Below are 112,887 nucleotides of genomic sequence, written 5' to 3'. Positions count from 1 at the left end.
GGCCCGAGGATCACGCCGATGATCGCCGGCAGGACCGGGATCCCGTACCGCCGCATCATGAATCCCAGTGCGCCGATGGCGAGCAGGAGGAACAGGTCGAAGGTGTTGGCGTTCGCCGCGTAGGCGCCGAGGCTGGAGAAGAAGAGGATCCCGGCGTACAGGTAGGGGCGGGGGATCCGCAGCAGCTTCGCCCACAGCGGCGCCATCGGGAGGTTCAGCAGCAGCAGGACGGTGTTGCCGACGAAGAGGCTGGCGATCAGGCCCCACACCAGCTCCGGCTCCTTGTCGAACAGCTGGGGGCCCGGCTCGATCCCGTAGCTCTGGATCGCCGCCAGCATGACCGCCGCGGTCGCCGTCGTCGGGATGCCGAGGGTGAGCATGGGGACCAGGCCTCCTGCGGCGGAGGCGTTGTTCGTCGCCTCGGGGCCGGCCACCCCCTCGATGGCGCCCTTGCCGAACTCCTCGGGGTGCTGGGAGAGCCGCTTCTCGGTGACGTAGGAGAGGAAGGTCGGGATCTCCGCGCCGCCGGCCGGGATCGCGCCGAACGGGAAGCCGATGGCGGTGCCGCGCAGCCACGGCTTCCAGGAGCGCCGGAAGTCGCTGCGGCTCATGCGCGGGTTGCCGACCGGGATGACGTCGATCGGCTTGCGGCGCAGGTGCGCGGCGGTCCAGAGGGCCTCGCCCACCGCGAACAGGCCCACGGCCACGACGACGACGTCGATGCCGTCGGCGAGCTCGCCGATGCCGAAGGTCAGCCGCTGCTGGCCGGACGTGATGTCGATACCGACCAGGCCGATGGTGAGGCCGATGCACAGCGCCGCGAGCCCACGGATGCGGGAGCTGCCGAGGACCGAGGTGACGGCGATGAAGGCCAGCACCATGATCGCGAAGAAGTCGGCGGGGGAGACCTCGACGGCGAGGTCGGCCACGGTCGGTGCGAGGACCGCGAGGAGAAGCGTGGCGATCGTGCCCGCGACGAACGACCCGATGGCCGCCGTGGCCAGCGCCTGCGCGGCCCGCCCTGCCTTGGCCATCTTGTTGCCCTCGATGGCGGTGACGACCGAGGCGCTCTCCCCGGGGGTGTTCAGGAGGATCGACGTCGTCGAACCGCCGTACATGCCGCCGTAGTAGATGCCGGCGAACATGATCAGCGCCCCGGTCACGTCCAGGCCGCGGGTGAGCGGGAGCAGCAGCGCCACGGTCATCGCCGGCCCGATGCCCGGGAGCACGCCGATCGCGGTCCCCAGGAGCACGCCGATGAAGGCGTACAGCAGGTTGGTCGGCGTCAGGGCCGTGCCGAACCCGCCGATCAGCTCGGTGAATGCGTCCATCAGAGGATGCCTCTCAGGATGCCCACGGGCAGGACCACGCCGAGGCCGAGGGCGAACAGGTACCAGGTGCCGAACGACAGCCCGAGCGCGATGACCGCGTCCCGCACGGCGTGCCGGCTGCCGAGGGCGAAGGCCGCACCCCAGAACAGGATCGCGCCGGAGAACGGCCAGCCCAGCGGCTCGATGAGGACGGCGTTGGCGACGAACGCCGCGGCCAGCAGGAGGACCGTGCGCCAGTCGCTGCGGCCAGTGAGCTCGACGTCCTCGCCGCCCTCCGGCTCGCCACGGCCGCCGCGGAGGACGTCCAGTGCCAGGAAGCCGGCGACGACCACCATCAGGCCGCCGACCACGATCGGGACGGTCGCCGGCCCCACCGGACCACGGGCGATCCGGCTCTCGGGGATCAGCACCGCCATGACGATGACGAGGACGCCGAGGGCTGCGAGGAACAGGGCCACCCCGAACTCGGAGCGGCCCTGTTCCGTCGTGCCGCCGGGAGCGGCAGAGCTCACGCCAGCCCCAGCTCGCTCAGGACCGACTCGACCCGGTCGCTCTCGTCGGAGAGGTAGGAGGCGAAGTCGTCCCCGGTGACGAAGGCGTCGGTCCAGCCCTGGTCCTCCAGCACCTTCTTCCACGCGTCGCTGTCGTGCATCTCGGTCACCGCGTCGACGAAGGCCTGGGTCTCGTCCTCGGAGATGCCCGGCGCCGCGACGATGCCGCGCCAGTTGGCGAAGACCAGGTCGATGCCCTCGTCGGAGAGGGTGGGAGCGTCGACGCCCTCGACGGCCTCCTCGCTGGTGACCGCGAGGATGCGCACGTCGCCGGCCTCGGCCGCCTCGGCGACCTCGCCCACGCCGGTCGCCGCGAAGGCCACGTCGCCGCCGAGGATGCCGGCGAGCAGCTCGCCGCCGCCGTCGTAGGGGACGTAGTTGACCTCGGTCGGCTCCACACCGACCTCCTGCGCGAGCAGCATCGGCGTCAGGTGGTCGGGTCCGCCCGGGTTGGACGCACCACCGACAGGGGTGTTGCCCGGGTCGGCCTTCCAGGTCGTCACCAGGTCGTCGATCGTCTTGATGGGGGAGTCGCCCGGGACGACGATCGCCTCGGCCTCCTCGATCAGCTTGGCGACCGGGGTGGTCTGGTCGAGGGTGGCCTCGGACTGGTTGCTGAACTGCGCGCCCACCACGCCGAGACCCATCTGCATGAGCATCTTGGCGTTGCCCTCTTCGTTGACCAGCCGCTGGAGGCCCACGGTCCCGCCGGCGCCCTCGAGGTTGAACACCTCGAGGCCGGACGCCAGCTTCTCGTCCTCCATCACCTGGGCCACGGCCCGGGCGGTGGTGTCGTAGCCGCTGCCGGGGGAGTTCGGCACCAGGAAGCGGAGGCCCGTGATCGGCCCGTCGCTGCCGCCCGAGGCGGAGCCGCCCTCGGCGGTCGTGCCGCAGCCGGTGAGCACGAGGCCGGCGGCGAGGGCGCCGACGGTGAGCTTCCGCACGGAAGCAGTGCGCATCTTGTCCTCCTGTGTCTGGGTGGTTGACCACCTCGTGACACGGAAAATGGCAACGCGCGTGACCCGTGTCACCCTTGAGTGCGCATTGAGCTTTGTGGTCCTTGTGTCCACGGTTCCGGGCCTCACCGGACCTCCCGCGCCGTGCTCAACTGGGCCCCCCTCGCTCCTCGTCCTCGTCTGGAGGCTCCGTGTCCCGGCGGCTCTCACTGGCCGGCCAGCTGCTCGCGCTGCAGACGGTCATCGTCTGCGTCGTCCTCGTGGGCGTCGCCGCGGTGTCCGTCGCCCAGTCGACCCAGCGCGCCGAGGACCAGCAGGGGCGCCGGGCGGTGAGCGTCGCCGAGACGCTCGCCAACGCCCCGCGGACGCGGTCGGCGATGGAAGAGGGGTCGGTCTACTACATCCGGGTGGTGGCGGAGAACCTGCGCAGCGCGTCGGACTCCGAGTCGGTCGTCGTGGCGCGTGCCGACGGCACCGTCGTGGCCACCGCCGACCCCGCGGAGATGGGCGACCGCTACGACCTCGGGCCCAGCGACGTGCTCAGCGGCCGGTCCTGGACCGGCGACATCGAGCTGGGCAACGGCCGCGCCGCGGTCGCGATGGCGCCCATCCTCGCCGCGCGCGGCTCGCGCGTGCTCGGCTTCGTCGCGGTCGTCCGCCCCTACCCGGGGGTCTGGGACTCCCTCGTTGCCGAGGCCCCGAACCTGCTCACCTACCTGGGGCTGGCCAGCGTCATCGGAGTCGGCGGGTCACTCCTGGTGGCCCGGCGGGTGAAGCGTCAGACGCTGGGCCTGGAACCCGCCGAGATCACCGGCCTGGTCGAGCACCGCGACGCCATGCTGCACGGCATCCGGGAAGGCGTCGTCGGGCTGGACCTGCGCGGCCGGGTCACCCTGATCAACGACGAGGCGGTCCGGTTGCTGCGCATCCCCGGCGACGCGCTGGGGCGCACGCTCGCGGACCTGGGCGTTGGCGAGGAGCTGCTCGACGCCTTCCTCTCCGGTGACGTGGAGCGCGACCGGGCGGTCGCCAGCGCAGGCCGGGTGCTCGTGGTCAACCGGCTGCCGATCGCCAGCCGCGGCCGGCCGATCGGGTCGGTGACGACGCTGCGGGACCGCACCGAGCTCTTGGAGCTGCGCCGGGAACTCGACCTCACCCGGCACGTGACCGACACCCTGCGGGCCCAGGCCCACGAGTTCAGCAACCGGCTGCACACCATCGCCGGCCTGATCGAGATCGGGGAGAGCGAGGAGGCGGTCCGCTTCGTCCACCGGGTCAGCTCCAGCCGCTCGGAGTTCACCGCCGCGGTCACCTCCACGGTGCGCGACCCGTCCATCGCCGCCCTGCTCATCGCCAAGGGCAGCCAGGCCGACGAGCTGGGCGTCGACTTCCGGGTCGACCCGGACTCGTCGCTGCCGGTCCTCCCCGCCGAGCTGAGCACCGACGTCGCGACGGTCGTGGGCAACCTCGTCGACAACGCCCTGGACGCTGCCGCCACCGCGGTCCAGCGCTGGGTCGAGGTGTCCGTGGGCCTGGTCGACGGAGAGGTCGAGGTGGTCGTGCGCGACTCGGGCCCGGGTGTGCCGGCCGGGATGGAGCGCGAGGTGCTGCGGCGCGGCGTCTCGACCAAGGACGCCGCCACCGGCCAGGGCACCTCGGACGAGCGCGGCATCGGCCTGTCGCTGGTGCACCTGCTGTGCACACGGCGAGGAGGCGATGTCACGGTGACCTCGGCGGGCGGGTCCACCTTCGTCGCCCGCATGCCCGCCGACCCCGCGCTGGTGACCTCGTGATCAGCGTCCTCATCGTCGACGACGACTTCATGGTCGCCCGGGTGCACGCCGCCTTCGTCGGCGCGCTGGAGGGGTTCGAGGTGGTCGGGACCGCGGCGACCGGCGCGGAGGCCCTGGCCCAGACGGCGCGGCTGCAGCCGGACCTCGTCCTCCTCGACGTCTACCTCCCCGACATGACCGGGCTGGACGTCCTGCGCCGGCTGCGCGCCGACGGGTCGGCGGCCGACGTGGTGGTGATCAGCGCCGCCCGTGACGTGGAGAGCATCCGCAGCGCCCTCCACGGTGGCGTCCTGCACTACCTGGTCAAACCGTTCGACCGCCGGACGTTCGAGGACCGGCTCCGTCAGTACGCCGCGCTGCGCGGAGAGCTGGCGGAGCTCGACGTCGCCGGGCAGCAGGACGTCGACCGCATGTTCGTCGGTGCCCGGGGGAGCGCACCCGCCCCCGCTGCCACGCCCAAGGGCATCACCCCCCAGACCCTCGAGCTGGTCCGCGAGGCGCTCGCGGCCGCCGCCGAGCAGGGGCTCTCCGCCTCGGAGTGCAGCGAGCGCACCGGGCTCGCGCGGGTCAGCGCCCGGCGCTACCTGGAACAGCTGGTCGCGCAGGACCAGGCCGACGTCCGGCAGCGCTACGGCACCGCCGGGCGGCCCGAGCGTCGGTTCACGCTGCGCTCCGCGACCCGGTGACGGTGGACGCAAGGAACGAAACGACCGTTAGGCGCGCAATGCTGACGTCGTCGTGGGCGTCGGTGAAGCTGCCCGCATGACGATCGTCGTGGGCTACGTGCCGACCCCCGAGGGCGAGGCGGCCCTCACCGCAGCCGTCGCCGAGGCCAGGCGCCGGGAGGAGCCGCTGCACGTCGTGAACTCCTCCCGGGGCGACGCGTTCGTCGACAACCGGTTCGTGTCGGAGGAGCGTCTGGCGCAGCTGCGCGAGCGGCTCGACGGCACCGGCGTGGTGTACGAGTTCGACCAGCAGGTCCGCGGGCACGAGGCGGCCGAGGAGGTCGTCGAGGCGGCCGACCGGGTCAGGGCCAGCCTGATCGTCATCGGGCTCCGCCGGCGCACGCCCACGGGGAAGCTGATCACGGGCAGCCAGGCGCAGCGGATCCTGCTGGACGCGAACTGCCCGGTGCTGGCGGTCAAGGCCGACTAGCGCTCAGCCGAGCAGGTCCAGCCCGTCGGCGGGGGCTCGGGCGAGGTTGCGGAAGATCGTGGCCAGGCTCTGCGTGAGGTGCTCGGCCATCGCGGTCGCCGCCTCGTCGGCCTCGCCGGCCAGCAGCGCGTCGCACATGCGCAGGTGCTCGGCGACGGAGACCTCCACGCGCCGCGGATCGACGTGGGAGAGGTTGCGCAACCGCGCGGTGTGGGGGCGCAGCTCGGCGATCGTGCGCCGCAGGTGCTCGTTGCGGGTCGCGCCGATGACGGCCCAGTCGAAGCGGTCGGCCAGCTCGTAGAAGGCGCGCGACCGGGCCTGCGACGGCGCCCGGCGGACGGTGCGCGCGAACTCGCTGCGCATCGCGGTGAAGACGCGACGCAGCTCCGCGTCGGTGGCCGCAGCCTCCGTCGCCTGCCGGATCGCGGCCGGCTCCAGCAACGAGCGGAAGTCGAACAGGTCCCGGACGCTCTGCAGCGACACCCGCGAGACCCGGGCGCCCTGTCGCGGCACGAGGTCGACCAGGCCCTCGGCGGCCAGCCGGCGCAGCGCCTCGCGGACCGGTGTGCGGGAGGCGCCGGTGCGCTCGACGAGCCAGAGCTCCGACAGCGGGGTGCCCGGGGCCAGCTCACCGAGCTCGATCTCCTCCTTGAGCTGCCGGTGGACCAGGTCGGCCTTGCTCTCCGCGCCCGCCCCGGGGAAGGCGGCGCTCACCGCCGCATCCCGAAGGGGACGCCGGTGGCGTCGGCGAGGGCACGGAGCTCGCTCAGCGAGCCGTCGGCCAGCGCGATGCCCCCGGCCGCCAGCGCGGCCGCCTCGGCCCGGTCCTCGACCTCGCCGGGGAGGAAGACCTCGTCGAAGCCCTGGGCGAGCGGGACGTCCCGGACCTCGCCGACGAGCCGCCCGACGCGCTCCTCATAGCCGGCCCGGTCGCCGAACGCCGCGGGGTCGAGGGCGAGGAAGAGGTGCCCGCAGCCGCTGCGCGCCTCCGCCTCGTAGGGGCCGTGCACGCCGGTACCGACGGCGCTGCCGGTGAGCGCGCCGGAGAGGACGTCCATGAGGAAGGAGATGGCGTAGCCCTTGTGGCCGGCCATCGGCAGGATCACGCCGAGCACTCCCTCCGCCGGATCGGTCGTCGGCGCACCGTCGGCCGTGAGCGCCCAGTTCTCCGGGATCTCCTCGCCGCGGTTCTCCGCCAGGTAGATCTTGCCCCGGGCGACGGCGGTGTTGGCGATGTCCACGACGACCACCCGGCCGTCGGGGGCGGGCGCGGCGATCGACCACGGGTTCGTGCCGAGCACCTTCTGCCGTCCACCCCAGGGCGCCATGGCCGGGCTGGCGTTGGTGGTCAGGACCGCGACCAGGCCGTCCCGGGCGGCCCGGCGGGTGAAGTACATGGCGGTGCCGAAGTGGTTGGAGTTCCGCACGCCGACGACGCCGACGCCGTGCGCGCGGGCGCGCTCGGTGGCCAGGGTGCGGGCCCGGTCGGCGAGCACCTGGCCGATGCCGTCCCGTCCGTCGAGCAGCAGCAGCAGCGGTCCGGTGTCGGAGAGGACGGCGGGGTCGGTGACCGCCCGCACGGCGCCGGAGCGCAGGCGGGCGGCATACCAGGGCAGGCGCAGGACGCCGTGCGACTGGTGCCCCCAGAGGTCGGCCTGGACCAGCGAGTCGGCCACCAGCACGCCGTCCTCCTCGGGTACGCCGAGAGCGGTCAGCACGCGGGTGCCGAACGTGCGGAGGTCCTGCGGGTCGATCCGATCCGTCATCGCGCGTCCTCTTCCCTCGGGCTCGACGCAGTGTATACAAGTTGTATACAACAGCTCGAGGACGAGGAGGCGCGCATGTTCAGCCTGGTGGTGCAGATGCAGGTCCGGCCGGGGAGGCGGGAGGAGTTCCTCGCCGGCATCGCGGCCAACGCGGAGGCCTCGGTGCGCCATGAACCGGGGTGCCTGCGGTTCGACGTCTGCGCGGTCGCGGGTGACGACAACCGCTTCCTGCTCTACGAGCTCTACACCGACGCGGAGGCCTTCGAGGCGCACAAGCGGGCGCCGCACTTCGCCCAGTGGCGGGCGGTCGCCGGTGAGGTGCTCGAGGGCCAGGTCAACACCCCCGGCTCGCTCCTGGTCTCGCACAGCGCCGAGGCGGACCGATGAGCGGCCGGCCCGTGCCGCCCTCGATGGTGCTGCGCCCGGAGGAGATCGAGCGGTTCGACCGCGGCAACGGCGTCGTCACCGTTCCGTTCGTCGGGAAGTGGAACTGCGCGGAGAACCGGGTCACCACCGGGATGACGGTCTTCTCGCCCGGGACCGGCATCCCGCTGCACTCGCACAACGTCGAGGAGACGGTGCTGGTGTTCGAGGGCGAGGCCACCGCGGTCATCGGCGACGACGAGTTCGAGCTCGTCGCCGGGCAGGCCACCTGGGTGCCCGCGGGCGTCCCGCACTGCTTCCGCAACCGCGGCGAGGGGCGGATGACCATCTACTGGGTCTACGGCGGGCGCGACGTGACCCGCACCCTCACGGCGACCGGTGAGACCTTCGAGCACCTGTCGGAGCAGGACCGCGGCGGGAGCCGGTCCTGAGCGCCGTGGGCACCGTGGACCCGGTGGGGGGAGACCCCTCGAGAGACACGACCGCAGACCGCGCCTACCGCCTCGGTGTGCTGCTCGGCGACGGCATCGGGCCGGAGATCGTGCCCGCGGCCGTCCGCGTCGTCGACGCCGCTCTCGCTGCCTCCGGCGCCGCCCCCGTCGACTGGCAGGAGCTGCCCGTCGGCGCCGCGGCCATCGACGAGCACGGCAGCGCGCTCCCGCCGGCCACCCTCGAGGCGCTCGCCGGGCTCGACGGCTGGCTGCTCGGGCCGCACGACAGCGCCGCCTACCCCGAGCCGCACCGGTCGCGGCTGAACCCGAGCGGCGCCCTGCGCAAGCACTTCGACCTGTACGCCAACGTCCGCCCGGCCCGCGGCTTCGGCACCGGGAGGGCCATCGCCCCGGACACCGATCTGGTGATGGTCCGGGAGAACACCGAGGGCTTCTACGCCGACCGCAACACCTTCGCCGGCACCGGTGAGTACATGCCGACGCCGGACGTCGCGGTCTGCATGGGGATCTTCACCCGGCCCGCGGTGGAGCGGACCGCCCGGATCGCGTTCGAGCTGGCGATGCGGCGGCGGCAGAGGCTGACCATCGTGCACAAGGCCAACGTGCTGCAGCTGAGCTCCGGGTTGTTCAAGAAGGTGTGCCTGGAGGTCGCCCGGGACTACCCCGACGTGGCGGTGGACGACTTCCACATCGACGCCATGACCGTGCACCTGCTGCGCCGGGCGGCGGACTTCGACGTCCTCGTCGCCGAGAACATGTTCGGCGACATCCTCAGCGACATGACCGGTGAGCTGGCCGGCTCGCTGGGCATCGCGCCGTCGATCAACGCCTCCGACGACCGCTGCATGGCCCAGGCGGCGCACGGCTCGGCGCCGGACATCGCAGGACGGGGACTGGCCAACCCGATCGCCATGATCCTGTCCTCGGGGATGCTGTTGGACTGGCTCGGCACCCGGCACGGGGACGAGCGGCTGCGAGATGCCGCAGCGCGGGTGGAGTCCGGTGTGCGGGCAGCGGTGCTGGCGGGGGTGAGCACCCGCGACCTCGGCGGCAGCGCCTCGACCGATGGGTTCACCGACGCCGTGGTCGGGCGGATCGCCGCAGCCTAGGCGGCCGGCCCGCCGTCCACGGCCAGGCGGCGGGCCGCGACGCCCACCACGGCGAGGGCGGCCGCCGTGGCCCAGAGCACCCCGGCCGCCCCGACCCCGGCGGCCACGAGCCCGACCGTGCTGGGGATGAGCACCTGGCCCAGTCGGTTGCCGGTGAGCCGGAGCGACATCGCCCGGCTCCGCAGCCCGGCCGGGGCCACCTCGGCCAGCCAGGACATGGTGAGCGGCTGCCCGACGCCCAGCCCGAGACCGAGCAGGACCACCACGGCCGCGAGACCGGCCGGTGGCAGCGGAGCCGCGACGACCGCCATCGACAGCGCCGAGAGCGCCACGCTGGTGATCATCAGCCGGCGCCGGCCGACCCGGGCCACCAGCTTGCCGAGGAAGAAGCGCGAGACCATCGACGCGACCGCCCGCAGGGTCAGCAGGAGGCCGACGAAGCCGGCGGCCAGGCCGCGGTCGGCGCCGAGGGCCGGCAGGTAGACCAGCGTGATGTCGACGGCGGCCAGCACCACGCAGCTGATCAGCAGCGCCCGTACCAGCCCGGGCAGGCGGAGCAGGGTGCCCATGCCGCCGGCCTCCGCCGCGCCGCCACCGGGCGCGCGGACCGGCAGTCGCAGGGTGGCCGTGCAGAGCAGCAGGGCGACGCCCAGGCCGGTCGCCGTCCAGAAGATCGGGGTGGTGTCGGGGAGAGCACCCCGCCCGCCGATGAGCGTGATGAGGCCCGGGCCGACGGCCTGCCCGAGCGAGGCGGCGAACGTGTAGTAGCCGAAGGCGGTGTCGAAGCGGCCGGGGCCGGCCGTGTTGGCGACGGCGGCCTGCTGGCCCACGACCGACAGCAGGTGCCCGGTGCCGAGCACCACGCTGCCCAGCACCAGCCCGGCGGCGCCACCCCGGCCGGTGGCGAAGACGAGGCCCGACAGCGCCAGGAGCACGGCCCCGACCAGCATCACCCGGCGTTCGCCGAACCGGTCGGTGGCCTGACCCGAGGGGACCGCCAGCACCAGCGGGACGACCGCGAAGGAGGCGGTGAGCGCGCCGAGCCAGGCGGGCGGCACGTCGAGCTCCAGAGCCCGGTACGCCGACGTGGGGCGCAGCACGAAGGTGACGACCTGGGTGAGCGCGGAGTGCAGCAGCAGCAGGCCGAGCATCCGCCGCCCGGGCGAGGTCACGCCGGCGTGCCGGGTCCGGCGAGCCGGTCGAGCGAGCGGGCGCCCGAGCTGGTCTCGACGTGGCGGAGCGCGAGATCGGCGGCGGCGTCGGCGTCGCCGCCGCGAACGGCCTCGTACAGCAGCCGGTGCTCGGTGGCCCGCGCCTCGCGCTCCTCGCCGCTGCGCCCGGTCTCGAGCCCGTGCCGCCGGTAGCGGTCGGTCTTCATCCAGAGGCCGTCGAGCGTCTGCACCAGCAGGGCGTTGTGCGAGGCGCGGTGGATGGCGGCGTGGAAGCGGTGGTGGCGCTCCAGCTGGGGGGCCGAGGGGGAGCTGTCCAGCGACTCGAGCCCGTCGAGGGCCGCGGCGATCGCGGTGAGGTCGTCGTCGGTCCGGCGCCGGGCGGCCAGCGAGGCGGCCAGCGGGTCGAGGGTTCGCCGCAGCTCCAGCAGGTCGCGGGCCTCGGCGGCGTCCAGGGCGCGCACGCGGGCATCGCGGTGGGCGTCGAGATCGACCAGGCCCTCCTGCTTCAGCCGGCGCAGCGCCTCGCGCAGCGGAGTGGTGCTCATGCCGATCGTGCGGGCCAGGGAGGCCTGCGCCAGCACCTGTCCCGGGGCCAGCTCGCCGGAGAGGATCAGCCCCCGGAGCCGCGTGTAGGCGAGGTCGCTCTTCGTCGCGTACCCGGTGTCGTCCATCAACCTCCCTTGCTCCGCTATAGGTTATAACGGCACTTCGAGGACGAGCGCCGCCGCACCGAGGGAAGCGAGCCACCCATGACCATCGCCACGACCGACGTCTCCGACGCCCACCCGGAGGCGCAGGTCTGCGACCCGGTCTTCCAGATCTTCGGGGGCTCGCCGGGCTTCAGCGGGCGCATCGCCACGGTCAAGGTGTTCGAGGACAACACCCTGGTCAAGGCGGCGGTCGAGAGCCCCGGGGAGGGGCGGGTGCTCGTGGTCGACGGCGGTGGATCGCTGCGGTGCGGGCTGGTCGGCGGGAACCTCGCCGTCTCCGCCGCCACCAACGGCTGGGCCGGGATCGTGGTGAACGGCTGCATCCGGGACGCCGACGAGCTGGCCGAGCAGCCTCTCGGGGTGCGCGCACTGGCGGCCATGCCGCGGAAGAGCAGGCGCGGGCTGCACTCCGGTCAGGCCGGCATCCCGGTCGTCTTCGCCGGAGTGGTGTTCCGCGAGGGGGAGTGGCTCTGCGCCGACCGGGACGGGATCGTCGTGCTCCCGACCGAGCCGACGGCGCCCTGAGCCCCGCGCTCAGTCGTTCGTCGGGCGTGCCTCGGGGATGTCCGGCGAGAGCTCGTCGTCGTGCGGCGGCTGCTTCCACTCGACCAGGAGCAGCGAGGCGTCGTCGCTGGTGCGTCCCTGCCGGGCGTCCATGAGCGCGTGGGAGAGGCGGCGGATCGTCTCCGGCGCCCGCAGCCCCTCGGCGGTACTCTGCTCGATCAGCTCGCGCAGCCGGTGCTCGCCGAACTGCTCGCCGCCGTCGAGGCGTTCCTCCACCACGCCGTCGGTGAAGAACAGCACCCGGTCGCCGGGCTCCAGTTGCACCTTCTCCACCTGCGGCTCGCCCTCGATGAGCCCGAGCGGGCGGGTGGTCGGTCCCGGGAGCTCGTCGACCACCCGGCAGTCGCGCACGAGGAGCGCGGCAGGGTGGCCGGCGTTGACATAGGTCAGGACGCCGCTGCGCGTGTCGAGCTCCCCGAGGTGAGCGGTGGCGAACTTCCCGGGGTAGGACCCGGCGACGACGCGGTCCATGTCCGAGCACAGCCGGGCCAGGTCGGCGCCGGCGCGGCGGCCGTGGCGATAGGCGGCGATGACCACCGTCGACATGGTCGCGGCCTCCAGCCCGTGCCCCATGGCGTCGAACACCGCGAGGTGGAGGGTGTGGTCGCCGTAGGCGTAGTCGAAGCAGTCGCCCCCGACCTCGTACGCGGGCTCGAGGATGCCGGCGAGGTCGAGCTCGGGCGTCTTCATCGAGAGCGGGGGGAGCGTCTGCCACTGCAGCTCGGCGGCGAGGCTCATCGGTCGCGTCGTACGGGTCTGGGCGAACGTGTCCGTGTACTCGCTCTTGGTCACGACCAGGTCGGCGACGAGCCCGGCCAGCCGCTGGGCGAGGCGCCGGTCGTGCTCGTTGACCTCTTCCAGGGTGAACGACAGGACGCCGACCCGGTCGGAGCCGTCGAGCATCGGCAGGTGCAGTCGCACGCCGTCGGCGGTCTCCGTCTCGACCGGTTGCTCGGTGGCGAACGCCCGTCCGGTGTCGCTGCCGTCGATGGGCAGCACCTCTGCCTGCAGGCCCCGGCCGCGCAGGGGCTGGAGGGTGCGCTGGTCGTAGTCCTGCAGGTGGATGGCCACGTCGCGGCAGCCCAGCCCGGCCAGTTCCTGGGCCACCAGGGGGCCGACCAGCCGGGGCGGGATCAGGTGCGCGCGATCCAGCAGTGAGCCGAGCACGCGCTCGCCGAGGCTCTCCTCGCGCAGCGCCGAGTCGTCCCGGTCGCGGAAGCCGATCGTGGGCCCCTGCTCCTCGGCGCGCTCGGTGTCCTGGGTCTCGTCGGGCACCTGGGGTGGATGCACGACGCGGCACGGGGCGAAACGTGGTGTGCGTCCCGCGGCACCGGGGCAGGTGGCGCGCTATGCCCGGCGGAGCAGCCGGGCCAGGCGGTGGGTGCGGCCGGCGACGAGCTGGGCCGGGGGAGCCGGCGTGGCCGGTCCGGGGGCTGCGGCCAGGGCGGCGTGCCGCTGGTGCAGCCGGGCGCGGACGTCGTCGGCGGAGTACGCCCGGCGCTGCCGCTCGTTGCGCACCAGGACGGCGCCGGTCGCGGCGACTCCGGCGAGACCGGCCAGGCCGAGCAGCTTCCAGGGGCGCACATCCGTACGGTAGCGCCGTGCCGACCCTGACCCTGGACGAGGCGGTCGACCTCACCCGCACCGGCGACGTCTGGATCTTCCGCGGCGCCTCGGTGGCCGACCGTGCCATCCAGACGCTGACCAACGCGCCGGTGAACCACGTCGGCATGGCCGTCGTCCTCGAGGACCTGCCGCCCCTGCTGTGGCACGCCGAGCTCGGTCGCTCGCTGCCCGACGCCTGGACCGGGAAGCACCAGCGCGGGGTGCAGCTGCACGACCTGTGCGACGCCGTCCTCACCTGGCGGCGGAAGTACGGGCAGCGGGCGTGGCTGCGGCAGCTGGTCGGCCCGTCCGACGACGGCGGCGTCACCCCGGCCATGGAGGACGCCGTCCTGCGCACCATCGCCCGGATGGACGGCCGGCCGTTCCCCACCACCCCGCGGTTGGCCCGCGGCTGGATCAACGGCCGGCTCCGCCGGGGGACGAGCACCGAGGCGGTCTACTGCGCCGAGCTGGTCGCGGCGACCTACACCGCGATGGGCCTGCTGACCGCCGACCGCCCGGGCAACTGGTACGACCCCGGCAGCTTCTGGTCCGGCGACGAGCTCGACCTGCAGCTCGGTGCGCAGCTGGGGCCGGAGATCCCGGTGGAGGTCCCCGCGGCCTGACCGCGCGGGTGGTCAGCCGACGCGGGCCGCGGCCCGGCCGAGGTGCACCACCGTGTCGCCCGGGCGCTCCACGTCGTCGTCGTGGGTCACGCAGACGACCAGCCGGCCGGCGAGCGCCGTGCGGAGGTCGCGCACCAGCGCCGCGGCGGTGGGGCCGTCGAGGTGGGCCGTCGGCTCGTCGAGCAGGACGACGTCGCGGTCGGCGAGCAGCGCTCGCGCGGCGGCCAGCCGGCGTCGCTCGCCACCGGAGAGCGCGGTGCCGCCGGCGCCGACCGGGGTGTCCAGCCCGTCGGGAAGGGCGGTCAGCAGACCGTCGAGCCCGGCGGCGGCGAGCGCCTCGCGCATCCGCGCCTCGCCGTCGGTGCCGGACAGCGATCCCCGGGGCGCGGCCAGCGCGAGGTTGGCGCGGATGGTCGAGGCGAAGACGTGCGCCTCCTGCGGCAGCCACGCCATGCGGGCACGGACGTCGTCGCCCCGCAGCCGGTCGGCCGGCCGGTCGTCGAGGGTGTAGCGGCCGGCCCGCGGGCGCAGGGCGGCCATGAGCACCGCCAGGAAGGTCGACTTCCCGGTGCCCGAGGGTCCCCGGAGCACCAGCCAGCCGTCGCCGGCGGTCAGCGCGGCGTCGACCCGCTGCAGCACGTCCGGGCCGCCCGGCCAGCCGGCCACCAGCCGCTCGGTGCTCAGCGAGCCGACGGTGGCCGGCGCGGGCAGCGGCTCGGCCGGGTCGGCGGCGACGGGCGCGTCGATGACGGCGTCCAGCCGCTGCCGCGCGTCGGCGAGGGCACCGCGCCGCTGCAGCCCGCTGACCAGCCCGGCCAGTGGCTCGGCCAGGGCCAGGGGGGTGAGGGCGAGGACGGCCAGCGCGGGCCCGGCCAGCCCGCCGGCCGCGGCGACCGCGGTGCCCGACACGGCGGCGAGTCCCGTGCCCAGCACGACCACCCCGGTCCCGAGCGCCGCGGCGCGGGTGCCGGTCCGGGCGGCGGCTGCCTGGCGGTCGGCCAGGGTGTCGAGATCGGCCGCGGCGTGGGCCGCGAGCCCGTGGGCGCGGAGGTCGGCCAGCCCGTCGAGGACCGTGGTCGTGTCGCGCAGCGCGGTCACCCGCAGCGTGCTCTCGGCGCGGGCGGCACCGGCGTCGACGCGGCGGTGGGCGAGCACCACCAGGGCCACGGTCGCGGCGAGCACGGCCGCGACGACGGCGCCGGCGCCGAGGTCGACCACCGCCAGGCCCGCGACGGCGAGCCCGGTGACCACGCCGGCGACGGCGATGGGAGGACGGACCCGGACCGTGAGGTCCTGCACCCTCCCGACGTCGCCGACCACCCGGGCCAGCGCGGAGCCGGGGGTGCGGTCGGCGGCCAGCCCCTGGGCGGCCAGCGCCCGCCACACGCGCACGCGCAGGTCCGCGGCCTGGCGCAGCGCCGCGTCGTGGGAGGTCATCCGCTCGAGCCAGCGCAGCAGCGCCCGGCCGAGGCCGAAGAAGCGCACGCCGACGATCGCGACCATCAGCGTGAGCACGGGGGGCATCTCGGCGGCGCGCACGATCAGCCAGCCCGAGACGGCGGTGAGCGCGACTCCCGCCCCGGAGGAGAGGGCGCCGGCCGCGACGGCCCGGACCATCGCACCGCGGGGAGGCGCTCCCGCGGCAGGACCGTCGGCGGTGGGCGCGTTCATCGCGAGGAGGGACGACGGAGCCGGCGGCTGCAGGCCGGCGGACGGCGCCTCGACGGACGGCGCCGGGGGGAGGTCCACGGTCCGGTCGGCGAGCACGGCCAGCGCCGGGTCGTGCGTGACCAGCACCGTCGTCACCGTGCCGCGCAGGCCGGCGAGGACGGCGACCACGCGGTCGCGGGCGTCCTCGTCGAGGTGGGCGGTGGGCTCGTCGAGCAACAGGAGCCGGGCGCCCCGGCGGACGCGGACCAGCGCTCGCGCGAGGGCCACCCGCTGCAGCTCCCCGGGGGAGAGGGACTCCGGTGCCCGCCCGGCGAGGTCCTCGACGCCGACCCGGGCCAGCGCCTCGATCACGAACGCCTCGCCGGCGATCTCGTCGAGACCCGGCTCCGAGGCGGCGTGGCGGCGCAGCTCGTCGGCGACGGTGGCCCCGGTGGTGCGCGGGAACTGCGGGACGACGGCGAGCGGTCCCACCCCGGAGACGCGTCCGCCCACGACGGCCGTCGGACCGGTCAGGCCGGCGAGGGCGGCCAGCAGCGTCGACTTGCCCGACCCGCTGGGTCCGCGCAGCACGAGCAGCTCGCCCGGGCGGACGGCGAGGTCGGTGGGCGGCAGCGCGGCAGTGGCGCGGCCCGGATGGACGACGGTCAGGCCGGTGACGGCGACGTCGGCACCCCGCGGGTCGTCCGGGACGGCGGCCGCGGGCGGGGTGGCTACCGGTGCGGCGAGCACGGCGCGGGCCTTGGCGGCCGCGAGGGCGGCATCCTCCGAGGCGTGGTGGGCCGATCCCAGCGCGCGCAGCGGGGCGAACGCCTCGGGCGCCAGCAGCAGCGCGGTCAGCCCGAGGGAGAGCGCCAGGTGCCCCTCGACCAGCCGGATGCCGACGGTGACCGCCACCAGTGCCACCGACAGGGTGGCGATCAGCTCGAGCACCAGCGCGGAGAGGAAGGCGACCCGGAGGGTGGCCAGCGTGCGCGTCCGGTGCGCCTCGCCGAGCGATGCGAGCGCGGCGGTCTGCTCGGCGGCCCGGCCGAGGCCCACGAGCACGGGGAGGCCGCGGACCAGCTCGGCGACGTGCCCGGCGATCCGGTCCAGGGCTCGTGCCGAGTCCGCCGTCGCCGACTGCGTGTGCCTGCCGACCAGCACCATGAAGACCGGTACCAGCGGCAGCGTCACCGCGACCAGGACGGCCGACAGCAGGTCGGTGGCAGCGAGGACGAGCAGCAGCACCGGCGGGACGACGATCGTCTGCGCGAGCGCCGGGAGGTAGGTGGCCAGCGCGGGGCCGAGGTCGTGCAGCCGGGTGGTGGCGAGCACCGCGGCCGGGCCGGGTCCGCCGGCCGCGGTCACCGCGGCGGGGGAGGCGGCCAGCCGCTCGAGCAGGTCGCGACGCAGCCGGTCCTCCGCACGCCGCGCGTCCCGTGCGGCCAGGGACTCGCCGACGGTCCCCGCGACGGCCCGCAGGACCGCGCCCGCGGCGGCCAGCGCGAGAGGCACGGAGAGCGGTCCCGCGGCGGTGCCCGCCGCACGCGCGACCGCGTGCGCCAGACCGCCGGCCAGGAGCACCAGGCCGGCGGTCTGGACGAGCGCGGCGGCCGCGGCCCGCACGAGCGCGCCGGTCAGGCCGGGAACCCCCGCCAGCGCACCCAGCGGACCGCGACCGGCCGCCGTCGGACCGGTCATGCGTGCGCGGCCTCGGCGCGCTCCTCGTGGACGGGCTCGGCGGTCAGCCGCTTCCGGAAGACCCAGTACGTCCATGCCTGGTATCCCAGCACGACCGGCAGACCCACTCCGGCGGCCCAGGTCATGACCGTCAACGTGTAGTCGCTGACCGACGCGTCGGCGATGGTCAGGTCGAAGGCCGGGTCGACCGTCGAGGGGACGACCACGGGGTAGGCGGCGCCGAAGATCGTCGCGGCGGCGGCGACCAGCATCGCGCCCCAGGCGGCGAACGCCTGACCCTCGCGGCCCACCCGGATCCGCGCCCACGCCACGACCACCGAGAGCGCCGCGACCAGCCAGAGCACCGCGGTCACCGGCGTGCCGTACCGCAGATGGGTGACGCCGGCCCACAGCAGCAGGGGCAGCGCGGCCACCGGCGACCAGCGGACGGCGAAGGCCCGTGCCCGCTCGCGCACGTCGCCGTCGACCTTCAGGGAGAGGAACAGCGCGCCGTGCACGAGCGAGAAGGCGAGCACCGCGACCGCGCCGAGCAGCGCCGGCCAGCCGAGCCCGGAGAACGCCCCACCGACCCGGTTGCCGTCGCCGTCGATCGGCAGGCCGAGCGTGGTGGCCCCGAGCGCGGCACCGACGCCCATGGAGGCGATGAGCGAACCGGCCACGATCACCCGCGTCCACGTCGCGTCCCACTGCTCGGTGTGGTGCGAGTGCCGCCACTCGAAGGCGACGGCCCGGATGATCAGGCCGAAGAGCACGAGCACGAAGGGCAGGTAGAGGGCGGGCAGCCAGCTGGCGTACCAGCCGGGGAAGGCGGCGAACACCGCGCCGGCGGCGGTGATCAGCCACACCTCGTTGCCGTCCCACAGCGGGCCGATGCTGCGCAGCATCAGGTGCCGGTCGGCGGTGCGCCGGCCGAGCACGGGGATGAGGGCGGCGACACCGAAGTCGAAGCCCTCCAGCAGGAGGAAGCCGATCCAGAGGACGGCGACGGCGGCGAACCACAGGGTCTGCAGATCCATGGCGAGAGCTCCGGTCTCAGTACGCGAAGGAGAGGACGTCGTCGGCCTGGTCGCGGCCGGCGGGGAGGTCGTCGTCCGGACCACCCTCGGGCGGAGAGCCGGGCACCGGTGCGCCGTCGCCGCTGGTCACGCCCCGGCGGACGAAGCGGCCGATCAGCCACAGCTCGACCACGGCCAGTGCGCCGTAGACCACGGTCAGCCCGATGAGCGAGGTCCAGACCTCGGCGGCGGTGACGCCGGGCGAGACCGCCTGGGCGGTGAAGAAGTACACCTGGTCGGCCACCGGCACGTCGGGGTTGGGGTAGACGACGAAGGGCTGGCGGCCCATCTCCGTGAAGATCCAGCCCGAGGCGTTCGCGACGAAGGGGGCTCCCACCGCGAGCAGCGAGCCGTAGACGCCGATCCGCGAGGTGGGGATGCGGCCCTTGCGGGTGGACCAGAGGGCGTAGGCGGCGACGGCGGCCGAGACCGCTCCCATGCCGATCATCAGCCGGAAGTTCCAGTAGGTGACGGCGAGCAGCGGCGTGTAGTCGACGGGCTCGCCGGCCTTGTCGCCGAACGAGGGGTCGTCGGGGTAGGTCGCGCCGTAGACCTCGGCGTAGCGCTCCTGCAGCTCGTTGACGCCGGGCACCGCGCTGCTGAAGTCGCCGTTGGCGAGGTAGGAGAGCAGGTAGGGCACGGTGATCGAGTGCACGTCGTCGCACTCGTTGGACCCGAACTTGCCGAAGGCGAAGACCGAGAAGGACGCCGGCGCCTCGGTCTCGCAGAGCGCCTCGGCCGAGCTCATCTTCAGCGGCTGCTGCTCGTACATCAGCTTGGCCTGGACGTCACCGGTGACGGCCACCAGCAGGAACGCGGCCAGCGACACCCATCCGCCCAGCCGGACCGAGCGGCGCCACACGCGGTGATCGACGTCGGTCGTCGGCTGGTCGGCGAGCTTCCGCTTGCGCAGGTGCCAGAGACCGATGCCCACCAGCAGGGCCCCGGCGACCATGAGCGCGCCCACGATCGTGTGGCTGAAGGCGGCGAGCGCGGTGTTGTTGGTCAGGACGGCGAAGAAGTCGACCTGCAGCGGCCGGCCGGTCGCGTCGTCGGTGACGACGCCGACCGGGTGCTGCATCCAGGAGTTCGCGGCGATGATGAAGTACGCGCTCACCACCGAGCCGATGACCGCCGCCCACAGGGTGGCGAGGTGGACCTTCTTCGGGATGCGGCCCCAGCCGAAGATCCACAGACCCAGGAACGTGGACTCGAGGAAGAACGCGAGCAGCGCCTCCAGCGCCAGCAGCGAGCCGAACACGTCACCGACGAAGCGGGAGTACTCGCTCCAGGCGAGGCCGAACTGGAACTCCTGGACCAGGCCGGTGGCCACGCCGAGCACGAAGTTGATCAGGTAGACGCGGCCCCAGAACCGGGTCATCCGCAGCCACTCGGGCTTGTCGGTGCGCACCCACATCGTGTGCATGACGGCCACGAGCACCCCCAGCCCGAGGGTCAGGGGCACCATCAGGAAGTGGTACACGGTGGTGATCCCGAACTGCCACCGGGCGATGTCCAGCACGTCCACGGGCCGGCTCCTTCTCGTGTCGAGGGCGACCGTCGTACGATCGACACGTTCTTTCTACGCCGCGTAGAAGATAGAGTTCTACAGGCCGTAGAAGAGTGTCGTGTGATCCGTGGAACAGGAGGACCCGTGGCGTCGCTGGGGGAGCTGGAGCGGGCCGTCATGGAGCGGCTGTGGGCCGCCGACGGGCCGGTGGCCGCGACCCGGCTGCGGGACGAGCTGGCCGACCGCGGGGTCGCCCTGACGACCGTGCACACGGTGCTGACCCGGCTGGAGCAGAAGGGCTTCGTGCGGCACGACGACTCCCGCCCGCGAGGCTTCTCAGCCCGCGCCAGCCGTGAGGACCACGCCGCCGACCTGATGCACGAGGTCCTCGGTCAGGCCGCCGACCGGCAGGCCGTGCTGGCCCGGTTCGTCGGCAGCGTGAACGAGGACGAGGCCCGGCTGCTGCGCGAGCTGCTCGGTCGCTGAGCCGGCCACCCGACCCGCCCCCGATGCTGCCCGCCACCGCGGTCGCCCTCGCCGTCCTGGCCGCGCTGCTGGCGTGGCCGGTGCCGGCGGCGCTCGCGCGGGCGCACTGGCCGGTACGCGACCCGCTGGTCGCGCTCGTCTGCTGGCAGGCGGTCGGCCTCGCAGGGGGCCTGTCGATGATCGGGGCCCTGCTGGTGCACGGGCTCGCCCCCTGGGGGCATTCGCTGCCGGAGGCCTGGTGGTCGTGGGTGCGTGGCATGCCGGCCGCCGACCCGGTCCGCGGGGACCACTGGGTCACGATGACCCTGGCGGCGGTGCTGGCCGTCGAGCTGGTCGGTGTCCTGCTGCTCTCCTGGGTCCGGGTCGGCCGGACGCGCCGCCGGCATCGCGAGCTGCTGGAACTGGTCGTCGAGCCCGGGCCGCACGCCGACGCGCGCCTGCTCGACCACCCCGCGCCGGTCGCCTTCTGCATCCCGGGAGCCAGGCCGCTGCTGGTGTTGTCGTCCGGGATGGTGGCCGAGCTCGACGAGGAGCAGCTGGCCGCGGTGGTGGCGCACGAGCGGGCGCACCTCGCCGAGCACCACCACCTGCTCCTGCTGCCGTTCGTGGCCTGGAAGTCGGCGCTGCCGGTGCTGCCCGCGGCCGAGCGTGCGCACTGCTCGGTCCGCGAGCTGGTCGAGATGCGCGCCGACGACGTCGCGCTGGGATCGCTGCCCGGAGCGACGCCGCGGCGCACGCTGGCCGAGGCGATCGTCGCGGCGGCCGGTGGCTCCGGGGGAGTGCCCTCGGGGGCCCTCGCCGTCTCCGGTGCCGGGGTGCGGGCGCGGGTGGTGCGGCTGCTGGAGCCCGCCGACCCGCTGCCGCCGGCGGCTCGCTGGTCGGCACTGGTCGCCGCGGTCCTGCTGCTGCTCCTGCCGACAGCGCTGCTGCTGCTACCGGCCCTCTGACGGAGCCACCACCGGCGCGAGCAGCGCGTAAGCGGCGGCGAGTCCTCCGGTGAGCAGTGCCGCCCGCCGGTACCGGGGCAGCGCCAGCACGGGCAGCATGCTGGCGGCGTGCAGCGCGTCGACGGCGGCGGCGACGCGGACCACCGACGCCTCGGGCGCGACGAGGGTCATCCCGTGCTGCGCGACCAGGCGGACCCCGAGCACCCGGGCGAGCCAGAGACGTTCCCGCGGGAACCGGGGTGCCACCGCGGCGGCGACGGGGCCGGGCATCGTCAGGAGTGCGGCACCGGCCAGGACACCCGCGCTCGCCAGCGCACGGGTCAGGTCCCGCCGCGCGTCGTCGTCGTCCATCCGGTTCCTCCTCGGCCGCTGTCTCCAGCATGCTCCGCCTCTGAGTGCAGTCGCACGCAGAGGCGCAGCATCAGGAGGGGGTGCGGTCAGCGGCCGGGAGCGGCGTCCCGGTTCTCCGCGAGCGGTGCGAAGCCGCGCAGCCGCAGGCTGTTGGTCACCACGAACACCGAGCTGAAGGCCATCGCCGCTCCGGCGATCATCGGGTCGAGCAGACCGGCGACGGCCAGCGGGATCGCCGCGACGTTGTACGCGAAGGCCCAGAACAGGTTGCCCTTGATGACCGCGAGCGTCCGGCGGGAGAGGCGGATCGCATCGGCGGCCGCGCGCAGGTCGCCGCGCACCAGGGTCAGGTCGCTCGCCTGGATGGCGACGTCGGTGCCGGTGCCCATCGCCAGGCCGAGGTCGGCCTGGGCGAGCGCAGGGGCATCGTTGACGCCGTCGCCGACCATGGCGACGACGCGGCCCTCGCTCTGCAGCCGGCGGACGACGTCCACCTTGCCCTGCGGCAGCACCTCGGCGACCACCTCGTCGATGCCCACCTGGGCGGCGACCGCCTTCGCGGCGCGGGCGTTGTCGCCGGTGAGCAGGACGGGGGTGAGCCCCAGCGCGCGCAGCTGTCGGACGGCGGCAGGTGAGGTCTCCTCGACCGCGTCGGCGACGACGAGCACGCCGCGTGCGGCGCCGTCCCAGCCGACGGCGATCACGGTCCGCCCGGCCTGCTCCGCCTCGTCGACGGCCCGGCCCAGCGGCTCGGGCAGGGGCAGCGACCGGTCGGCCAGCAGGCGCGGGCGGCCGACCACGACCGGGGAACCCTCCACGACGCCGTGCACGCCCAGGCCCTCGACGTTGGTGAACCCCTCGACCGCGGGCAACCGGCCGCGCTCGGCGGCGGCGTCCGCCACCGCCCGCGCGATCGGGTGCTCCGACGCCGCCTCCAGGGCGCCGGCCAGCCGGAGCAGCCGGCCGGCGTCCTCGCCCTCGGCCGGGACGACGTCGAGCAGGGTCATGTGCCCGGTGGTGACCGTGCCGGTCTTGTCCAGCACGACGGTGTCGACCCGGCGGGTGCTCTCCAGCACCTCGGGGCCCTTGATGAGGATGCCCAGCTGTGCGCCCCGGCCGGTGCCGACCATCAGTGCGGTCGGCGTGGCCAGCCCGAGGGCGCAGGGGCAGGCGATGATCAGCACCGCGACCGCGGCGGTGAACGCGGCCGGCAGGCCGGCCCCGGCGCCGACCCAGAACCCGAGCGTGGCTGCGGCGAGGGCCAGCACCACCGGGACGAAGACGGCGGACACGCGGTCGGCCAGTCGCTGGACGTCGGCCTTGCCGTTCTGCGCGTCCTCGACCAGCCGGGCCATCTGCGCCAGCTGGGTGTCCGACCCGATCCGGGTGGCCCGGACGACCAGCCGGCCGCCGGCGTTGACGGTCCCCCCGGTGACGGCGTCGCCCGGCCGGACCTCCACCGGGACCGACTCGCCGGTGAGCATCGAGGCGTCCACGGCCGAGGTGCCCTCGGTGACCTCGCCGTCGGCGGCGACCTTCTCCCCGGGTCGGACGACGAAGAGGTCGCCCACGGCGAGCTGCTCCACCGGGACGCGGGCCTCGACCCCGCCGCGCAGCACGGACACGTCCTTGGCGCCGAGCTCCAGCAGTGCGCGCAGGGCGGCACCGGAGCGCCGCTTGGCGCGGGCCTCGGCGTAGCGGCCGGCCAGCAGGAAGGTGGTGACCCCGGCGGCCGCCTCGAGGTAGATGTTCCCGGCACCGTCGGACCGGGCGACGGCGAGCTCGAAGGCGTGGGTCATCCCCGGTTCGCCGGCGGTGCCCCAGAAGAGGGCGTACAGCGACCAGCCGAACGCGGCGAGGGTGCCGAGGGAGACCAGGGTGTCCATGGTCGCGGCGCCGTGCCGGAGGTTGGTCCAGGCGGCGCGGTGGAAGGGTGCACCGCCCCAGACGACGACCGGCGCCGCCAGGGTCAGCGAGAGCCACTGCCAGTACTGGAACTGCAGCGCGGGGACCATCGCCATGGCGACCACCGGGACGCTGAGCGCGGCGGAGACCAGCAGCCGGCTGCGCAGGCGGAGGACCTGGTCCTCCTCACCCCTCGCCGGCTCGGGGTGGGCCTCCGGACGGGGCCGAGGAACGGTGGCCGTGTAGCCGGTCTTCTCGACGGTGGCGATCAGGTCGTCGGTGGTGACGTCGCCCGCGACGCTCACCCTCGCCTTCTCGGTCGCGTAGTTGACCGTGGCGGTGACGCCGTCGAGCTTGTTGAGCTTCTTCTCGACCCGGGCCGCGCACGAGGCGCAGGTCATCCCGCCGATGATCAGCTCGACGTCGGTGGTGGTCATGACCGGTGCTCCTCGTGACCCTCGACGGTGATCGCCGACGAGGGCGGAGCGACGCGGGACGCGACCTCGGTGCTCGAGCTGGTCACGGCTCCGGCCTCAGCGGCCGCTCACCTCGTACCCGGCCTCCTCGACGGCGGCGCGCACGGCGCCCTCGTCGACCGGCTGCTCGCTGGTGACGGTCAGGCCGCCGGTCGCCAGGTCGACGTCGACGGCGGTCACCCCCGGTACCTGGGAGACCTCCTCGGTCACGGCGGTGACGCAGTGGCCGCACGTCATCCCGGTCACGGCGTAGCTGGCGGTGCTGCTCACGGTGGTTCCTCTCGGGGTGGGGGAGCGGTCAGGAGCGGACGAGACGGGCGATGGCCTCGGTGGCCTCGCGCACCTTCTCCTCGGCCTCGCGGCCGCCGGCCTTGGCGGCGTCGACGACGCAGTGGCCGAGGTGCTCCTCGAGCAGACCGAGGGACACCGCCTGGAGCGCCTTCGTCATGGCCGACACCTGGGTGAGGATGTCGATGCAGTACTTCTCGTCCTCGACCATCCGCTGAAGGCCGCGGGCCTGGCCCTCGATGCGGCGCAGCCGCTTGAGGTAGTCGTCCTTGCGGTGGATGTAGCCGTGCGCGTGATCGTGGTCGGCGCAGCCGCTCTCGGTCGTCTCCACGTGGTCCCCTCCCGACGGCGCCGCAGGGCCACGGCGTCGCATCGAACCATACCCCCCTAGGGTTCTCTACGTCCACCCTCGTGACGGTCCAGGTCGGCCCGTGCCGCGGCGAGCTCGTCCTGCAGGCCCACGATCACCTCGGCGGAGGCGAGCGGGTGCCCGTCGTCGAGGAGCACGCGGACCCGTGCGGCGAGGGTCAGCTGCTGTCGCGAGTAGCGGCGGTGGCCGCCGCGGGACCGGTGCGGGGAGAGGACGCCGGAGCTGTCCAGGCTGCGCAGGAACGCCGCCTGGACACCGAGGAGCTCCGCGGCCTGGCTCATCGTCAGCGAGGGGTAGTCCGGGTCGTCCAGCCGGCGCAGCGCGTCGGCGCCCGGGTCGTCGTCGTCCATCGCCGTGCTCCCGTCGTCGGTGCCCTGTTCGTGGAAGAGCAGGGGCCGGACCCGTACGGGCCCGGCCCCTGCGGTGCCGATCCGGTCGACGGTCAGCTCTCGACCGCCGCCTGCTCGCCCTCGATCGTGCGGGCCTCCACGGCAGCCGGCGCGTCCGCGCGGGTCACCGTGATCTTGCGGGCCCGCGCCTTCTCGGCGACCGGGATGCTCACGGTCAGCACGCCGTCGTGGTAGCTGGCCTCCAGTCGGTCGGTGTCCAGGCTGCGGCCCAGGACCAGCTGACGGGTGTAGCTGCCGTAGGGACGCTCGGCCGCGACCCACTCGGCGTTCTCCAGCTGCGGCACCGAGCGCTCGGCGCTGATCGTCAGCGTGGTGCCCTCGACCGACAGGTCGATCGACCCCGGGTCGACGCCGGGGAGGTCGAAGTGGGCGACGAAGTTGTCGCCGACCTTGTAGGCGTCCATCGGCATGCCCGACAGCGGGCGCGCGGTGGTGGACCCGCTGCGGCCAGTGAGCTGGTCCAGCGCGCGGAAGGCGGCGGACGTGGCGGCGAACGGGTCGTAAGCGGTCAGCATCATGGCTGGTACCTCCTCAGACGGTGGATCCGGTGTTCGCTGCCCGAGGTGAGAACCTCTAGTGGCGACTGGAGATTACCTCGGTTGCGCACCCAGGTAAACGTCTGTCTGGGCGATATGTTCCCGGTGGTCGACGCGAGCCACCGCCTGGCCCGTGCGTGAACCGGCCGGTCGCGGGGCAGTGGCACAGCGTGGAGGAGACGACCGGCGGCACGCCGCCGAACACGCCCGTCGGGGACGCCCCCGAGCCCACCGTGACCGCGGCCGTGGACGGGGAGACCGCCCGGCTCACGGTCAGCGGCGAGCTGACCGATGCTGCCCGCCGTCCTCTGGTGCGCACCCTCACCGACCTGCTCCTGGCCGAGTCCGGCCTGCACCGGGTCGAGCTGCACCTGCGCGACGTCGGCTTCATGAACTCCGCGGGCCTGGCCGTCCTGGTGCAGCTGCAGAAGATGGCCGCGCCCCGCAGCATCGAGATGGTGCTGGTCGAGCCGACGTCCCCGGTCACCCGCCCGCTGCAGCTGACCGGGCTGTGGCACCGCTTCACCGTGGTCGAGGCCGACGCCTCCTGACCCGGTGTCGGGGGCGGCCGCCGGGCCACCCGGCTCCTAGCCTGACCGGGTGTCGTCCCACGCCCACAGCCACGGTCCCGACCCGGACGCCCCGCCGCCGACCGAGGAGGCCCTCGGCCGTCGCCGCCGCGCGGTGTGGCTGATGCTCCTGCTGCTGGTCCCCGTCGGCCTCGCGACGGTCGTCGGGCTCCTGGTGCTGTGGCCCTCCGGTGAGCCCACCCGCGCCGAGCAGGTCGCCGCCACCTACCTGCCGCCGGGGACCACCTACCCCGACGGCCGGGTGGTCTCGGTCGAGAGCTACGACTGCGGTGATCCCGACGGCCGGCCGGCCGACTGCGCCCGCGCCGTCGTCGAGATCCTCGACGGTGAGGGGAAGGGCGACTACCAGCAGATCGACCTGCAGTCCGACGTCGTGGCCAGCGGGGTGGAGGAGGGGGACACCCTCGTCCTCACCCGGGACGCCGGCGCCGAGGGCGGGCCGTCCTACCAGTTCTTCGACTACCAGCGCGACGCGCCGGTGATCACCCTCGCCGTCGCGTTCGCGGTCGTGGTGGCGGTCGTCGCCCGGTGGCGGGGAGTGGCCTCGCTGGTCGGCCTCGCCTTCGCCTTCCTGGTCCTCCTGCAGTTCGTGATCCCCGGGCTGCTGGCCGACGACTCGCCCGCGCTGGTCAGCCTCGTGGGCTCCGCGGCGATCATGTTCGTCGTCCTCTACCTGGCCCACGGGTTCTCGGCGCGGACGACGACCGCCCTGGTGGGCACCCTGTTCGGCCTCTCGCTGGTCGCCGTCCTCGGCTCCGTCGCCGTCGCCACGGCCCGGCTCACCGGGCTCACCAGCGAGGAGACGACGACGCTCAACAACTTCGACCCGACGCTGAACTTCTCCGGGCTGGTGCTCGCCGGCATCGTGGTCGCCGGCCTCGGTGTGCTCAACGACGTGACCATCACCCAGGCATCGGCGATCTGGCAGCTGCACGAGGTGGACCCGGCCATGTCGTGGAAGGAGCTGTTCACCCGCGGGATGGCCGTCGGGCGCGACCACATCGCCTCGACGGTCTACACGATCGTCTTCGCCTACGCGGGTGCCGCGCTGCCGCTGCTGCTGCTCTTCGAGCTCTACGACCAGCCGTTCTGGACCGTGCTGACCAGCTCCGCGGTCGCCGAGGAGGTCATCCGCACCCTCGTCGGCGCGATCGCGCTGGTGCTCGCCGTGCCCGTGACCACCGCCGCCGGCGCGTTCTTCGCCAAGGCCGCCGACACCGAGGCCGGCGCCGCCACCGAGCGGCGGGTGACCGCCCTGCGGGCCCGGTTCGCCCGGTGAGCGAAGCTGTGCGCGTGAGTACCGAACTCCTTGCCGCTGCCCGGGCCGCCGAGGGCTTCATGCCCGACGACGAGGGCACCGCCCTGTACGAGGCCGCGCGCGCCGTCACGGTGCCCGGCCCGCTGCTCGAGGTCGGCAGCTGGATGGGGAGGTCCGCGCTCTACCTCGCCGCCGCCGCGCGGGAGACCGGCCGGCAGGTCGTCACCGTCGACCACCACCGTGGCTCGGAGGAGCACCAGCCGGGCTGGGAGTACCACGACCCGACGCTGGTCGACCCCGCCGTCGGGCGGATCGACACCCTGCCGCGCTTCCGCCGGACCATCGCCGAGGCCGGTGCGGAGGACGTCGTCATCGCCGTCGTCACCCGCTCGGAGATCCTGGCCCCGCTGTGGACCTCCCCGCTGGCGCTGCTCTTCCTCGACGGCAGCCACACCGAGGAGTCCGCCCGCCGCGACCAGGACGCGTGGGTCGCCAAGCTCTCCGTCGGCGGGACGCTGGCCATCCACGACGTCTTCCCCGACCCCGCCGACGGCGGCCAGGCGCCCTACGGGGTCTACACGCGGGTCGTGGCCTCCGGCGACTTCGAGGAACTGCCGGGCACCGGGTCGCTCCGACTGCTCCGTCGCGTCCGGGACTGACCCGTCCGGCTGCGGCACGATGGTGCGCGTGCCCGTCCGCGTCTGCCTGCTCGGCCCGGTCGCCGTCCTCGACGAGGACGGCCGTGCCGTCGACGCCGGCGGCCCGCGGGCCCGGGCACTGCTCGCGCGCCTGGCCCTGGAACCGGGACGGGTCGTCGGTCTGGACGCGCTGGTCGACGCGGTCTGGGACGGAGACCCTCCGGCCGCGCCCGGCAACGCGGTCCAGGCCCTCGTCTCCCGGCTGCGCCGCGCCCTCCCCGCGCTCTCCCTGCTTGCGCAGGCGCACGGCTACCTCGTGGACCTGCCGGCGGAGGCGGTCGACGTCGCGCGGTTCGAGGCGCTGGTCACCCGCGCCCGCGGCGAACGGGAGCCGGAGCGGGTCGTGGCCCTGCTCACCGAGGCCGAGCAGCTGTGGCGTGGGCCCGCGCTGGGCGACCTGCGCGACCTGGCCTTCACCGCGGCCCCCGCCGCCCGCTGGGACGAGCTCCGCCTGGCCGCCGCCGAGCAGCGGCTGGAGGCGCAGCTCGCCCTGGGTGACGCGGCTGCGGTCTCGGCCGAGATCGAGGAGCTCGCCGCGGCCCACCCGACGCGCGAGACGACCGTCGTCCTCCACGTGCGCACCCTGGCCGCGCTCGGTCGGCCGGCGCAGGCGCTCGCGGTCTACGAGCGCTGCCGCGCCCTGCTGGCCGACGAGCTGGGCGCCGACCCCTCGCCGGAGCTGCGGGCCGCGCACCTGGCCGTCCTCCGCGGCGAACAGGACGCCCCGCGCGACGAGCGGATGGCCCCGCGGCGCGGCAACGTGCTGCGCACCCCGCTCACCAGCTTCCGGGGGCGGGACGACGAGCTGGCCCTGCTCACCGAGCGGCTGGACTCCGGTCGCCTGGTCACCCTGCTGGGGCCGGGCGGTGCGGGGAAGACCCGGCTCGCTCTCGAGGCCGCACACCGGCGGCGCGCCGATCCCGTCGACGGTGTGTGGTGGGTGGAGCTGGCCCCGGTCGCCGATGCCCGCCTGGTCCCGACCGCCGTCCTGGCAGCGGTCGGGCAGCGGGAGAGCACCTCCGTGGAGCGGGTGCCCACCGTGGTGGAGGCCAGCGACCGGTTGCAGGAGGTCTTCGCCGACCGGCAGGCGCTCCTGGTGCTCGACAACTGCGAGCACCTGGTGGCCGCCGTCGCCCAGCTGACCGACGAGCTGCTGGCGCACTGCCCCCGGCTGCGGGTGCTCACCACGAGCCGGGAGCCGCTCGGGGTACCGGGGGAGTCGCTCCTGCCGGTGGGGCCGCTGGAGGTCCCCGGTCCCGACGACCCGGACGCGGAGCGGGCGCCCGTGGTGCGCCTGTTCGCCGACCGTGCCGTGGCGGTCCGGCCCGACTTCACGGTGTCCGCGGTGACGCTGCCGGCGGTCCTGGACATCTGCCGCCGGTTGGACGGCATGCCGCTCGCCCTGGAGCTCGCCGCCGCCCGGCTGCGCACCCTGGGCGTCGCGCAGATCGCCGCGCGCCTGGACGACCGGTTCGAGCTGCTCACCGGCGGGAGCCGGGTGGCGCTGCCGCGGCACCAGACGCTGCGCGCCGTCGTCGAGTGGAGCTGGGACGCCCTCGACGAGCGGGAGCGGGTGCTGGCCCGACGGCTCTCGGTGTTCGCCGGCGGCGCCACCCTCGATGCGGTGGAGGAGGTGTGCGCGGAGCCGGGGTGGTCACCCGCGGCGGTGCTCGACGCGATCAGCGGGCTGGTGGAGAAGTCGCTGCTGGTCGCCGTCGAGGACGCCGACGGCGCGGTCCGCTACCGGATGCTCGAGACCATCCGGGCCTACGGGGCCGAGCAGCTCGACGAAGCCGCGGAACGGGCCCGGGTGGAGGAGGCGCAGGTCGGTTGGTGCCTGCGCCTGGTCGACGCCCTCGACCCCCTGCTGCGCGGTCCGGACCAGCTGGTCGCGCTGCGGCGCCTGCACGCCGAGCACGACGGTCTGCTCGCCGTGCTGCAGCGGGCGGTCACCGTCGGGGACGAGGCGACCGCTGTCCACCCGGGCGCGCGGCTGAGCTGGTTCTGGATGCTGAGCGGACGCCAGGTGGCCGGGTTCCGCCGGCTCGGCCAGGTGATCGACCTGCCGGGTGGGCCCAGCCCGCAGCGCACGGTGTGCGCGGTCTTCGCCGCCGTGGGCCAGGCCGAGGGCGGGGACTGGGACGCGATGCTGCCCCGACTCCGCGAGATCACCGAGCTGCCGGCCGAGGTGACCTGGGCGTCGACGGAACCGCTGGCCGCCCTCGGCTGGGGCATCGCCACCGTCTTCGCCGGCGGGTTCCGGTCCCTGGATGCCCTCTCCGCGCTGGACGACCACGAGGACCCGTGGGTGATCGCCGCCGCGCGGGGCGTCCGCACCCAGGTCGCGGAGAACGTCGGTGAGCTGGACGGTCTGGAGGCCGAGCTCGGCGAGGCCCATGCGCAGTTCCGGCGGCTCGGCGACCGCTGGGGTCGCGCGTTCGCCGCCGGGGCGCTGGCCCAGGTGCACGCCACGGACGAAGAGCTGGAGCGCGCCATCGCCTGCTACACCGAGGCGATCGAGCTCTCCGAGGAACTGGGCACCGTCGACGACACGCTGTCGATGCGCATCCGCCGCTCGCTGGTGCGGGCCGCGCTCGGCGACGTCGACGCCGCCCGGGCCGAGGCCGAGGACGTGCGCCGCGCGGTGGAGTCCGACGGCGGCCTGCAGCTCGCCTTCGCCGAAGCCGCTCTCGGCGGCCTCGCGCTGCTCGACGGGCGGGTCGAGGAGGCCGAGCGGCGACAGCGCCAGGCGGTGGCCCGGATCGCTGCGACGACCGGTGGTCCGCCGCAGATCGGTGCCATGGCCCACGCCGGGCTCGGGGTCGTGCTGGCCGCCCGGGCCGAACGCGATCCCGGGTCCGGGGACACCGCTCGCGAGGCGGCGGCGGAGCTGGCCACCGCGCTGGACCTGGCGGTCCGGCACGCGGCCGACATGCCGGTCGCCGCGGTCGTCGTCCAGGGCCTGGCCGCCCTGGCGCTGGCCGCCGGTGACCCCCGGCGAGCGGCCACGCTGCTGGGTATGGCCACCGTCGTCCGCGGACGGCGCGACCGCGGTGAACTGATCGGGCGGATGGTCGACCAGCGCGTGCGCCGGCTGCTCGGGGAGGAGGAGACCGAGCGGCTGCACGCCGCCGGCGCGACGCCGTCCCGGGCCGAGGTGTTCGCCGAGCTGGGGGTGGAGTGGACCGGTGAGTGGCCGGCCGCCGCTCAGACCCGGCGGCGGTAGGCGCGCATCGCCAGGGGCACGAACACCGCCAGCAGGAGAGCAGCCCACCCGGCGGTCCAGGCCAGGGGTCCGGCCACCGGCCCACCGAGCATCAGCCCGCGCACGGTGTCGATGAGGTGGGTGACCGGGTTGTTCCGGGTGAACGCATGCAGCCAGCCCGGCAGCGTCCCCGCCTGCACCAGGGCGGTGCTGCCGAAGGTCAGCGGGAACATGGCCAGGAAGCCGACACCCTGCACCGCCCCGGCCGAGCGCACGGTCAGCCCGACCCAGACGAACAGCCAGGACAGGCACATCGCGAACGCGATGCCGACCAGCACGGCCAGCAGCGCGGCGGGCAGTCCCTGCGCCGTCCGGAAGCCCAGGGCGGTGGTGAACGCCAGCAGCACCACGATCGAGGTGACGTACCGGACGACGTCGGCGAGCACCGCGCCGACCAGCGGTGCGGAACGGGCGATCGGCAGGCTGCGGAACCGGTCGAAGACACCCTTGGTGATGTCGTTGTTCAGGGCCACTCCGATGCCGCCGGCGGCGAACATCAGGGTCTGCACCAGGATCCCGGGCACCAGGTAGGTGAGGTAGTCGCGCCAGTCGCCGGCGATGGCGCCGCCGAAGACGAAGAGGAACAGCACGGTGAAGACGATCGGCTGCAGGCTGACGTCCATCAGCGCCTCGGGCTGGTGCCGGATCTTCACGACGTTCCGCCAGGCCAGGGTGAGCGCCTGCTGCAGCGCCGACGCGCGGTTCCGGGGGGTCGCCGGTCGGGCGGCCGGGGCGGCCGCGGGGGCGGTGAGGGTGGTCATGCGGGGATCTCCTGGTTCTCGGTGGCGGCGTCCTCTGCCGCGTGACCGGTGAGGGCGAAGAAGACGTCGTCCAGGCTGGGCAGCCGGACGGCGAGCTCGGAGACGGCGATCCCTCCGGCGGCGAGCCTGTCGAACACCGCACCGAGCGCCGCTTCACCGGGCACCGGCACCGAGCTGGTGCCGCGTGCGTCGGTGGTGGGGGTGAGGCCGGTGACCTGCTCGAGCACCTGCAGCACCCGCGGCTGGTCGGCGCGGTCGCGCGGACGCACGGTGAGGGTCTGGGCGCCCGTGCGGTGCTTGAGCTCGTCGCTCGTGCCCTGGGCCACCACGCGCCCGGAGTCGAAGACGACGATGTCGTCGGCCAGCTCGTCGGCCTCCTCCAGGTACTGGGTGGTGAGCAGCACGGTCGTGCCGTCGTCGACCAGTCCGCGCACGGTGTCCCAGACCTCGTTGCGGCTGCGCGGGTCCAGGCCGGTGGTGGGCTCGTCCAGGAAGAGGACCCGGGGACGGCTGACCAGGCTGGCGGCGAGGTCCAGCCGGCGCCGCATCCCGCCGGAGTAGGTCTTCGCCGAGCGGCCGGCTGCGTCCGTGAGGCTGAACCGACCGAGCAGCTCGAGGGCACGTGCGTGCGCCTCGGCCCGGGAGAGCCCGAGCAGCCGGCCGATCATCCCAGGTTCTGCCGGCCGGTGAGGTCCTCGTCGACCGAGGCGTACTGGCCGGTCAGCCCGATGAGCTCCCGGACGCGGTGGGGCTCGGTCGCGACGTCGTGGCCGCAGACGCGGGCGGAGCCGGCGTCGGCGCGCAGCAGCGTGGCCAGTACCCGGACGGCGGTGGTCTTGCCCGCCCCGTTGGGTCCGAGGACGCCGAGGACGGTTCCCTCGGGCGCGGCGAGATCCACCCCGGCGAGCGCCCTGGTGCTGCCGTAGCTGAGTTCGAGGCCGGTCGCCTCGATGGTGTTCCCCATGGCTTCTCCTGCGGGTCGGGATGCGTCGGGGAGACGGTGACCGCGCTCGCTGACGAGCGGCCGACGCGGCGCTGACGGCCGCTGACGTGCGCCCTCGGGGCACCATGGGCCGGTGACCTCGCTCGACTCCCTGGCCCGCGCCCGCACGGAGACCATCGCCCAGATCGCGGCGCTGACCCGCCAGTTCGACGAGATCGTGGCGGCATCGCAGCAGTCCAACGCCGACGACGAGCACGACCCGGAGGGCGCGACGATCGCGTTCGAGCGCCAGCAGGTGGCCGCCCTGCTGGAGCAGGCGCGCCGCCGGCTGGCCGATGTCGACGCCGCCGTGGCCGCCGTGGAGGGCGGTACCTACGGCCGGTGCGAGACCTGCGGAGCGCCCATCGCGCCCGAGCGCCTGGCCGCCCGGCCCACCGCGCGCACCTGCATCGCCTGCGCCTCGTGACGGGCGGTTCGTGCACTTTCCGCCCGGACGGAAAGTGCACGAACCGCCCCGAGGTCAGCTGACGTAGCGGCGGGCGGTGGAGCGGCGCTGGGCCTCGTCGAGCGCGGCGAACCGGGCCTCCGCGTGCGGGGGGAGCACCCGCCGCTCGCGCAGCACCCACGGCACCCCGCGTGCTGCGGCCAGCAGCCCGCGGGCCGTCACCCGGTCACGGGGCACGGTGCGCAGCAGGTGCCCGGTGCGGCGCAGTGCCGGGCGCAGCGGCCGGCGCAGCCACGTCGTCCAGAGGGTGTTGCGGATGCCGTCCGCCCGCCGCCGGTGCGGATCGCGGGCGGAACTGGCCTGGTGGTGCACGGTCAGCTCCGACAGGTAGCAGAGCTCCCACCCCCGGGCGGCCAGGTCGCCGGACATCAGCTCCTCCTCCCCGCCGAGCCACAGCCGCTCGCAGAAGCCGCCGACCTCCTCGAAGGCCGTCCGCCGCACCACCGAGGCGCCGGCCAGGAACGAGCCGAGCGCGGGGCCGGGCAGCCAGTCGGCGCCGCGGACGGGGGAGTCGCGCAGCTCCGGCACGATGGGGTCCTCGCGGCCGCCGGGCTCGACCACGATGCGCGCGGTCACGACGGCCAGGCGCGGATGCGCGTCGAGGACGTCGGCCGCGGTGCGCAGCGAGCCGGGATCCCACCAGGTGTCGTCGTCGCAGAAGGCGACGTAGGGGGTGCGGAGCCGGGCGACCCCGAGGTTGCGGCCCACGGCCCCGAGATTCTCCGCGCAGGCGAGCAGCTCCACCTGCGGGAACCGCTCGCGCACGGCCGCCGCCGTCCCGTCGGTGGAGCCGTTGTCCACGACGACGACGTGCGGCCGCTCCGGCAGTGCGAGCAACCGCTGGAGAGCGAGCAGCAGCTCGTCGCGCCGCTGGTGGGTGATGACGACGACGGCGATGCGCGGGTCGGCGCTCACGGGGAACCGGCCAGGACGCGCAGCTGCTCCCGCACGCCGGCTGGTACCGGACGGCGCAGCCGCAGGGCCGCCGGCACGTCCGGCAGGGCGCGCAGGAGACCCTGCCGCTCCGGCGCGCCGCCGCGCAGCGCCGCCACGACCACGCCGAACACCTCGGGAAGGGGCCGGCGCATGAGCGCGGTGAGCACCCGGCTGCGCCAGATCGCCGTCCGGCGCTGCTCCGGGGCGTGCCGGCGGGGGGAGGGGTGGTGGTGCACGGTCACCGAGTCGACGTAGGCCATGCCCCAGCCGGCGGCGGCCAGGTCGAGGGCCAGCCGCTCCTCCTCGCCGGGGAAGCGCACGACCCGGTCGAAGCCACCAGCGGCGAGGAACGCCTCGGTGCGGACCATCGCGCCGCAGGCGACGAACCCCAGCAGCGCCGGGCCGGGCAGGTCCGGCGGGGTGCCGAGCGGGCTGGCGGCCATCTCGGCGCAGACCGGGTCGAGCCGTTCCTCGGGGCCCACCAGGATGCGCGCGTTCAGCACGGCCAGGCGCGGGTGCGCCCGCATGACCGCCGCGGCCCGCGCCAGGTCACCGGGTGCCCACCACGAGTCGTCGTCGGCGAAGGCGACGAACTCCGTCCCTGCGCGGCGCACTCCGACGGTACGGGCGTAGGACCCCCTGTTCTCCGGCATCGGGACGACGGTGACCGCGGGCAGCGCCGCCCGCACCGCCTCGACGGTGCCGTCGGTGGAGGCGTTGTCGACCAGGACCACCGGCGCCTCGTGCCGGGGGAGGGAGCTGAGCAGGTCCTCCCGCCGGTTGCGGGACATGACGACGACGGTGACGTCGGGAGAACGGGGTGGGGTCACGGTCGGACCGTGCCCGCACCTCCCGTCAGCGAACCGGTCGATCCGCTCGGATCCGGCAGCCCGGCACCGGGCAGCTCCGCCTGCGCCGCGAAGACGTCGGAGCCCGCCGTCGCCCGGGAGACGGCGTCGGCCGCCAGCACCACGGCCCCCGCCGTCCACGTGGTCCGCTCGATCGGCCAGCGGGCGTCGTCGGCGAAGACGAAGCCGGTCCAGTAGGAGCCGTCGTCGTGGCGCAGGTGCTGCATCGCCGCCACCTGCTCGGCGGCGTCGTCGGGGCGGCCGGCCGCGGCCAGCGCGAGGGCCAGCTCGCAGGTCTCCGCCCCGGTCACCCACGGCCGGTCCGACACGCAGCGGATGCCCAGGCCCGGGACGACGAAGGTGTCCCAGGAGGCGGCCAGCCGTTCCTCGGCGGCCGCACCGGTGAGCGCGCCGCCGAGCACCGGGTAGTACCAGTCCATCGAGAACCGGGACCGGTCGGCGAAGGCCTCCGGGCGCTCCCGGAGCGCGGTGCCCAAGTCGCCGACGGCGATCTCCCAGTCCGGCTGGGCCTCTCCGGTCAGCTCGGCGAGGGCCAGGCCGCAGCGCAGCGCCTGGAAGAGGCTGGCGTTGCCGGTCAGCAGCGCGAGGTCGTCCGGTGTCCCGTCCGGGCGCAGCGCCCAGCCGATCGCCCCGCCGGGCAGCTGCATGCGGGTGACGAGGTCCAGCCCGCGCCGGACGGCGGGCCACACGTCGACGAGCAGCTCCTCGTCGCCGCTGACCAGCCAGGAGTGCCACACCCCGACGGCGAGGTAGCCCGCGTGGTTGCTCTCGGCCGCGGGAGCGGTCTCGGCGCCGTCGCGGTACTCGGCCGCCCAGCTCCCGTCGGGCCGCTGGCGCCCGGCCAGCCAGCGGTAGGCCGCGCCGGCGCGGCCGTGCTCCCCGCCGACGTCGAGCGCCATGGCGGCCTCGACGGAGTCCCACGGGTCCAGCTGACCTCCGGTGGACCAGGGCAGCGCTCCGTCGGGGTCCTGCTGCGAGGCGATCCACCCGACGGTCTCCCGGACCTGGTCGGCGGTCAGCGCGCCGGGGAGCTCCGGCAGGAACGCGGACCGGTCAGCGGGTGGCAGCGGACCGCTCCCGCCCCTCGGCGACGCCGAACGCCCCCGTCCGGAGGTCGGTCCCCCCGCCGGCCGGCTTGTCCGCGTAGACCACGAAGCTCTTGCCGATGACCGGGTCGAGGACCTTCTCCGCCAGGCGGGTCACCAGCGGGCGGTGGGTCAGGTCCCACACGAGGAGCCGGTGGTAGGCGCGCACCAGGGCGGAGTCCTTCTCGACGCCCACCGCGCACTTGAGCCACCAGAACGGGGCGTGCAGGGCGTGGGCGTGGTGGCTCCTCCCCGGGACCAGCCCTGCGGTCGCCAGCCGGGCGCGCAGCACGTCGCCGCGGTAGATGCGGATGTGCCCGCCCTCGTTGGCGTGGTACTCGTCCGACAGCGCCCAGCAGACCCGCTCGGGGCCGTAGCGGGGAACGGTGACGACGGCGCGGCCGCCCGGCTTGAGCACGCGGAAGATCTCGCGCATCGCCGTCGCGTCGTCCGGGATGTGCTCGAGCACCTCCGAGGCCATGACCCGGTCGACGCTCGCGTCGGGGAAGGGCAGGTGCAGCAGGTCGCCCCGCACGACCTCGTACCGGCCGCTCCCGGGGGCCTCGCCGGCCTCGGCGATGGCACCCAGCCAGCGCTTCGTCGTCTCGACCTCGTGCTGGCCCCAGTCGACGGCGACGACTCGCGCGCCGCGGCGGTAGGCCTCGAAGGCGTGCCGGCCCTCGCCGCAGCCCAGGTCGAGGACGGTCATCCCCGGGCGCAGGTCCAGCAGGTCGTAGTCGACGGTCAGCAAGGCCGCCCCTTCCGCTCGAGGGTCTGCTCGTACCACGCGGCGGTGCGCTCGGCCGTGGCCCGCCAGGTGAAGGTGTCCAGGGCGCGCCGCCGGCCGGCGCGGCCCAGCTGCTCGGCCAGGTTCGGGGAGTCGAGGACCAGCTTGAGCGCGGCCGTCAGCTCGCCGACGTCACCGGCCCTGGCGCGCAGCCCGGCCTTGGTGCCCACCACCTCGGGCAGGGCCCCGGCGTCGGTGGTGACCAGCGGCGTCGCGCAGGCCATCGCCTCGATGGCCGGGAGCGAGAAGCCCTCGTACAGCGACGGGATGGCCAGCAGGGTGGCGCGCTGGAGCAGCGAGATCAGTTCCGCCTCGGGCACCGGGCCGGTGAAGCGGACGGCGTCGCGGAGCCCGAGCCGGTCCAGCGCGGCCTCGGCGGGACCGCCGGGCCGGGCGGTGCCGACGACGGTGAGCCGGACGGGGCGCTCGGTGCGCAGCTTGGCCAGCGCCTCCAGCAGGTGCACCAGGCCCTTGAGGGGCACGTCGGCGCTGGTGATCGCGAGGATGGAGTCGGAGTCGCGCGGCTGGTCGTCCGGCGGGGGGGTCAGCCGGTCGGGGTCGATGCCGACCGGGATGACCTCCATGCGCCCGGGAGCCAGACCCATGTGCGTGGTGATGTCGCGGCGGGAGTTCTCCGAGACGGTGGTGACCCCGTCGAGCCGCTGCACCACGCGCGACTGCATGCCGGTGAAGGCGTACCAGCGGCGCAGCGTGAGCTTGCGGCGCAGGCTCGTCGCGGCGTCCAGCTCGAGGGCGCGGTCGATCGCGATGGGGTGGTGCACGGTGGCCACGGTCGGCAGCCCCGCCCGCACGAGCTGGAGCAGGCCGTACCCGAGCGACTGGTTGTCGTGCACGATGTCGAACTCGCCCCGGCGGGGGAGGAGCTGCCGGGCGGCGCGGAGGCTGAAGGTCAGCGGCTCGGGGAAGCCGGCCGTGCACATCGTGGCCCACTCGGCGACGTCGATCCAGTCGCGGAACTCCGACGGTCGCGGCGTGCGGAACGGGTCCGGTTCGCGGTACAGGTCCAGGCTCGGCACCCGGGTGAGCGGTACCCCCTCGTCGAGCTCCGGGTAGGGCTGGCCGCTGAGGACCTCCACGCGGTGCCCCAGCTCGGCCAGCTCCCGGGAGAGCGCGCGGACGTAGACGCCCTGGCCACCGCCGTGCGGCTTGCTCCGGTAGGACAGCAGTGCGATGCGCAACGACCGTCCCATGCGCCGGACTCTAGCCAGCCGCGCGCGGACGCCGGACGCCAGCCGGGCGGTGCCACCCGGTCGGGGCTGGCAAGGTGACCCCATGATCCGTCACGTCGTGGTCTTCACCTGGTCCCCGGACGCCGACGCCGAGCGTCGTGCGACCACGCTCGGCGCTCTGCGCGAGCTCCCGCACACGGTCGGCGGCATGAGCTCCTTCGTGGTGGCCGAGGACGCCGGGCTCGTCGAGGGGAACGCGGACGCCGTGCTGGTGGCCGAGTTCCCCGACACCGACGCCTTCCTCCGCTACCGGCAGGACCCGGTGCACCTGCAGGTCATCGCCGACCACGTGCGGCCGATCCTCGCCGCCCGCAGCTCGGTCCAGTACGAGATCTGAGCCCCCGCCACCGCGGCCGTCCAGCGGCTACCGTGCCCGGCATGGTCCTCGCGCACCGGCTGCCCGCCGTCCTGGTCGCCGGGCTGGCCGGCGTCACCCTGCTGTCCGGGTGCGGTGGGGACGACGGGTCCGACGGCGCCGCGGCCTCGTCGTCGGCCGCTCCCGCGTCGGAGACGGAGGCGCCCGACCTGGCCTCGGGGCTGCTGCCGGCCGAGGCGTTCGGACCCGGTGCCACCGTCGTGGCGGTCTCGCCGGAGCAGCTCGCCCAGGGGGCGGGCCTGGCGGCCGGCACGGAGGACGCCGACATCCAGCCCGAGAGCTGCCGCGCGGCGGTGGAGGGCACGCAGCCGGATCTGGAGGACTTCGACGACGTCGCGGCGGTGAGCGCCACCTCGGGGGGCACCGCCACGGTGGAGATGCTGATCCGCGGCGGCCCGCTGGAGGACGCCGTCGAGCAGCTCGGGCAGGCGGCGGAGCGCTGCCCGCAGGCGCAGGTCACGCTGCCCGAGCTGGGGCAGGCCTCGATCTCCTTCGAGACCCTGCCCGTCGACGAGCTCGGGGACGGCTCGGCGCTGGTCCGCTACACCACCGTCGTCACCGGCCCGGACGGCATGCAGGTCTCCGTGCCCACGGTCATCGGCGCGGTGGAGGACGGCGACCGGCTGCTGGTGCTGCTGACGATCGTCGCCGACCCGACCCAGGCGGGCGCCGGGATCGACCAGACCGCTTTCGCCGACCTGCTCCGGAAGGCCTTCGACACCCAGGCCGACGCCCTCGGCTGAGCGGCCCGTCCACAGCCGGCGGTCGCGTCCACAGATCGACCGGAGGCCTGGGGCCCGCGCGTGCACCTCGGACAGGGTCGGTGCATGGACACGTCCACCGACCAGCCCGCATCCGACCGACCCGAGGTGCGGATCTCCGATCCGGGTGAGATCGCGGCCGCACTGCCGCACCTGCTCGGTTTCCACCCCCGCGAGTCGGTGGTGCTCATCGGTCTCGGCGGGCCCAGCGGAGGGCGGGTCGGGCTGACCGTCCGGGCGGACCTGCCGCACGCGCACCACGCCATGGCGGCGGCGACCCTGCTGACCCGGAGCCTGCGCACCGACCGGCCCAAGGCGGCCGTGGTGGTCGTCGTCTCCGAGGAGCCCGACCTGCTCGATGACCGGGACCAGGACGTGGGCCCGGACCGGGCGGCGCTGCCGCACCGGGCGGTGGTGCACGCGCTGGTCCTGCGGCTCACGGCGGCGGACATCGCGGTGCGGGACGTGCTGCTGGTGCGGGGTGGCCGGTGGTGGTCCTACGGCTGCCCCTGTCCCTGCTGCCTGCCGGGGGCGGGCACGCCGGTGCCCCGCGGGGTGAGCGCGCTGGCGGCGGCCGCGGTCACCACCGGACAGGTCCTGGCCGCGGACCGAGCAGCCCTCGCGGCCCGGCTCGACCCGTCGCCGGGCGAACGGAGCGGCGTGCGCGCTGCCTGCGTCCGGGTGGCCTCGGAGCGGGCGGCCCGGGCCCGGGAGGTCGGCTGGACCGGCTCGACCGAGGAGGCGTGGACGGCGGTCCTCGAGGCGGTGGCCCGCTGCCGCCCGGGCGAGCCATCGGTCCCGCTGCCGGACGACGAGCTGGCCGCGGTGCTGTGGGCGCTGCGGGACGGTCGCGTGCGCGACCGGGCGCTCTCCCTCGCGCTCGGCGACGACGCGGCCGCCGCGGAGGCGCTCTGGACCGAGTGCACCCGGCGCGGGGTGCCGCCGCTGGACGCCGGGCCGGCGACCCTGCTGGCGGTCAGCGTGTGGCTGCGCGGCGACGGCGCCATGGCCAACGTGGCACTCGACCGCGCGCTGGACAGCGACCCCGGCTGCACGCTGGCCAGACTGCTGCGCGACGGGCTCGACGCCTGCCTGACCCCCGGCGACCTCCGGCAGCTGGTCCGGCAGGCCGTGGACCGGCTGTGACCGCCGCCGGTGTCAGACGAGTCCGGGGCGCCGCCACTCCTCGCCGAGCACGTGCTCGGCCAGGAAGGCGAGCACCGTCTCGTACCAGACCTGGCTGTTGCCCGGGGTGAGCACCCAGTGGTTCTCGTCCGGGAAGTACAGGAACTTCGACGGGACCCCACGCCGCTGGAGGGCGTACCAGAGGGCCAGCCCCTCGCCGATGGGCACGCGGTAGTCCTTGTCCCCGTGGATCACCAGCATCGGCGTGCGGATCGCGTCGGCGAAGCGGTGCGGCGAGTTCTGCTCGTAGCGCTTGGGGTCGGTGAGCGGGTCGCCCCACTCCTTCTCCCAGTAGTACGCCGCGTCCGTGGTGCCGAGGAAGCCCTCCAGGTTCCACAGGCTGGCGTGGGTGACGATCGCCTTGAAGCGGTCGGTCTGGGTGGCGATCCAGTTGGCCATATAACCGCCGAACGAGCCGCCCATGGCCGCGGTGCGGGTCCCGTCGATCTCCGGGCGCTGCTCGGCGGCGTCCACCGCGGCCATCAGGTCGGTGTAGGGCGTCTCGCCCCACTCGCCCCAGCCACGGCGCACGAAGTCCTGGCCGAAGCCCTGGGAGAGCGCCGGGTTGGGGAGCAGCACCGCGTAGCCCCGGGCGGCCAGCACCCACGGGCACCAGCGCCACGACCAGGAGTTCCAGCTCATCAGCGGGCCGCCGTGCACCCACAGCACCAGCGGCGCCGGCGACTCCGCCGAGGCACCCTCGGGCAGCACGAGCCACGACTGCACCTCGGCGCCGTCGGCCGCGGAGGTCGTGAACTCGTGCAGCGTGCCCGGCAGCTGCTCGATCGTCGCCGGGCTCGGCAGCGGTTCCGGCTCCTGCATCGGGGCCGCTGGGTCCAGGCGGACCGGCACGGGAGGCGAGTCGTAGGCAGAGCGCAGCGCGAACAGGGCGCTGCCGTCGCGGGCCACCTGCAGGTCGCTGTACGCGCCGTCGCCGGTGAGCCGCACCGGTGCGCCGCCGTCCACCTCGACCCGGAACAGCGAGTGGCGGCCCCGCTCGTCGGCGAGGAAGTAGACGGCCCGCCCGTCGGCGGCGAACTGGGGGGCACTGGGCCAGCGGTCGACCTCCGGGGTGAGGTCACGAGCGGTGCCGTCGGCGACGTCCACGAGCAGCAGCGTGTAGTCCGGCGGCTCGGCGTAGGTCGACATCGACTCCCGCACGCACACCAGGCGGGTGCCGTCGGGGGAGAAGGCGGCGCCGTAGACGTCGGCGAGCGGGTCGTCGACCAGCACGCGGGTCTCCCGGGAGGTGGTCTCGGTGAGCACCAGCCGGCTCCGCCGCCCGGCCGGCCCGTCGGGAACGTCCTCGGTCCGCGCCAGCAGCCGGCCGTCGGGGGAGAGGACGACCTCCTCACCCGCGCCGCTGGGCGGCCGGGCGTCGGGGGTCAGGTCGCGCAGCTCGACCGCGGCCGGCCCGGTCGGTTCCTCGTCCAGCGGCAGCCGGCCGGCCCAGAAGACGTGCGGCGCCGCCGGCCCCAGGTCGTGGTCCCAGTACCGGACGGGGTAGGCCTCGTGCAGGATCGCCGACACCCCGGCGTCCTTGCGGGCCTTGCGCCGCTCCTCGTCCGCCGCGGCGTCCGCGCCGCCCGGGAGGGTCGAGGAGACGACGACCACGTCGCCGCTGTCGGCCGCCACGGCGAAGCCGCCGACCCCGCCAGGGCGGGTCAGGACCGGCGTGGCCTCGCCGCCGCCGGCCGGCAGCCGCCACAGGGCCGGCTTCGGCTCGTCCGCGGGGGCCGCGCCGGGGTCGGGTCGTGCGGAGGTGAACAGCAGCGAACCGTCGGGGAGCCAGGCCGGCGAGGACTCACCCGGCGCACTGCGGGTCAACCGGCGCGCGGGCCGCTGCCCCGCGGGATCGATCTCCCACAGCGCGGACTGCCACTTCGTGCCCTCCCGGTCCAGGGTGACCAGCGAGACGGCCAGCCGACCGGTCGGCGACAGCGCGAGGGCGCCGATCCGGGGGACCGCGACGAAGTCGGCCAGCCGGTGGAAGGGACTGGGCGCGGGCGGCTCCGACACTGGGTCGGCGGGGGCGGGCGCGGACGACGTCACCGGGGCCTGCTTTCACGGGGGAGCGGTTCGCGGCCCACCGTAGTGAGCAGCGGCCCCGCCCCGCCCGTCGGAGCGGACGACCCGTCAGAGCAGAGGAGCGGCCTCGAGCGGGCTGAGGTCCTCGTCCACCGCGCTCACGAACATGTGCTGGGCCACGCCCACCGGGAGCACGTACCCGTTCAGGCTGACCGAGCCCTCGACGAGCTGGGCGGTCATGGTCACGCCGGGCCGCACCCCGTGGTCGGCCAGGGATCGCAGCAGCTCGGCGTTCTCCTGGAGCTGTTCGCTGATGCGGCGCACCACGACCGGGCGCCCCTCCGCGGTGGCCGTCGTGGACAGCAGGGTCAGGGAGTCGAGGACCGCCGAGGTCTCACCGCCGAGCGGCTCCTCGCCGCGCAGGGCGTCCAGGCCCGGGATCGGGTTGCCGAAGGGGGACACCGTCGGGTTGCCCAGCAGCGACAGCAGCCGGCGCTCCACGGCCTCGCTCATCACGTGCTCCCAGCGGCAGGCCTCCTCGTGGACGTCGGCGTAGTCCAGGCCGATGACGTCGACGAGCAGGCACTCGGCCAGCCGGTGCTTGCGCATGACCGCGGTGGCCAGCTGGCGGCCCTCGTCGGAGAGCTGCAGGTGGCGGTCGCCCTCGACGGTGAGCAGGCCGTCGCGCTCCATGCGGGCCACCGTCTGGCTGACCGTGGGGCCGCTCTGGTGCAGGCGCTCGGCGATGCGGGCGCGGAGGGGCGTGATGCCCTCCTCCTCCAGCTCGAAGATGGTCCGGAGATACATCTCCGTCGTGTCGATGAGGTCGTTCACCAGTACTCCTCCGTGTCGGCGGTCAGTCTACGGGGCCGAACTCCCCAGGTCCGCCCTCCGCGGGGTGGCGCGGCCCTCCTCGGGGTGGCCTCGCCGCAGCCCCGCCGTTCCGCCGACCCGGTAGCGTCCGGCTCGAGCGGGCGCCCGGCGGCGCCGGCAGGGGAGGAGGCCCGTGAGCGACTCGATCACCGTCGTCTGGGACGACGCGCTGCTGGGTTACACGATGGGCGGCGACCACCCGCTGCACCCGGTGCGGCTGGACCTGACGATGCGCCTGGCCGACAGCCTGGGCGTCCTGGCCACCGACCGGCTCCGGGTCGTGGCCCCGACCCCGGCGGACACCGATCTGCTGACCCTGGTGCACGACGCGGAGTACCTCGACGCGGTGCGCAGGGCCCCCTCCGACCCCGACGTCGGGCACGGACTGGGCACCTCGGACAACCCCATCTTCGACGGCATGTACGACTCCGCAGCCCTGATCACCGGCGGCAGCGTGCTCGCGGCGCAGCAGGTGCACACCGGGGCGGCGCAGCACGCGGTGAACATCTCCGGGGGGCTGCACCACGCCATGCGCGCGAGCGCGTCCGGCTTCTGCGTCTTCAACGACGCCGCCGTCGCGATCGCCTGGCTGCTGGCCCAGGGGTACCAGCGCATCGCCTACGTCGACCTCGACGTCCACCACGGCGACGGCGTCCAGGCCGCCTTCTACGAGGACCCCCGGGTGCTCACCGTGAGCATCCACCAGACGCCGCTGACCCTGTTCCCGGGCACGGGGTACCCCGAGGAGACCGGTGACCCCGACAAGGCCCTGGGCAGCGCGGTCAACCTGGCCCTGCCCAACGGCACCGACGACTCGGCCTGGCTCCGCGCGTTCACCGCGGTCGTGCCCAGCGTGCTCAAGGCGTTCGAACCGCAGATCATCGTCACCCAGTGCGGCTGCGACGCCCACCACGAGGACCCGCTCGCCGACCTCGCGCTGACCGTCGACGGCCAGCGGGCCAGCTACAAGGCGATGCACGAGCTGGCCCACCAGCTCTGCGACGGCAGGTGGGTCGCCCTCGGCGGCGGCGGCTACGGCCTGGTCCGCTGCGTCCCGCGCGCCTGGACGCATCTGATCGCCGAGGCGAGCGGCACGCCGCTGAGCCCGGCCACCGAGATCCCGGAGTCGTGGCGGGACGACGTCGTCCGCCGTGGTCTGCGCGCCCGGCCGCCGACGCACATGACCGAGGGCGGGTACACCGGCTTCTCCCGCTGGGACACCTTCACCGAGTCCCGGGTCGACCGGGCCATCATGCGCACCCGCCGCGCCGCCTTCCCCTACTTCGGCCTGGACCCGGACGACCCTCGTGACTGAACAGCCGACCCCGCCCACCGACACCGACGACGAGGCCCGGCCCACGCCGCCGCCGCACTGGGAGGCCGACATCGTCGCCGCCGACGGCGGGACGGTGCACCTGCGGCCGATCTGCCCCGACGACGCCGACGGGCTGACCGGGCTGATGGAGCGCAGCAGCGACCAGACCCGCTACTACCGGTTCTTCGGGCCGATGAAGCGGCTCTCGGACAAGGACCTGCACCGGTTCACCCACGTCGACCACGACAAGCGCGTGGCGTTCGTCATCCTGCTCGGCGAGCAGGTCATCGCCGTGGGCCGCTACGACCGGTACCCCGGCACCGACGACGCCGAGGTGGCCTTCCTGGTCGAGGACGCCCACCAGGGGCGCGGCCTGGGCTCGGTGCTGCTCGAGCACCTGGCCGCCGCCGGCCGGGAGCGCGGCATCCGGCGCTTCGTCGCGGAGGTCCTCGCGCAGAACAGCAAGATGGTCCGCGTCTTCCGGGACGCCGGGTACAAGGCCGAGCGGTCCTACGAGGACGGCGTGGTCCACCTGACGTTCCCGATCGAGCAGACCGAGGACGCCCTCGCCGTCGCCTACGAGCGCGAGCAGCGCAGCGAGTCGCGCTCCATCGGCCGGCTGCTCACGCCGTCGTCGGTCGCCGTGGTGGGCGCCAGCAACGACGAGAACAAGATCGGGAACGCGCTGCTCCGCCACCTGCTCGACTACGGCTTCGCCGGGCCGGTGTACCCGGTGAACCCCGGCGCACGACACGTGCGGGGCGTACCCGCCTACGCGTCCATCGAGGAGATCCCCGACGACGTCGACCTGGCGGTCCTGGCGGTGCCGGCCGAGGAGGTGGCCGGGGTCGTCGAGGCGTGCCGTCGCAAGCGGGTGCGCGGGCTCGTCGTCGTCTCCGGTGGATTCGGCGAGGCGGGGCCGGAGGGGCGCGCCCGCGAGCGGGAGCTGGTCGCGGCCGCCCGCGCCTCGGGGATGCGGGTCGTGGGCCCCAACTGCCTGGGTGTGGTGAACACCGACCCCGAGGTCCGGCTCAACGCCAGCCTCGCGCCGATGGTCCCCGCCCGCGGGCGCGTCGGCTTCTTCGCGCAGTCCGGCTCGCTCGGCGTCGCCCTGCTCGAGCGCGCCCGGAGCCGCAACCTGGGGCTGTCGACCTTCGTCTCGGCCGGCAACCGGGCCGACGTGAGCGGCAACGACCTGCTGCAGTACTGGGCCACCGATCCCGGCACCGAGGTCGTCCTGCTCCACCTGGAGAGCTTCGGCAACCCGCGCAAGTTCGCCCGGCTGGCCCGCACCGTCGGGCGCACCAAGCCGGTCGTCGCGGTGAAGAGCGGCCGGCACGTGCAGGTCACCCGGGGACTCGCCGGCACCTCCGTGGCGGTGCCCGAGCAGTCCGTGGCCGCGCTGTTCGCCTCCGCCGGCGTCATCCGCGTGGAGACCGTGGCGCAGATGTTCGACGTCGGCACGCTGCTGGCCTACCAGCCGCTGCCCGAGGGGCGCCGCGTCGCCGTCGTCGGCAACTCCACGGCCATCGGCTGGCTCGTCGCCGACGCCGTGCTGGAGGAGGGGCTGGCACTCGCCAGCGAGGAGCCGGTCGACATCGGGGTGACCGGCACGCCGGAGGACTTCCGCGCCGCGCTGCAGGAGGCCGTGGACGACGACGCCGTCGACGCCGTGGTGGCCGTCTTCCTCCCGCCGCTCATGGCCGGCTCCGCCGAGTTCGGGCCCGCACTCCGCGACGTGGCGCGGAACTCGACCAAGCCGGTCGTGGCCAGCTTCCTCTCGACCGAGGGGGTCCCCGAGGAGCTGGCCGTCCTGGACGAGCACGGGGTGGCCGCGCGGGGGTCGGTCCCGTCGTACTCGACGCCGGAGCGGGCGGTGATCTCGCTGGCGAAGGCCGTGGAGTACGCGGAGTGGCGGCGGCGTCCGGTCGGCGAGGTGCCCGAGCTCCCCGACGTCGACGAGGCGGCGGCGCAGCAAGTGGTGCGCGGCGCCCTGGTCGAGGACCCCGCCGGACGGGAACTGCACGACGACGAGCTGATGGCCCTGCTCAGCGCCTACGGGGTCCCGCTGCTGGGCACCCGCACGGTCACGGACGCGGAGTCGGCGGTGGCCGCCGCCGAGCAGATCGGCTACCCGGTGGTCCTGAAGTCCACCGCCCCGTGGCTGCGGCACCGCTCCGACCTCGGTGGCGTCCGGCTGGACCTGCGGGACGCCCAGGCGGTGCGCAGTGCGTTCACGGCCATCCCGTCGGGCGACCCGGTGATCGTGCAGGAGATGGCGGCTCCCGGCGTCGCGACGGTCGTGGAGATCGTCGACGACCCCTCGTTCGGCGCCCTGGTGAGCTTCGGCGTCGGGGGAGTGGCGACCGAGCTCCTGGGCGACCGGGCCTTCCGCACCCTGCCGTTGACCGATCTCGACGCCGCCGAGCTGGTCCGCGCCCCGCGGGCGTGGCCGCTGCTCAACGGGTGGCGCGGGTCGGAACCGGTCGACACCGGGGCGCTCGAGGACCTGCTCCTGCGCGTGGCGCGACTGGCCGACGACCTGCCGGAGGTGCTGCGGCTGACGCTGGAGCCGGTGATCGTCGGCCCGCCGGATCCGTGGCACGGCGGTCGCTCGCTCGTCGTCGCCGGCGGCACCGCGGTCGTGGGCCCGCCGACCGCCCGCGTCGACCCGGGCCCTCGGCGCATGCGCTCGCCCGTCTAGGGCGTCGTCCCCCTCACCGTGACCGCCCCGTCCGGAGGCTCACTGCGAGCGTGCGAGTGGTGAGAGGGACGGGGTCCTTCGACTGATCGTCATCGACGCGGAGAGCCCGCCCCCGGGTCGGGGACGGGCTCTCGGCTCGCGGGGGCTGTGTCAGGCGAGGTAGTCGCGCAGGGCGTCGGCGCGCTGCGGGTCGCGCAGCTTGGCCATCGTCTCGCGCTCGATCTGCCGGACCCGCTCGCGGGACAGGCCGAACTGCTTGCCGATCTGCTCCAGCGTCCGGGGCTGCCCGCCGTCGAGGCCGAAGCGGAGGACGACGACGTCCCGCTCGCGCTCCTCGAGGGTGTCCAGGACGTGCCGGACGTCGCCCTTCATCATCTGGAAGGCGACGGCGTCCTCGGCGACCGCCGCGTCGGCGTCCTCGATGAAGTCACCCAGCCGGGACTCCTCGTCGGTGCCGACGGTCTGATCGAGGCTGACCAGGTCCCGGCTGTACTCGAGCAGCTCCGTGATGCGCTCCTCGGGCATGTCCAGCTCGAGCCCCAGCTCCTCGGCGGTGGGCTCGCGCTCGAGCTCCTGGTGCATGCGACGGCGGGTGCGGACGACCTTGTTGACCTGCTCGGCCAGGTGGACGGGCAGCCGGATCGTGCGCCCCGAGTCGGCCATCGCGCGGGTGATCGCCTGCCGGATCCACCACGTGGCGTAGGTCGAGAACTTGAAGCCCTTGGTGTAGTCGAACTTCTCCACGGCGCGGATGAGGCCGACGTTCCCTTCCTGGATGAGGTCCAGGAACGTCATGCCGTGGCCGGTGTAGCGCTTGGCCACCGAGACGACGAGCCGGAGGTTGGCCTCCAGCAGGTGGGCCTTCGCCGCCTTGCCGTCGGTGGCGAGGATCTTGTAGTCGCGCTTGCGCGCGGCGGTGAGGTCCTTCTTCTCGTCCAGCAGCCGCTGGGCGTAGAGGCCGGCCTCGATCCGCTTGGCCAGCTCCACCTCCTGCTCGGCGGTGAGCAGGGCGGTCTTGCCGATGGTGTTCAGGTAGACGCGCACGAGGTCGGTGGACACCAGGCCGCTGGCGTCGGGCTCGCGGCGGGGGGAGCGCACGTCGAGCGTGTCGGTGGTGGAAGACTGCAGCAGCGTCACGATGGGTCTTCGTCCTTGCCTCGGAATCGGATGCATCCGCCGGCGTCGATGTGCAGCGGGTGGTCATCCAGGCGTTCAGCGGGGGTCGGCTGCGGGGTCTCCGGCCGGCTCCGCCCTTCTCTGTCCGGTGTGGTACGCCCTGCACAACGGTCGCCAGGGGGCCCTGTGTTCCAGGAACCCGGCCTTCACAGCAAACCGGCAGGGAGTGTCTTCGGTCACCCTGCGGTACCCGACGCTCACGAGTTCCAGACATGTGATTCCGGACGACGGCGTGTCGCGGGCTCAGACCTCCAGGAGCAGCGTCATCGGGCCCTCGTTCGCCGAGGTCACCGTCATGCTCGCGCCGAAACGGCCTGTCGCCACGCTCGCGCCGCGACGGCGGAGCTCGGCGACGACCTCCTCGACCAGGGGCTCGGCGAGCTCGCCGGGAGCGGCGTCCTGCCACGAGGGACGGCGGCCCTTGCGAGTGTCGGCGTACAGCGTGAACTGGCTGACGACGAGCACCGGAAGACCCAGGTCGGCGGCCGACACCTGACCGCCCTGACCGGAGAAGATGCGCAGCTCGTGGATCTTGCGGGCCAGGGCGTGCGCGGCGGCGACGTCGTCGTCGCGGCCCACTCCGACCAGTGACAGCAGCCCGGCACCGATCTCGCCGACCACCTCGCCCGCCACGGTTACAGCGGCTGTACCGACCCGGCTCACCACGGCTCTCACCTGGTCATCCTCCCTCGCCGCCCCCGATCGGTCGTGCACGAGAGTTTCGAAAACCATGGAAAACGTTGACGCAACCGAGAGTGACTGGCTTCACTCCCTCCGGATTGACTCGGAACGTTCCGCCACCGGTCGCGAGGGGTGCACATGTCAGGTCGTCGTCTGGCCGCCGGAGGACTCGTCCTCGGCATGACCACAGGGCTGGCGGTGCTCGGGGCGCCGGTCGCGTCGGCCGCTCCGGCCACCGTCCACGAGACGGGGTTCGAGAACGGCACGGGCGGCTGGTACGGCCGCGGTGGGGCGAAGGTGGCCATCAGCACGGAGGCCGCCCGCACCGGCGCGCAGAGCCTCGCCGTCACCGGCCGGACCCAGAGCTGGGAGGGGCCGGGGCTCGACGCCACCAAGGTCATGCCCGCCGGGACCTACACCATCGAGAGCTGGGTCAAGCTGCCGGCCGGTTCCGGGACCGACCAGGTCACACTGAGCGTCAAGCGCACCCCGACCGGGGGTTCCGACGCCTACGACACCGTCGCCTGGCAGGTCGCGGTCAGCGAGAGCGGCTGGACCAAGGTGGCCGGCAGCTACACGTTCGCCACCGCGAACAGCGGCCTCGAGGTCTACCTGGAGAGCCCCGACGCGACGCAGAGCTTCTTCGTCGACGACGTGAAGATCGTGGGCGAGGCCTCGGCACCGACGCAGCCGGGCACGATTCAGCCGGTCGGCACCGACTTCGAGAGCGGGCTGCAGGGCTGGGGGCCGCGGGGGGACGCCAAGGTCGAGGTCACCAGCAGCGACGCGCACGGCGGCTCCGCGAGCCTGCTGTCCACCAACCGCCTCCAGGGCTGGCAGGGCCCGACCCTCGACATCACGAGGAGCGTCGCGGTCGGGAAGACCACCCAGGTCTCGTTCTGGGCCAAGCTCGCCCCGGGGCAGACCGTCCCGGCGTCCCTCAAGGCATCCGTCCAGCGTGACCGGGCCGGCACCGCCACCGGCTACGACAACGTGCCCGGCGCCAGCGCGGTGGTCACCTCCGGCGCGTGGACCAGGATCACCGGCCGCTACACGCTCGGTTCCCCGGTCGACAAGGCCCAGCTCTACGTCGAGGGCGACGCGAACGTCAGCTTCCTCATCGACGACGTCACCATCGCCGAGTTCCAGGAGACGCCGATCCAGGACGTCCCGGGCCTCCGGACCGTGCTCGGCGCGCAGGGCTTCGAGCACGTCGGCGTGGCCATCGACTCCCGCGAGACCGTGGGCCGCGCCTCGGAGCTGGTCCAGAAGCACTTCAACGCCTTCACCCCGGAGAACGACGGCAAGCCGGAGGTCGTCCAGCCGACGGAGGGCACGTTCAACTTCACCAACGTCGACCGGCTCCTCGACTACGCGGACAAGACCGGCGAGAAGGTCTACTACCACGTCCTGGTCTGGCACTCGCAGACGCCGGGCTGGTTCTTCACGCGCAAGGACGGCACCCCGCTGACCGACAGCGCCCCGGACCAGGCGCTGCTGCGCGCCCGCATGGAGGCGCACATCAAGGCGATCGCCGACCACGTCAACGCGCGGTACCCGAGCGGCAACAGCCCGATCTGGGCCGTCGACGTCGTCAACGAGGTCATCGACGACAGCGACAACGCCAACCCGCACGACATGCGCAACAGCCGCTGGTTCCAGGTGCTCGGTGAGTCCTTCGTCGACGACGCCTTCCGGCTCGCCGACAAGTACTTCCCGACGCAGAAGCTCTTCATCAACGACTACAACACCGAGATGCCGGAGAAGCGGGCCGACTACCTCGAGCTCGTCGCCGCGCTGAAGCAGCGGGGCGTGCCGATCGACGGCGTGGGTCACCAGGCGCACATGGACTTCGCGCGTCCGGTGCAGTGGCTCGACGACTCGCTCACCGCGGTGGAGAAGCTCGACCCGACGCTGCTGCAGGTCATCACCGAGCTGGACATCAGCACCTCCGCGGAGAACAACGGCGCCGACGTCAGCAGCGGCACCGTGCCGCAGCACCGCCCGGGCATGACGAACCAGGCGGAGTCGGAGACGGAGAACGGCTACTACTACCGCGACCTGTTCTCGATGCTGCGGAAGCACTCCGGCTCCATCGAGTCGGTGACCTTCTGGGGCATCAGCAACGCCCGGAGCTGGCTGCGGACGTGGCCCGCTGCCCGCCCCTGGGAGGCGCCGCTGCCCTTCGACGACGACCTGCTGGTGACTCCGGCCTACTGGGGCATCGTCGACCCGACGAAGCTCGGCGCCCGGCCGGCCGACCAGCTCGCACCCCGCATCGCCGGCAAGGACCCCGTCCGGGTGTTCTCGACCAGCGTCGCCGGGGCGAAGGTGCCCTACACGGTCGTCGCCGGTGACACCCGCGACGGTGCGGTGGCCGCGAACTGCACGCCGCCGCCGGGTGCGCAGTTCCCGATCGGCACCACGAGGGTCACCTGCACGGCCACCGACAAGGCCGGCAACACGTCCAATCCGATGACGTTCGACGTGGTGGTCACTCCGCCCCCCACCACCACGAAGCTGGTGCAGGACGTCAACCACGGCCCGGTCGTCGTGGCCAAGGTCGGCAAGCCGGTCAAGCTGATGGCCGAGTTCGGCAACGCCGGCACCGGCACGGTCGTCGGTCGCTCCCTGACCTACGGCTGCGCACCGACCAGCGGCAGCGGGCTGACGCTGGCGGTCGACCAGGGCTCGCTGCAGAAGGCCCGATCGCGCGACTACGGAGCCGGTGCGTACGGGACGATCGCGCTGCAGGGCACCCCGACCTCGGTCGGGACGGCGCGGTTCACCTGCACGGTGACGACGACCGACAGCTTCGGCGCCCCGGTCACCGCGACCGACACGGTGACGGTGGACGTCCGCCGCTGACGTCACCCGTGAGACCGGCCTCCGCCCACCTCGTGGGCGGGGGCCGGTCCGCGTCAGGGGTCCGTGCGGGAGGATCGACGCTGTGCCGACCCTGACCATCGCCCAGGACCCGGCGGCCGACGAGCTGCTCGGCCGCGACCCGCTCGCGCTGCTCATCGGGATGCTGCTCGACCAGCAGTTCCCGATGGAGCGTGCCTTCGGGGCTCCGCGACTGCTGGCCGACCGGCTCGGCGTGGACACGCTGTCCGCCGAGCAGCTGGCCGCGATGGACCCGGACGAGCTGGTCGGGGTCTTCCAGGGGCCACCCGCGCTGCACCGGTACCCCGGATCGATGGCCGGCCGGGCGCAGGAGGTCTGCCGCGTGCTGGTCGAGCGGTACGACGGGCAGGTCTCCGGGCTGTGGGCCGACACCCCCGACGGCGCCACCCTGCTGGAGCGGCTCAACGCCCTACCGGGCTTCGGCGCCCAGAAGTCGAAGATCTTCCTGGCCCTGCTCGGCAAGCAGTACGGCGTCACCCCGCCCGGGTGGCGGGAGGCCGCCGGCGACTACGGCACCGCGGGCTCCCGGCGGTCGGTCGCCGACATCACCGGGCCGGAGTCGCTGGCCGAGGTGCGGGCGTTCAAGCAGGAGCAGAAGCAGGCCGCGAAGGCGGCCCGCCAGGGGGCGGCCGGCTGATCCGGGCGCCCGCCGCCCGCGTCCGATCCGGTGGCACCATGGGGGCGGTCCGGGCTGCCCGAGCGGTCCGGCCGGCGGAGGGAAGGTGCCCGTGGCCTCGAGCCAGCAGTCCCCGCGGTCGCGCAGGGCCGAACCGTTGCTCATCACCGAAGCCCAGACGAGCCTCACGGAGCAGCACGCCGCCCGCAAGCGCCGCTACGCGATCACCATGGCGATCCGCGCGGTGGCGCTGGTCCTGGCCGCCGTCTTCTACAAGATCGTCTGGCTGATGATCATCCTGGCGATCCTGGGCACGGTCCTCCCGTGGATCGCCGTGGTCATGGCCAACGACCGGCCGCCCAAGAAGAAGAGCGAGATGCGCGGCTACACCCCTCGACCGGACCGGGTCCTCGAGAACCCGGCGTCCCGGATCATCGACGTCTGAGCCGGCCGCTCCGGCCGACGGGTGAGGCAGGCGCCCCCGCCGCCCTGTCATCATGGTCGGCGGGTGCGGATGCCCGGCGGCCTGTCGCCGCGGGCTCCGCACGACACGACCGTCGAGCAGGGAGCCCGCATGACCAGCAGCGACATCCTCGAGCGCCCGGACGTCCGCGACGCCGACACCGGCAACGCCAACGAGGTCTTCCACTACGTGCGGAAGAACAAGATCGCCGAGAGTGCCGTCATGGGCACGCTGGTCGAGGCGCTGTGCGGCGAGGTCTTCCCGGTCACCAAGAGCCCCAAGCCCGGCAGCCCGGTGTGCCCGGCCTGCAAGGAGATCTACGAGCAGCTCAAGCGGGACTGACCTCCGGCCCGTCGGTCAGCGCAGTCCCAGCCGGCGGGCCTCTTCCTCGAGCTTGGCCTGCCGCCGCGCCTTGCGTCGCCGCTCGTGCCGGCGCAGCGGCGCCGGCCACCGTGCCTGGATCGTGGCGTTGAGCTCGGCGCCGAACAGCACCGCCATGCCGAAGAAGAAGCAGAACAGCAGCGCGCCGATGGGGGCCGCGAGCGCACCGTAGGGCAGTGCCGTGGTCAGGATGTCGCCGATGTAGGCGCGCAGCACGGTGGCGGCGACGAGGAAGAAACCGAGCGTGAGGAAGGCCCCGGGCAGGTGCCGCCGCCACGGCAGCCGGTGCGGCAGCACCACGTGGAAGAAGCTGGTGAGGGCCAGCAGCAGGCCCACGAGGACCAGCGGCCAGTAGACGGCGTCGATGAGCATCGCCGCCGTGGCGCGCCAGTTCGGCGGCGCCAGCGCGATGAGCACCTCGCGGCCGAGGACGAGGAGCGGGAGCGTCAGCACCGCCATGACCATCCCCACGACGAACAGCCACAGCGCCTTGAGGCGGGTGCGGATCGGTCCGCGGACGTCGCGCTGGTCGTAGGCGATGACGATCGTGTTCATGAACGTCGCGGTGGCCGACGACCCCGCCCAGAGCGACAGCAGGAAGCCGACGCTCACCACGTCCAGCCGGCCCGAGCCCAGGATGTCCGCCAGCGTCGGGGCGACCAGGGAGTCGACGACCCCCGGCGTCAGCGCCTCCGCGGAGGCGTCCAGGAGCTGGTCCTCGATCTGGCGCACCGCGTCGCTGCCGATCAGGTCGCCGAGGTAGCCCAGCGATCCCAGCAGCCCGATGAGCAGCGGCGGGATGGACAGGATCTGCCAGAACGCCGCCTCCGCCGAGAGCCCGAGGATGCGGTCCTGCCAGGCCTTGGCCACGGTCTGGCCGAGGACCTGCAGCGGGACCCGCACCGCCGCGGGCCAGCTGACCAGCCGCGAGGGGGACGGCGGCTCGGGCGCAGCACCCCCGGCCCCGGGCTCCGTGCCCGGCCCGGAGGGGGTGTCCTGCGTGGCCGGGCCGCTGGGCAGGACGGCGCTCACCACGACAGTGTGCACGTCCCCGCTGGCAGCGGCCGCGGAGGTGCTGCTCGTCAGTCCGCCGACGGACGTCGGCCGGGGCGGCGGCCGCCCGGTGACGGCGCACCAGCCGGAGTCGTGCCGTCCGGGTCGGCCGGGGCCGGGGCGGGCGGCGCGGTGCACCGGATGACCGCCTCGGCGGCGTACCGGGTGCGGAAGTCCTGCCGCTTGATCTCCGCGCCGGTGTTCAGGTCGCGGAAGACGCGCGTGACGGTGACGTCGAAGCCGCGCACGCCGGACTGGGGGATGCAGCCGTCACCCGCCGGCTTCTCCAGTACCGCCGGCTCCCGGAAGTTGGTGCGCGGGCCCTCGATCGCCTGGATCTCGTAGCGCTTGGTGCCGTAGAAGGTGACCGTCAGGGAGTTCGGCGTCCACGCGGTGTCGACGTAGATGCCGGTGTCGGTGTCGTTGCGCCACTGCAGGTCGATGAGGCCCTCGTACACCGTCGCCTCGCGGCCGGCGGGGTAGCGGTCGATGTAGAAGCTGTGCGGCTTGTGGTAGACGTCCTCGAGCCCGGCGAAGAACACCGCGTTGAACATCGTGGTGGCGAACTGGCTCACCCCGCCGCCCACCGCCTTGGAGAGCTGGCCACCGCTGATGACGGTCGCCTCGATGTAGCCCTGCGCGGTCCCTCGGGGGCCGGTGTAGTCGTTCAGGCTGAAGGTCTCGCCCGGCAGGATCAGCGCGCCGTCGACCTCGGCGGCCGCCACGCGGATGTTGGTGCCGCTGGCCGGGTTGCTGATCTTCGTGGTGAAGGTGCTGACCTGCTCCTTGATGCCGAGGGCCTCGGCCTCCTGCGTGGTCAGCTCGGCCGGCACGGGCCCGAGCTCCGCGGTGACCGAGCGCGGGGCGTCGTCGGTCAGCACCGGGAGCAGCTGCTCGGCCAGGTGGGCCGGGTCGATCCCGGTGCCGTCGACCGAGGGGACGACCGACACCGAGCCGCCGGACACCTGGAAGCTCGCGTCCTTGGCCGGCGTGCCGAAGCGGCCCAGCTGGTCACCCATCGCCGTCTGCAGCTTCGCGGGATCGATGCCGACGTCGAGCGTGCCGTCGTCCGCCGGGGTGAAGGTGAGCGAGGCGGCGATCGCGGCGACCGGCACCTCGGCGCTGACCGCACCGTCCTGGCTGACGACGGCGACCGGCGCGGAGAGCGCGGGCGTGACGGTCTCGTCGAGCACCCGCTGGGCCTCGGCCTGGTCGACCGACACGCCCTCGACGTCGACCGGCAGATCGATGGGACTGGTCGGGTCCTGCCCGGAGGCCAGCGCGTCGAGGATGGCCTCGGCGGCACCGTCGCGGTCGAGGGTGCGCCCGTCCTGGGGCGGGACGACCGAGGGGGTCGTGCCCTCGATGGCGACCGTGGCGTCGACCGGCGCCCGGTCGACCTGCTCGGCCAGCGTGTCCATCTGCGCCGAGAGCGCCGTCTCCTCGCCGGTGAGCACGGGGTCGACCCGGCGGTCGGAGAAGAGGCTGACCAGCCGTGTCCAGGGGTTGAGGGGCTGGTCGTCGGCCGCGTCGACCGTGGCGTCGACGTCCAGCGCGATGCCGGCCGTGACGGGCGCGAAGGGGACGGTGACGTCGTCGGCCCGCACCTGGTGCTCGGCGGTGACCCGGTCGGCCAGCCGCTCCTCGAGGACGCCGGCAGCGGCGGCGGGGGAGAGGCCCCCGATGTCCACGCCGGCGACCACGGTCGAGCGCGGGATGTCGCCGGAGGCCACGAGCAGGTCGACGCCGTAGGCGGCCACGAGGACACCGGCGGCCACGGCGGGGGCCAGCACGGAGCGCCGGCGCCACCACGGCCCGCGAGGGGCGGGCGGCTCGGCGGGCGGCGGACCGTCCACCGGTCCGGTGCCGTCGTCCTCGTAGGCCGGCAGCGCGCCCGTGGCGTCGTCCTCGTAGGCCGGCAGGGCGCCGGTCGCGTCGTCGTCGAGCGGGGGGACGACGGCCGTGGCGTTCGGGTCGTCGTCGGACAGGTCGATGCGCTGGGTCGCCCCCTCGTCGGGCGGCTCCTGCGCGGCCGGCGCAACGGGCGCCGGAGCAGGAGGGGTATCGGCGGGCTCCGGCGCGCCGCGCTGCCACTCCCGGGTGACCGGACGGGTGTCGTCGTGCTCCTCGCCGAAGCCCTGGGCAGAAGGCGCGGCGGCCGGGCGGGGGTCGGGACCGTCGGCGCGCATGCGGACCGTCTCGTCCGACGCCGGGTACTGCTGGGACATGGGGGCTTCCTCCGGTCGCCGTGTGCCGGGGGTCCCCGGAGACGACGGAGCCGCCGGCCCGACGCCCGCACGAGGCGGGGAGTCGGACGCGGCGGCGTCGTCAGGTGAGGCGGTCATCGCGGGCGCGACGATAGCGCCTCTCTCACGCGGTCACGTGCTGCTCGCCGTCTGTGTCGATGATGTCGACCGCAATGTCGCGGAGCTTGTCCTCGTACTCGCGGGCGTGGTGTCCGCAGAACACGAGGTCGCTGCCGCTGGCGAGCACGACACGCACCTTGGCCAGGGCGCCACAACGGTCGCAGTGGAAGGGCACGACCAGGTCGTCGGCGGCGGGGGTCGTCGTCAGCGTCTGGGTCATCTGGGTCATCACTCGCTCTCTACCGCACGGACCCGCGGCTGCGGATCGGCCTCCTGCACAGCGCCAGGATGGCCCCTCGTGTTCCCGTTCCCGATGCGTTCGTCGCGGACTCGCCGAATGAGATGAGTCCGTGACCGATGGTGCGATCGAGGCGGGTCCAGCAGGGGACGTCACTGGCTTCTTACGGGTGGAGCACGTACTGGTCGTCGTCGGAGCCCCGGGTGGGAGAACCGGGACGACCGTGGGTCCTCTGCTGTTGTGCGTCTCCCACGCTACGCCGTCTACCCGACAGAGGTCGGGCTACACCGGTCGCGACGACACTGTGACCCATCCGGGTCACGCCGCGACCAGCCGTCGTCGCGCAGGCGCAGCGAGGGCCCGGCACGCGGTGCGTACCGGGCCCTCGTCCGACCGGTCAGTCGAGGTAGTCGCGCAGCACCTGCGAACGGCTGGGGTGGCGCAGCTTCGACATGGTCTTCGACTCGATCTGGCGGATCCGCTCGCGGGTCACGCCGTAGACCTGGCCGATCTCGTCGAGGGTGCGCGGCTGGCCGTCGGTGAGACCGAAGCGCAGCCGGACGACGCCGGCCTCCCGCTCCGACAGCGTCTGCAGGACGCTGGTGAGCTGGTCCTGCATGAGCGTGAAGCTCACCGCGTCGACGGCCACCACGGCCTCGGAGTCCTCGATGAAGTCACCGAGCTGGCTGTCGCCCTCGTCGCCGATGGTCTGGTCGAGGCTGATGGGCTCCCGGGCGTACTGCTGGATCTCCAGCACCTTGTCCGGGGTGATGTCCATCTCCTTGGCCAGCTCCTCCGGGGTGGGCTCGCGGCCCAGGTCCTGGAGCAGCTCGCGCTGGATGCGGCCGAGCTTGTTGATGACCTCGACCATGTGCACCGGGATGCGGATGGTGCGGGCCTGGTCGGCCATGGCGCGGGTGATGGCCTGACGGATCCACCAGGTCGCGTAGGTCGAGAACTTGTAACCCTTGGTGTAGTCGAACTTCTCGACCGCGCGGATCAGACCGAGGTTGCCCTCCTGGATCAGGTCCAGGAACGCCATGCCGCGGCCGGTGTAGCGCTTGGCGAGGGAGACCACGAGGCGGAGGTTGGCCTCGAGCAGGTGGTTCTTGGCGCGCTCGCCGTCGCGGACGATCCAGTTGAGGTCCCGGCGCATCTGCGGCGAGATCTTCTGGCCCTCCTCCTCGACCTGGCGGAGGCGCTCGGAGCCGTAGAGACCGGCCTCGATCCGCTTGGCGAGGTCGACCTCCTCCTCGGCGTTGAGGAGCGCGACCTTGCCGATCTGCTTGAGGTAGGCGCGGACGGAGTCGGCCGAGGCGGTGAGCTCGGCGTCCTTGCGGGCCTGCCGCAGCGCCTCGGACTCCTCCTCCTCGTCCCACTCGAAGTCGCCGGAGGCGGCCTCCTCGGCGGCGGGGGCCTCGGCCTCCGGGCCGTCGGTGCCGGCGACGATGGTCTCGTCGAGCTTGAGGCCCTCGCTGCCGGCGTCGACCACGGCGACGGTCGAGCCGTCGGTCGCCACAGCGGTGAGCACGGCGCCCTCGCCGGCGCCCGGAGACGGGGTGATCGCCGGCTTGGTGCGGCTCTTCGCCGGCGCCTTCGCGGCGGCGGTCTTGGCCGGGGCCTTCTTCCGAGCGGAAGCCGGCTCGGCGGCCGCCTTCGTGGCACGGGTACCGGTCGCGGCCGTCCTGGCGCGCGGGCTGGCGCTCGCTGCGGCTGCTTCCGGTGCTGGCTGGTCGGCGGGCACTCAGGTTCCTTCCCGTACTGGGTTCGTTCCCCGGGGGACCGTGTGGTCCGCGGGCAGCGGCTCCGGCCAGCGCCCCGGGCGGGGGAGGACCCGGCGGACCGAGGCGGCGTTTGACCGCGATCGGGGCAGGGGATCCCTCCCGGCTGGAAGGGCGACGGGCTGGGGCTTCACCATTGTAACGGCGTCCCGCCGCGATTCCAGCGCCTCCGATCGACGACCCTCGCTCCGACGGGGCGGTCGGGTGTGACCCCGCAGGGTGAGGAGGGCTTGCTCACGCAGCCGGCCGCGCTCCGGTCACGGAGCCAGGCGCTCCACGGCGGCCAGTGCCGCGCCCACGATCCCGGCATCGTTCTGCAGCTCCGCCGGGACGACCGGGGTCCGCGTGGTGAGCAGGGGAACCCACTTCTGGGCCTTCTTGCTCACCCCGCCCCCCACGATGATCAGGTCGGGCCAGAGACCGGCCTCGAGCACGTCGAGGTAGCGGTCCACGCGGGCGGCCCAGTCGGGATAGCTCAGTTCTTCCCGCTCGCGGGCTGCCGCGGAGGCACGGCGCTCGCCGTCCTCGCCGTCGACCTGGATGTGGCCGAACTCGGTGTTGGGCACCAGGCGCCCGTCGACGAACAGTGCGCTGCCGATGCCCGTGCCGAAGGTGAGCATGAGCACCACCCCGCCGCGGTCGCGCCCCGCCCCGTACCGCATCTCGGCCAGGCCCGCGGCATCGGCGTCGTTCAGCGTCTGCACCGAACCGGGGATGCGCTGCTCCAGGCCGGCGTCGACGTCGGTCCCGATCCAGCTCTTGTCCACGTTCGCCGCGGTGTGGGCGACCCCGGCCTTCATGACCCCGGGGAAGGTGACGCCGACGTGCCCGGCCCAGCCGAAGGAGTCGACGATGCTCGCGACCACGCCGTAGACGGACTCGGGCAGCGAGGGCTGCGGCGTCTCGATCCGCACCCGCTCACCGATGAGACGACCCTCGTCCAGGTCGACCAGGCATCCCTTGATGCCGCTGCCGCCGATGTCCACTCCGAAGCCCTGCACCCCGACAGCGTAAGGACCCCGTCGCCCCGCCCCTCGCTGGCTCGCGGCGGGTCCCTGCGACGGGGCCTGGGGCAGGATCGTCGGCGTGCCCCCGGACGCGATCCACCCGGCCCCCACCGACCTGCTCGCCCTGGCCGTGTCGGTCGCCCGCGAGGCCGGCGCGCTCGTCGCCCGCGGCCAGGACCGCGCCGGGGACCACGTCGGCACGAAGTCCAGCCCGGTGGACGTGGTGACCGCCGTCGACTCCGCCAGCGAGGAACTGCTCGTCGGCCGGCTGCTCGCGGCCCTGCCGGACGACGGCGTCCTGGGGGAGGAGGGGGCCTCGCGGGAGGGCACCAGCGGCGTCCGCTGGGTCGTCGACCCCATCGACGGCACCGTCAACTTCCTCTACGGGCTGCCGGCCTACGCCGTCTCGGTCGGCGCGGAGGTCCACGGCACGGTGCGTGCGGGGGCGGTGCTGAACGTGGCCACCGGCGAGCTGTTCACCGCGACCGCCGGAGGGGGTGCCTGGCTGTCGGTGGGAGATGAGGACGCGCGGCGGCTGAAGGTGCGGGAGCCGGCGTCCCTCGAGCGCACGCTCGTGGCCACCGGCTTCGGGTACCGGGTCGGGCAACGCCGGGCCCAGGGGCGCGTGGTCGCCGAGCTGCTGCCCCGCGTCCGGGACATCCGGCGGTCCGGCAGTGCCGCGCTCGACCTCTGCGCCGTCGCGGCCGGTCGGGTGGACGCCTACTACGAGCTGGACCTCAACCCCTGGGACCACGCCGCGGGTGCGCTGGTCGCCGCCGAGGCGGGCGCGGTCGTGACCGGCCTGCGAGGCGCGCCGGTGGGAGTGCCGATGACGGTGGCCGTCGCGCCGTCCGTGGCCGGCCCGTTCCTGGAGCTGGTGACCGAGCTGCACCCCTGAACCGGGACGGTGGCGTCAGCAGCCGAGGGGTGCGTCCGCGCCCTGCTCGATCGCCGCCGCGACGTCCTCGTCGGACGCCAGACCGGTGAAGTCAGGCCCGAGCACCACGTCCACCTCGGCCGTGGCCCGGGTGTCCTGGTGCCGGCCGATGCCCGGCAGGAAGGCGCTCAGGAAACGGGCCTGGTCCCGGCCGCGCGAGCCGAAGCGCACCTCGCCCACGCCCTGCACCTCGCGGTCGCTGGAGTCGTTGGCCACCTCGCCCACGGTGAAGCCGCGCTGCTCCAGGGCGTCGGACACGCTCTGCGCGAGGCCGGGCTGGTCGGTGGCGTTGAAGATCCGCACCGAGACCGTGCCCGGGTCCAGCGACGGGGGTGCCTCCTCGGCGCTGGCGCACGCCGCGGCCTCCTCGGCCTCCCGCGCGCTGTCCTGCCGCATCACCATCACCCACACCGCGGCGGCGGCGACCGCGAGGACCACCAGGAAGATCAGCGGCGGCAGCGGCCGGCGGCCGCTCCGCGGACGCACCGTGGGGCGGGCGGCGGTGCGCTCGGTCACTGCGATCTCCTCGGCGAGCTCCCGGTGGGGCTGACGCCCGGAGCTTAGGGGCGCGCCGCGCCGCTAGATCGCACCGTCCTCCAGCGCGGCGCGTCCCAGCTCCACGCAGGGGCCGATCCGCTCGGCGTACCCGCTGGTGTCCTTGCCCGCCATGGCTCCGGCCGCCGAGCGGGCGAGGATGCCCGCGATGATCGCGGCGAACTTGAAGAAGGCGAAACCGACGTACCAGTTGAGGTCGGACAGGTCGGTCCCGGTACGGGCGGCGTACCGGTCGGCGACCTCCAGCCGGGTCGGGAAACCGGGCAGCGTGGTCACCGGGCTGAGCGTCGAGGGACGGCTCTCCCCGGCCTGCGGCCAGTAGACGAACATCATCCCGATGTCGGTGAGCGGGTCGCCCAGCGTCGACATCTCCCAGTCGAGGACGGCGGCGATCCGGCCGGGCCCGGTGGGGTCGAGCAGGCAGTTGTCCAGGCGGTAGTCGCCGTGGGTGATCCCGGCCCGCTGGGTCGCCGGGACGGTCTCCGCCAGACGCGCGGCCAGTGCGTCGAGATCGGGCCGGTCCTGGTCGCGGGTGGCCTCCCACTGGGTGGTCCAGCGGCGCACCTGGCGGGCGAGGAAGCCCTCGGGCCGGCCGAAGTCGGCCAGGCCGACCGCGGCGGGGTCCACCGAGTGCAGGTCGGCCAGGGTGTCGACGAGGGCCTCGCCGATCGCCCGGCGCTGCTCGGGCTCGTCGGCGTACCCCGGAGGGAACTCGCTGACGACGTGCACGCCGACCACGCGCTCCATCACGTAGAACGGCGCACCCAGCACCGCGACGTCGGTGCACAGGTGCAGCGTCCGCGGCACGGGCACCGGTGTCGGGCCCAGGGCGGAGATGACCCGGTGCTCCCGCGCCATGTCGTGCGCGGTGGCGAGGACCGCCCCGGTGGGAGGCCGGCGCAGGATCACCGCCTCGTCCGGCGTCCCACCCTCCGGCGTCACCACGTACGTGAGGTTCGACATGCCCGCCGCGATGAGCTCGACGGTGACCGATCGCCATTTCTCGTGCCCCAGCGCGGAGGCCAGGTACGGGCCCACGACGGCTGGATCGGCACCCGGGGGAGTCGCCACGGCGGCAGGGTAACCTCTGCGGCTCCGCCGCCCGCCCGATCGCTCGCGGGCCCGATGTGTCGACTTCCTTGGGTCGGGCACAAACCGGGCCGCCTCGGCGTTGGGGGGCTGCCGGTCCTCTGCGAGGAGGACCGGGTGGGGGCCTCAGCAGCGGGCCTCCGCCGCAGAGACCCACCGGTCGCCCACCGGCGACCGGAAGGACGACGGCGCGCACCCCGCGCCGCGTCAGACGAACGGGCACGACGCCCGAGAAACACGGAGGAGGGGCACCCCCATGGCCACCGACTACGACGCCCCACGCCGCAACGAGACCGACGAGCTCGGCGAGGACTCGCTCGAGGAGCTCAAGGCACGACGGGCCGAGGCGCAGTCCTCCTCGGTCGACGTCGACGAGACCGACTTCAACGAGAACCTGGAGCTCCCGGGCGCCGACCTCTCCGGCGAGGAGCTGACGGTCCGCGTCCTGCCCAAGCAGGAGGACGAGTTCACCTGCTCGCGCTGCTTCCTGGTGCAGCACCGCAGCCGCCTGGCCGCCACCAAGGGCGACCAGCTGTACTGCCGCGACTGCGCCTGAAGAAGGACCCCCGTGCCCCCCTCCGCTCGCACGCTCGCGGTGGGGCCCTGCACGGGGGCCGTTGCATCCGCTGCTGAGGGGGCCCGATGAGCGAACCGCGTACCAGCGCTCCTCGTGACGTGCCGCCGCCGCGGCCGGTCGCCTCGCCGACGACGACGCCGCCCGCGGAGGAGAGCCCGCTCGCCCGCGCCGGGCGCGCCGTCGCCGACGCCGTCGCCGGGCTGAGCGGAGCGGCCGGCCGGTCCACGGCCGGCGGTCTGCGCGACGTCGTGGGCACCCTCGCGGGGGCGGTCGCCGGCGCGTTCGCCGGTCCGTCCGGCCCGGACACCGCGCGCACGGACGGGCCCGCGGACGCCCCGCCGGCCGGCGGGCGCGGCCCCGGCGCCCTGCTCGGCGACCTGCTGAGCGCCACCGTGCCCCGCCTGCCCGTCCGTGACCGGGAGCGGCTCCGTGCCGCCCACCCGGGCGCCGCGGACGACGAGATCGCCGAGGCACTGGTCCAGCGCGCGGCCCGGCTCACCTCCGGGGTCGGCGCCGCCGCGGGTGGCCTCTCCGCCGCGCACTGGTTCGCCCCACCGTCGCTGCTGGCTGTTCCCCTGGAGCTGGGCGCGGAGACCGTGCTCGTCGCGGCCGTGGAGATCATGCTCATCGCGGAGCTGCACGAGCTGCACGGCCGCCGCCCGCCCGGCGACGCCGCCCGCCGCGCGGAGGCCTACCTCGCCGCCTGGTCGGAGCAGCGCGCGGTGGGTGAGCAGGGCCTGGGCTCGCTGCTCGGGGCCGCCGGGATGCGCGCCCTGCGCCGGCGGATGACCCGCCGCCTGGCCGGTGCCGTTCCGACGGCGGCCCCGTTCCTCGTGGGTGCCGCGTTGTCCGGTCGGGTGAACCGGCGGGCGACGGAGTCCCTGGCCCGACGGGTGCTCGCCGACCTCCGCGGACCGCGCGGCTAGTGTCGCCGTCGTGCCCGAGCCACTCGCCGAGCCGGACGTCCCCGTCCTGCTGACCGTGCCGGACGGCGTCGTCCCGCGGTACGCGCTCCCGGGGGACGCGGGAGCCGACCTGAGCGCGGCGGAGGACGTCGAGCTGGCGCCGTTCGAGCGCCGGCTCGTGGGCACCGGGGTCGCCGTGGCCATCCCGGACGGCTACGCCGGGTTCGTGCACCCTCGTTCGGGGCTGGCGCACCGCCTCGGGCTGAGCCTGGTGAACGCGCCGGGCACGATCGATTCCGGCTACCGCGGCGAGATCAAGGTCAACCTGATCAACCTCGATCCCCGGGACACGCTGCGGCTCCACCGCGGCGACCGGATCGCCCAGCTCGTCGTGCAGCCGGTGGCGCGGGCGCGGTTCGTCCCGGTCCCCGAGCTGCCGGTCACCGAGCGCGGCGACGGCGGCCACGGCTCCACCGGTGGGCACCGTTCCACCGATCCATCAGCACGCGAGGGGCAGGACTGACATGCCGTTCGGACGGCGGCGCAACCGCATCGACCGCAGTCTCCGCGAGCGCGGGGTCCCTCCGGAGCCGCAGCAGCGGATCCGGGACGTCGAGGCCACCAGCGGGCCGTGGGACGAGGCCGACGCCCCGGACGACGGGGTGGCCCGCATCGACCTGGGCGCCGTCCGGTTGCCCGCACTGCCCGGCATGGACCTGCGGGTCGAGCTCAACCAGCAGCAGAAGGTGATCGCCGCGACGCTGCGCTCGGGGGAGTCGCTGCTGCAGGTCTCGGCCTTCGCCGCTCCCCGGGCCGCCGGGATCTGGGACGACGTCCGGGCCGAGCTCGGCCGCAGCGCATCCGGCCAGGGGGCGTCGCTCCGCGAGGTCGAGGGCCCATTCGGGGTCGAGCTGGCCGGCACCATGACGGCTCCGGTGGCGACCCAGCCCGGGCAGCCGGCGGGGCAGCCGGTGCGGCGGCACGCCCGCTTCTTCGGGGTGGACGGTCCGCGCTGGTTCCTGCGCGGTCTGCTCAGCGGTCCGCTGGAGGACGAGGCCCGCGCGGGAGAGGAGCTGCTGGAGGCGGCGTTCCGCGGGATCGTCGTCGTCCGGGGCAGCGAGCCGATGCCGGTGCGGGAGCCGCTGCCGCTGACGCTGCCCGCCCAGGCGGCCGCCCAGCTCGCCGCCCAGCAGCAGGCGCAGTCGCCCACCGACCGGCCCGCCGCCGGTCCGGCCTGAGGGGCGCGCCGAGATGGCCCCCGTACGCGGCCCCGTCTGCGTCCGACCGCACTACGCTGGGGACGTGACCGAGACCCGACCGGACGGCTGGTGGTCGCGCACGCTGCAGCGCCTCACCGCCGACGACCACGCCATCGACGCGCAGACCCTGCGCGCGGAGGCGGCCAACGCAGGGTGCGAGCCGGTGAGCTCGTGCCGCAAGGGCGAGGTCGTGACCGTGACCGGACGGCTGAAGTCGGTGGTCTACACGCCGCGCGAGACCGTCCCCACGCTGGAGGCCGAGCTGTTCGACGGCTCGGGCTCGGTGACGCTGGTGTGGCTCGGCCGCCGGCGCATCCCCGGTATCGAGCCGGGGCGCACGCTCACCGCCCGGGGCCGGTTCGCCGCCTTCGACGGCCGGCAGGTCATCTACAACCCCTGGTACGAGCTCGCCGCCGGCTGACGCCGCCGACGGGCACCGGCCCGTGCACGGCAGCGGAGGAGCAAGCGGGAGGAGCAGGGTGAGCGCAGCGGGCCCGGCCGGGGACGACACGGCCGACGACCCCACCGGAGCCGGTCCCGCCCGTCAGCCCCCGCTGTTCGACCGGGACACGGTCCTGCAGCAGCTGGGTGGCTGGCGCGGAATGGTCGACGCATCGCTGCCGACCATCGCCTTCGTGGTGGCCAACGGCGTCGGCGGGCTGCGCGTCGGCATCTGGGCGGCGATCGTCGCCGCGCTGCTGGTCTTCGTGCTGCGGGTGGTACGCCGGCAGAGCGTGCAGCAGGCGGTCAGCGGACTGTTCGCCGTCGGCGTCGCCGTCGTCATCGCCATGGCGTCGGGGCAGGCGCGGGACTACTTCGTGCTGGGCATCCTGCGCAGCCTCGCGATCGGCGTGGTGCTGCTGGCCTCGGTCCCCTTCCGCCGTCCGCTGGTCGGAGTGGCCGCGGAGTTCCTGGCACCGAGCCATCTCGGCTCCCTGGCCGGGCACTCGCTGCGCCCCGGCCGCTCCCGCCGCCCGGTCGAGGAGCGCGCGGCGCCGGCCGAGGCGGAGCGGCACTGGCGGGACGATCCGCGGCTGGTGCGCGCCTACGGGTGGCTCACCGTGCTGTGGGCGGCGAGCTTCCTGCTGCGGGCCGGGGTGCAGTGGGTCTACTACCGGGCCGACGACGTCGAGCTGCTGGGCACCTTCTCGGTGCTGCTGGGCCTCCCGCTGACCGGCGTGGTCCTCGTCGTCACGTTGTGGGTCGTCGCCCGGCTGCACCGGCACCGCACCGCGGCGGGCTGACAGCTCCTCCGGGCTCCGCGAGCCCGCGCACGGTCGTCAAGCCGCGCACGGTCGTCAGCCCGCGGCGGTCGGCCCGCCGGGAGCGAACACCTGCTGCAGCTGGTCCTCGGTGTCACCGTGGGACACGAAGAGCAGCTCGTCGCCGGACTCCAGCGGCTCGTCCGGGGTGGGCGTGATGACCCGGTCGCCCCGCAGGATGGTGGTCAGCACCGTCTCGCGGGGGAGCGGGACGTCGCGCAGCGGGTGGCCCACCCACGGGGTGTCGTCGCCGAGGGTGATCTCGACGAGGTTGGCCGCACCCTTGCGGAAGCTCATGAGCCGGACGACGTCGCCGACGCTGACCGCCTCCTCGACGAGCGCCGCGAGCACGCGCGGGGTGGAGACGGCGACGTCGACCCCCCAGGCCTCGGTGTACAGCCACTCGTTGCGCGGGTCCTTGACCCGGGCGACGACGCGGTGCACGGCGAACTCGGTCTTGGCCAGCAGCGAGACCACGAGGTTGGCCTTGTCGTCCCCGGTGGCGGCGACGACGACGTCGCAGGTGGCGAGCTGGGCCTCCTCGAGGGAGGTGACCTCGCAGGCGTCGGCCTGGACCCACTCCGCACCGGGCACCGAGCGGGTGCGGACCTTGCGGCCGTCCTTCTCGATCAGCATGACGGTGTGCCCGTTCTCGAGCAGCTCACCGGCGATCGAGCGGCCCACGGCGCCGGCGCCGACGATGGCGACGCGCATCAGTGCTCCCCTCCCTGCGGGCCCTGCTCGACGACCTCGTGCACCTGGGTGGTCAGCTCGTCGGTCGCCGCCACCACGAGCTGGTCGCCGTCCTGCAGGACCGTGCTGGGGGTGGGCAGCTGTGCCTCGCCGAACCGCACCAGCCAGGCGGCACGCGCGCCGGAGGCGGACTCCAGATCCGCCAGGCGGCGGCCCACCCAGCCCTCGGTGACGGTGACCCGCATCAGCAGGACTTTGCCGGTGGGCTCGCGCCACAGCTCGCTGACCTTGACCGACAGCAGCTCGCGCAGCAGCCGGTTCACCGTCCACGGCACGGTGGCGACGCTGGGGATGCCCATGCGTTCGTAGACCTCGGCCCGCTTGGAGTCGTAGATGCGGGCGACCACGTGCTGGACGCCGAAGGTCTCGCGGGCGACCCGGGCGCTGATGATGTTGGAGTTGTCGCCGCTGCTGACTGCCGCGAAGGCACCGGCGCTGTCGATCCCGGCGTCCAGCAGCGTCTGCCGGTCGAAGCCCAGCCCGGTGACCTGCCGTCCGGCGAAATCGGGGCCCAGGCGGCGGAAGGCCTCCGGGTCCTGGTCGATGACCGCCACGCTGTGGCCGATCTGCTCGAGCCGCCGGGCGATGGCCGAGCCGACACGGCCGCAGCCCATCACGACCACGTGCACGTGTCACTCCCTGCTCCTGGCCGCGCCGGCGCCGTTCGCCCGCGCATCGCACCGGGCGCGAAGCTACACCCGGGGCCCGTCGCGCACGCCGGAGGCGGCCCCCGGTACCCCCGTCGGGGCGGGGTGTGCCGAGTCACCCGCGCGGAGACCGCTCAGGTCCGTACCATCGCGCCGTGCCAAGCCTGTCCGACCTCGGACAACTCCCGAAGCGCCTCGTGCTGGGGCGACCCGTCCGCAGCGACCGCGTCGGGGAGTCCCAGCTCCCCAAGCACCTCGCGCTGCCGATCTTCGCCAGCGACCCGCTCTCCTCCGTCGCCTACGCGACGCAGGAGATCCTGCTCATCCTCACGCTGGCCGGGACGGCGTTCCTGTTCCTGGCGCCGTGGCTGGCCGCCGGGGTGGTCCTCCTCCTCGCCGTCGTCGTGCTCTCCTACCGGCAGGTGGTGCACGCCTACCCCTCCGGCGGTGGCGACTACGAGGTCGCGATGAAGAACCACGGCCAGTTCGCCGGTCTGGTGGTCGCCAGCGCGCTGCTCACCGACTACGTGCTCACCGTGGCGGTGTCGGTCAGCTCGGGTACCGACAACATCATCTCGGCGTTCCCGCAGCTCGACGACCACCGGCTGGCGATCGCCATCGGACTGGTGGCGCTGCTCGTGGCGGCGAACCTCCGCGGCGTCCGGGAGTCCGGCAAGACGTTCGCCGTCCCCACGTACCTGTTCATCACCGGCATCCTGGTGATGATCGTGACCGGGCTGGTCCGCGACTTCTTCACGGACAACCCGGTGGTCGCGGAGAGCGCCGACTACGCCATCCGCGCGGAGGCCGGGTACGGCGACCTCGGCGGCCTCGCGCTGCTGTTCTTCGCGCTCCGGGCCTTCGCCTCGGGGTGCACGGCCCTCACCGGGGTCGAGGCGATCGCGAACGGCGTCCCGGCGTTCCGGCCACCCAAGAGCAGGAACGCCGCCACGACCCTCGCCCTGATGGGCGGCATCGCCGCCAGCATGTTCGCCGGTGTGACGGCGCTGGCCCTCCTTGCCGACGTCAAGTACGTCGAGAACGCCTGCGACCTGGTCGGTTTCGACTGCGAGTCGCAGCCCCAGCGGACCGTCATCGCTCAGATCGCGGCGGCGACCTTCGGCGGCGACGACTCGATCGGCTTCTACTTCATCCAGGCGGCGACGGCGCTGGTGCTGATCCTGGCCGCCAACACCGCCTTCAACGGCTTCCCGCTGCTCGGCTCGGTCCTGGCGCAGGACCGGTTCATGCCCCGGCAGCTGCACACCCGCGGCGACAAGCTCGTCTACAGCAACGGGATCCTCGTCCTGGCCGGTTTCGCGGTCCTCCTGCTGCTGGCCTTCGACGCGGACTCCACGCAGCTGATCCAGATGTACATCGTGGGCGTGTTCACCAGCTTCACGATCGGCCAGTGGGGCATGGTCCGGCACTGGAACCGGGAGCTGCGCAAGGAGAACGAGTCCGCGCTCCGGCGTCGGATGCAGCGCTCCCGGGTGATCAACACGATCGGCGGCTCGCTGACGACGGTGGTCCTGGTGATCGTGGTCGTCACGAAGTTCGTCGGTGGCGCGTGGATCGTGATCGCCGCGATGCCGTTGATCTTCCTGCTCATGCGGGCGATCAACCGGCACTACTCGCACGTCGCCGAGCAGCTCGTGCCCGACACCGACGCCCGGACCCTGCCCAGCAAGGTGCACGCGATCGTCCTGGTGTCCAAGGTGCACAAGCCGACGCTGCGCGCGCTGGCCTTCGCGCGGGCGACCCGCCCGGACGCACTGACCGCCCTGACGGTGAACGTGGACGACGCCGAGACGCGCGGGCTGCAGGCCGACTGGGAGCGCTACGACATCCCGGTACCCCTGACGGTGCTCGAGTCCCCGTACCGGGAGATCACCCGGCCCGTCCTGGACTACGTGAAGAGCGTCCGCCGGGACAGCCCGCGCGAGCTGGTGGTCGTCTTCGTGCCGCAGTACGTGGTGGGGCACTGGTGGGAGAACGTCCTGCACAACCAGAGCGCCCTGCGGCTGCGGGCCCGGCTGCAGTTCCAGCCGGGGGTCATGATCACCACGGTGCCGTGGCAGCTGGAGAGCAGCATCGGGCACGACGACGTCGGCGCACCGCGTCCTGGCCCGGGGGACCTCCGTCGTGGTCTCACCGACGACCAGGTCGACGTGACCCCGTATGGCTGAACGGCGGCACCGTCGTCCCGGCCGCCCTCGGGAGAACCGGAACGTGGGCTGGACCGGTGACGAGTTCGAGGTGACCGTCGGCCCCGTCGCCCACGGCGGTCACTGCGTGGCCCGCCACGAGGGCCGGGTGGTCTTCGTGCGGCACACGCTGCCCGGGGAGCGGGTCCGGGTCCGCGTGACCGAGGACCGGCACCCCGGCTTCTGCCGGGCCGACGCGGTCGAGGTGCTCGAGGCCGCCCCGGCGCGGGTCGAGCGGCCCTGCCCGTACAGCGGCCCGGGGAGGTGCGGCGGCTGCGACTGGCAGCACGTCGACCCGGCGGAGCAGCACCGGCTCAAGGCGGCCGTGGTCCGCGAGCAGCTGGTCCGGCTGGGCCGGCTCGACGCCGGGGACCCGGTGGTGTCCGGGCTGGCGGTGGAGGCGCTGCCCGGCGGCGCGCTGCGCTGGCGCTCGCGCGCCCGGTTCGCCGTCGACGGCGCCGGCGTCCCCGGCCTCCGACGGCACCGGTCGCACGACGTCGTCGCCCTCGACGACTGCCCCATCACCGTGGAGCCGGCCGCCCGGGCGGTGCTGACCCGCCGCTGGCCGGGCGCCGGCGCGGTCGACGTGTCGATCGACTCGACCGGCGCGGTGACCACCGCGCGGCTGGATCACCGCGGTCGGCCGCAGCTCGTCGAGGTCCAGCACGCGGGGGAGGAGCTGCCCGCCGAGCCGACCGGCCGGGCCGAGCGCCGGGCCGGAGGGCGGGACTGGGAGGTCGAGGGCACCGGCTTCTGGCAGGTGCACCCGGCAGCCGCCGACGCGCTGGTCTCCGCCATCTCCGGCTTCGCCGCCGTCGCCGAGGGGGAGACGGTGCTGGACCTGTACGCCGGAGCCGGGCTCTTCGGCGGTGCGCTCGCGCCGGCCGTCGGGGAGAGCGGCCGGGTGGTGTGCGTGGAGGCCGACCCGGGCGCCTGCGCGGCCGCCGACGCCAACCTCGGCGCGCTCCCGCAGGCAGAGGTGTGGCAGGGCGAGGTGGACGCCGACGGTCTGGCCGAGCTGCTCGAGGAGCTGGGCGCGGCCCCCGACGTCGTCGTCCTGGACCCGCCGCGGGCGGGCGCCGGGAAGGCGGTGAGCCGGCTGCTCGCCGGAACAGGGGCGCGGGCGATCGTCTACGTGGCCTGCGACCCCGCGGCGCTGGGCCGCGACGTCTCCGCCTTCGCCGAGGCCGGGTACCGGCTCGCCGCCGTCCGCGGTTTCGACGCCTTCCCGATGACCGCTCATGTGGAGTGCGTGGCGCTGCTCGTCCCCGCCTGACGCGCGCGGCGGCGACGCTCGATACCGTCTAGGGGTGCCCACGTGGGAATACGCCTCGGTCATCACCGCCAACGACGCCGAGTCGCAGCGCGCAGGGGTGAGCGTCAAGCTCCCCGGCGGCCAGTCGGAACGGCAGCAGGGGGACACCAGCTCGGTGCTCAACAAGCTCGGTGCCGAGGGGTGGGAGCTGGTCAGCTACCACTCCAGCGGCGCCGGCACCTGGGGCTTCGAGCAGTTCTGGTTGAAGCGCCAGACCGCGGAGTAGCCCGCACGGCCCGTCGTCGAACGCATGTTCGACCGGTGGGGCAGAATGGTGCGGTGGACGCGACGGTGCCGCCGGGCTGGCCGGAGGAGGTGCGCCCGCCGGGCGCGCCGGACTGGGAGCGCACCGCCGTCGGCTGGCTGTTCGACCTCGTGCCGCCGGACTACCGCGCGCACGAGGTGCTCCGTCGCTATCCCGTGCTGCTCGCCCGCTTCGCCGGTGACCACGTCGCCGCAGGGCTGGAGGCGGCGCGAGCCGGATGGCGGACGGTCCGCGTCGAGCTGGCCGACCAGCTGCCGGCCGAGGCCATCGAGGCCGCCATCGCCGCATACGAGCGCGAGGGCGCCCGGCTGGCTGCAGCGGCCCGGGGTGTGGAGGTCGTCGGAGGAGCGCTGCGCGGCGAGCGGTGGGTGCCCCGGCTCTGACCGAGCGATCTTGCTCACCGGGGCACGGGCGCCGTCCGCGACTACAGTGGGCCGGCGGCCCGCAACCGGGTCGCGCTGCCCATGGAGAGAGGACACCGCCGAGCCGTGCCGCTCCTGCGATCGCTCCGAGGCCCGGAGGACCTGAGAGCCCTCCCCGCCGAGCAGCTGCCCGCCCTCGCGGCGGAGATCCGTGACGCGCTGGTCACCAGCGTGGCGAAGACCGGTGGCCACCTCGGCCCCAACCTGGGCTGCGTCGAGCTGACCATCGCCCTGCACCGCGTGTTCGACTCGCCCCGCGAGCCGATCGTCTTCGACACCGGCCACCAGTCCTACGTGCACAAGATGCTGACCGGCCGCGTCGAGGGCTTCGAGCGGCTGCGCCAGCGCGGCGGGCTCTCCGGCTACCCGAGTCGCGCGGAGAGCGAGCACGACTGGGTGGAGAACAGCCACGCGTCGACCTCGCTGTCCTACGCCGACGGGCTGGCCAAGGCTTATTCGATCCGCGGTGACAAGCGGCCGGTCGTCGCCGTGATCGGCGACGGCGCGCTCACCGGCGGCATGGCCTGGGAGGCGCTGAACAACATCGCCGCAGCCCAGGACCGGCCCGTGGTCATCGTCGTCAACGACAACGGCCGCTCGTACTCGCCGACCATCGGTGGGGTGGCCGACGCGCTGGCCACCCTGCGCCTGCGCCCCGGCTACGAGAACGCGCTGCTGCAGGTGCGCCAGGCGCTGCACAAGGCCCCGGTGGTCGGTTCCGCGCTCTACGACGCGCTGCACGCGATCAAGAAGGGCCTCAAGGACGTCCTGTCGCCGCAGGGCATGTTCGAGGATCTCGGCATGAAGTACGTCGGGCCGGTCGACGGGCACGACATCGAGGTCATGGAGTCCGCGCTGCGCCGGGCGCGGTCGTTCGGCGGGCCGGTCATCGTGCACGCCGTCACCACCAAGGGCTTCGGCTACCCGCCGGCCGAGACCGACCAGATCGACGCCTGGCACGCCACCGGCGTGTTCGACCCCGACAGCGGCGCCAGCGTGGCCGCTGCCCGGGATTGGACGACGGCGTTCTCCGACGAGCTGGTGCGGATCGGCGTCGAGCGCTCCGACGTCGTCGCGATCACCGCCGCCATGCTGCACCCGACGGGGCTGGCGGCGTTCGCCGAGCGGTTCCCGGAGCGCACCTTCGACGTCGGCATCGCCGAGCAGCACGCGCTGACCTCCGCTGCGGGCCTCGCCATGGGCGGGCTGCACCCCGTGGTCGCCGTGTACTCCACGTTCCTCAACCGGGCCTTCGACCAGCTGCTGATGGACGTCGCCCTGCACCGGCAGCCGGTGACGGTGGTGCTCGACCGCGCTGGGGTGACCGGTACCGACGGCGCCTCGCACAACGGCATGTGGGACATGTCGATCCTGTCGGTGGTGCCCGGCATCCGGCTGGCCGCGCCGCGGGACGAGCCGACCCTGCGCGAGGCGTTGCGCGAGTCGGTCGAGGTCACCGACGGGCCTACGGTCGTCCGCTTCCCCAAGGGCGCGCCGCCGGTCGACATCCCGGCGCTGGAGCGGCATGGCCCGGTGGACGTGCTGCGCCGCGACGACCGTCGGGACGTGCTGCTGGTCGCCGTCGGCTCGATGGTGCCGATGTGCCTGGCCGCCGCCGAGCGGGCCGCAGATCACGGCATCGGGGTCACCGTCGTCGACCCGCGGTGGGTGCTGCCGGTGGCACCGGAGCTGCTCGACCTCGCCGCCGGTTACCGGCTCGTGGTCACCGTCGAGGACGGCGGCCGGGCCGGGGGAGTGGGCACGACCCTCACCCAGGCGCTGCAGGACCGCGGCGTCGACGTGCCGGTGCGGTCGATGGGCCTCCCGCAGCAGTTCTTCGACCACGGCAGCCGCGGGCAGGTGCTCGCTGACGCCGGGCTCACCGAGCAGGACGTCGCCCGCCGGATCGCCGAGTGGTCGGCGAAGCTCGGCGAGCGCACGGACAACCACGTGGTGGAGCGCGCGGAGCAGTCGTGATCGCCGAGATCCAGGTCGCGCCCTCGCCGGCCGGTACGCCCGACGACCCGCACGCCTTCGTGGAGGCCGCGGTCGCGGTGATCCAGGCGTCCGGGCTGCGCTACGAGGTCGGCGCGCTGGGGACGACGCTCGAGGGTGAGCCCGACGAGGTGTGGGCCACGCTGCGGGCCGCGCACGAGGCGATGCTGGCCGCCGGCGCGACGTCGGGGATCTCGCACGTCAAGATCGCCTCGGTGCACAGCACGATGGAGAGCCTCACCCGCAAGTTCCGGCAATGACACCGTCGTCCTCCGGACGACACCGCGGCCACGTGCCGTCTCCCGCGCCGCGGAGCCGCTGCGTCGTCCCTGCGCGGGACCCCTCCGGGCCCCACTCGGGCCGACAGGTGCCTTCTCCCGGTGAACGACGAACGGCCCGGCTCCCTCGACGCTGAGGGAGCCGGGCCGTCGTCCGTGCGGGGCGGCTACGCGGGGAGCGAGGCCACACCCTTCGGCAGGAACCGGGAGCCGGTCACGCGCTCCGAGACACCGGTGCGGTCCAGGTAGGCGGTGATGCCACCCAGCCAGAACGGCCAGCCCGCGCCCAGGATCATGCACAGGTCGATGTCCTGCGCGGCCTGCACGACGCCTTCGTCCAGCATCAGCCGGATCTCCTGCGCCAGGGCCTCGACCGCACGGTCGTGCACCTGCTGCTCGGTGAGCGGGGAGTCGCCGGCGAAGGCGTCCACGAGCTCGGGGTCGACGACGCCCGGCTCGGAGAACACGCTCGCCTTGCCCAGCTCGACGACCTTGCGCAGGCCCTCGCCGACGGCGAACCGGTCGGGGAACGCCTCGTGCATGCGCTCGGCCACGTGCAGCGCGACCGCGGGACCGACGAGCGAGAGCAGCTCGAACGGCGTCATCGGCAGGCCCAGCGGGTCGAGGGCGCGCTCGGCCACCTCGACCGGCGTGCCCTGCTCCACGGCCGCCGTGACCTCGCCCAGGAAGCGGGTGAGGAGCCGGTTGACCACGAACGCCGGGGCGTCCGCGACCAGCACGCAGCTCTTCTTCAGCGACTTGCCGACGGCGAAGGCGGTGGCCAGCGACGCGTCGTCGGTCTGCTCGGCGCGCACGACCTCCAGCAGCGGGAGGACCGCGACCGGGTTGAAGAAGTGCAGGCCCACCACGCGCTCGGGGTGCTCGAGCTTGGAGGCCATCTCGGTCACCGACAGCGCGGAGGTGTTGGTGGCCAGCACGCACTCGGGCGAGACGATCGCCTCGACCTCGCGGAACACCTGCTGCTTGACCGACATCTCCTCGAACACGGCCTCGATGACGAGGTCGGCGTCGGCGAAGACGTCCTTGGACAGCGAGCCGGTGACCAGGGCCTTGAGCTGGTTGAGCTTGTCCTGGTTCAGCCGGCCGCGCAGGGCCAGCTTGTCCAGCTCGCCGTGCACGTAGGCCACGCCCTTGTCCACGCGGGCCTGGTCGATGTCGGTCAGCACGACCGGCACCTTCAGCTGCCGCACGAACAGCATCGCCAGCTGCGAGGCCATGAGCCCCGCACCCACGACGCCGACCTTGGTGACCTTGCGGGCCAGCGACTTGTCCGGCGCGCCGGCCGGCCGCTTGGCCCGCTTGTTCACCAGGTCGAACGAGTAGAGCGAGGCCCGCAGCGGGTCGCTCATCAGCAGCTCGGTGAGCGCGTCGTCCTCGGCGGCGGTGCCGGCGGTGAAGGCCTCGCCCTCGACGCCGGCCTTCGCCAGCTCGAGCAGGTCTACCGAGCGGACGGCGCCGGGGGAGGCGTTCCGGGTGCGGGCCGCGACGACGCCGCGGGCACGGGTGATCGCCTCGTCCCACGCCGCACGGTCGACCTCGGGACGGTCCACCGTGACCGAGCCGCCGAGGACGCTGACGGCCCACTCGAGCGACCGCTCGAGGAAGTCGGCCGGCTCGAAGAGCGCGTCGGCGATGCCGAGCTTGGCGGCCTTGGGCGCCGGGGTCATCTTGTTCTGGGCCAGCGCGTTCTCGACGATGACCGTGACGGCGGCGTCGATGCCGATCAGGTTCGGCAGCAGCTGCGTGCCGCCCCAGCCGGGGACCAGCCCGAGGAAGGCCTCGGGGAAGGCGACGGCGGCACCGCCGCTGATGGTCCGGTAGTGGCAGTGCAGCGCCAGCTCCAGGCCGCCGCCGAGGGCCACGCCGTTGACGAAGGCGAACGTCGGGACCGACGAGTCCTTCAGCCGGCGGAACACCCGGTGGCCGGTCTCGGCGATCTCGCGGGCGGCCGACGCGTCGGTCACCGACGGGACCCCGGAGAGGTCCGCGCCGACGGCGAAGATGAACGGCTTGCCGGTCACGCCGATCGCCGCCGGGGCGGGGGAGTGGGCGGCGATCTCGTCCAGAGCGGCGTCCAGCGAGGCCAGCCCGCCCGGGCCGAAGGTCGACGGACGGGTGTGGTCGTGCCCGTTGTCGATGGTGATCAGGGCGAACTCGCCCGAGAGGCCGGGGAGGCTGAGGTACCGGACCTTGGCCTCGGTGACGACCTCGTTCTCGAACGTCGCCTTCCCTTGGGTGCTGGTCACTTGTCGCCCTCCCAGTTGGGGTTCTCCCAGATGACGGTGGCGCCCATGCCCAGGCCGACGCACATGGCGGTGAGGCCGTAGCGGACATCGGGCCGCTCGGCGAACTGCCGCGACAGCTGGGTCATTAGACGGACGCCGGAGGAGGCCAGCGGGTGGCCGACGGCGATGGCGCCGCCCCACGGGTTGACGCGCTCGTCGTCGTCGGCGATGCCGAAGTGGTCGAGGAAGGCCAGCACCTGGATGGCGAAGGCCTCGTTCAGCTCGAACAGGCCGATGTCCTCGATGGACAGGCCGGTGCGGGCCAGCGCCTTCTCGGTCGAGGGGACCGGGCCGATGCCCATGACCTCGGGCTCCACGCCGGCGAAGCCGTAGCCCACCAGGCGCATCCCGATGTTCAGGCCCAGCTCCTGGGCGACGTCCTCGGCGGCGAGCAGGCAGCCGGTGGCGCCGTCGTTGAGGCCCGCGGCGTTGCCGGCGGTCACGTGCCCGTGCGGGCGGAACGGCGTCTTCAGCGTGCCCAGACCCTCGAGGGTGGTCTGCGGCCGCGGCGGCTCGTCGACGGTCGCGACGCCCCAGCCGTTCTCGGCCGAGCGGGTCGCCATCGTCACCTGCTCCGGGCCGATCTGCCCGTTGGCGACGGCCTTGGCGTACTTCTGCTGGCTGGCCAGCGCGAACGCGTCGGCCCGCTCCTTGGTCAGGTGCGGGAACCGGTCGTGCAGGTTCTCCGCGGTGGAGCCCATGACCAGCGCGGAGGGGTCGACCAGCTTCTCGCTGACGATCCGCGGGTTGGGGTCCACGCCCTCGCCCATGGGGTGCTTGCCCATGTGCTCGACACCGCCGGCGATGGCGACGTCGTAGGCACCGAAGGCGATCCCCGAGGCGGTGGTGGTCACCGCGGTCATGGCGCCGGCGCACATGCGGTCGATGGAGTAGCCCGGAACGGTCTTGGGCAGGCCGGCCAGGAGCGCGGCCGTGCGGCCCAGGGTCAGGCCCTGGTCGCCGATCTGGGTGGTGGCGGCGATGGCCACCTCGTCGACGCGGTCGGCGGGCAGCTCCGGGTTGCGGCGCAGCAGCTCGCGGATGCAGCGCACGACCAGGTCGTCGGCGCGCGTCTCGGCGTAGATGCCCTTCGGACCGGCCTTGCCGAAGGGGGTGCGCACGCCGTCGACGAAGACGACCTCACGCAGCGAGCGGGACATGTGACCTCCGCGGGAATTCGGTACCGGCCCGGCAGGGCCCGGCGGCGTCCAAGTTACCCGTCGGTAACCCGAGCGGCCAAGGGCGGTGCGGCACCCGTTCGAGTTGGTCTCGGATCACGGTCCGGCAACGGGGACGGGCTGTGGTTGCCACCACGGCGAAGGGGCGCGCAAGATGTGCCGCCGGAATTTCTCTGTAACCCCAACGAAATGGCAGGTCCCCTCATGGTGCGACGGCGCGCAATGACGACGGCGATCGCCGCTGGTCTGGTCTTCGGTCTGGCTGCGTGCGGCGGCGACTCGGACAAGGGCGGCGACAACGGTGGCGGCGGCTCCGCCGAAGGCAAGGTCGGCGTCATCCTCCCGGACACCGAGTCCTCCCCCCGCTGGGAGAGCGCGGACCGCCCGCTGCTCGAGGCCGCCTTCAAGGAGGCCGGCGTCGACTACGTGATCCAGAACGCCGAGGGCGACGCCCAGCGCATGGCCACGATCGCCGAGCAGATGGTCACCGAGGGCGTCACCGTCCTGGCGATCGTCAACCTGGACTCCGCCTCGGGCGCGCAGATCCAGGAGCAGGCCGCCTCCCAGGGCGTCTCCACGATCGACTACGACCGCCTCACCCTCGGCGGCTCGGCGGAGTACTACGTCTCCTTCGACAACACCGAGGTCGGCCGCCTGCAGGGCCAGGGCCTGGCCGACTGCCTCGGCGACAAGCCGGCGAACATCGCCTACCTCAACGGCTCGCCCGACGACAACAACGCGACCCTCTTCGCCGACGGTGCGCACGAGGTCCTCGACAAGATGACCCAGTACACCAAGGTCGGCGAGCAGGCCGTCCCCGGCTGGGAGCCCGACCAGGCCGCGACGATTTTCGAGCAGATGTACACCCAGAACGGCGGCAACATCCAGGGTGTGCTCGCGGCCAACGACACGCTCGGCAACGCCGTCATCCAGATCCTGGCCCGCAACGGCCAGAAGGGTGTCCCGGTCACCGGCCAGGACGCGTCGGTCGAGGGTCTGCAGAACATCCTCGCCGGCAACCAGTGCATGACGGTCTACAAGTCGGCGAAGGAGGAGGCCAACGCCCTCGCCAAGCTGGCCATCGCCCTGATCAACGGTGAGGACGCCGACACCAACGGCGAGTCCGAGGACACCGAGGGCAACCGCAAGGTGCCGTCGGTCCTGCTCGACCCGGTGAGCATCACCCGCGAGAACGTCAAGGACGTCGTGGACGACGGTCAGGTCACCGCCGAGGAGCTGTGCACCGGCGAGTTCGCCGCCGCCTGCACCGAGCTCGGCATCAAGTAACCCCTACCGTCGGGGCGCCCTCCGAATCCGGAGGGCGCCCCGTTCGGCTTTTCCAGAGAGGAAGCCTCGTGAGCGTGCCGCAGCCGGAGGACGGGACCCCGATCCTCGAGCTCCGCGGCGTCGACAAGAGCTTCGGCGCCATCCAGGTCCTCCACGGTGTGGACCTCAAGGTCTACCCCGGCAAGGTCACCGCGCTCGTCGGTGACAACGGTGCCGGCAAGAGCACGCTGATCAAGTCGATCGCGGGCATCCATCCGATCGACGGCGGCCAGATCCTGTTCGACGGCAAGCCCGTCGACATCTCCGGGCCGCGCGACTCCGCCGCGCTCGGCATCGAGGTCGTCTACCAGGACCTCGCGCTCGCCGACAACCTCGACGTCGTCCAGAACATGTTCCTTGGCCGCGAGCGCAAGCGGGGCATCCTCCTCGACGAGGCCTCCATGGAGCAGGCGGCCCGCGACACCCTCGCGAAGCTCTCGGTACGGACGCTGAAGTCGGTGCGCCAGCTGGTGTCCAGCCTCTCCGGCGGGCAGCGGCAGACGGTCGCCATCGCCAAGGCGGTCCTCTGGGAGTCCAAGGTCGTCATCCTCGACGAGCCGACCGCCGCCCTGGGTGTCGCCCAGACCCGGCAGGTCCTCGACCTGGTCCGCCGACTGGCCGACACCGGGCACGCCGTCGTGTTCATCTCCCACAACATGGTCGACGTCTTCGAGGTCGCCGACCGCGTCGCCGCTCTCTACCTGGGGCGGGTGGCCGCCGACGTGCCGATCAGCACCGTCGACCGCCCGCAGGTCATCGAACTCATCACCGCGGGCCGCTCCGGCGATCTCGGCATCGCTCCCGCCGTCGCCGAGGGGGTCATCTGATGACCGGTTCCACCACCGTCCAGCAGGGCGGCAACGCACCCGCCGGGTTCGAGAACGACCGGTCCGAGGACTCGGTCGCCGGCGTCGTCCGCGGCTACGTCAACAAGATCAAGGGCGGCGACCTCGGTGCGCTGCCGGCGGTCCTCGGCATCGTCGCGCTGACGATCTTCTTCTTCGCGCTGCGGCCCGAGACCTTCCTCAAGCCGATCAACATCGCCAACCTGCTGGTGCAGGCCGCGCCCATCACGCTGCTCGCGATGGGTCTGGTCTTCATCCTGCTGCTCGGCGACATCGACCTGTCCGCCGGTGTCGTCAGCGGCGTGTGCGCGGCGGTCATGGCCCAGCTGCTCGCCGAGCAGGGCGCGCCCTGGTACGTCGCCGTGCTGGGAGCGATCGTCGCCGGGGCCCTCATCGGCCTGTTCACCGGCATCCTGGTCGGGCTGGTCGGGATCCCGTCCTTCGTCGTCACGCTGGCGCTGTTCCTCGGCTTCCAGGGCGTGACGCTGTGGATCATCGGTCAGGGCGGCACGGTGTCGGTGCGCGACCCGGTCGTCCGCGCCCTCACCAACGACTTCATGCCGGTCGGCCTCGGGTGGGCGCTCGCGGTCGCGGTGATCGTGCTGTACGCCGCGCTGCAGCTGAACCGCTGGCGGGTGCAGAAGGCGCGAGGGTTGGCGCGCGCGCCGCTGGCCATCGTGGCCGCGCGCATCGCCGTCATCGCGGTCGTCGTCATCGGCGTCACCGCCATCCTCAGCGTCGACCGTGCGCTCTCGGCGGCCATCGAGCTGAAGGGCATCCCCTACGCGGTGCCGCTGGTGATCCTGCTGCTCCTCGTGCTGACCTTCGTGCTCGGCCGGACGTCGTTCGGCCGGCACGTGTACGCGGTGGGCGGCAACGCCGAGGCCGCTCGGCGCGCGGGCATCAACGTCACCCGGATCCGGGTGCTGGTGTTCGTGATCTCCTCGTCGATGGCCGCGATCAGCGGCATCGTCGCGGCGGCACGGCTCAGCTCGGTCACGGCGGCCTCAGGCGGCGGCAACACGCTGCTCTACGCCGTGGGCGCCGCGGTCATCGGTGGCACCAGCCTCTTCGGAGGTCGGGGCCGGGTACGCGACGCCGTCCTCGGTGGCCTGGTCGTGGCGATCATCGCCAACGGTCTCGGGCTGCTGGGCGTCGAGGCGTACCTGAACTTCATCATCACCGGTGGCGTGCTGCTGCTCGCCGCGAGCGTCGACGCGCTGGCCCGGCGTCGGGCGGCCGCGACCGGTCACTGACCCCTGTCGCCCGCCGTGCACCGGCCGGCGGGCGGCAGGTGCTCACCCCCGACGGGGCGTCGTCCACGCGGACGGCGCCCCGTCTGCGTCCCCGGCCTCAGGTCAGCGCGGTGCGCAGCACGTGGACGGCGTCGCCCGGCACCGCGCGGATGCAGCGGAGCTCACCGGCCAGCCGGCGCGGCCGCGGTGCGACCCCTGCGCCACCTCAGGCGCGGTTGGCGGCGTCGGTGAGCAGGTCGGCGGTGAGCTCGATCTGCCACTCCCGAGCGCCGCCGGCGCGCAGTGCGGCCTCGACGCCGGCGCGGTCGCGCGGCTCCGGCGGGCTCCACATGATCCGGCGGACCAGGTCGGGGGAGAGGATGTTCTCGACCGGCATGTCGTCGTACTTGGCCTTGAGCTCGGCGAGCCCCGCGCGGGCGACCTGCAGGCGGGTCGCGGCGGCCGGATCGCGGTCGGCCCAGCGGTTCGCCGCCGGTGGGCCGTCTCCGGGACGGCTGCGGAGCGGGAGCTGGTCCTCGGGCACGGCCTTGCCCCGGGCCAGCGCGTCGAACCAGTGCCGCACGAGCCGGCGGTTGGCCCGGCCCCGGAAGACCGGCAGCTCGAGCAGGGCACCCTCGTTCTTGGGGTCGGCCTGGACGGCCGCGACCATGGCGGCGTCGGGCAGCACCCGACCGGGGGCGATGTCCCGCTTGCGGGCCAGCTCGTCGCGGGCCTCCCAGATGGCCCGCAGCATGGCCAGCTGGCGGCGGCCCAGACCCTGCAGGCCCGACGTCCGCCGCCACGGGTCCTGCTTGGGCGCGGGCGGCCCGGCAGCGAGGATCGCCTCGAACTCCTGCCGGGCCCACTCCGTCTTGCCCTGCTCCTCGAGGATCGCCGCCAGCGCATCGCGCAGGTCGACGAGCACCTCGACGTCGAGCGCCGCGTAGACCAGCCACTCCTCGGGCAGCGGCCGGGTGCTCCAGTCGGCGGCGGAGTGGCCCTTGACCAGGGAGTAACCCAGCAGCGACTCCACGACGGCGCCGAGGCCGACGCGCGGCAGGCCCGCGAGCCGGGCCGCGAGCTCGGTGTCGAAGATGCGCGACGGCACCAGGCCGATCTCCGCCAGGCAGGGAAGGTCCTGGCTGGCCGCGTGCAGCACCCACTCGGCGTCGGCGATCGCGTCCTGCAGTACCGACAGGTCCGGCAGCGGGATCGGGTCCAGCAGCCCGGTGCCCGCCCCCTGGCGCCGCAGCTGCACGAGGTAGGCCTTCTGCCCGTAGCGGTAGCCGGAGGCGCGCTCGGCGTCGACCGCGACCGGGCCGGTGCCGCCCCGCAGGGCCTCGGCGTACTCGACCAGCTGGGTGGAGGTCTCGATGACCGGCGGCAGACCGTCGCGGGGTGCGAGGAGCGGGATCGCCGTCGGAGCGTCGTCCTGCTCCGGCTGGGGAGTGGGGTCGGTGCTCAGTTGCCGTCCACCTTCTGCCGGTCCTCGTGTCGGTCGGCCGGCGCCCGGCCGGACCCCTGCGGGCCGACCGCAGGATCCGAGGGGGAGAGCACCGGCTGCGCGGGCTCGTGCCCGTCGTGCCGGTTCGATGTTAGAGAGTGTCGCTGCCCACCCGGTCGGAGGGACCCAGCAGCCGGACCCCGGGCGGGGGCAGTCCGGCGGCGTTGCCGAGCACCTCGAGCCAGGCCTGGAGGTGCCTGCCCAGGTCGGTGTCCTCGGCGGTCCAGGAGGCGCGCATCTCGACGTCGACCGAGTGCTCGGGGCCGGCGAGCTCCCCGAACCGGGTCGACGCGGTCCGCGTCACGGTGCCCCCGACCGTATGGCGTCCGGCGCCGCTCTCGTCGAGGGCGTCGGTGAGCCAGCTCCAGGCGACCTCGGAGAACATCGTGTCGTCGACCAGTTGCTCGTCGGTCGCCGCCGACAGGTAGCCGACGCAGCGCATGGTGCCGTGCCAGGCCTCGTGGCCCTCGGGGTCGAACAGGACGATGAAGCGCGCGCTGGCGATGTCCTCGTCGTCGTCGTCCGGGTCGGCGACGTTGGCGCCGATCGCGTGGGCGAACGGCGCCAGCCGCTGCGGCGCGGGGATGTGCTCGAGCTCGATCTCCGGCCGGGCGCGGACCGCGGCCAGGGAGTCCAGGGCCGCGCGGAAGGCCTCCGGGACGTCGGCGACGTCTCCCGAGGCGTGCCCGGCCTCGGGCAGGCTGCGCGGCTCCACGAGCGCAGAGTAGGCCGGGTTCCGGCGTGAGGGCGCAGACGCGCCGCATGTCCACCCGACGCGCCGGGGCGCGGCCTGTGCGGCGTCTGGGAGGATCGACCCTCGTGAGTCCCGCTCCCGCGTCGGCGTCCCCGGCCGATTCCGATCTCGTCCGTGCCGCCCGCGGCCTCCCGGTCAGCCGCACCCCCGTGTGGTTCATGCGCCAGGCCGGTCGCTCCCTGCCGGAGTACCGGGCCCTGCGCGAGGGCACGAAGATGCTCGACGCCTGCCAGGATCCGGACCTGATCACCGAGATCACGCTGCAGCCGGTCCGCCGGCACGGGGTCGACGCGGCGATCTTCTTCTCCGACATCGTGCTGCCGCTGGTGGTGGCCGGGGTCGACATCGAGATCAAGCCGGGCATCGGACCGGTCGTGGCGAACCCCGTCCGCACCGTGGCCGACGTCGACGCACTGCCAGACCTCGAGCCCGGGCAGCTCGGATTCCTCGAGGAGGCGGTGCGGCGGCTCGTCGCCGAGCTCGGTGCGACACCGCTCATCGGTTTCGCCGGCGCGCCGTTCACCCTGGCCACCTACCTGATCGAGGGCGGCCCCTCCAAGGAGCACGCGCGCACCAAGGCGTTCATGTACGCCGAGCCGGAGGCGTGGTCGCGGCTGCTGCAGAAGCTGTCGGTCTCCTCCGCGACGTTCCTGCGCACGCAGGTGGACGCCGGTGCGTCGGCGGTCCAGCTGTTCGACTCGTGGGCCGGTGTGCTGTCCGCCGCCGACTACGCCGAGCGGGTGCTGCCGCACTCCCGGGCGGTCTTCGACGGGCTGGGCGAGCGCGACGTGCCCCGCATCCACTTCGGCGTGGGCACCGGCGAGCTGCTGCCGCTGATCGGCGACGCCGGTGCCGACGTCGTGGGCGTGGACTGGCGTGTCCCGCTGGACGAGGCGGCCCGCCGCGTCGGCCCCGGCCGCTCGCTGCAGGGCAACCTCGATCCCGCCGTCCTGCTGGCCGACCGGGAGACCGTGGACCGCGAGGTCCGCCGCGTGGTGGCGCAGGCGAAGGCGGCCCGCGGGCACATCTTCAACCTCGGGCACGGCGTCCTGCCGGAGACCGACCCCGACGTGCTCACCCACGTCGTCGAGCTGGTCCACGAGCTCACCACCGCATGACCCGCCGGCTGGTCGTCATCGGCGCCGGGATCACCGGCCTTGCCGCCGCCTTCGAGTGGCGGCGTCGTCGTCCGGACGACGAGATCGTCGTGCTGGAGGCGGGCGACCGGATCGGTGGCAAGCTCCATCGCATCCAGCTGGCCGGGCACTGGTACGACACCGGCCCGGAGGCGATGCTGGCCCGGGTTCCCGAGGCCGTGGGGCTGGTCGAGGCGCTCGGTCTCGGGGAGCACCTGGTCGCGCCGGCCACCACCCAGGCCTCGGTCGTGCTGCCCGAGGGGCGCTTCCCGCTGCCGGCGGGCACGGTCCTCGGGGTCCCGGCGTCCGCGGAGGGCCTGGACGGGTTCCTCTCGCCTGCGGGCGTGGACCGGGTGCGTGCGGAGCGGGAGCTCCCGCCGCTCGCGGTCGACGGCGACGTCGCCGTCGGGCGGCTGCTGCGCGAGCGGCTCGGCGACGAGGTGGTCGACCGGCTGGTGGAGCCCCTGCTCGGCGGGGTGTACGCCGGCCGGGCCGACGAGCTCTCGCTGCAGGCGACGATGCCGCAGCTGTTCGCACACCTGGGTGAGGGTTCGGTGCTCGCGGCTGCCGCGGCGGCCCGGGACGCCGGCACCCGTAGCCGGGGCGACGCGGACGGCCCGGTGTTCATGACCGTGGACGAGGGCATCGGCTCGCTGCCCGCCGCACTGGTGGCCGCCGCCCGCGTCGAGGTGCGGCTGCGCACCCCCGCGCACGCGATCCGGCGCACCGGCTCCGGCTTCGCGGTCTCGACCGGTCAGGTCGCGGCCCCGGAGGTGCTCTCGGCCGACGCCGTCCTGGTGGCGGCGCCGGCGGGCAAGGCGGCTCGGCTCCTCGGTGGGGTGGCGCCGGGGGCGGTGCAGCCGCTGCAGGGCATCCCGTACGCCTCGATGGCGGTCGTTGCCATGGCCTTCCCCGCCCAGGACGTCGGCGCCGGCTCCGGGCTGCTCGTGCCGCCGGTGACCGGCCGGCTGGTCAAGGGCGTGACCGTCTCCTCGTCCAAGTGGCCGCACCTCGGTGACGACGTGCTCCTGGTGCGCTCCTCGGTGGGCCGCTTCCGGGACGAGTCGGAGCTGCAGCGCACGGACGAGGACCTCGCCGCTGCGGTCGTCGCCGACGTCGCCGAGCTGCTGGGGCTGGCCCGGCCGGAGCCGGTCGAGACCGCGGTCGTGCGGTGGGGCGGGGGACTGCCGCAGTACCTGGTCGGCCACCAGGGGCGCGTGGACGCCGTGCGCACGGCCGTCGGAGAGGTGCCGGGTCTGGGCATCGCGGGCGCGGCGTTCGCCGGGGTGGGCGTGCCCGCCTGCATCCGCGACGCCTCCCGAGCCGTCGACGCGCTGCTGTGACCCTCGACCGACCCGGGCATCACCGCAGCGCCCGTGGCGTTGGAAGCCGGGTGAGCACCACGTACCACCCGAACAAGAAGAGCACCTCCGCCGTACTCGACCGCTGCCTCCGCCACCACGTCTGGATGGCCGCCTGCGCGGACTGCCGCACCGTGCACGCCCGCCCGAACGACCAAGCCGAGGGGTCGGGCGGCCCCGCCACCTGACCGCCCCGTAGCCGCTGGGCGCCGTCCCGCGGAGGATCACAGACCCTCACCGCCGCCGGGCGGCCCGACCGCGCGACAATGGGCGCATGAGCGAGCAGGTGGAGGAACGCAGCATCGGCAAGCGGGCGAACGAGCTGAACGCCAGCATCCGCTACACCATGTGGTCGGTGTTCAAGCTCGCGCAGCCCTTCGGTGACGAGCAGCGCGGAACCGAGGCCGACGAGGCCGCGGCGCTGGTCGAGGAGCTCGCCGGCAAGGACGTCGTCGTCCGCGGGACGTACGACGTCAGCGGCCTGCGGGCCGACGCCGACCTCATGGTCTGGTGGCACTCGTCGTCGGCCGAGGCGCTGCAGGAGGCCTACACGCGGCTGCGCCGCACCGCCCTGGGCCGTCGTCTGGAGCCGGTGTGGTCGCAGATGGCGCTGCACCGCCCGGCGGAGTTCAACCGCAGCCACATCCCGGCGTTCCTCGCCGACGAGGAGCCGCGCCGCTTCGTCTGCGTGTACCCGTTCGTGCGTTCCTACGAGTGGTACCTGCTGCCCGACGAGGAGCGACGGGACATGCTGAAGGAGCACGGGATGCAGGCGCGCCCGTACCCCGACGTGCGAGCGAACACGGTGGCCTCGTTCGGTCTGGGTGACTACGAGTGGATGCTGGCCTTCGAGGCCGACGAGCTGCACCGCATCGTCGACCTGATGCGCGACCTGCGGGCCAGCCGCGCCCGGAGGCACGTGCGCGAGGAGGTGCCGTTCTACACCGGCACCCGCAAGGCGATCGCCGAGCTGGTCCGAGACCTGCCCTGACAGCACCCGCACACGCCTGAGGGCGGCTACCGAGCGATCGGTAGCCGCCCTCAGGCGTACGAGCGGCCTACTCCGCCGGCTGGAGCCGGATGGACACGGAGTTGATGCAGTAGCGGTCGCCGGTGGGCGTCTGCGGGGCGTCGTCGAACAGGTGGCCCAGGTGGCTGTGGCAGGACGCGCACAGCACCTCGGTGCGGATCATCCCGTAGCTGCGGTCCTCGCGGAGGACGACGTTGTCCTCGGCCGAGGCCTCGTAGAAGGACGGCCAGCCGCAGTGCGAGTCGAACTTCGTCTCGGAGCGGAAGAGCTCGGCGCCGCAGGCGCGGCACTCGTAGACGCCGACGGTCTTGGTGTCGACGTACTCACCGGTCCAGGCCCGCTCGGTCCCGGCCTGGCGGAGCACCGCGTACTCCTCGGGGGACAGCTGCGCGCGCCACTCCTCGTCGGTCTTGCTGACCTGGGGCTGCGATGCGGAGGTGGTCATGCCTCCACGGTACGGCGGCTCCGCCACCCCGTCCGGGGGACCGCCCGGGCGGGTGACCGGGGCGGACGGGGAGACTGGGGTGGTGACGAGCTCTCCGCTGCCCGATGCCTGGTTCACCCGCGACCTCCCGGTGCTGCGGGCCATCGCCCGGCTGGTCGACGGGCCGGAGCACGGCGGCTCCCCCTATGTGCTGGGGGCGGTGGTGCCGGCCAGCGGCCTGCCGAAGGCCGAGGTGGTCGCAGCGGCCAAGGCGCTGGCGTCGGCGGGCTACATCGAGCCGCTCACCAACCACGCGGGCGACATCGTGCGCATCACCGCGATCTCGGCGGAAGCGCGTCGGCTGGCCGGGCTCTGGCCGACGCCGCAGGGGGAGTGGGACCGGCTGCTCGACCAGCTCACCGCTCGCGCGGAGAACGCGCCCACCGACGTGGAGCGCGCCCGCTGGCAGGCGTTCGCGGATGCGGCGCGGGCGGTCGGCCCTGACGCGGGTGCGCTGCTGATGCAGTCGCTGGTCGGCGGGTACGTGCCGCGCGCCCGCTGACCCGGGAAAGGACAGCGCCCCCGCCCGGAAGTTCCGGACGGGGGCGCTGGACTGATCAGAAGATCAGAGGGGGGTCACGTTCGCAGCCTGCGGGCCCTTCTGGCCCTGCTCGATGTCGAACGCGATGCGCTGGCCCTCGTCGAGCGAGCGGTACCCGCTGGTCTGGATGGCCGAGTAGTGGACGAACACGTCCGGTCCGCCACCGTCAGGGGTGGCGAAGCCGAACCCCTTCTCCGCGTTGAACCACTTGACAGTTCCTTCGGGCATTGCTCGCTCCTAGCTGAGGTTGTGCATCGGGGTCCTGCCATAGCGCAGGGCCTTCCCGACCCCCCAACCCTAGCCAAAGATCGCCAGAAGGGAACACGCTGCCGCACAACTGTGACCTGCGACTCTTCCTGGTGCGGGTGACGCCTCACAGCAGGTGGCCGGGCTCCTCGGGGAAGGACGGCGCCACGCGGCGCCGGCTGCGGCCGTAGGCGCCGACCGAGTAGGTGCTGCCGGGGCGGGGCGGGGACGCCGGAACCGCAGGCAGGGAGGGGGGCTCCGGCCGCCAGGAGCGCACGCCGATCGGCCCCCCGGGGGCCAGCTCGACCGGCCGGCCGTTCTCCCAGCGCAGGACAAGCCGCGGTCCGTAGCGTTCCGCGCCCAGCTTCAGCGCGAGGAGGACGGCGCACATCACGGACACGGTCAGGAACGCGTCGGTCACGGCGGTCGCCACGTCCAGCGCCGTGATCCGCGGCCAGCCGACGGACTCCAGTGACTGGCCGACCATCTCGATGACGACGTACAGCACGCCGTACACCAGCAGCCAGACCTTCACGTCAACTCTCCTCCGTTGGAACCCCTGTCCTGCATCGGTCCCGGCCGGACGGGGCTGGAGCGGCCGGGGCGCCGGTGCAGGGTGCTCTCACCCCGAGGGGTGAGCCGGCGCCTCCGGCGAGCCGTACGGGTCCGCCGTGGCGGTCCTTGCGGATTTCCTGCGGTTCTCTCGGCGCCACCGTGCGCCTAGGACTGCACGGTGGTGGAGCCGGACGGATCCGGCGTACCGAGCAACTCACCCAGGAGAACCACCATGAGCCCCGCAGCCGCCCGCAACGCCGTCGTCGACTCCGCCACCGCGACCGGTCAGGGCGTGCTGCTGCGCGACATCGAGGACCTGCACGACGCCGACCTGGACCTCCTCATGGCCGACCGGCTGGCCGAGTCGGCCGTCGCGCTGCGCGCGGCGGTGGCGGCGGCGACCCTGGCGCTGGAGGTCGCGGGACCTGCCGCGCTGGTCGCGCACTCGTTCGGGTCAGGGGCCCGCCGGCTCGCCTCCTGACTCGTCGAGCGGCATCGGGGGTCACCCCCGAGGGGCACAACGGCTCCGGTTGCGCGCACTACTCCCGGCGACCTGGCGATATACGGAACCGAGGGTGGCCGGTGCGTCGCCCGGGGGCGACCGGTCGGTCGTCCCCTTCCGTGTGCAGGTGGCGGACCCCGATGACCGAGAGCCCAACGCTGTCCGGCCGGAGGTGAGCACGTCGGCCGACGTCACGTCGGTGGCTCGCGGCATCAGCATGACCGCTTCGGTGGAGGTGTCGACCGAGTTCCTGATCGCCGTCCGTCCCGAGGGCGAGGGCACGGCGTGGAAGACCGCGGTCAAGTCCGGCGACCCGGTGGAGCTCTACTGGGTCGCCGGCTACGAGGAGCCCACCCTCCCGGCCACGATCGCCGCCGTCGACGACGACACCGCCGAGATCCTGTGGAACCTGCAGGCCACCGGACCGGCCGAGCGCAGCCAGCGCCGCCGGAGCGTGCGGGCGCGCGCGGAGCTCCCGGTCAGCTTGCCGTGGTCCGACGGGCTGCTCACCGGCCAGACCGTCGACCCCAGCGAGGCCGGGATGCGGGCCATCGTCGACGGCTGGGGCGTCCCGTCGGACAGCGGCACTCGCACCGAGGTCAGCATCGACCTGGACGACCGGCTGGTGCACGTGACCGGTGAGATCGTCCGGCAGAACATCCACGGCCCCCGGTGGCTGCTGTCGCTGAAGTTCCTCGACGTGCCGGAGGCCGACGGCGACGCGCTGCGCCGCCGGGTCTTCAAGGCGCTGCGGGACGAGCGGGCCAAGGACGAGTGACCGTGCCGGTTCAGCCCTCCGCAGGCGCCTTGCGCGCCCGGCTGGGCTGGACCCGCATCGGCTCCCCCGGCATCTTCGGGTAGTCCGGCGGATAGGGCAGGTCCCCCATACCGGCGTCGACCTCCTGCTTCTCCGCCAGCTCCAGCAGGCCCGTGATGTCGAAGGCGTGGTCGGCCAGGCCCGCGTGCTTGTCACCCGCCTCGCGGAACCGGGCCGGCATGGTGAGGACGTCGAAGTCGAACGGTGAGACGTCGGGCAGCTCGTCCCAGTCCACCGGTGCGGAGACGGGCGCGTGCGGTCTGGGTCGGATGGAGTAGGCGCTGGCGATCGTGCGGTCACGGGCCATCTGGTTGTAGTCGATGAAGATCTTCTCGCCGCGCTCCTCCTTCCACCACGACATCGTCACGCGGTCGGGGAGGCGGCGTTCCAGCTCGCGGCCGAAGGCGATCACCGCCCGGCGCACCTCCGTGAAGGTCCACCGCGGCTGGATCGGCACGTAGATGTGCACCCCGCGGCCGCCCGAGGTCTTCGGCCAGCCCCGCAGGCCGAACTCGGCGAGCAGCTCCCGCACGTGCGGGGCGACCCACACGGCGTCGGAGAAGTCGGTGCCCGGCTGCGGGTCCAGGTCGATGCGGATCTGGTTCGGGGACTCGACGTCGTCCCTGCCGACCGGCCACGGGTGGAACGTCAGCGTGCCGAGGTTGGCGCACCAGGCGACCACCGCGACCGAGTCGGGCGCGATCTCGTCGGCCGTCCGCCCGCTGGGGAACGTGATGTGCGCCGTCGGGACCCACGGCGGGGCGTTCTTGGGCACCCGCTTCTGGTAGAAGGCGTCGCCGGTGTTGTCCATCCGGGTGGAGAGGCGAGCGCCCTCGAACACCCCGCCGGGCCAGCGCTCGAGCGTCGTCGGCCGGTCCCGCAGGGCGAACAGGATGCCCTCGCCGACGCTGATGAAGTACTCGACGACGTCGATCTTCCGGATGCCCTTCTCCGCGAAGTAGGGCTTCTCCGGGTTGGACACCCGCACCTCGTGCCCGGCGACGTCGAGGACGACGGCGTCCTTGCTGCTGGCCATGTCGCTCCGCTCGCTCAGCCCGGTCAGGCCGGGCAGGTCAGCCCGTCCTGCGGTGCCACCAGGTCGATCAGGTACGCGTTCACGGCCGCGGTGATGCACTCGGTCTTGGGGTAGGCCGTGTGGCCCTGACCCTGCCAGGTGAGCAGCACGCCGGCCTGCAGGTCCTCCGCCATGTCCACGGCACCGGGCAGCGGCGTGACCGGGTCGCCCTGGTTGCCGACGACCAGGATCGGGGCGCTGCCGGCGGCGTCGCGCTCCGGCAGCGGGGTGCGGTCGGCGTCCCACACCGAGCAGGTGAACAGCCCGGCGGCCGAGCCGGCGCCGAAGAGCGGGTACTTCTGGCTCCACTGGGCCACCAGCTCGCGCACCTGACCCTCGTCGACCTCCTCGTCGGTGTCGGCGCAGTTGATGGCCAGGTTGGCGTCGAGAAGGTTGGAGTAGGACTTGTCCTCGAGGCGGCCGGTGAGCTCGTCGGCGAGGGAGAACAGCGCCTTCGAGTCGCCGTCCTTCGCCGCGCGGAGGCCCTGCGCCAGCTGCGGCCACGACGCGGTGTCGTACAGCGCTGCCTGCACGGCGGTGAGGACGACGCCCGGCGTCGCCTGTCGGGTCTCGCCCTCCACGCTGCTGGGGATCGGCGCCCCGGCCGCCTGGCCGAGCAGGTCCTCGAGGAAGCGGCGCGGGTCCTCGCCGAGCGGGCAGCCGGCGATGAGGCCCTTGCAGTTGTCGGCGAAGGCGTTGAACCCGGCCTCGAAGCCGGCGGCACTCGCCTCGGCGTCCTCGACCGCGCTGGAGTCGGGGTCCACCGCGGCGTCGAGCACCATGGCCCGCACCCGGTCAGGGAAGATCTCGGCGTAGGTGGAGCCCAGCGTGGTGCCGTAGGAGTACCCGAGGTAGGTCAGCTTCTCGTCGCCGAGGGACTTGCGCAGCTGCTCCATGTCGCGCGCGGTGTCCACGGTGTTGAAGGTGCCCAGCGCGTCCCCGTACTCCTTTCCGCAGTCGTCGGCCGCCTCGCGGGCCAGACCGAAGACGGTGTCGAGCTGCTCGGCCGTGGTCGGGCGCGGCTCGGCGGCCACCAGCCGGTCCTTGAGCTCGGCGGGGATGCACTCGACCGGCGTCGAGAGGCCGACGCCGCGGGGATCGAAACCGACGACGTCGAAGCGACGCAGCACGTCCTCGGGCAGGGTCAGGGCCAGGCCGATTGCGGCGTCGGCACCCGAACCGCCCGGGCCGCCCGGGTTGACGACGAGGGAGCCGATCCGCTCGGTCTGCCCGGCGAACTTCGCGCGCACGAGGAAGAGCGGCAGCGTGGCGCCGCCGGGCTCGTCGTAGCTGATCGGCACGTCGGTGCTGCCGCACTCGAAGAGGATGTCCCGGTCGCTGCCGGGCTGCCCCTCGATCAGCGGCTGGATCTGGGCGTCGCAGTCGCTCCACTCGATCGGCGCTGCCTCCACCTCGGTGGGCGTGGCGCTGGTGGCGGCCGGCTTCTCGGCGCTGTCGCCGAACGACGTGCAGCCGGCGAGTGCCAGGGGCAGGGCGAGCAGCACGCTGGACGCGACGGCCGGAAGGCCTCGGGGCAGACGCATGATCACGAGCCTAGGAGCCAGGGGCCGTCGGTGCAGGCGCTCGCTCCCGATCGGGCGACCTCCCCGGCGCCGTCGTGACCCGGCGTCAGCCGTCGAGCACCTCACCCAGGTCGTAGCGAACCGGCACGTCGAGCTGGTCGTACGTGCAGTCGCGGGGGTCCTTGTCCGGGCGCCAGCGCAGGAACTGGCCGGTGTGACGAAGTCGTCGCCCCTCGAGCTGGTCGTACTTTATCTCGACGACCAGCTCGGGGCGCAGCGGCACCCAGGACAGGTCCTTCTTCGCGTTCCAGCGGCTGACCGCCCCGGGCATCCGCTGCTCGCCGTCGGCCTGCACCTGGGCGTTCGCCCAGTCCTGCCACGGGTGGCCGTCGATCTCCTCGGCGCAGTAGGGCGCGAGCTCCTCGACCAGCTCGGCCCGGCGCTTCATGGGGAAGGACGCCGCGACGCCGATGTGCTGCAGCTCGCCGCCTTCGTACAGCCCCAGCAGGAGCGAGCCGACGATAGGTCCGCTCTTGTGCCAGCGGAACCCGGCGACGACGCAGTCGGCCGTGCGCACGTGCTTGACCTTGGTCATGAGCCGCTGGTCCGGGCCGTAGGGGAGGTCCGCGGCCTTCGCGACGACGCCGTCCAGCCCCGCCCCCTCGAAGGTCTCGAACCAGCGCTCGGCGGTGGCGGGGTCCCGGGTGACGCTGGTCAGGTAGATCGGCGGCTCGATGCCGGCCAGCGCCGTCTCCAGCCGGGCGCGGCGCTCGGCGAAGGGGGTCTCGACCAGCGCCTCGTCGCCGAGGGCGAGCAGGTCGAAGGCGACGAAGGAGGCCGGCGTCTGCTCGGCCAGCAGGTTGATCCGCGACTCGGCGGGGTGGATGCGCTGGAGCAGCGCCTCGAAGTGCAGCCGGTCGCCGCGCGGCACGATGATCTCGCCGTCGACGACGCAGCGCTCCGGCAGATGGGCCTTGACCGCGGCGACCACCTCGGGGAAGTAGCGCGTCAGCGGGCGCTCGTTGCGGCTGCCCAGCTCCACCTCGTCGCCGTCGCGGAAGACGATGCAGCGGAAGCCGTCCCACTTGGGCTCGTACAGGAAGTCGCCGACGGGCACCTTCGTCGCGGCCTTGGCCAGCATCGGCTTCACCGGCGGCTGCACGGGGAGATCCATGCCGGTCAGTCAAGCAGTCCCAGGTGGGCCGCACCGAGCCGGCGGCCACGGGGCCACCGGCTCGGTGCGGCGCTGCTCGGGTGCGGTCAGTCGTCCCGGGCGGCGGGCATCGACGTCCTCGCCCCGGCCGCCGCGCGCCGTCGCTGCGCGACGAGCAGCAGCCCGAGGCCCAGCGCCGTCAGCGCTATCCCGCCCGTGAGCGGAGCGGCGACGTCGGCGCCGGTGGAGGCGAGCGAGGAGCCGCGGCCGCGCGCTGCGGTCGCCGATCCGGCAGGACCCGTGCCCGATGCCTTCGAGACGGTGACCAGCATGCGCATGGAGTGCGTGGCGCCGGCCGGGTCGACCCCGTAGGCGACCAGGGTGTGCGTGCCGGCGGCGAGCTCCGGCGGCACCACCACGGGCTTGGCGAAGTTGCCGTTGCCGTCGGTGACGACCGTGCCGAGCACGACCGGGGTCGAGTAGATGGCGATGGTCGCGGTGGAGTGGGCCGCGAAGCCGGTCCCGAGCACGGTGAGCGCCTGGCCGGGGGAGACGACGCTGATCCGACCCTGGTCGGTGGTCAGCGTGAGCGGCGCGTCGGCCGGCGGGGCCGTGGCGATCTGCGGGGCGCGCACCGGCGTGGTCGAGGCCGAACCCGGTTGCCCGACCCGGCCGAGCGCGTCCACGGCCTGCACCGTCACCGTGTAGGCGACCCCCTCGACACCGCCGAGCACGCACGAGGTCGTGCTGGTCCGGCACGTCGCCCGGCCGGGGGAGGCGGTCACGAGGTAGTGGTCGACCGGACTCCCCGTCGTGGGCGGGGTCCAGGACACGTCGATCGACGACGTCCGCGCAGTGGCCAGCACCCCCGTCACGGGACCGGGTGAGCCGGCGGCCGGCGTGGCGGCGACGCCGGCCGAGGGGCCGGTGCCGACGGCGTTGGTCGCGGTGATGGCGAACGTGTAGGCCGTGCCATCGGTCAGACCCGTCACGGTGCAGGTCAGCGCGCCGGTCGTGGTGCAGGTCCCGCCGCCGGGGGCGGCCGTGACGCTGTACCCGGTGATGGGGGAGCCGCCGTCGTCGGCCGGAGCGGTCCAGGTGACCGTGACCTGCCGGCTGCCGGAGGTCGCCACGGGGGAGCGGGGGGCGGTCGGCGCGCTGGGCGCCGGGGTGACGGCGGTCGTGGCCGTCGACGCCGGCCCGGTCCCGGCCGAGTTGGTCGCCACGATCGAGAACGTGTACGCGGTGCCGTTGGTCAACCCGGTCACGGCGCAGGCCAGGGTGCTGGTGACGCAGGAGGCCCCGCCGGGCGACGCGGTCACGACGTAGCCGGTGATCGGGCTGCCCCCGTCGCTGGCCGGTGCGGTCCAGCTGACGGACGCGCGCGCGTTGCCCGCCACGGCGGTGGGTGTCCGTGGCGCGGTCGGGGGACCGGGGGCCGGCGTGACCGCCGTGGTCGCCGCGGACGCCGGGCCGGTTCCCACGGCGTTGGTGGCGGTGATGGCGAAGGTGTAGCTGGTCCCGTTGGTCAGGCCGGTCACGGTGCAGGTGAGCGCACCGGTGGTGGTGCAGGTCGCGCCGCCGGGAGAGGCGGTGACGGTGTACCCGGTGATCGCGCTACCGCCGTCGCTGGCCGGTGCGGTCCAGCTGACCGACGCGCTCGTGTGCCCGGCGGTGGCCGAGGGGTGCGCGGCGCTCCTGGCGCAGCGGCGGCGGCGGGGACCGCGGTGGCCGCGGGGCCGGTGCCGTTGGCGTTGGTGGCGGTGATGGCGAAGGTGTAGCTGGTCCCGTTGGTCAGGCCGGTCACGGTGCAGGTGAGCGCACCGGTGGTGGTGCAGGTCGCGCCGCCGGGGAGGCGGTGACGGTGTAGCCGGTGATCGCGCTGCCGCCGTTGCTGGCTGGTGCGGTCCAGCTGACGGTCGCGCTCCCGCTTCCCGAGCTCGCACTCGGTGTGCGGGGCGCCCCCGGCACGGTGCTGGGCGTCGAGTAGACGTCGAAGCCGGCCCACATGTTGTAGGACGGGAACTGCCGCGCGGTGACGTAGACGAGGTTCGCCGTCGGGGAGGCGGCGATGCCGAAGTTGTCGTGGCTGGCGGCCTGCGTGGAGCCGGCTTCGACGACCGGGGTGCCCGGGGCGGTGAAAGCGGCGGTGTCGTACCACCAGATCGCCGCGGTGGACGTCTGCCCGGCCACGGCACCGTAGAGGGTCTTGCCGTCCGGGGTCAGCGCGATCTGGGTGAAGCCCTCGGGCGAGCCGTTGCTGGTGTTGCTGGAGGCGACGTGCGTCAGCGCGGCGGTGCTGTAGGCGCTGATCCAGCCCTCGCTGTAGATGCCGGCGCTGTTGTCGTCGTGGGCCGCGTAGAAGCGCTTCCCGTCCGGGGCGACGACGAGGTCGCGCACGACGTGCCCCGAACCGTTGGCGAGGGACACGGTGCTGGTGACCGTGTTGGTGGAGGTGTCGACGACGGCGACGCCGCCCGAGACGCCCACGTAGGCGGTGCGGCCGTCGGGTGCCAGCGCCACGACCTGGGGAGCCGTGCCCACCGAGGGGATCGTGGTGACGACGGTGTTGGAGCTCGTGTCGATCACCGACACGGAGTTCGACCCGGTGTTGACGACGTACGCCCGCACGCCGGTGGCCGTGGTGCCCACCGCGATGCCCTGGGGTGCGGTGCCCACCGGGATGGTCGTCACCACCGCGCCGGTGGACGCGTTCATGCGGACCACCTTGTTGCCCGAGGTGCTGGTCACGAACGCTGCCGCGCTGTCCGGGGTGAAGGCGACCTCCCACGGGTCGGCGGCCGTGCCCGTCGAGTACCTGGTCACGGTGGGCGAGGTGGTCCCGGCGAACGCGTCGATCGTGGTGCCGCCGGCGAGGCTGGGAGCCCAGATCTTGGTGCCGTCCGGGCTGACGGCGAGGCGCCCGGGCTCGTCGGTGCTGGAGGTGAGCGTCGCCGTGCCGATGTGGCTGAGCGGAGCCGCAGCTGCTGCCGGCGGCGCTGCGGCCACCAGCCCGAGCCCGGTGATCGACGTCGCCAGGACCCCGGCGACCAGTGATCGCTTCATGTGAAGACCCATCCATTTCTGCACGGCACGGTTGCGCACAACAGAGTCGGGTGAGACGTCGTGCGTCCGTGACGAGCCACACCGGCGGCATGTGCCATACCTCACGGGGCTCCGTGGTGTCCCTCCACACACGACAGCCCCACACGCCCCGACCGCCCCAGGAGCCCCGTGGTGACCCGTGGTGTCCCGTGTGGTGCCGGGAGTCCGGAGCGGTGACCGGCTCCCGGGGCGACCGGCGCGTCGCCGTCACCCGGGGCCATCGGCCGGCCCCCACGCGGGCAGCGGGTGCTGCACCGCGTGCGGGTCGGCCGGGACCGGCGTCGCGCTGCGTGCGCCGCTCGGGTACTCCACGTGCCAGCCGTGCTCCACGGCCCGACCGTCCTGGATGCCGACGGTCTCCTGCGCACGGCCGGTCATCAGCGCGGCGACGACCTCGCGCAGGTGGTCCGATCCCTCGTCGAGCTCGACGGTGATCCGCAGGAACCAGCCGGTCTCCACGCGGACCGACTCCGGATCCAGGCCGGAGACGCGGATCCGCGAGCCGGTGCCCGGCGGGACGAGCTCGACGAGCAGCCCGAGGTCGACCAGCCGGCCACCGTGCTCCTCGGCCACGGACCGCAGCAGCACCTTCACGTCGTCCCAGGTCACGGCAGGAGCGTGGCAGGTCGGGTCGGCTCAGCCCACCGAGTAACGGGTGAAGAGCATCCCGTCCTCCTCCAGCACCTGGCGGAGGGAGAGCGGCAGGGCGCCGCCCGGCGCGCCGTCGAGCAGGCGCGCCTCGCCACCGACGAGGGCGGGGGAGATCGAGAGGTCGAGCTCGTCGACCACCCCTGCGGCCAGGGCGGAGCGGAGCAGCTGCGGGCCGCCCTCGCAGGTCACCTGCTCCAGGCCGCGGTCGGCCAGCGCGTCGAGTGCGGTCGGCAGGTCGACGTCCTCGTCCCCGCAGACCAGCACGTCGACCCCGGCGTCGGCGAGCGCCGCCCGTCGGCCGGCGTCGGAGGCCGCGCAGGTGACCAGGATCGTGGGGGAGACGGCATCGACCACCAGGCTGCTCGCCGGGTCCAGGGACGCCCGCCGCGACACCACCGCGATCGGCAGCGTCGGGTGGCGGCCGATCGACTCCCGCAACCGGCCGACGGAGGACCCGAGCAGCACCGGGTGGTAACCCTCGACCGCGGCGGTGCCGTGCCCGACCAGCACGACGTCGGCCAGGGCCCGCAGCACCCGGAACACCCGCCGGTCGCCGGGGGAGCCCAGACCCTCGCTCACCCCGTCGACGGTGATGGCGCCGTCGAGCGAGGCGATGAAGTCCATCCGCAGCCACCGACCGTCCGGGCAGCGGTAGGCCTCGACCAGGCCCTCGTCGTCGTCCAGGGGGGCGGGGTCGGGGAACAGCCGGCGCACGTCAGCGGGTGGACAGGATGGCCGCGCTCTCCGCGGGGAGGGTCACTGTCGTCCCGTCCAGCTGGGGTTCGTCACCGGTGGAGAAGACCACGCCGGCCGCGGCGCGGTCCAGGGCCACCGGACGCGGCTGACCGGCCAGGTTGGCCACCACCCGCAGCGCGCCGCGGTGCACGGTGATCGTGCGGTCCTCGTCGTCCCAGCTGACCTCGACCGCGGACAGGTCGGGGTCGACGAGGTCGGGGTGCTGCTTCCGCAGCGCCAGCAGCGTCCGCGTGATCCCGAGCAGCCGGGCGTGCGGCTCCTTGCCGGGCTCGGACCAGTCGAGCTTGGAGCGGGTGAAGGTCTCCGGGTCCTGCGGGTCCGGCACGATCTCGGGGTCCCAGCCGTGCTCGGCGAACTCGCCGATGCGCCCCTTCGCCGTCGCCTCGCCGAGCTCGGGCTCGGGGTGGCTGGTGAAGAACTGCCACGGGGTGCGGGCACCCCACTCCTCGCCCATGAACAGCATCGGGGTGAACGGCGCGGTCAGCACCAGGGTCGCGCCGACGGCGAGCAGCCCGGGGGAGAGGGTCTCGGAGATCCGGTCGCCGGTGGCCCGGTTGCCGATCTGGTCGTGGTCCTGCAGGTAGCCGAGGAACTTCCAGCCGGGCAGCCGGGCGGTGTCGACGGGGCGGCCGTGCGAGCGCTTGCGGAAGCTCGACCAGCTGCCGTCGTGGAAGAAGGCGCCGGTCAGCGTCTTGGCGAGGCCGCCGAGACCCGCCTCGGCGAAGTCCGCGTAGTAGCCCTGCCCCTCGCCGGTCAGCGTGGTGTGCAGCGCGTGGTGGAAGTCGTCGCTCCACTGGGCGTGGATGCCGCTGCCCCCGGCCGCGCGGGGAGTGACCATCCGCGGGTCGTTGAGGTCGCTCTCCGCGATCAGGGTCAGCGGCCGGCCGACGGCGACCGAGAGCTTGTCCACCTCGGCCGACATCTCCTCCAGGATCGGCGTGGCACGCTCGTCCACGAGGGCGTGGACCGCGTCCAGCCGCAGACCGTCGACGTGCATGTCGCGCAGCCACATGAGCACGTTGTCGAGGATGTAGCGGCGCACCTCGTCGGAGTCCGGGCCGCTCAGGTTGATCGAGTCGCCCCAGGTGTTGGAGCCGCCCTCGGCGAAGATCGGGAAGAACAGCGGCAGGTAGTTCCCCGACGGGCCGAGGTGGTTGTAGACGACGTCCTGGATCACGCCGAGGCCGCGCTGGTGGCAGGCGTCGACGAACCGCTGGTAGGCCTCCGGGCCGCCGTAGGTCTCCTGCACCGCGTACCAGAGCACGCCGTCGTAGCCCCAGTTGTGCGTGCCGTTGAAGGCGTTCACCGGCAGCAGCTCGACGAAGTCCACGCCGAGGTCGACCAGGTGGTCCAGCCGCTCGATCGCCGAGTCGAGCGTGCCCTCGGGGGTGAAGGTCCCGATGTGCATCTCGTAGACGACGCCGCCGGCCAGGGGGCGCCCGGTCCAGGCGGAGTCGCCCCACGCGTAGGCGGACGGGTCGAACCGGCGGGAGAGCCCGTGCACGCCCTCGGGCTGGCGGCGCGAGCGCGGATCGGGGCGGGGCGTTTCGTCGTCGGCCAGGAGGAAGCCGTAGTCGGCGTCCGGCCGGGCCTCGACCTCGGTACGCCACCAGCCGCCGTCGTCCCTGCGCATGTCGTGGACGGTGCCGTCGACCTGCACTCGCACGCGTTCGGGCAGGGGCGCCCAGACGGCGAACTCGACGGGAGCGGGCATGCGGGGGCCTCCGGGAATCGGGGACGGCGGGGGGCGGGGGAGTCCTGCCCGCGTTCGGGCGTCCCAACCATCCGGAGCGCGGGACGGCGGTCACCCGCGTGCCGCGACGAAAACCCTCCGTGGCCGGCCTCTCACCCGCTAGTCTCCCGCGCCACCGGTACCGCTCGGTGCCCTATCCGTCGGAGGTCACCGTGGGCACGGTCCGCACCCTCGTCTTCCCCGCGCTGCGGCTGCTCGTGTGGTCGGTGATCGCCGTCGCGCTGGTGGTGCTGGCGTTCCGCGGCGGGAGCGGCATGGAGGCGGGAGCGGGCCCGGGGGCACCCGTGCTCGACCTCTCCTCCCCGACCGTGCCCGTCGAGCGCGGGACCGTCGCCAACACCGTGACCGTCACCGGCACCGTCGTCGCCGACGACCCGGTCACGGTCAAGGCCACCGCCGCGGGCACCGTCCGCCGGATCCTGGCCGACAAGGGGAAGACGGTCACCTCAGGCCAGGCCTTGCTGGAGATCCGGGTCGAGGAGCAGGTGCAGCCCACGACCGGGACCGACGCCGAGGGCAACCCGACGGTCACGCCGCGGCCGCCCAAGGTCCGGACGGTGACCGTCCCGGCGCCCAGCGGGGGGACCGTCTCCTCGATGGACCACCTGGTCGACCAGGTGGTGGCGGTCGGGGACAAGATCGGCGAGATCGCGCCCGGCAGCCTCTCGGTCACCGCGTCGCTGACCCAGGCCGAGCAGTTCCGGCTGCTCGCACCGCCGTCCACCGCGGAGGTGACGGTGCAGGGCGGGCCGGCCCCGTTCACCTGCACCGGCCTCACCCTGGGTGCTCCGGCCGCCCCCTCCGGAGGGGACCCCGCGCCGGGCGGGGGGCCGATGGGCGTGCCGGGTGCCGGAGGCGGCGGCACCACCGCGCGGTGCACCGTCCCCGGCGGGACGACGGTGTTCGCCGGCATGGCCGCCACCGTCGCGGTGAACGCGGGGACCGCGGAGGACGTGCTGGTCGTCCCGATCACCGCGGTCCAGGGCTCGGTGCAGCAGGGCAACGTCTGGGTGGTGGGAGAGGACGGCGCGCAGGAGCAGCGCTCGATCGCGCTCGGCCTGAGCGACGGCGACCGGATCGAGGTGCGGGAAGGACTGAGCGAGGGCGAGCAGGTGCTGCAGTTCGTCCCCGTCCCCGACGACACCGTCGACGAGGACATGATGATGGGCGGGCCGTACGGATGAGCCTGCTCTCACTCGCCGGCATCAGCCGGCAGGTCGACCTGCCCGACGGCAGCGTGCTGCCGATCCTCACCGCCGTCGACCTGGACGTCGCCCCGGGGGAGCACGTGTCGATCGTCGGGCGCTCCGGCTCGGGGAAGTCGACGCTGCTCAACATCCTCGGGCTGCTCGACACCCCGACGTCCGGCAGCTACCTGCTCGACGGCGAGCCCACCGACCACCTCCGCGCGCGGCGCCGGTCGCGGCTGCGCGGCGAGGTGTTCGGCTTCGTCTTCCAGCAGTTCAACCTGCTCCCGCGGCGGACGGCGGTCGAGAACGTGGCCGCGCCGCTGCTCTACGCCCGCGGGCGCGACTTCTTCCGCCGGCGGCGCACCGCCGCGGAGATGCTCGACCGGGTGGGCCTCGGCGCCCGCGCCGACCAGGTGCCGGAGCGCTTGTCCGGCGGCGAGCAGCAGCGCGTGGCGATCGCCCGCGCGCTGCTGCGGTCCCCGCGGGTGGTGCTCGCCGACGAACCGACCGGCGCCCTGGACGTGGAGACCGGCGCCCAGGTGATGGCGCTGCTCGCCCAGGCCACCGCCGAGAACGGCGCCGCCCTCGTCACCATCACCCACGACCTCTCGGTGGCCGCCCTGGCGAGCCGCCGCTTCCGGCTGGATGCCGGCCGGCTCACCCCGCTGGTCGAGGTGGGGTCGCTGGGGGCCGCGACGACCGACCGGGGGACGGCGTGACCGGCGTCCTCGGCGCGCTGTCCGAGGCGTGGGACGAGGTCCGCGTCCACAAGAGCCGGGTCGTGCTCTCGCTGGTCGGCGTCTTCCTGGCGGTGTTCGCCATGACCACCGTGACCGCGCTCGGCCTGATCGTCGCGCAGGTGCAGCAGGAGAACGCCGAGCGCAACGGCGGCCGGTCGGCCACCATCGCCGTCCAGGCCTTCGACCCGATGACCGGGACCCCGCCCGCCGCGGAGGAGTGGGACGCCGCCGTCGCCGAGCTGATCGACCGGTACGGGATCACGGCGTCGGCGAGCCTGGCCTACGGCCAGGGCCTCTACCGGCTGCCCGGCGGCACGCAGCAGGTGCAGACCATGCGTGTCTCCCCGTCCTACGGCGAGCTGCACCGCAAGGAGCCGGTCCAGGGGCGGTGGTTCCGGGAGGGCGACCGGAGCTCGCTGAGCCCCGCGCTGGTGGTGAACGAGGCGTTCCTCGAGGCGCTCGGCGTCCCCGACCTCTCCTCCCGGCCGACCGTCGTCCTCGGCGGCCCGACCCCCGTGACGGCGACGATCGTCGGGGTCGTGCGCGAGGGGTACGGCGGCGACCTCGTCGTCTACCGGGTGGACCGGTCCGGTGGGCCCTGGGGCGAGGCGGGGACCGTCGACCCCGTGCAGGCCATGTACGGCGGCCCCACGAACCTGGAGATCTGGGTCGACCCGGACCAGGCCGAGCAGGTGGTGGAGACCGTCTCGCGCGACCTGGGGCTCGCGCTGCACGGGGCGCAGGTGGAGGCCTACCGGCAGGACGCCGACGGGATGGAGGAGACCCTGGCGACGCTGCGGCTGGCCATCCGGGGCGCCGGCGTGGTCGTCCTGGTGCTCGGTGGCCTCGGGGTGCTCAACATCGGCCTGGTCACCGTGCGGCAGCGGATCCGCGAGATCGGCGTCCGGCGCAGTTTCGGCGCCACCTCCGGGAGGGTGTTCTCCGCGGTGATGCTGGAGAGCGTGTGCGCCACCGCGCTGGCCGGCGTCGCCGCCGTCGGCGCCTCGATCGTGCTGGTGCGCAACCTGCCGATCGAGCAGTGGTTCAACGACGGCATCCCGCTGGCCGACGCCCCCGGGTTCCCGGTGGCCGCGGCGATCGAGGGGATGGTCGCGGCCACCGCGGTCGGTGCGCTCGCCGGCCTGCTGCCCGCGATCATCGCCGTCCGCGCCAAGGTCATCGACGCGATCCGCTTCTGACCGTGACGAGCGGGGGCCGGAGGCTCCCCGAGGAGCGGTCGCGGGGGCTCCGCTCGCTCGGGGACGGCTCCTGGCCGCGGTGTCGTCCGGAGGACGACCATGTGCTCAGTCGCGGACGAGGACGGCCACGGGCAGCTTCGCGAGCAGCGCGTCGGCGGCGATGCCCGCGACGTCGGAAACCACGCGCCCGCCGGTGAGCAGGTCCCGCCAGGCGCCGTTCGGCAGCTGCAACGCGGTGTCGCCCCAGCCCTGGTCGGCCAGCCTCGCCGGCAACCGGGTGGCGACCACGACGACGCCGTCGGTGTCCTCGCCGCTCCGGTCGAACGCGACGACCTGGTCGGCGCCCGACCCGGTCACCTCGACGGGGGAGTACCCGGCGAACCACTCGGGGTGGTCCCGGCGCGCGCGCAGCACCCGGGAGACCACGAGCAGCTTGGCCGCACCGGTCTCGTCGACCTCGGGCACCTCGCCGGCGTCCAGGCGGGCGAGCAGCTCCCGCCGCAGCGCGTAGTCGACCGGACGACGGTTGTCGGGGTCGACCAGCGAGTAGTCCCAGAGCTCGGTGCCCTGGTAGACGTCCGGCACGCCGGGCATCGTCAGCTGCAGCAGCTTCTGCGCCAGCGAGTTCGACCGGCCCAGCGGCGCGATGCGGGCGACGAACGCCTCGATCTCCGCGGTCGTCGCCGGGTCGTCGTAGGCGACGTCGACCAGCGCGTGCAGCTGCTCCTCGAACTCCTGCACCGGGTTGGTCCAGGTGGTCGAGGTGCCGGCCTCGCGGGCGGCCTTCTCCACGTAGGCGTGCGCCCGTTCCCGGGAGAGCGGCCACGCCCCGACCAGGTTCTGCCACACCAGGTGCGCGAGCGACCGGTCGGCCAGCGGGTGCCGGGTCAGCCAGCCGCGGACCAGCCCCGCCCACTCGCCCGGGAGCTCGGCGAGCACGGCCAGGCGGGCGCGCACGTCCTCGCTGCGCTTGGTGTCGTGCGTGGAGAGGGTGGTCATCGACCTCGGCCGCCGCTCCAGCCGGCGCCGCTGCGCATCGTGGAAGGCAGCGACCGTGCTGCCGAACTCGGTCGGGTCGCCGCCGACCTCGTTGAGGGCGACGAACCGGGCCCACCGGTAGTAGGCGCTGTCCTCGACGCCCTTCGCCATGACCGGGCCGCTGGTCTGCTCGAAGCGGGTGGCCGCCTCGGTGCCGGCCTGCGAGAGCACCGGGTGCAGGGCGTCCAGCGCCGCGGTCAGGTCGGGACGGCGCTCGCGCACCGCCGCGACCGTCCGGTCCAGGTACTCCCGGCCGTCGGGCAGGTAGCTGCGGTAGACCGGGAAGGAGGCCAGCAGCTCGGCCAGCGCCTCGGTCTGCTGCGCGGTGTCGACGCCCGGGAGGTCGCCGATGACCCGCACCAACCGGGCCACCTCCGAGCCCAGCATCCCGTCGGTCACCTCGCGCTTGCAGTCGTGGACCAGCTGCGCGTAGTCCACCCGCTCGCCGGCGAGCTCGGTGTCCAACGCGGTCAGCGCGGCCTCGCCGGCGGGGTCGATCAGCACCTCGTCGACCTCGGCCAGCGCGTCGTACCCCGTCGTCCCCGCCGTCGCCCACCCCTCGGGCAGGTCCTCACCGGGCTCGAGGATCTTCTCGACGACGGTCCACCGGTTGTCCGACGCCTCCGCCAGCCGGTCGAGGTAGCCCTTCGGGTCGGCCAGCCCGTCCGGGTGGTCGATCCGCAGCCCGTCGACGGCGCCGTCGCGCACGAGCCGCAGCACCAGCTCGTGCGTGGCGTCGAAGACGGCCGGGTCCTCCACCCGGAGACCGGCGAGGGTGTTGATCGCGAAGAACCGCCGGTAGTTCAGGTCGGAGTCCGCGCGCCGCCAGTCGACCAGCTCGTAGTTCTGCCGGGCGTGCACCTCCTGGGGCGTGCCCTCACCCGTACCGGGAGCGATCGGGAAGCGGTTGTCGTAGTAGCGCAGCTCACCGTCGACGAGCTCCAGCTCCTCGACGTCGTCCGCCGACCCCAGCACCGGGATGCGGACCTTGCCGGAGCCGAACTCCCAGTCGATGTCGAAGGCGCCGGCGTGCTCCGACGCCCGACCGTGCTGGAGGACGTCCCACCACCACGGCGCGGCCGCCGGGTCGTCGACCCCCATGTGGTTGGGCACCAGGTCCAGCACCAGGCCGAGGCCGTGCTCGTGCAGCGCGCCCACGAACCGGTCGAAGCCCTCCCGCCCGCCCCGCGCCTCGTCGATGTGCGCGTGGTCGACGGTGTCGTAGCCGTGGTTGCTGCCCTCGGCCGAGCGCAGCAGGGGGGAGGAGTAGGCGTGCGAGACCCCCAGGTCGGCCAGGTAACCGGCGAGCTCGGCGGCGTCCTGCAGCCGGAAGTCCGCGTGGACCTGGAGGCGGTAGGTAGCCGAGGGCACGCCGCGGCGAGGCTCCTCGTCGGGAGCCAGGACGGGCCCGGTCATCGTGCTCCCCCCTCGCTCACGCGGGCCGCTCCGCTCCTCGCTCGTTCCTCGCTGCGATGCTCACGCCTCTGCCCGCTCACAGGGCAGGCCCGGTGAGCACGACGATCGCGCGGCCGTCGACGGTGACCGTCTCGCCCGGCTTCAGCTGGACCGGCTCGACCTCGTCCATCTCGGCGGTGTCGAGCACCGTCGTCCAGCTCTGGCCGTAGTCCTCACCGGGCAGCGTGAACTCGATCGGCTGGTCCGAGGCGTTGAACGCCAGGTAGAAGTGGTCGTCGGTGACGTACTCCCCGCGCTCGTCCATCTCGCGGATGCCGACGCCGTTGAGGTAGACGGCGAGCGACTTCGCGTAGCCGACGTCCCAGTCCTCGTCGCCCATCTCGTCGCCCTCGGGCGTGAGCCAGGCGATGTCCGGGACCGGCTCACCCAGGCCGCGGCGCACCGGCCGGCCGTGGAAGAAGCGGCGACGGCGGAACGTCGGGTGGTCGCAGCGCAGCTGGGTGACCTTCTTGGTGAACTCCAGCAGGCCGTCGTCGACCTTCTCCCAGTCGATCCAGGTCAGCGGCGAGTCCTGGCAGTAGCCGTTGTTGTTGCCGCCCTGCGAGCGGCCCAGCTCGTCGCCGTGCAGCAGCATCGGCACGCCCTGGCTCAGCATGAGGGTGGCGATGAAGTTGCGCTGCTGGCGGGCGCGCAGGTGCAGGACCTGCGGGTCGTCGGTCTCGCCCTCGACGCCGCCGTTCCAGCTCCGGTTGTGGCTCTCGCCGTCGTTGTTGCCCTCGCCGTTGGCCTCGTTGTGCTTCTCGTTGTAGGAGACGAGGTCCCTCAGCGTGAAGCCGTCGTGCGCGGTGACGAAGTTGATGCTGGCGACCGGACGCCGCCCGGAGTGCTGGTACAGGTCGGCCGAGCCGGAGATGCGGTCGGCGAACTCGCCGATCGTCCCGCCCTCGCCGCGCCAGAAGTCGCGGACGGTGTCGCGGTACTTGCCGTTCCACTCCGTCCACAGCGCGGGGAAGTTGCCGACCTGGTAGCCGCCGTCGCCGACGTCCCACGGCTCGGCGATCAGCTTCACCTGGCTGACGACCGGGTCCTGGTGCACCAGGTCGAAGAACGCCGACAGCCGGTCGACCTCGTGGAACTGGCGGGCCAGCGTGGAGGCGAGGTCGAAGCGGAAGCCGTCGACGTGCATCTCGGTGACCCAGTACCGCAGCGAGTCCATGATCAGCTGCAGCGACTGGGGGACGCGGACGTTGAGCGAGTTCCCGGTCCCGGTCGTGTCCATGTAGTACTGCTCGTCGCCCTCGACCAGCCGGTAGTAGGTCCGGTTGTCGATGCCCTTGAACGACAGCGTCGGCCCCAGGTGGTTGCCCTCGGCGGTGTGGTTGTAGACGACGTCGAGGATGACCTCGATGCCCGCCTCGTGCAGGGCCCGGACCATGCCCTTGAACTCCTGCACCTGCTGGCCGTTGGAGGCCTGGGCGTACTCGTTGTGCGGCGCGAAGAAGCCGATCGTGTTGTAGCCCCAGTAGTTGCGCAGCCCCTTCTGGAGCAAGGTGTCGTCCTGCACGAACTGGTGCACCGGCATGAGCTCGATGGCCGTGACGCCGAGCTCCTGCAGGTGCTCGATGACCGCCGGGTGCGCGATGCCGGCGTAGGTGCCGCGCAGCTCCTCGGGGACCCGGGGGTGGGTCATGGTGAGGCCCTTGACGTGGGCCTCGTAGATGACCGTCTTGTTGTACGGGGTCTTCGGCGGGCGGTCCACGCCCCAGTCGAAGTACGGGTTGACGACGACGGACTTCGGCATGTGCGCCGCGGAGTCGTCGTCGTTGCGCTCCTTGGTCTCGAAGTCGTACCCGAAGCACGCCTGGTCCCAGTCGATCTGGCCGTCGATGGCCTTGGCGTAGGGGTCGAGCAGCAGCTTGTTGGGGTTGTAGCGCAGCCCGTTCTCCGGCTCGTAGGGCCCGTGCACCCGGAACCCGTACTTCTGGCCCGGGTGGATGCCGGGGAGGAAGGCGTGCCAGACGTAGCCGTCCATCTCGGGGAGGCGGATGCGCTCCTCGTTGCCCTGCTCGTCGAACAGGCACAGCTCGACCTTCTCGGCCACCTCGCTGTAGATCGCGAAGTTGGTGCCGGTGCCGTCGTAGGTGGCGCCGAGGGGGTAGGCGCTACCGGGCCATACCTGGGTCATCGTGTGGAGTTCCTCCTGCGCAGGGGCCCCGTGGGCTCGGGGCGGGCCGGGCGCGTGCGGGCACGGCCGGCCGGGACGGGCGACGGTGACCCGTTGCCCGCGTCAGGAGCCCGCCACACCTGCACGGCGTGTGAGTCCTGTCCGTCCTACCGGACCGGGCACGTCGGCCCGGGGGCGGGGCCCGCGACGACGACGCCCCCCGGGCCGGGAGGGCGCGGGGGGCGTCGGGCACCCGGGCGGCGGCCGGGGTGGCACGAGCGGAGGGGGCCGACCTCGCCCGGGTGGAGGCCCGGGTGGCGCTGGTCCCCGATGGTGACCGCTCCTGCGATGAGGCAGGTTAGGGAAGGACGCCGGAGGAGACAAGTACCCGCCCTGCCCCGGCCGCACCGCCTGCCCCAGCGGTCGCCGGGGGGCGCTCGCGACGCGTTCTGTCACACCGCCGACGTACCGTCGTGGCGTGCGCACGACCACCGATCTCCGGCCCACGCAGGGGCGCTTCCACGTCGTCAGCGAGTTCGAGCCGGCCGGCGACCAGCCGGCGGCCATCGCGGCGCTGGCCGAGAAGGTCAAGGCGGGGGACAAGGACGTCGTCCTGCTGGGGGCCACCGGCACCGGCAAGTCGGCCACCACGGCGTGGCTGATCGAGCAGGTCCAGCGGCCGACGCTGGTCATGGCGCCCAACAAGACGCTCGCCGCCCAGCTGGCCAACGAGTTCCGCGAGCTGCTGCCGAACAACGCCGTCGAGTACTTCGTGTCGTACTACGACTACTACCAGCCCGAGGCCTACGTGCCGCAGACCGACACCTACATCGAGAAGGACTCCTCGATCAACGAGGAGGTCGAGCGGCTGCGGCACTCGGCCACCAACAGCCTCCTCACCCGGCGCGACGTGGTGGTCGTCGCCACGGTGTCCTGCATCTACGGCCTCGGCACGCCCGAGGAGTACGTCGACCGGGCGCTGAAGATCTCGGTGGGGGAGGAGCGCGACCGCGACGAGCTGCTGCGCACCCTCGTGACCGAGCAGTACACCCGCAACGACCTGTCCTTCACCCGCGGCACGTTCCGGGTGCGCGGGGACACGATCGAGGTGTTCCCGGTCTACGAGGAGCTCGCCGTCCGCATCGAGATGTTCGGCGACGAGGTGGAGCGGCTGTACTACCTGCACCCGCTCACCGGCGAGGTCGTCCGCGAGGTGCAGGAGCTCTTCGTCTTCCCGGCCAGCCACTACGTCGCCGGTCCCGACCGGATGGAGCGGGCGATCCGCGGCATCGAGGCCGAGCTCGAGCAGCGGCTGGCGGAGCTGGAGAAGCAGGGCAAGCTGCTCGAGGCCCAGCGGCTGCGCATGCGTACGACCTACGACATCGAGATGATGCGGCAGGTCGGGTTCTGCTCCGGCATCGAGAACTACTCGCGGCACATCGACGGGCGCAAGCCCGGTTCCGCGGGTGCCTGTCTCATCGACTACTTCCCCGACGACTTCCTCCTGGTCATCGACGAGTCGCACGTGACCGTCCCGCAGATCGGTGGCATGTACGAGGGCGACATGAGTCGCAAGCGGACGCTGGTGGAGCACGGCTTCCGGCTGCCGTCGGCCATGGACAACCGTCCGCTGAAGTGGGAGGAGTTCACCGACCGCATCGGGCAGACCGTCTACCTCTCCGCGACCCCCGGCGACTACGAGCTGGGGCGGACCGGGGGCGAGGTCGTGGAGCAGGTCATCCGCCCGACCGGCCTGGTCGACCCCGAGGTGGTGGTCAAGCCGACCAAGGGTCAGATCGACGACCTGGTCCACGAGATCCGGGTCCGGGTCGAGAAGGACGAGCGGATCCTGGTCACCACCCTGACCAAGAAGATGGCCGAGGACCTCACCGACTACCTGCTCGAGCTCGGGATCAAGGTCCGGTACCTGCACTCCGAGGTCGACACCCTGCGCCGGGTCGAGCTGCTGCGCGAGCTCCGCCAGGGTGAGTACGACGTGCTGGTCGGCATCAACCTGCTCCGTGAGGGCCTCGACCTGCCCGAGGTCTCGCTGGTCGCCATCCTGGACGCCGACAAGGAGGGCTTCCTCCGGTCGGGCAAGTCCCTCATCCAGACCATCGGGCGGGCAGCCCGCAACGTGTCGGGCCAGGTGCACATGTACGCCGACAAGATCACACCGTCGATGGCCCAGGCCATCGAGGAGACCGAGCGCCGGCGCGAGAAGCAGATCGCCTACAACCTCGAGCGTGGCGTCGACCCGCAGCCGCTGCGGAAGAAGATCGTCGACATCCTCGAGGGCATCTACCGCGAGGCGGAGGACTCCGGTCCGGCCGAGCTGCTCGGCGGGTCGGGCCGGCAGCAGTCCCGCGGGAAGTCGCCCGTGCCCGGCCTGTCGTCGAAGAAGGCGGGGAAGGCCGGCGCCATCGACGTCCAGGGGTTGCCGCGCAACGAGCTGGCGGACCTCATCACGCAGATGAACGAGCAGATGCTCTCCGCGGCCCGCGAACTGCAGTTCGAGGTGGCGGCCCGGCTGCGCGACGAGCTGAACGAACTGAAGAAGGAGCTGCGCCAGTTCGACGCGGCCCACGCCTGAGCCAGCCCCCCCCCTCCACGAGTGAGATCCGGCTCGTTCGCCGGTCGGACAGCGGAGTCGGGGCGCCGAGAAGCGTTGCGCGCGGTATATTTCGAGGACCGCGAACGGGCCGGCGATCCCGCCTGACCGTGCGCGGCCGCGAAGGGGAGTATCCCTCAGCGGCGGTGTCGTCAGTACGAGACCGGGCCCGTCCAGGCCCCGGGATCCGGCACCGTCGGTCATCGGCTCGGCCGGTGACGGGAGAGACCTTCGGACACTGACGACTGCCAGTTTCCGGAGGTAATCCATGGACGTCCCCGTCTGGGTGTGGGGCATCACCGTCGCCGCGATCGTGGCGATGCTCGTCTTCGACTTCGTCGGTCACGTGCGCACACCGCACGCCCCGTCCCTCCGCGAGTCCGCCATCTGGTCGGCGGTGTACGTCGGAGTCGCCGTCGTGTTCGGTGTGCTCGTGCTCGTCTTCGCCGGCGGTCAGTTCGCCGGCGAGTACTTCGCCGGCTACATCACCGAGAAGAGCCTCTCGGTCGACAACCTCTTCGTCTTCGTGCTGATCATGGCGAGCTTCGGGGTGCCTCGGGAGCTGCAGCAGAAGGTGCTCCTCTTCGGCATCACGTTCGCGCTCGCGCTGCGCACCGTCTTCATCCTGGTGGGCGCCGCTGCCATCGAGAACTTCAGCTGGGTCTTCTACCTCTTCGGCGCGATCCTCATCTGGACCGCCTGGGTGCAGGCCCGCAGCGGCGGGCACAGCGGGGACGAGGACTACCAGGAGAACGGCGTCCTCCGCCTCGCCCGCCGGGTCCTGCCGACGACGGACGAGTACCACGGCGACCGGATGACCACCCGGATCGACGGCAAGCGGTTCATCACCCCGCTGGCCATCGCGCTGCTGGCGATCGGTACCGCCGACATCATCTTCGCCGTCGACTCGATCCCGGCCATCTTCGGGCTGACGCAGGAGACCTACCTCGTCTTCGCCGCCAACGCGTTCTCCCTGCTCGGCCTGCGGCAGCTGTTCTTCCTCATCGACGGGCTGCTCGACCGCCTCGTCTACCTGTCCTACGGGCTGGCCGTCATCCTCGGCTTCATCGGCGCCAAGCTGGTGATCCACGCGCTGCACACCAACGAGCTGCCGTTCGTCAACGGCGGCGAGCACGTGACGTTCGTGCCCGAGGTTCCGACCTGGCTGTCCCTGACGGTCATCCTGGTGACCCTCGTCGTCACGACGGTCGCCAGCCTCGCCCGCAACCGCAGGGACGCGGCGCACGTCGCCGTCCCGGCGGCCTCGGCGTCGGCACCGTCCGGCGCCCACGCCACCGTCACCGACGGTGTCGACGGCACGTCCCGCACCGTCGGCACGCACTGATCACCGGGCTCCGGCGGGTCCTCTCCGGAGGGCCCGCCGGAGCCGTGTCCAGCCCGAGCACGGCGGCGTCCGGCCGTCGGCGCACCCGTAGAGTGAGGCCCCGTGGAACTCCCCGTCTGGTTCGAGGTCGCGACGTTCGTGGGGCTGACCGTCCTGCTGGTCGCC

General features: G+C 73.6%; 110 protein-coding genes (2 of these 110 cut by a window edge). 54 read left to right on the top strand and 56 right to left on the bottom strand.

What is annotated here, in order from left to right; all coding sequences use genetic code 11:
• The 3 genes in view from DQ237_RS03205 to DQ237_RS03195 are tightly spaced (each overlapping or abutting the next) and all read right to left on the bottom strand, a layout consistent with a single transcriptional unit that may run on beyond the window.
• Positions 1-1,331: the 5' portion of a tripartite tricarboxylate transporter permease gene (locus DQ237_RS03205; protein WP_113796969.1), read on the bottom strand. It extends 295 nt beyond the left edge of the window; the window shows 1,331 of its 1,626 coding nt (coding positions 1-1,331); the start codon lies at positions 1,329-1,331; its stop codon lies off the left edge, out of view.
• Positions 1,331-1,843 (bottom strand): tripartite tricarboxylate transporter TctB family protein, encoded by a 513-nt coding sequence (locus DQ237_RS03200; RefSeq protein ID WP_113796967.1) that lies wholly within the window; start codon positions 1,841-1,843, stop codon positions 1,331-1,333. The genes DQ237_RS03205 and DQ237_RS03200 overlap by 1 nt, the downstream gene beginning before the upstream one ends.
• A complete protein-coding gene (locus DQ237_RS03195) occupies positions 1,840-2,841 on the bottom strand; it encodes a tripartite tricarboxylate transporter substrate binding protein (RefSeq protein ID WP_113796965.1) in 1,002 nt (333 codons plus the stop codon). The genes DQ237_RS03200 and DQ237_RS03195 overlap by 4 nt, the downstream gene beginning before the upstream one ends.
• A 188-nt stretch (positions 2,842-3,029) precedes the next feature.
• On the opposite strand from DQ237_RS03195, the gene DQ237_RS03190 reads away from it, so the two are divergent.
• The 3 genes from DQ237_RS03190 (at position 3,030) to DQ237_RS03180 (ending at position 5,786) form a co-directional block, all read left to right on the top strand.
• A complete protein-coding gene (locus DQ237_RS03190; protein ID WP_113796964.1) occupies positions 3,030-4,631 on the top strand; it encodes a sensor histidine kinase in 1,602 nt (533 codons plus the stop codon).
• Complete coding sequence (locus tag DQ237_RS03185) at positions 4,628-5,317, top strand: response regulator (protein ID WP_113796962.1); 690 nt, start codon at positions 4,628-4,630, stop codon at positions 5,315-5,317. Before DQ237_RS03190 ends, DQ237_RS03185 begins: the two co-directional genes overlap by 4 nt.
• 76 nt (positions 5,318-5,393) lie before the next feature.
• Positions 5,394-5,786: a universal stress protein gene (locus tag DQ237_RS03180; RefSeq protein ID WP_113796960.1), complete on the top strand. Its 393-nt coding sequence runs from the start codon at positions 5,394-5,396 to the stop codon at positions 5,784-5,786.
• 3 nt (positions 5,787-5,789) lie between these two features.
• On the opposite strand, the gene DQ237_RS03175 is transcribed toward DQ237_RS03180, so the two are convergent.
• Positions 5,790-6,500 carry a GntR family transcriptional regulator gene (locus DQ237_RS03175; protein ID WP_113796958.1) on the bottom strand — a complete coding sequence of 237 codons (711 nt, stop codon included), beginning with the start codon at positions 6,498-6,500 and terminating at the stop codon, positions 5,790-5,792.
• Positions 6,497-7,552 (bottom strand): Ldh family oxidoreductase, encoded by a 1,056-nt coding sequence (locus tag DQ237_RS03170; protein ID WP_113796956.1) that lies wholly within the window; start codon positions 7,550-7,552, stop codon positions 6,497-6,499. The genes DQ237_RS03175 and DQ237_RS03170 overlap by 4 nt, the downstream gene beginning before the upstream one ends.
• A gap of 75 nt (positions 7,553-7,627) precedes the next feature.
• On the opposite strand from DQ237_RS03170, the gene DQ237_RS03165 reads away from it, so the two are divergent.
• The 3 genes from DQ237_RS03165 to DQ237_RS03155 are packed head-to-tail and all read left to right on the top strand — an operon-like array spanning position 7,628 to position 9,497.
• The gene (locus DQ237_RS03165) at positions 7,628-7,939 is read left to right on the top strand and encodes a putative quinol monooxygenase (RefSeq protein WP_113796954.1); all 312 of its coding nucleotides are present in this window, start codon (positions 7,628-7,630) and stop codon (positions 7,937-7,939) included.
• A complete protein-coding gene (locus DQ237_RS03160; protein ID WP_113796952.1) occupies positions 7,936-8,367 on the top strand; it encodes a cupin domain-containing protein in 432 nt (143 codons plus the stop codon). The genes DQ237_RS03165 and DQ237_RS03160 overlap by 4 nt, the downstream gene beginning before the upstream one ends.
• Positions 8,368-8,390: 23 nt before the next feature.
• Entirely contained in the window at positions 8,391-9,497 is a 1,107-nt protein-coding gene (locus DQ237_RS03155) for an isocitrate/isopropylmalate dehydrogenase family protein (protein WP_113797487.1), read from the top strand.
• Here the strand turns inward: DQ237_RS03155 and DQ237_RS03150 are convergent.
• Entirely contained in the window at positions 9,494-10,669 is a 1,176-nt protein-coding gene (locus DQ237_RS03150) for an MFS transporter (RefSeq protein WP_240619363.1), read from the bottom strand. The two genes, DQ237_RS03155 and DQ237_RS03150, sit on opposite strands and share 4 nt — an antisense overlap.
• Positions 10,666-11,340 carry a GntR family transcriptional regulator gene (locus DQ237_RS03145; RefSeq protein ID WP_113796950.1) on the bottom strand — a complete coding sequence of 225 codons (675 nt, stop codon included), beginning with the start codon at positions 11,338-11,340 and terminating at the stop codon, positions 10,666-10,668. The genes DQ237_RS03150 and DQ237_RS03145 overlap by 4 nt, the downstream gene beginning before the upstream one ends.
• Before the next feature lie 78 nt (positions 11,341-11,418).
• On the opposite strand from DQ237_RS03145, the gene rraA reads away from it, so the two are divergent.
• Positions 11,419-11,904 (top strand): ribonuclease E activity regulator RraA, encoded by a 486-nt coding sequence (gene rraA, locus DQ237_RS03140; RefSeq protein WP_113796948.1) that lies wholly within the window; start codon positions 11,419-11,421, stop codon positions 11,902-11,904.
• Positions 11,905-11,913: 9 nt separating this feature from the next.
• On the opposite strand, the gene DQ237_RS03135 is transcribed toward rraA, so the two are convergent.
• Both DQ237_RS03135 and DQ237_RS03130 read right to left on the bottom strand, forming a co-directional pair.
• A complete protein-coding gene (locus DQ237_RS03135) occupies positions 11,914-13,218 on the bottom strand; it encodes a PP2C family protein-serine/threonine phosphatase (protein ID WP_205730043.1) in 1,305 nt (434 codons plus the stop codon).
• A 72-nt stretch (positions 13,219-13,290) separates the two neighbouring features.
• Positions 13,291-13,527: a hypothetical protein gene (locus DQ237_RS03130; RefSeq protein WP_113796946.1), complete on the bottom strand. Its 237-nt coding sequence runs from the start codon at positions 13,525-13,527 to the stop codon at positions 13,291-13,293.
• 17 nt (positions 13,528-13,544) lie between these two features.
• On the opposite strand from DQ237_RS03130, the gene DQ237_RS03125 reads away from it, so the two are divergent.
• Positions 13,545-14,174: a hypothetical protein gene (locus DQ237_RS03125; RefSeq protein ID WP_113796944.1), complete on the top strand. Its 630-nt coding sequence runs from the start codon at positions 13,545-13,547 to the stop codon at positions 14,172-14,174.
• A gap of 12 nt (positions 14,175-14,186) precedes the next feature.
• Here DQ237_RS03125 and cydC read toward each other — a convergent pair whose 3' ends face one another.
• From cydC to DQ237_RS03110, 3 genes are read right to left on the bottom strand one after another with little or no spacing between them, the layout of a single operon-like run.
• Positions 14,187-17,525 carry a thiol reductant ABC exporter subunit CydC gene (gene cydC / locus DQ237_RS03120; RefSeq protein ID WP_113796942.1) on the bottom strand — a complete coding sequence of 1,113 codons (3,339 nt, stop codon included), beginning with the start codon at positions 17,523-17,525 and terminating at the stop codon, positions 14,187-14,189.
• Positions 17,522-18,541, bottom strand: coding sequence for a cytochrome d ubiquinol oxidase subunit II (gene cydB, locus DQ237_RS03115; protein ID WP_113796940.1), 1,020 nt, complete (start codon positions 18,539-18,541; stop codon positions 17,522-17,524). Before cydB ends, cydC begins: the two co-directional genes overlap by 4 nt.
• Positions 18,542-18,557: 16 nt before the next feature.
• Positions 18,558-20,108 carry a cytochrome ubiquinol oxidase subunit I gene (locus tag DQ237_RS03110; protein WP_113796938.1) on the bottom strand — a complete coding sequence of 517 codons (1,551 nt, stop codon included), beginning with the start codon at positions 20,106-20,108 and terminating at the stop codon, positions 18,558-18,560.
• A gap of 126 nt (positions 20,109-20,234) precedes the next feature.
• On the opposite strand from DQ237_RS03110, the gene DQ237_RS03105 reads away from it, so the two are divergent.
• Both DQ237_RS03105 and DQ237_RS03100 read left to right on the top strand, forming a co-directional pair.
• Positions 20,235-20,576: a BlaI/MecI/CopY family transcriptional regulator gene (locus DQ237_RS03105; RefSeq protein WP_113796936.1), complete on the top strand. Its 342-nt coding sequence runs from the start codon at positions 20,235-20,237 to the stop codon at positions 20,574-20,576.
• A 23-nt stretch (positions 20,577-20,599) separates the two neighbouring features.
• Positions 20,600-21,523 carry a M56 family metallopeptidase gene (locus DQ237_RS03100; RefSeq protein ID WP_113796934.1) on the top strand — a complete coding sequence of 308 codons (924 nt, stop codon included), beginning with the start codon at positions 20,600-20,602 and terminating at the stop codon, positions 21,521-21,523.
• Here DQ237_RS03100 and DQ237_RS03095 read toward each other — a convergent pair.
• The 6 genes from DQ237_RS03095 to DQ237_RS03070 all read right to left on the bottom strand — a co-directional run bounded on the left by DQ237_RS03095 (position 21,509) and on the right by DQ237_RS03070 (position 25,841).
• On the bottom strand, positions 21,509-21,874 hold the full coding sequence (locus DQ237_RS03095; protein ID WP_113796932.1) for a hypothetical protein: 366 nt from the start codon (positions 21,872-21,874) through the stop codon (positions 21,509-21,511). The two genes, DQ237_RS03100 and DQ237_RS03095, sit on opposite strands and share 15 nt — an antisense overlap.
• Positions 21,875-21,960: 86 nt before the next feature.
• Complete coding sequence (locus tag DQ237_RS03090) at positions 21,961-24,216, bottom strand: cation-translocating P-type ATPase (protein ID WP_113796930.1); 2,256 nt, start codon at positions 24,214-24,216, stop codon at positions 21,961-21,963.
• A 96-nt stretch (positions 24,217-24,312) separates the two neighbouring features.
• On the bottom strand, positions 24,313-24,525 hold the full coding sequence (locus tag DQ237_RS03085) for a heavy-metal-associated domain-containing protein (RefSeq protein WP_240619362.1): 213 nt from the start codon (positions 24,523-24,525) through the stop codon (positions 24,313-24,315).
• Positions 24,526-24,553: 28 nt separating this feature from the next.
• The gene (locus DQ237_RS03080) at positions 24,554-24,823 is read right to left on the bottom strand and encodes a metal-sensitive transcriptional regulator (protein WP_205730066.1); all 270 of its coding nucleotides are present in this window, start codon (positions 24,821-24,823) and stop codon (positions 24,554-24,556) included.
• 107 nt (positions 24,824-24,930) lie between these two features.
• Positions 24,931-25,263 (bottom strand): MerR family transcriptional regulator, encoded by a 333-nt coding sequence (locus DQ237_RS03075; protein ID WP_113796926.1) that lies wholly within the window; start codon positions 25,261-25,263, stop codon positions 24,931-24,933.
• A 92-nt stretch (positions 25,264-25,355) separates the two neighbouring features.
• Positions 25,356-25,841 (bottom strand): Hsp20/alpha crystallin family protein, encoded by a 486-nt coding sequence (locus tag DQ237_RS03070; protein WP_113796924.1) that lies wholly within the window; start codon positions 25,839-25,841, stop codon positions 25,356-25,358.
• A gap of 155 nt (positions 25,842-25,996) precedes the next feature.
• Here DQ237_RS03070 and DQ237_RS03065 point away from each other — a divergent pair, with 155 nt between their 5' ends.
• Genes DQ237_RS03065 through DQ237_RS03050 form a run of 4 tightly spaced genes read left to right on the top strand, consistent with a single transcriptional unit; the run spans position 25,997 to position 31,631 of the window.
• Positions 25,997-26,410, top strand: a complete 414-nt coding sequence (locus DQ237_RS03065) for an STAS domain-containing protein (protein ID WP_240619361.1) — start codon at positions 25,997-25,999, stop codon at positions 26,408-26,410.
• 49 nt (positions 26,411-26,459) lie between these two features.
• A complete protein-coding gene (locus DQ237_RS03060) occupies positions 26,460-27,728 on the top strand; it encodes a YibE/F family protein (protein WP_113796922.1) in 1,269 nt (422 codons plus the stop codon).
• Between the two features lie 14 nt (positions 27,729-27,742).
• Positions 27,743-28,366, top strand: coding sequence for a class I SAM-dependent methyltransferase (locus DQ237_RS03055; protein WP_113797477.1), 624 nt, complete (start codon positions 27,743-27,745; stop codon positions 28,364-28,366).
• 28 nt (positions 28,367-28,394) lie between these two features.
• Positions 28,395-31,631, top strand: coding sequence for a BTAD domain-containing putative transcriptional regulator (locus DQ237_RS03050; protein ID WP_166509461.1), 3,237 nt, complete (start codon positions 28,395-28,397; stop codon positions 31,629-31,631).
• Here DQ237_RS03050 and DQ237_RS03045 read toward each other — a convergent pair.
• The 3 genes from DQ237_RS03045 to DQ237_RS20575 are packed head-to-tail and all read right to left on the bottom strand — an operon-like array spanning position 31,613 to position 33,395.
• Positions 31,613-32,431, bottom strand: a complete 819-nt coding sequence (locus tag DQ237_RS03045; protein ID WP_113796918.1) for an ABC transporter permease — start codon at positions 32,429-32,431, stop codon at positions 31,613-31,615. The genes DQ237_RS03050 and DQ237_RS03045 overlap by 19 nt on opposite strands.
• A complete protein-coding gene (locus tag DQ237_RS03040) occupies positions 32,428-33,207 on the bottom strand; it encodes an ATP-binding cassette domain-containing protein (protein WP_369832191.1) in 780 nt (259 codons plus the stop codon). Before DQ237_RS03040 ends, DQ237_RS03045 begins: the two co-directional genes overlap by 4 nt.
• A complete protein-coding gene (locus DQ237_RS20575; protein WP_369832184.1) occupies positions 33,096-33,395 on the bottom strand; it encodes an ATP-binding cassette domain-containing protein in 300 nt (99 codons plus the stop codon). The genes DQ237_RS03040 and DQ237_RS20575 overlap by 112 nt, the downstream gene beginning before the upstream one ends.
• A 112-nt stretch (positions 33,396-33,507) precedes the next feature.
• Here DQ237_RS20575 and DQ237_RS03035 point away from each other — a divergent pair, with 112 nt between their 5' ends.
• On the top strand, positions 33,508-33,840 hold the full coding sequence (locus tag DQ237_RS03035; RefSeq protein WP_113796916.1) for a TraR/DksA C4-type zinc finger protein: 333 nt from the start codon (positions 33,508-33,510) through the stop codon (positions 33,838-33,840).
• Between the two features lie 54 nt (positions 33,841-33,894).
• On the opposite strand, the gene DQ237_RS03030 is transcribed toward DQ237_RS03035, so the two are convergent.
• From DQ237_RS03030 to DQ237_RS03010, 5 genes are all read right to left on the bottom strand, one after another.
• A complete protein-coding gene (locus tag DQ237_RS03030) occupies positions 33,895-34,794 on the bottom strand; it encodes a glycosyltransferase family 2 protein (protein ID WP_113796914.1) in 900 nt (299 codons plus the stop codon).
• On the bottom strand, positions 34,791-35,645 hold the full coding sequence (locus DQ237_RS03025; RefSeq protein ID WP_240619360.1) for a glycosyltransferase family 2 protein: 855 nt from the start codon (positions 35,643-35,645) through the stop codon (positions 34,791-34,793). The genes DQ237_RS03030 and DQ237_RS03025 overlap by 4 nt, the downstream gene beginning before the upstream one ends.
• Positions 35,642-36,583: a prenyltransferase gene (locus DQ237_RS03020; protein ID WP_240619359.1), complete on the bottom strand. Its 942-nt coding sequence runs from the start codon at positions 36,581-36,583 to the stop codon at positions 35,642-35,644. The genes DQ237_RS03025 and DQ237_RS03020 overlap by 4 nt, the downstream gene beginning before the upstream one ends.
• 154 nt (positions 36,584-36,737) lie before the next feature.
• On the bottom strand, positions 36,738-37,520 hold the full coding sequence (locus DQ237_RS03015) for a class I SAM-dependent methyltransferase (RefSeq protein WP_240619358.1): 783 nt from the start codon (positions 37,518-37,520) through the stop codon (positions 36,738-36,740).
• The gene (locus tag DQ237_RS03010) at positions 37,514-38,767 is read right to left on the bottom strand and encodes a glycosyltransferase family 4 protein (RefSeq protein ID WP_113796910.1); all 1,254 of its coding nucleotides are present in this window, start codon (positions 38,765-38,767) and stop codon (positions 37,514-37,516) included. Before DQ237_RS03010 ends, DQ237_RS03015 begins: the two co-directional genes overlap by 7 nt.
• An 82-nt stretch (positions 38,768-38,849) precedes the next feature.
• Here DQ237_RS03010 and DQ237_RS03005 point away from each other — a divergent pair, with 82 nt between their 5' ends.
• The 3 genes from DQ237_RS03005 (at position 38,850) to DQ237_RS02995 (ending at position 41,089) form a co-directional block, all read left to right on the top strand.
• Complete coding sequence (locus tag DQ237_RS03005; protein ID WP_113796908.1) at positions 38,850-39,143, top strand: Dabb family protein; 294 nt, start codon at positions 38,850-38,852, stop codon at positions 39,141-39,143.
• A 41-nt stretch (positions 39,144-39,184) separates the two neighbouring features.
• Entirely contained in the window at positions 39,185-39,925 is a 741-nt protein-coding gene (locus tag DQ237_RS03000) for a hypothetical protein (protein WP_113796906.1), read from the top strand.
• A gap of 84 nt (positions 39,926-40,009) precedes the next feature.
• Positions 40,010-41,089 (top strand): DUF4192 domain-containing protein, encoded by a 1,080-nt coding sequence (locus DQ237_RS02995; RefSeq protein ID WP_113796904.1) that lies wholly within the window; start codon positions 40,010-40,012, stop codon positions 41,087-41,089.
• Positions 41,090-41,101: 12 nt separating this feature from the next.
• Here DQ237_RS02995 and DQ237_RS02990 read toward each other — a convergent pair whose 3' ends face one another.
• Entirely contained in the window at positions 41,102-43,180 is a 2,079-nt protein-coding gene (locus tag DQ237_RS02990; RefSeq protein WP_205730042.1) for a S9 family peptidase, read from the bottom strand.
• An 84-nt stretch (positions 43,181-43,264) separates the two neighbouring features.
• Positions 43,265-43,990 (bottom strand): metal-dependent transcriptional regulator, encoded by a 726-nt coding sequence (locus DQ237_RS02985; protein ID WP_113796901.1) that lies wholly within the window; start codon positions 43,988-43,990, stop codon positions 43,265-43,267.
• 172 nt (positions 43,991-44,162) lie between these two features.
• Here DQ237_RS02985 and DQ237_RS02980 point away from each other — a divergent pair, with 172 nt between their 5' ends.
• The gene (locus DQ237_RS02980) at positions 44,163-45,344 is read left to right on the top strand and encodes an acetoin utilization protein AcuC (RefSeq protein ID WP_113796900.1); all 1,182 of its coding nucleotides are present in this window, start codon (positions 44,163-44,165) and stop codon (positions 45,342-45,344) included.
• On the top strand, positions 45,337-48,048 hold the full coding sequence (locus DQ237_RS02975) for a bifunctional GNAT family N-acetyltransferase/acetate--CoA ligase family protein (protein WP_113796899.1): 2,712 nt from the start codon (positions 45,337-45,339) through the stop codon (positions 48,046-48,048). Before DQ237_RS02980 ends, DQ237_RS02975 begins: the two co-directional genes overlap by 8 nt.
• A 150-nt stretch (positions 48,049-48,198) precedes the next feature.
• Here DQ237_RS02975 and sigB read toward each other — a convergent pair whose 3' ends face one another.
• Positions 48,199-49,185 (bottom strand): RNA polymerase sigma factor SigB, encoded by a 987-nt coding sequence (gene sigB, locus DQ237_RS02970; protein WP_113796898.1) that lies wholly within the window; start codon positions 49,183-49,185, stop codon positions 48,199-48,201.
• 282 nt (positions 49,186-49,467) lie between these two features.
• Complete coding sequence (gene dtd, locus DQ237_RS02965) at positions 49,468-49,956, bottom strand: D-aminoacyl-tRNA deacylase (protein ID WP_369832183.1); 489 nt, start codon at positions 49,954-49,956, stop codon at positions 49,468-49,470.
• A 129-nt stretch (positions 49,957-50,085) separates the two neighbouring features.
• Here dtd and DQ237_RS02960 point away from each other — a divergent pair, with 129 nt between their 5' ends.
• The 4 genes from DQ237_RS02960 to DQ237_RS02945 all read left to right on the top strand — a co-directional run bounded on the left by DQ237_RS02960 (position 50,086) and on the right by DQ237_RS02945 (position 54,233).
• Positions 50,086-52,773, top strand: a complete 2,688-nt coding sequence (locus DQ237_RS02960) for an endo-1,4-beta-xylanase (protein WP_205730041.1) — start codon at positions 50,086-50,088, stop codon at positions 52,771-52,773.
• 82 nt (positions 52,774-52,855) lie between these two features.
• The gene (locus DQ237_RS02955) at positions 52,856-53,449 is read left to right on the top strand and encodes an HhH-GPD-type base excision DNA repair protein (protein ID WP_113796896.1); all 594 of its coding nucleotides are present in this window, start codon (positions 52,856-52,858) and stop codon (positions 53,447-53,449) included.
• A gap of 85 nt (positions 53,450-53,534) precedes the next feature.
• Positions 53,535-53,873, top strand: a complete 339-nt coding sequence (locus tag DQ237_RS02950; protein ID WP_240619357.1) for a DUF3099 domain-containing protein — start codon at positions 53,535-53,537, stop codon at positions 53,871-53,873.
• 129 nt (positions 53,874-54,002) lie between these two features.
• Positions 54,003-54,233 carry a DUF3039 domain-containing protein gene (locus tag DQ237_RS02945; protein WP_113797469.1) on the top strand — a complete coding sequence of 77 codons (231 nt, stop codon included), beginning with the start codon at positions 54,003-54,005 and terminating at the stop codon, positions 54,231-54,233.
• A 15-nt stretch (positions 54,234-54,248) separates the two neighbouring features.
• Here DQ237_RS02945 and DQ237_RS02940 read toward each other — a convergent pair whose 3' ends face one another.
• The 5 genes from DQ237_RS02940 to ppgK form a co-directional block, all read right to left on the bottom strand.
• Positions 54,249-55,304, bottom strand: a complete 1,056-nt coding sequence (locus DQ237_RS02940) for a YihY/virulence factor BrkB family protein (protein WP_240619356.1) — start codon at positions 55,302-55,304, stop codon at positions 54,249-54,251.
• Positions 55,305-55,354: 50 nt separating this feature from the next.
• Positions 55,355-57,553, bottom strand: coding sequence for a VanW family protein (locus tag DQ237_RS02935; protein ID WP_113796895.1), 2,199 nt, complete (start codon positions 57,551-57,553; stop codon positions 55,355-55,357).
• A gap of 142 nt (positions 57,554-57,695) precedes the next feature.
• On the bottom strand, positions 57,696-57,920 hold the full coding sequence (locus DQ237_RS02930) for a hypothetical protein (RefSeq protein WP_240619355.1): 225 nt from the start codon (positions 57,918-57,920) through the stop codon (positions 57,696-57,698).
• A 406-nt stretch (positions 57,921-58,326) separates the two neighbouring features.
• A complete protein-coding gene (locus DQ237_RS02925) occupies positions 58,327-59,673 on the bottom strand; it encodes an RNA polymerase sigma factor (protein ID WP_113796894.1) in 1,347 nt (448 codons plus the stop codon).
• Positions 59,674-59,967: 294 nt separating this feature from the next.
• Positions 59,968-60,711 (bottom strand): polyphosphate--glucose phosphotransferase, encoded by a 744-nt coding sequence (gene ppgK, locus DQ237_RS02920; protein WP_113796892.1) that lies wholly within the window; start codon positions 60,709-60,711, stop codon positions 59,968-59,970.
• A gap of 85 nt (positions 60,712-60,796) precedes the next feature.
• Between ppgK and DQ237_RS02915 the strand changes: the two genes are divergently transcribed.
• The gene (locus tag DQ237_RS02915) at positions 60,797-61,615 is read left to right on the top strand and encodes an inositol monophosphatase family protein (RefSeq protein WP_240619354.1); all 819 of its coding nucleotides are present in this window, start codon (positions 60,797-60,799) and stop codon (positions 61,613-61,615) included.
• Between the two features lie 15 nt (positions 61,616-61,630).
• Here the strand turns inward: DQ237_RS02915 and DQ237_RS02910 are convergent, their stop codons facing one another.
• The gene (locus DQ237_RS02910) at positions 61,631-62,170 is read right to left on the bottom strand and encodes a LytR C-terminal domain-containing protein (protein ID WP_113796890.1); all 540 of its coding nucleotides are present in this window, start codon (positions 62,168-62,170) and stop codon (positions 61,631-61,633) included.
• 63 nt (positions 62,171-62,233) lie between these two features.
• Entirely contained in the window at positions 62,234-63,280 is a 1,047-nt protein-coding gene (locus DQ237_RS02905; protein ID WP_113796888.1) for a phosphotransferase family protein, read from the bottom strand.
• A gap of 274 nt (positions 63,281-63,554) precedes the next feature.
• Between DQ237_RS02905 and DQ237_RS02900 the strand changes: the two genes are divergently transcribed.
• From DQ237_RS02900 to DQ237_RS02875, 6 genes are all read left to right on the top strand, one after another.
• Complete coding sequence (locus tag DQ237_RS02900) at positions 63,555-63,854, top strand: DUF4193 domain-containing protein (protein WP_113796886.1); 300 nt, start codon at positions 63,555-63,557, stop codon at positions 63,852-63,854.
• 86 nt (positions 63,855-63,940) lie between these two features.
• A complete protein-coding gene (locus DQ237_RS02895) occupies positions 63,941-64,801 on the top strand; it encodes a hypothetical protein (RefSeq protein ID WP_113796884.1) in 861 nt (286 codons plus the stop codon).
• 10 nt (positions 64,802-64,811) lie between these two features.
• Entirely contained in the window at positions 64,812-65,303 is a 492-nt protein-coding gene (dut, locus tag DQ237_RS02890; protein WP_113796882.1) for a dUTP diphosphatase, read from the top strand.
• Between the two features lies 1 nt (position 65,304).
• Entirely contained in the window at positions 65,305-66,018 is a 714-nt protein-coding gene (locus DQ237_RS02885; protein ID WP_113796880.1) for a DUF3710 domain-containing protein, read from the top strand.
• 64 nt (positions 66,019-66,082) lie between these two features.
• The gene (locus DQ237_RS02880; RefSeq protein ID WP_113796878.1) at positions 66,083-66,460 is read left to right on the top strand and encodes an OB-fold nucleic acid binding domain-containing protein; all 378 of its coding nucleotides are present in this window, start codon (positions 66,083-66,085) and stop codon (positions 66,458-66,460) included.
• 58 nt (positions 66,461-66,518) lie between these two features.
• On the top strand, positions 66,519-67,283 hold the full coding sequence (locus DQ237_RS02875) for a DUF3159 domain-containing protein (protein ID WP_240619353.1): 765 nt from the start codon (positions 66,519-66,521) through the stop codon (positions 67,281-67,283).
• Between the two features lie 54 nt (positions 67,284-67,337).
• Here DQ237_RS02875 and DQ237_RS02870 read toward each other — a convergent pair whose 3' ends face one another.
• Together DQ237_RS02870 and DQ237_RS02865 are read right to left on the bottom strand one after the other, a co-directional pair.
• Complete coding sequence (locus DQ237_RS02870; protein ID WP_113796876.1) at positions 67,338-68,015, bottom strand: TrkA family potassium uptake protein; 678 nt, start codon at positions 68,013-68,015, stop codon at positions 67,338-67,340.
• Positions 68,015-68,683, bottom strand: a complete 669-nt coding sequence (locus tag DQ237_RS02865) for a TrkA family potassium uptake protein (protein WP_113796874.1) — start codon at positions 68,681-68,683, stop codon at positions 68,015-68,017. The genes DQ237_RS02870 and DQ237_RS02865 overlap by 1 nt, the downstream gene beginning before the upstream one ends.
• Positions 68,684-68,856: 173 nt before the next feature.
• Between DQ237_RS02865 and DQ237_RS02860 the strand changes: the two genes are divergently transcribed.
• The 6 genes from DQ237_RS02860 (at position 68,857) to DQ237_RS02835 (ending at position 75,165) form a co-directional block, all read left to right on the top strand.
• Positions 68,857-70,890: an APC family permease gene (locus tag DQ237_RS02860; protein WP_113796872.1), complete on the top strand. Its 2,034-nt coding sequence runs from the start codon at positions 68,857-68,859 to the stop codon at positions 70,888-70,890.
• Between the two features lie 43 nt (positions 70,891-70,933).
• Positions 70,934-72,184 (top strand): class I SAM-dependent RNA methyltransferase, encoded by a 1,251-nt coding sequence (locus DQ237_RS02855; protein WP_240619352.1) that lies wholly within the window; start codon positions 70,934-70,936, stop codon positions 72,182-72,184.
• 34 nt (positions 72,185-72,218) lie between these two features.
• Positions 72,219-72,449, top strand: coding sequence for a DUF4177 domain-containing protein (locus DQ237_RS02850; RefSeq protein ID WP_113796868.1), 231 nt, complete (start codon positions 72,219-72,221; stop codon positions 72,447-72,449).
• A gap of 53 nt (positions 72,450-72,502) precedes the next feature.
• Entirely contained in the window at positions 72,503-72,871 is a 369-nt protein-coding gene (locus tag DQ237_RS02845) for a hypothetical protein (RefSeq protein WP_113796866.1), read from the top strand.
• A 105-nt stretch (positions 72,872-72,976) separates the two neighbouring features.
• Positions 72,977-74,887, top strand: coding sequence for a 1-deoxy-D-xylulose-5-phosphate synthase (gene dxs, locus DQ237_RS02840; RefSeq protein WP_113796864.1), 1,911 nt, complete (start codon positions 72,977-72,979; stop codon positions 74,885-74,887).
• Positions 74,884-75,165, top strand: a complete 282-nt coding sequence (locus tag DQ237_RS02835) for a thiamine-binding protein (protein ID WP_113796862.1) — start codon at positions 74,884-74,886, stop codon at positions 75,163-75,165. The genes dxs and DQ237_RS02835 overlap by 4 nt, the downstream gene beginning before the upstream one ends.
• 185 nt (positions 75,166-75,350) lie before the next feature.
• On the opposite strand, the gene DQ237_RS02830 is transcribed toward DQ237_RS02835, so the two are convergent.
• Positions 75,351-77,450 carry a 3-hydroxyacyl-CoA dehydrogenase NAD-binding domain-containing protein gene (locus tag DQ237_RS02830; RefSeq protein ID WP_113796860.1) on the bottom strand — a complete coding sequence of 700 codons (2,100 nt, stop codon included), beginning with the start codon at positions 77,448-77,450 and terminating at the stop codon, positions 75,351-75,353.
• On the bottom strand, positions 77,447-78,649 hold the full coding sequence (locus tag DQ237_RS02825) for a thiolase family protein (RefSeq protein ID WP_113796858.1): 1,203 nt from the start codon (positions 78,647-78,649) through the stop codon (positions 77,447-77,449). Before DQ237_RS02825 ends, DQ237_RS02830 begins: the two co-directional genes overlap by 4 nt.
• A gap of 222 nt (positions 78,650-78,871) precedes the next feature.
• Here DQ237_RS02825 and DQ237_RS02820 point away from each other — a divergent pair, with 222 nt between their 5' ends.
• From DQ237_RS02820 to DQ237_RS02810, 3 genes are all read left to right on the top strand, one after another.
• Positions 78,872-79,954: a sugar ABC transporter substrate-binding protein gene (locus tag DQ237_RS02820; protein WP_113796856.1), complete on the top strand. Its 1,083-nt coding sequence runs from the start codon at positions 78,872-78,874 to the stop codon at positions 79,952-79,954.
• Positions 79,955-80,022: 68 nt separating this feature from the next.
• Complete coding sequence (locus tag DQ237_RS02815; RefSeq protein ID WP_240619351.1) at positions 80,023-80,820, top strand: ATP-binding cassette domain-containing protein; 798 nt, start codon at positions 80,023-80,025, stop codon at positions 80,818-80,820.
• Entirely contained in the window at positions 80,820-82,094 is a 1,275-nt protein-coding gene (locus tag DQ237_RS02810) for a sugar ABC transporter permease (protein WP_113796854.1), read from the top strand. Before DQ237_RS02815 ends, DQ237_RS02810 begins: the two co-directional genes overlap by 1 nt.
• A 205-nt stretch (positions 82,095-82,299) precedes the next feature.
• On the opposite strand, the gene DQ237_RS02805 is transcribed toward DQ237_RS02810, so the two are convergent.
• Complete coding sequence (locus tag DQ237_RS02805; RefSeq protein WP_240619386.1) at positions 82,300-83,487, bottom strand: HRDC domain-containing protein; 1,188 nt, start codon at positions 83,485-83,487, stop codon at positions 82,300-82,302.
• Between the two features lie 181 nt (positions 83,488-83,668).
• On the bottom strand, positions 83,669-84,292 hold the full coding sequence (locus DQ237_RS02800; RefSeq protein ID WP_113796850.1) for a DUF3000 domain-containing protein: 624 nt from the start codon (positions 84,290-84,292) through the stop codon (positions 83,669-83,671).
• A 104-nt stretch (positions 84,293-84,396) separates the two neighbouring features.
• On the opposite strand from DQ237_RS02800, the gene hemE reads away from it, so the two are divergent.
• The 4 genes from hemE (at position 84,397) to hemQ (ending at position 87,819) form a co-directional block, all read left to right on the top strand.
• Positions 84,397-85,449, top strand: a complete 1,053-nt coding sequence (gene hemE / locus DQ237_RS02795; RefSeq protein ID WP_205730040.1) for a uroporphyrinogen decarboxylase — start codon at positions 84,397-84,399, stop codon at positions 85,447-85,449.
• Positions 85,446-86,810, top strand: coding sequence for a protoporphyrinogen oxidase (hemG, locus tag DQ237_RS02790; protein ID WP_113796848.1), 1,365 nt, complete (start codon positions 85,446-85,448; stop codon positions 86,808-86,810). Before hemE ends, hemG begins: the two co-directional genes overlap by 4 nt.
• Positions 86,811-86,860: 50 nt before the next feature.
• Entirely contained in the window at positions 86,861-87,016 is a 156-nt protein-coding gene (locus tag DQ237_RS19565) for a hypothetical protein (protein WP_166509460.1), read from the top strand.
• Positions 87,017-87,102: 86 nt separating this feature from the next.
• Entirely contained in the window at positions 87,103-87,819 is a 717-nt protein-coding gene (hemQ, locus tag DQ237_RS02785; protein ID WP_113796846.1) for a hydrogen peroxide-dependent heme synthase, read from the top strand.
• Between the two features lie 67 nt (positions 87,820-87,886).
• Here the strand turns inward: hemQ and msrB are convergent, their stop codons facing one another.
• Positions 87,887-88,303 carry a peptide-methionine (R)-S-oxide reductase MsrB gene (msrB, locus tag DQ237_RS02780; RefSeq protein ID WP_113796844.1) on the bottom strand — a complete coding sequence of 139 codons (417 nt, stop codon included), beginning with the start codon at positions 88,301-88,303 and terminating at the stop codon, positions 87,887-87,889.
• Between the two features lie 82 nt (positions 88,304-88,385).
• Here msrB and DQ237_RS02775 point away from each other — a divergent pair, with 82 nt between their 5' ends.
• Complete coding sequence (locus tag DQ237_RS02775; RefSeq protein WP_240619350.1) at positions 88,386-88,844, top strand: hypothetical protein; 459 nt, start codon at positions 88,386-88,388, stop codon at positions 88,842-88,844.
• Positions 88,845-88,907: 63 nt separating this feature from the next.
• On the opposite strand, the gene DQ237_RS02770 is transcribed toward DQ237_RS02775, so the two are convergent.
• A complete protein-coding gene (locus DQ237_RS02770; protein WP_040339721.1) occupies positions 88,908-89,111 on the bottom strand; it encodes a cold-shock protein in 204 nt (67 codons plus the stop codon).
• Between the two features lie 145 nt (positions 89,112-89,256).
• Entirely contained in the window at positions 89,257-89,664 is a 408-nt protein-coding gene (locus DQ237_RS02765) for a hypothetical protein (RefSeq protein WP_113796840.1), read from the bottom strand.
• Between the two features lie 252 nt (positions 89,665-89,916).
• Here DQ237_RS02765 and DQ237_RS02760 point away from each other — a divergent pair, with 252 nt between their 5' ends.
• Together DQ237_RS02760 and DQ237_RS02755 are read left to right on the top strand one after the other, a co-directional pair.
• Positions 89,917-90,165 carry a hypothetical protein gene (locus DQ237_RS02760; RefSeq protein ID WP_113796838.1) on the top strand — a complete coding sequence of 83 codons (249 nt, stop codon included), beginning with the start codon at positions 89,917-89,919 and terminating at the stop codon, positions 90,163-90,165.
• Between the two features lie 238 nt (positions 90,166-90,403).
• Positions 90,404-90,964, top strand: coding sequence for a PilZ domain-containing protein (locus DQ237_RS02755; RefSeq protein WP_147251724.1), 561 nt, complete (start codon positions 90,404-90,406; stop codon positions 90,962-90,964).
• A 10-nt stretch (positions 90,965-90,974) separates the two neighbouring features.
• On the opposite strand, the gene DQ237_RS02750 is transcribed toward DQ237_RS02755, so the two are convergent.
• The 4 genes from DQ237_RS02750 to DQ237_RS02735 all read right to left on the bottom strand — a co-directional run bounded on the left by DQ237_RS02750 (position 90,975) and on the right by DQ237_RS02735 (position 96,367).
• On the bottom strand, positions 90,975-92,039 hold the full coding sequence (locus tag DQ237_RS02750; RefSeq protein WP_113796834.1) for a DNA polymerase domain-containing protein: 1,065 nt from the start codon (positions 92,037-92,039) through the stop codon (positions 90,975-90,977).
• 23 nt (positions 92,040-92,062) lie between these two features.
• A complete protein-coding gene (locus tag DQ237_RS02745) occupies positions 92,063-93,622 on the bottom strand; it encodes an alpha/beta hydrolase (RefSeq protein WP_113797455.1) in 1,560 nt (519 codons plus the stop codon).
• Positions 93,623-93,707: 85 nt separating this feature from the next.
• On the bottom strand, positions 93,708-94,775 hold the full coding sequence (locus DQ237_RS02740; protein WP_113796832.1) for an ATP-dependent DNA ligase: 1,068 nt from the start codon (positions 94,773-94,775) through the stop codon (positions 93,708-93,710).
• An 86-nt stretch (positions 94,776-94,861) separates the two neighbouring features.
• Positions 94,862-96,367 carry a fibronectin type III domain-containing protein gene (locus DQ237_RS02735; protein ID WP_369832190.1) on the bottom strand — a complete coding sequence of 502 codons (1,506 nt, stop codon included), beginning with the start codon at positions 96,365-96,367 and terminating at the stop codon, positions 94,862-94,864.
• Here DQ237_RS02735 and DQ237_RS20570 point away from each other — a divergent pair.
• Positions 96,303-96,521: a hypothetical protein gene (locus DQ237_RS20570; protein ID WP_369832192.1), complete on the top strand. Its 219-nt coding sequence runs from the start codon at positions 96,303-96,305 to the stop codon at positions 96,519-96,521. The genes DQ237_RS02735 and DQ237_RS20570 overlap by 65 nt on opposite strands.
• 36 nt (positions 96,522-96,557) lie before the next feature.
• Here the strand turns inward: DQ237_RS20570 and DQ237_RS20060 are convergent, their stop codons facing one another.
• From DQ237_RS20060 to treZ, 4 genes are all read right to left on the bottom strand, one after another.
• Complete coding sequence (locus tag DQ237_RS20060; protein WP_240619349.1) at positions 96,558-97,820, bottom strand: YncE family protein; 1,263 nt, start codon at positions 97,818-97,820, stop codon at positions 96,558-96,560.
• A 246-nt stretch (positions 97,821-98,066) separates the two neighbouring features.
• Complete coding sequence (locus tag DQ237_RS02725) at positions 98,067-98,468, bottom strand: hypothetical protein (RefSeq protein WP_113796826.1); 402 nt, start codon at positions 98,466-98,468, stop codon at positions 98,067-98,069.
• Between the two features lie 27 nt (positions 98,469-98,495).
• Entirely contained in the window at positions 98,496-99,224 is a 729-nt protein-coding gene (locus DQ237_RS02720) for a dihydrofolate reductase family protein (RefSeq protein WP_166509459.1), read from the bottom strand.
• 1 nt (position 99,225) lies between these two features.
• Positions 99,226-100,980 (bottom strand): malto-oligosyltrehalose trehalohydrolase, encoded by a 1,755-nt coding sequence (treZ, locus tag DQ237_RS02715; protein WP_113796824.1) that lies wholly within the window; start codon positions 100,978-100,980, stop codon positions 99,226-99,228.
• A gap of 167 nt (positions 100,981-101,147) precedes the next feature.
• On the opposite strand from treZ, the gene DQ237_RS02710 reads away from it, so the two are divergent.
• The 3 genes from DQ237_RS02710 to DQ237_RS02700 are packed head-to-tail and all read left to right on the top strand — an operon-like array spanning position 101,148 to position 104,148.
• Positions 101,148-102,203: an efflux RND transporter periplasmic adaptor subunit gene (locus DQ237_RS02710; RefSeq protein ID WP_113796822.1), complete on the top strand. Its 1,056-nt coding sequence runs from the start codon at positions 101,148-101,150 to the stop codon at positions 102,201-102,203.
• Positions 102,200-102,928 carry an ABC transporter ATP-binding protein gene (locus DQ237_RS02705; protein ID WP_113796820.1) on the top strand — a complete coding sequence of 243 codons (729 nt, stop codon included), beginning with the start codon at positions 102,200-102,202 and terminating at the stop codon, positions 102,926-102,928. Before DQ237_RS02710 ends, DQ237_RS02705 begins: the two co-directional genes overlap by 4 nt.
• The gene (locus DQ237_RS02700; protein WP_113796818.1) at positions 102,925-104,148 is read left to right on the top strand and encodes an ABC transporter permease; all 1,224 of its coding nucleotides are present in this window, start codon (positions 102,925-102,927) and stop codon (positions 104,146-104,148) included. Before DQ237_RS02705 ends, DQ237_RS02700 begins: the two co-directional genes overlap by 4 nt.
• A gap of 105 nt (positions 104,149-104,253) precedes the next feature.
• On the opposite strand, the gene treY is transcribed toward DQ237_RS02700, so the two are convergent.
• Positions 104,254-106,602, bottom strand: coding sequence for a malto-oligosyltrehalose synthase (treY, locus tag DQ237_RS02695; protein WP_113796816.1), 2,349 nt, complete (start codon positions 106,600-106,602; stop codon positions 104,254-104,256).
• 76 nt (positions 106,603-106,678) lie between these two features.
• Positions 106,679-108,787, bottom strand: a complete 2,109-nt coding sequence (glgX, locus tag DQ237_RS02685; RefSeq protein WP_113796814.1) for a glycogen debranching protein GlgX — start codon at positions 108,785-108,787, stop codon at positions 106,679-106,681.
• A gap of 457 nt (positions 108,788-109,244) precedes the next feature.
• Between glgX and uvrB the strand changes: the two genes are divergently transcribed.
• The 3 genes from uvrB to DQ237_RS02670 form a co-directional block, all read left to right on the top strand.
• Positions 109,245-111,359 carry an excinuclease ABC subunit UvrB gene (gene uvrB, locus DQ237_RS02680; RefSeq protein ID WP_113796812.1) on the top strand — a complete coding sequence of 705 codons (2,115 nt, stop codon included), beginning with the start codon at positions 109,245-109,247 and terminating at the stop codon, positions 111,357-111,359.
• 286 nt (positions 111,360-111,645) lie between these two features.
• A complete protein-coding gene (locus tag DQ237_RS02675; protein ID WP_113796810.1) occupies positions 111,646-112,722 on the top strand; it encodes a TerC family protein in 1,077 nt (358 codons plus the stop codon).
• Positions 112,723-112,824: 102 nt separating this feature from the next.
• On the top strand, positions 112,825-112,887 hold the 5' portion of the coding sequence (locus DQ237_RS02670; protein WP_113796808.1) for a TerC family protein. It continues 1,041 nt past the right edge of the window; only the first 63 of its 1,104 coding nucleotides appear in the window; its start codon is at positions 112,825-112,827; its stop codon lies beyond the right edge, outside the window.

The organism is Blastococcus sp. TF02-8 (assembly GCF_003319175.1).
In the GTDB taxonomy this organism is placed as follows: Bacteria; Actinomycetota; Actinomycetes; order Mycobacteriales; family Geodermatophilaceae; genus Blastococcus.
This window is presented reverse-complemented; position numbering and strand designations above follow the sequence as displayed.

Bases quoted from the DNA above. Each gene is read 5' to 3' on its own strand.
- treY (WP_113796816.1), bottom strand. From the start codon at position 106,602: ATGACCGGGCCCGTCCTGGCTCCCGACGAGGAGCCTCGCCGCGGCGTG.
- DQ237_RS02930 (WP_240619355.1), bottom strand. From the start codon at position 57,920: ATGACCCAGATGACCCAGACGCTGACGACGACCCCCGCCGCCGACGAC.
- DQ237_RS02960 (WP_205730041.1), top strand. From the start codon at position 50,086: ATGACCACAGGGCTGGCGGTGCTCGGGGCGCCGGTCGCGTCGGCCGCT.
- DQ237_RS03070 (WP_113796924.1), bottom strand. From the start codon at position 25,841: ATGATGCTGACCGCTTACGACCCGTTCGCCGCCACGTCCGCCGCCTTC.
- DQ237_RS02945 (WP_113797469.1), top strand. From the start codon at position 54,003: ATGACCAGCAGCGACATCCTCGAGCGCCCGGACGTCCGCGACGCCGAC.
- DQ237_RS03100 (WP_113796934.1), top strand. From the start codon at position 20,600: ATGCTGCCCGCCACCGCGGTCGCCCTCGCCGTCCTGGCCGCGCTGCTG.
- DQ237_RS02900 (WP_113796886.1), top strand. From the start codon at position 63,555: ATGGCCACCGACTACGACGCCCCACGCCGCAACGAGACCGACGAGCTC.
- rraA (WP_113796948.1), top strand. From the start codon at position 11,419: ATGACCATCGCCACGACCGACGTCTCCGACGCCCACCCGGAGGCGCAG.
- DQ237_RS02885 (WP_113796880.1), top strand. From the start codon at position 65,305: ATGCCGTTCGGACGGCGGCGCAACCGCATCGACCGCAGTCTCCGCGAG.
- DQ237_RS03090 (WP_113796930.1), bottom strand. From the start codon at position 24,216: ATGACCACCACCGACGTCGAGCTGATCATCGGCGGGATGACCTGCGCC.
- DQ237_RS03180 (WP_113796960.1), top strand. From the start codon at position 5,394: ATGACGATCGTCGTGGGCTACGTGCCGACCCCCGAGGGCGAGGCGGCC.
- DQ237_RS02745 (WP_113797455.1), bottom strand. From the start codon at position 93,622: ATGCGTCTGCCCCGAGGCCTTCCGGCCGTCGCGTCCAGCGTGCTGCTC.
- DQ237_RS20575 (WP_369832184.1), bottom strand. From the start codon at position 33,395: ATGGGGAACACCATCGAGGCGACCGGCCTCGAACTCAGCTACGGCAGC.
- msrB (WP_113796844.1), bottom strand. From the start codon at position 88,303: ATGACCACCTCCGCATCGCAGCCCCAGGTCAGCAAGACCGACGAGGAG.
- hemQ (WP_113796846.1), top strand. From the start codon at position 87,103: ATGAGCGAGCAGGTGGAGGAACGCAGCATCGGCAAGCGGGCGAACGAG.
- DQ237_RS20060 (WP_240619349.1), bottom strand. From the start codon at position 97,820: ATGAAGCGATCACTGGTCGCCGGGGTCCTGGCGACGTCGATCACCGGG.
- DQ237_RS02810 (WP_113796854.1), top strand. From the start codon at position 80,820: ATGACCGGTTCCACCACCGTCCAGCAGGGCGGCAACGCACCCGCCGGG.
- DQ237_RS02825 (WP_113796858.1), bottom strand. From the start codon at position 78,649: ATGTCCCGCTCGCTGCGTGAGGTCGTCTTCGTCGACGGCGTGCGCACC.
- DQ237_RS02705 (WP_113796820.1), top strand. From the start codon at position 102,200: ATGAGCCTGCTCTCACTCGCCGGCATCAGCCGGCAGGTCGACCTGCCC.
- DQ237_RS03000 (WP_113796906.1), top strand. From the start codon at position 39,185: ATGGTCCTCGCGCACCGGCTGCCCGCCGTCCTGGTCGCCGGGCTGGCC.
- DQ237_RS02750 (WP_113796834.1), bottom strand. From the start codon at position 92,039: ATGGCCAGCAGCAAGGACGCCGTCGTCCTCGACGTCGCCGGGCACGAG.
- DQ237_RS03045 (WP_113796918.1), bottom strand. From the start codon at position 32,431: ATGACCACCCTCACCGCCCCCGCGGCCGCCCCGGCCGCCCGACCGGCG.
- treZ (WP_113796824.1), bottom strand. From the start codon at position 100,980: ATGCCCGCTCCCGTCGAGTTCGCCGTCTGGGCGCCCCTGCCCGAACGC.
- cydB (WP_113796940.1), bottom strand. From the start codon at position 18,541: ATGGATCTGCAGACCCTGTGGTTCGCCGCCGTCGCCGTCCTCTGGATC.
- DQ237_RS03005 (WP_113796908.1), top strand. From the start codon at position 38,850: ATGATCCGTCACGTCGTGGTCTTCACCTGGTCCCCGGACGCCGACGCC.
- DQ237_RS03010 (WP_113796910.1), bottom strand. From the start codon at position 38,767: ATGGGACGGTCGTTGCGCATCGCACTGCTGTCCTACCGGAGCAAGCCG.
- DQ237_RS02770 (WP_040339721.1), bottom strand. From the start codon at position 89,111: ATGCCCGAAGGAACTGTCAAGTGGTTCAACGCGGAGAAGGGGTTCGGC.
- DQ237_RS03020 (WP_240619359.1), bottom strand. From the start codon at position 36,583: ATGGCGCTCGACGTCGGCGGGGAGCACGGCCGCGCCGGCGCGGCCTAC.
- DQ237_RS02740 (WP_113796832.1), bottom strand. From the start codon at position 94,775: ATGGATCTCCCCGTGCAGCCGCCGGTGAAGCCGATGCTGGCCAAGGCC.
- DQ237_RS02755 (WP_147251724.1), top strand. From the start codon at position 90,404: ATGACCGCTTCGGTGGAGGTGTCGACCGAGTTCCTGATCGCCGTCCGT.
- dtd (WP_369832183.1), bottom strand. From the start codon at position 49,956: ATGGTTTTCGAAACTCTCGTGCACGACCGATCGGGGGCGGCGAGGGAG.
- DQ237_RS02895 (WP_113796884.1), top strand. From the start codon at position 63,941: ATGAGCGAACCGCGTACCAGCGCTCCTCGTGACGTGCCGCCGCCGCGG.
- DQ237_RS03095 (WP_113796932.1), bottom strand. From the start codon at position 21,874: ATGGACGACGACGACGCGCGGCGGGACCTGACCCGTGCGCTGGCGAGC.
- DQ237_RS02995 (WP_113796904.1), top strand. From the start codon at position 40,010: ATGGACACGTCCACCGACCAGCCCGCATCCGACCGACCCGAGGTGCGG.
- DQ237_RS02760 (WP_113796838.1), top strand. From the start codon at position 89,917: ATGAGCCCCGCAGCCGCCCGCAACGCCGTCGTCGACTCCGCCACCGCG.
- hemG (WP_113796848.1), top strand. From the start codon at position 85,446: ATGACCCGCCGGCTGGTCGTCATCGGCGCCGGGATCACCGGCCTTGCC.
- DQ237_RS02675 (WP_113796810.1), top strand. From the start codon at position 111,646: ATGGACGTCCCCGTCTGGGTGTGGGGCATCACCGTCGCCGCGATCGTG.
- DQ237_RS02935 (WP_113796895.1), bottom strand. From the start codon at position 57,553: ATGTCCCAGCAGTACCCGGCGTCGGACGAGACGGTCCGCATGCGCGCC.
- DQ237_RS03145 (WP_113796950.1), bottom strand. From the start codon at position 11,340: ATGGACGACACCGGGTACGCGACGAAGAGCGACCTCGCCTACACGCGG.
- DQ237_RS03195 (WP_113796965.1), bottom strand. From the start codon at position 2,841: ATGCGCACTGCTTCCGTGCGGAAGCTCACCGTCGGCGCCCTCGCCGCC.
- DQ237_RS03160 (WP_113796952.1), top strand. From the start codon at position 7,936: ATGAGCGGCCGGCCCGTGCCGCCCTCGATGGTGCTGCGCCCGGAGGAG.
- cydC (WP_113796942.1), bottom strand. From the start codon at position 17,525: ATGACCGGTCCGACGGCGGCCGGTCGCGGTCCGCTGGGTGCGCTGGCG.
- DQ237_RS02870 (WP_113796876.1), bottom strand. From the start codon at position 68,015: ATGCGCGTCGCCATCGTCGGCGCCGGCGCCGTGGGCCGCTCGATCGCC.
- DQ237_RS03170 (WP_113796956.1), bottom strand. From the start codon at position 7,552: ATGACGGATCGGATCGACCCGCAGGACCTCCGCACGTTCGGCACCCGC.
- DQ237_RS03075 (WP_113796926.1), bottom strand. From the start codon at position 25,263: ATGGACGACGACGACCCGGGCGCCGACGCGCTGCGCCGGCTGGACGAC.
- DQ237_RS03165 (WP_113796954.1), top strand. From the start codon at position 7,628: ATGTTCAGCCTGGTGGTGCAGATGCAGGTCCGGCCGGGGAGGCGGGAG.
- DQ237_RS02820 (WP_113796856.1), top strand. From the start codon at position 78,872: ATGGTGCGACGGCGCGCAATGACGACGGCGATCGCCGCTGGTCTGGTC.
- glgX (WP_113796814.1), bottom strand. From the start codon at position 108,787: ATGACCCAGGTATGGCCCGGTAGCGCCTACCCCCTCGGCGCCACCTAC.